Origin of the sequence: Nonomuraea sp. NPDC048882 (genome assembly GCF_040649755.1) — a bacterium.
Taxonomy (GTDB): Bacteria; Actinomycetota; Actinomycetes; order Streptosporangiales; family Streptosporangiaceae; genus Nonomuraea; species Nonomuraea maheshkhaliensis.
On record NZ_JBEZGB010000016.1, the window covers coordinates 1 to 115,343 of the forward strand.

Here is a 115,343-nt window from a genome sequence, read left to right on the forward strand (position 1 = left end):
CCGAACTGCCCCTGGCCAACAACCCCTTCATGGACGACCACATCATCTACGCGATCGTCCTCATCGGCCTCGCCCTCACCGGCGCCGGCACCACCTTCGGCCTCGGCAACCTCCCCATCGTCCAGCGCACCCCCTGGCTCAAGTAGTACGAACGCCCCCACGCCCACCCCCGGCAGAAGACCGGAGGTGGGCGCTCGGTCATGCGCCGGGGCTTCACGCGATCTGCTTGAGGTCAAGGATGGGAGCGAACGGGTCGTCGTGGCCAGGGCTTTCGCCGTCGGCCAGCAGGCAGGAGTCGAGCAGGTCGTGCAGACGCTCGACGTCGAGGTCGGGGCCGGTGAAGACCAGGTGCTGGACCCGGTCACCGTGCTCGGGATCCCAGTCGAGGGCGGCCGCCGCGCGGCGGGCGGGGGAGACGAGGTCCCAGGCGGCCTTGGGCAGGGCGGCCAGCCAGGGGCCGGCGTCCTCGACCGAGACGATGCCGGCGACGGCGTCCCACGCGAGGAGCTGCCCGGGGCGGGTGGCCAGCCAGAACCGGCCACGGGAGCGTACGGACGCGGTGACCAGCTCGTCCACGGCCTCGAAGAGGCGGCCGGGATGCAGCGGGCGGCGGCTGCGCCAGACCGTCGTGACGATCTCCTCGGTCGTGGCGTCGGCGGGCAGGCGGGCCGTGGCGGGGTCCACGCGTTCGGCCAGCTCGGCAGGGCGCAGGGCCGGGCCGGTGACCGTCGGCAGGCCGGCCACGCCGTGCACCGGGGTGAGCGGGGCGAGGTGGGTGAGCACCCGCAGCGACAGCTCGTGGTCGTCCTCGTCCCCGCCGTGCAGGACCAGGCCGGTGGCGTACTCGACTTGCCTGGAAAGCACCTCGGCCAGGTAGCGCCGGTCACTAGCGGCCGCGGGCCGGCCGAGCTCGCGCAGGCGTTCACCGCGGGTGAGGTCGCCGGGCAGGTCGCCTGCGTCCAGCGCGGTGAGCACGGCGGTGAGCCGCAGGACCTCCCGCACTTCGGCGCCGCCGATCGCCTCGGCGACCGAGCGCGGCTCGACCGCGTCCCACAGGTCCACGATCAGCAGGGACGCGCCGGGCGCCAGCAGAACGAGCCGGGGGAGCAGGTCCTCGCGGACGGTGCAGCTCACGCAGCCGTGGGCGAGACGTACGTCGGCCGTCTCCAGCACGCGCCCGCCGTCGCGGACGATGCGCCGTACGCGGCCACGGGTGACCTCGGCGAGATCGTGGTGGACGGCGACGGAGCCGGGACGGCGGGCGAGCAATGCGTCGACGGCGGCGGTGCGGGCCGCGCGATGCAGACCGGCGACGAGGACGACAGGGGTGGACATCTAGCCTCCCAGTGGTGGAATGAAAATCATTGTCGTTATGCTGGCACAGTATCGCACGCCGAAAGGAACCGCTTTGGCAAGGAATGAGGTGCGACCCGTGATCAAACTCAAGTCCACGGCCGGCACCGGCTACACGTACGTGACGACCAAGAACCGGCGCAACGACCCCGACCGGCTCACCCTCCGCAAGTACGACCCGACCCTCCGCCGGCACGTCCTGTTCAGGGAGGAGCGATGAAGGTCTGTCAGCTCACCGGCGTCAAGCCGGTGTTCGGCAACAACGTCTCCCACTCTCACCGCCGCACCCGCCGCCGCTGGAACCCCAACATCCAGCAGCGCCGCTACTGGCTGCCCAGTGAGGATCGCTTCGTCCGGCTCACGCTCAGCGCCCGCGCGATCAGAACGGTCGACAAGATCGGCGTCGAGGCGGCCGTCGCGCGGATCCGCGCCAGGGGAGAGCGGATCTGATGGCGAAGAAGAGCAAGATCGCCGCCAACGAGCGGCGCAAGGCCGTCGTCGCCCGTCACGCCGGACGGCGCGCCGAGCTTAAGGAGATCATCCGCACCGGCGCACCCCAGGAGCATGCGGACGCCGTGCGCGAGCTGGCCCGCCAGCCGCGTGACGCCAGCGCCACCCGCGTGCGCAACCGCGACTCCGTCGACGGCCGTCCCCGCGGGCATCTGACCAAGTTCGGGCTGTCGCGGGTGCGCTTCAGGGAGATGGCGCATCGCGGTGAGCTGCCCGGCATCACGAAGGCGAGCTGGTAGCCGTGGCCGTGCCCAAGCGCAAAACCTCCCGCGGCACCTGATCGCTCAGCCAGGCTCATTCGTACGGTTCGTCCGGTACGTCCGTTCGCTCCACCCGGGAAGCGGTCATCTCGGGTGGGGCGTAGGCGTCGGTGTCCCGGGATCTCCGTGGGATCCAGGTGCCGGTGACCCGTACCCACGTGTCAGTCGCGGGCGCGGGGACGCCTTTCACCAGGATCTGCATCGTGAGGGCGTCGGCGGCGCAGCAACCGATCCGCATGCGCGTCAAATACCACCCGGAGTCCCGCCCGGACGGCACGACGAAACCGGTCAGCCGGACGGTCCTGCCGCGCAGAGATCCGCTGGAGTCCAGGGCCAGGTTGGCGAACTCGATCATGCTCAGCGTGTTCACCCGGCCGTCCTTCAGCACGATGGAGCGGGCCTCGACGAGCGTGGGCGGAGGCGGATGGGGACCCGGCTCGGCCCGCCGGACGGCGTACGAGCCGAGGGCGGGGGGAGCGACCAGGAAGATCACCGCGAGCGGCGCCGCCAGCAGCCACGCCACCCGGTGCCCCGCCACGTGCTCATGCTCATGCTCATGCTCATGCTCGTACACGGGCACGGGCATGGGTACGACCGGGTCGCGGCCGACCAGCGCCGCCAGATGAGCCTCCTCCGCCGCGCGAACGCGATGAGCCTCCCTCTCGCGCGCCGCACTCCTGCTTCGCCGGCGGTCCAGAGCCAGGCCGGCCACGGCCAGGACGACCAGCACCACGCCCGCCGCCACCACGAGCGGCCGGAATCCCGGCTTGACGTAGTTGGCGAAGTCCGCGGAGAAGGCGGAGATCCGCAACAGCGCCCCGCCGAGCAGGAGGAGCAGCAGGTTCTGCGCGACCCGATTCACCGGCACAACCCTATTCGCCTGGCCTCTCCAAGGAAGTCGCGTTTGCATGGCTTATGTGGCAAATGATAACCATTGTCATCACCGATGAAGGAAGTGACATGTCATCCGTTGGTGATCAGAAGGCACGGGTGGTGAGCACGCTGCCGCCGTGCCCCGGCCGCGACCCGGAGCGCCACGTCTCGGAGCGCCGCGACGGCGCGTTCCGGATCAGTGGGCCCGCGTTCAGGGCGGGGACGGCGTGAGGGAGCTCTCCTGGGCCGTGCGGCTGCTGCTGGTCAACCAGTTCGGCGTCAACACCGGCTTCTACCTGCTGGTTCCTTACCTCGCCGGCCACCTCACCCAAGACCTGGGCTTGTCCGTCGCGGCGACGGGTGTCGTCCTGGGGGTGCGCAACCTCAGCCAGCAAGGGCTGTTCCTCGTCGGAGGTTCGGCCGCCGACCGCCTCGGGACCCGCCGGGTGATCATCGCCGGATGCGCGCTGCGCGCCGTCGGATTCGCTCTGTTCGCGTTCGGGGTCACGGTGCCGCTGCTGCTGGCGGCCGCCGTACTCAGCGGGCTGGCCGGCGCCCTGTTCAACCCGGCCGTTCGCGCGTACATCGCGGCCGATGCTCCCGGCGGGGCCAAGACCTTCGCGCTGTTCAACGTGTTCGCCCAGGCGGGCGCGTTGTGCGGGCCGCTGCTGGGCGGCGTGCTGCTGCTGGTGGACTTCCGGGCCGCAGCCCTCACCGCCGCGGCGATATTCGCGGTGCTGACCCTCGCGCAGACACTCGTCCTGCCCGCGCGCGAAGTGCCTCCCAGCGGCGCCTCGGTGCTGGGCGACTGGCGGCGCTGCCTGACCGACCGGCGTTTCCTCGCCTTCACCTTGGCCCTCAGCGGCATGTTCGCGCTGCAGAACCAGCTCTACCTGGTGCTGCCACTGGCCGCCGAGCAGGCGACCGGCATGCCGAGCTCGGTGGCCCTGCTGTTCCTGGTGTCCACCGTGGCGACCCTCCTCTTCCAAGTCCGGATCACCAAGCGCCTTGAGGCGGCGACGAGCCCCGGCCGCGCGATGGCGCTGGGACTGGCCGTGATGGGCGCCGGATTCCTCGCGCCCGCCGCGCTGCCGGGGCTCCTCCCGGTGCTGGTGGCGGTCCTGGCCCTGGCCTTCGGCGTGATGATGGCGCAGCCGTTCGTGTACGAGCGGATCAGCCGGTTCGGCGGCGAGTCGCTGACCGGCACCTACTTCGGCATGTTCTACCTGGTCTCCGGGGTGGTGGCCGCCGCGAGCACCGCGCTGATCGGCTGGGTGGGCACGGCCGGGGCCGCGGTGTGCGCCGTCATCGGGCTGGCCTGCGCGACGCTCGTGCTGGTCCAGGAGCGGCGTACGGCGGCACCGGCGTGAACACCTGCACCCACGACCGGCGTACGGCGGCATCGGCGTGAACACCCGCACCCACGACCCGCCACGACCCCGAACGAAACCGCGCGACGGCTCGCCCTGCCCGCCGGCCGACCCCTGTCACCCGTGCTCGCAAAGGACTCTCACCATGCATGACCACCCCACCCGCCGCGGCTTTCTCGGCCTGACCGCCGGTGCCGCCCTGCTCGCCGGATGCGGCACCGCCACCACCTCCTCCGGCGGCTCCGGGGGGAGGCTGCGCGCCGCGTTCGCCGGCGGTGGCGCCACGGAGGTGCTGGACCCGCACCTGGCCAATCTGTTCATCGAGGCCGCCCGCGCCAAGGCCCTCTACGACAAGCTCGCCGACCTCGGCCCGGACGTCTCGCCGCAGCCCCGCCTGGCCGAGAAGTGGGAGCCGAACGCCGACTTCACCGTCTGGCGCATCACCCTGCGGCAGGCGCTGTTTCACGACGGGCGGCCGGTGCGGGCCCAGGACGTCCTGGCCAGCTACGCCAGGATCGCGGATCCGGGCAGGACGTTCCGCGCCAAGTCCAGTCTCGCGCTCATCGACCTGCCCAACAGCCGGGCCATCGACGACCTCACGGTCGAGTTCCGCCTCAGGCGGCCGTTCGCCGAGCTGCCCAACGTGCTGGCGGCGTTCGGCACCTCCATCGTCCCCGAGGGGGCCACGGACTTCAGCAAGCCGGTCGGCTCGGGCCCGTTCTCCTTCGTGTCCTGGCAACCGGGCCGTTCCGTGCTGCTCAAGCGCAACCCGGACTACTGGGAGGGCGCGCCGTACATCGAGGAACTGGAGTTCCTCATCGCCAACGAGGAGTCCGCCCGGGTCAACGCGCTCCTGGGCGGGCAGGTCGAGTACGCGCACGACCTCACCCCCGCCACCGCCCGGCAGCACGAGGGCCGCGTCACGATCGTCCGCGCCCCCAACAGCGCGATGCAGGCCTTCGCCATGAAGGTGGACCGCGCCCCGTTCGACGACAAGGATCTGCGCGAGGCCCTGTTCCTGCTCACCGACCGGCGGCAACTCGTCGACACCGTCATGCCCGGAGCCGGGCAGATCGGCAACGACCTGTTCGGCAAGGGCTACCTGCATTACGCCTCCGACATCCCGCAGCGCACGCTCGACCTCGACAAGGCCAAGGCGTTGATCAGGAAGGCGGGAGCCGAAGGACTCACCGTCGAGCTGACCACGTCGACAGCCGCGGCCGGCTTCGTCGAGGCCGCCACCGTCTTCGCCGAGCAGTTGCGCGCCGCCGGGCTGAAGGCCGAGATCCGCAACGGCAGCAAGGACACCTACTGGGCGGACATCCTCACCCAGGGATCCATCGCCAGCTTCCGCTCCGGTGCCATGCCGATCGAGACGCACATCGCGCAGAGGCTCCTGTCCACCTCGACGACCAACACCACGAAGTGGGCGCGGCCCGAGTTCGACGAACTCTACGAGACGGCCGTCTCGGCGCGCGACGCCGCGGACCGGGAGAGCGCCTACCTGAAGCTCCAGCAGATGCTGCACGCCGAGGGCGGGCTGCTGGTGTGGGGATTCGCCGACTGGATCGTCGCGACGTCGCCGAAGCTGAGCGGCGTGCGGGCGGCGCCCGCGAACACCCTGGACTGGGCCCGGTTCGACAAGGTGAAGCTGGCTTGAACCTGACCCGCTACGCCGCCCGCCGGCTCGCCGTGGGCGTCCCGCAGATCGCCGGCGTCGCCTGCCTGGTGTTCGTGATGGCAGAGGCACTGCCGGGCGACGCCGCGGTGACGCTGGCCGGTGACCAGCCGGACCCGGCGCGGATCGAGCGGATCCGCGCCGAGCTCGGCCTGAACCGCCCCTTCGCCGAGCGCTTCGCCGCCTGGGCCGCCGGCCTGACGCGCGGCGACTTCGGCGCGTCACTCGTCTCCGGCCGCCCGGTCGCCGAGATCGTGCTGGACGCGCTGGCTCCCACTGCCGTGCTGGCCGGGCTCACCGTGCTCCTGCTGGTGCCGCTGTCGATCCTGCTCGGAGTGGCCGCCGCGCTGCGGGAAGGGAGCCGGCTCGACCGGGCGCTGACCGCGGCGAGCACCGCGCTCTACGCGGTTCCGGAGTTCGCGCTGGCCATCGTCCTGGTGACGATCTTCGGCGTGACGCTGGCGTGGCTGCCGCCGACCGGGCTCGGCGGCCTCACCGCCGCGGCTCTGGTGCTGCCCGTGACGGTGCTGCTGGTCCGTCCCGTCTGCTCCACCGGGCGGTTGGTCCGCTCCACGATGATCGACGTGCTGGCGTCCCCGTACGTGAGACACGCCCGGCGTCTGGACCTCAACTGGTTCGCGCACGCGCTGCCCAACGCGCTCGCGCCGGCCGTGCAGCACCTGACCAGGACCGTCGACTGGCTGCTCGGCGGCGTCATCGTGGTGGAGGCCGTTTTCGTCATCCCCGGCCTGGGCGGCACCCTGGCCGACGCGGTCGGCCATCGGGACCTCCCGGTCCTGCAAGGACTCGCGCTGCTGTTCGCCGCCACGACCGTCCTGGTCAACCTGCTCGCCGACGTCGCCGCCTTCCGATTGGCCCCACGCGCATGAGGTTTCTGCTGCTCGGCGTGCCCCTGTCCATCGCCCTCGTGGGGCCGTGGCTCGTTCCCGGCGACCTCGGCCGCGGTGCGCCGTTCGCCGATTCGGGCCCGCTCGGCACCGACTTCGTCGGCCGCGACGTGTGGCACCAGGTGCTCATGGGCGGACAGGGTCTGGCGCTGACGGCCGTGCTCGCCACTGGCGGCGCCTACCTGCTGGGCACCGCTTGGGGCCTGGCCGCGGCGACGACGCCCCGGATGGTCGACGAGGCCCTGATGCGCCCGCTCGACGTCCTCATGGCGGTGCCGTCGCTGTTGCTGCTCCTGGTGGTGGCGACGCTTGCTCCCGGCGGAGCGCTCGTCTGGATCGTCATGCTGATCCATCTGCCCGACATCGCCCGCCTGGTCCGCTCCTGCGCGCTGGAGATCGGCTCCCGGCCGGCCGTGGAGGCCATGCGGATGCAGGGCGAGAACCGGTGGCGGATCGCCACCGGGTTCGTCGCGCCCGCCATGGCCCGCGTGCTCGCCACCGACGCCGGTACCCGGCTGACCGGATCGTTGTACCTCATCGCCGCCGTGAGCTTCCTCGGTGTCGGGGTGCCGCCGGACGCCGCCGACTGGGCGGTCATGGTCGACCGCAACCGCGGCGGCCTCTTCCTCAACGCGTGGGCGGTCCTCGCCCCCGCACTGCTGATCGTCATGCTGGCGGTCGGGCTGAACCTCACCCTGGACCGCCTGTCGAAGAAGGCAGATCATGATCGAAGTTGACCGGCTGACGGTCTCCGTCCCCAGCCGGATCCTGGTGGACGAAGTCAGCTTCACCCTGCCCGCCGCCCGGACGCTGGCCTTGGTCGGCGCTTCGGGGAGCGGCAAGACGACCACCGCGCTCGCGCTGCTCGGCGAGCACCCGGCCGGTGCCCGGGTCACCGGCCGGATCGCCGTGGCCGGCCATCAGGTCACACCCGGGCGACCCCCGGCGCCCGGGACCGTCGGCTTCATCCCGCAGCACCCTTCCGCCGTGCTCAACCCGGTGCTGCGGATCGGCGCGGTGCTCCGCCAGATCGCGGCGCGGCACGGCACGAGCGTCCCCGACGCCCTGCGCAAGGCCCGCCTCCCCGAGGAGCGAAGCTTTCTGCGCCGCTTTCCGCACCAGCTGTCAGGCGGGCAGCAGCAGCGGCTCGTCCTGGCGCACACGCTGCTGGCCGGCCCGTCCGTCATCGTCGCCGACGAACCCACCACCGGTCAGGACGCCATCACCCGGGCCGAGGTGGCCGCCGAGCTCGTCTCACTCAATGTCGCCGTCGTCCTGCTCAGCCATGACCTCGACCTGGTGCGGGAGCTGGCCGACCAGGTCGTCGTGCTCAAGGACGGGCGGGTCGTGGAGTCCGGGCCCGCGGTGCTGGACACGCCACGCAGTGAGTACGCCAAGGCGCTGGTCAGCGCGCGACCCCACGTGGCCGGGACCCGCATGCAACCGCACCCGATCCTGACCATCGCCGATCTCGGAACGGAGGTCCTGCGTGGGGTGAACCTCGACGTCGCCCGCGGCGAACGGCTGGCCGTCGTCGGCCGCTCCGGCAGCGGGAAGACGACGCTCGCCCGCTGTGTCGCCGGGCTGCGTGCCTGGACCTCCGGGAGCGTACGTCTGGACGGCCGCCCGCTGCCGCCCTCCGGCCGCCGTAGCCGCGCCGACCTGGCGCGGCTGCAGTACGTCCCCCAAGACGCCCGCGCCTCGTTCGACCCTCGGCGGGCCGTGGTGGAACAGGTCGCCAGGACCGCGGTACGGCTGCGCGGATCGACCGCGCCCGCCGCGCGCGAGGACGCCTTCGCGACCATGGCCTCGCTCGGGCTGAGCCACGAGATCGCACGGCGCCTCCCGGAGCGGTTGTCAGGGGGCGAGTCGCAGCGCGCCGCCCTGGCCCGCGCCCTGCTCGCCCATCCGGACGTGCTGATCTGTGACGAGATCACCTCCGGGCTCGATCCCGTCACCGAGGCGGAGGTCCTCGGCCTGCTCACCGATCTCGACGTGACCCTGATCGTCATCAGCCACGACCTGCCCATGGCCGCGCGGCTCGCCGACCGGATCGCGGTCGTTCACGAGGGCCGCCTGATCGAGCACGGCCCAGCGGATCAGGTGCTCCGCACCCCGTCCCATCCCGTCACCCGCGCCCTCATCAACCCGACGGAGGACTTCCTCCACTCCTCGACGTGAACGGACCGGACACGCGCCGTGGCACACCCCTACTCGTACGGCTCCGCCGGCCGCCCGACGGCGGTCACGGCGGTCGCGGCCAGGGCCGGAACCACGTAGTCGTCCGGCACCCCGTCCGGCCACGGAACCCACGTGCCCGTGACCGCCACCCACGCGTCCTCCGGCGGGGCGGCCGCCCTCTGGACGGCGACCTCCAGGGCGAGCGCGTCGGCGGCGCAGCAGCCGATCCGCATCCGGGTCAGATACCAGCCCCCGCCGTCCCCGGCCCGTACGGCGAAACCGACCAACCGGACCTTCCGGCCGGCGAGCGAGGGCCCCGGCCGGGCGTACGCGCGCCCGATGAACTCGCCCAGCGTCAGCTCCGTCACCTCGCCTCCCGCCAGCGCGCGATAGCCCTCCGCCCGGACGGGCGCCGGCGGACCGTCGTCGCGCCGGGCCGCGAAGGCGCCGAGCGCGGGCGGAGCGATCAGCACGATGACGAACGCCGGCACGGCCAGCAGCCACGCCACGCGCGTTCCGTGGGCGCCACCGGGCCGGTCCAGCACGTCGGCGACGACGGACAGCAGGCCGAGCAGCACCAGCACCGTTCCGGCCGCCACGAGCGGCGGCCGGAACCCCGGCCTGACGTAGTTGAGGTACGTCGTGGAGAACGCCGAGACGCTCAGCACCGTCGCGCCCAGGATCAGCAGCACGGCGCCCTGCGCCTGACGGCTCACGGCAGCGCCCAGCCGGCGACGAAGCTGATCCCTATCGCGAGGACCAGCGTGAGCGGCGCGAACCGCGCGGTGAAGGCCCGGCCGAAGGTGCCCGCCTGCAGGGCGATGAGCTTCAGGTCCACCATCGGCCCGACCACCAGGAACGCCAGCTTGGCGGTGGGGGAGAACGCGGTGAACGACGCCGCCACGAACGCGTCGGCCTCGGAACAGATCGACAGCAGCACGGCCAGGAACGCCAGTACCAGCACGGACACGACGGGCACCCCGGCCACCGCGGTCAGCCAGTCACGCGGGATCACCACGTTCAGCGTCGCCGCGGCCAGCGCGCCGACCACCAGGAACCCGCCGGCGTGCAGCAGGTCATGACGCATCGCGTCCACGAAGACGCTCCCCCTGCCCGCGCGGGTTCCCGCGCTGCGGCGGGGCGCCGGCAGCCACGCGGCGCGCCCGAACCGGGCCCAGATCCAGCCGGCCAGCACGGCCACCGCCAGCGAGGCGGCGAACCTGGCCACCACCATCGACGGGTCGCCGGGAAAGGCCACCGCGGTGGACACCAGCACCACCGGGTTGATCGCCGGGGAGGCCAGCAGGAACGCCAGCGCCGCCGGCGGCGCCACGCCGCGCGCCATCAGCCCGGAGGCCACCGGCACCGACGCGCACTCGCAGCCGGGCAGCACCGCCCCCGCCAGACCCGCCACCGGGACCGCCGCGGAGGTCCGCCGGGGCAGCGCCCTCGTCCAGAACGAGGCGGGCACGAACGCGGTGATGGCCGCCGACAGCGCCACGCCCAGCACCAGGAACGGCAGCGCCTGCACGCACACCGCCACGAACACGGTCGCCCAGGTTTGCAGCGCGGGATGCGTCAGGTGCGGCGCGAGCAGGAACCGTCCCGCCACCAGCAGGGCCACGAGGACGATGAACGCCCACGGCAGCCGGAACCCGGGCTCCCGCGGCCGGCCACTCCCCAGGGCCGGCCGATCCGCCGTACTCGGCCGCGGCCTGTCGGGAATGATTCTCATTTCCGGGAGTGTCCTGGGAAGCGTCACCGGAGTCAAGTCCAACGCCTGGCACCCGAGAGAGTCGCGCGGCTACTTGATCGCGATGAAGCCCTCGAAGGCGAGATATTTCAGGATCGTTCCGTAGCTGGTGAAGCCGGCTTCCTCGAAGACGGCGAGGTTGTCGTCGGTGGAGACCGGCTGCAGCACGCCGAGCAGGCTCTCCTTCTTGTCGAGGATCTCCTCCGGGCTCAGGCCGGCGTTGCGCTTGAACCGGTAGTGCAGCGTCGTGATCAGATCCTCGAGCCGGGCGCCGGGCGCCAGGACCTTGTCGAACATGAAGAAGGCCCCGCCGGGACGCAGCGCCTGGCAGATCCGGCGCAGCACCTGCCGCCGCAGCCCCGGCGGCAGGAAGTGCATGGTCAGGTACGCGACCACGAAGTCACACTGCTGGAAGGCGATCTCGGTGAGGTCGCCCGCCACGACCTCGACGTTGCCGAGACCGGCGCAGTGCTCGCGGGCGGCCTCGACCATCGCGGCCTCGCGGTCGACCCCGATCCAGTGGGTGGCGCCGTTGGCCGGCCCGTGGGTGGCCAGCCGGCGCAGGAGCTGGCCGGTGGCCGAGCCGAGCTCGTAGCCGACCCGGGGCTGATCGCCGCCGAGGAAACACGTGGACAGATCGCAGACGAGATCGTGCCCGGCGTCGTAGAGCGGTACGGAGTGACGGGCGTGATCGACGAACACCGCGGGCACGTCGCCCGAGAAGACCCACGATCCTGGCGAGGTGATGGGAAGGGAGGTCACGGCCGGTCACGCTTTCCGGTACGCCGAGATGTTACGGGTCGAGGCGGCCGTGAAGGGCGCCTTGTCCCAGCTCGACCAGCGCTCGTGCCGTCGCAGGCCGGCGATGCGGGCCATCAGGTCGAGCTCGGACGGCCAGACGTAGCGGACCGCGCCGGGGCGCAGCTGGACCCCTTCCGTCTCGCTGAGCCTGATGTGGCAGGTCCGCATCTCCTGCGTCACGTGGTCGGCGGCCGAGACGAACAGCGAGACCGCGTCCGGCTTGACGCCGGAGGTCCAGGCCCTGCCGTTCTCCAGGACGCCGCTCGCCGGCGCCATCAGCTCGACGACGAAGAAGCCGCCGGGCGCCAGGTGCGCCGCCACGTTCTCGAAGCAGCGCACCTGAAGGTCCTGCGTGGTCAGGGCCGACTGCGCGAAACGGGAGATGAAGGCCAGGCCGAACTCGCCCTCGACCTTCACGTCGGCGAAGTCTCCCTCCACGAGATCGATCTCGTCGCCGCGCGGTTTGGCGCGCAGTTGTTCGAGCATCCAGGGGGAGTTGTCCACGCCGGTCACGGCCAGCCCGCGGTCGAGCAGCGGGAGGGCGAGCCGGCCGGTGCCGACGCCGAGCTCCAGCACGGCCCGTCCGCCGGCCAGCCCGGCGAGGTAGTCGGCCGCGTCCTGGGTGTCGGGCTGGTCGCCGAACTCCGCCTCCCAGCGGGCCGACCATTCCGGTCCGTAGGCGACGGCGTTGAGGGCGTCGGCGTCTTTCATCGGCGGTTTCCTTTCACGCGTGGGGGAGGGGGAAGACGTTCAGCTCGGTCCTGGCGGGCCAGCCGAGCTTGGCCGCGGCGTCGCGCAGCCGGTCCGCGCCGAGGTAGGGGAAGGCGGCGGCGAAGTTGCCGGCCAGCCCGGGCACGAGTGTCCTGGTGACGTGCAGCCCGGCGGCGGCGACGTCCGGCGTGGTGAGGTCCACGGCGATCACCTCGTGGCCGGCCCGCTCGACCCGCCGCCGGTACGTGCTCAGGGAGCGGTCGGGCAGCGCGGGCACCGCCGAGGCCGGGATGGTGGTCCCGTCGCCGAGCCGGCCGCGGACCCGTTCGACGGCACGGGGGTCGAGGTTGACCTGCAGCTGGCACTCCAGGTCGCCGACGTCCCTGAAGTCGGGGCGGAAACTGTCGAGGTAGGCGCGGTCGGCCCGCCACTCGTGCATGAAGTGCCGCGTCTTGCGTCCCGCGCGCACGGCCTCCCAGTACAGGCCGCCGGGATCCTGGAGGTCGCGGGCGATCTCCTGGAGGGTCAGCGCCTCGGCCCAGGACTTCTCCGCCGCCGTCTCGACGGTGTCGCGGCAGCCGAAGCCGATCGTCAGGATCCGCTCCTCGACGTGCTCGACGACGCCGGCGACCACCGGGACGCCGAACTCGTTGGGCAGCGGGACGAGCCACGCGCGCTGTCCGGGCGTGCCGTCGAAGAGCGCGGCCAGGCGCGGCGTCGGCTCCAGGGACGGCAGCGCGGGCAGATTGGCCCACCAGACCATGGTGGCGTCCCGCTCGATCACCTCTTCCAGCCCCGACCGTACGGCGTCGTCGAAGGACTCCCCGGCCGCCACACCGGCGTAGTACAGGGGGTTCGTGACGGGCTCGTGGTAGTAGGGGCCGACGTAGTAGTTGCAGTACGCCAGGCTGGCGGGCACCCAGATCGGCCGGTCATGGGTGAGGGAGCGGCCCTGGATCCAGTGCACAGGCAGGCCGGCGTCGAAGCGGACGAAGGGGAACCCGTCCGCCGCGTACTGCTCTTCGGAGAACAGGACGATCGACTCGGGCGCGAGGGCGTTCTCGCCGTCCTGGCACAGCTCGGCGTAGGACGCCTGGCGTAACCGTTCGGGCTGGATCCAGTTGGCGCAGTAGCGTTCCACGCTCTCGCCGATCGCCGCCGCCCGCGCGCCGGCCACGTCGCCGAAGGTGCTTGCCCCGCACAGGACGTTGGTGGCCCAGGGGAAGCGCCGGCTCATGTCGGCGACGTCGGCCTGCACGGTGGTCAGGGCCCGCGGGGTCGACGGGTCGTGCTCGACGACCCTGGTGGCCGCCACGATGCCGAGGCGGTCGCCGAGGAGCAGGTCCGTGCCCGTGACGCGGTGGTTGACCACCTCGGGGAACGGGCTCGACGGCAGGGGCAGGAACGGATGGAGCCGGATCCGCGGGCCCGCCGGGTCCACCTCGATCTCGTTGCCGGCCAGGGCGCAGGGCTCGCCGGCCAGCCAGCGGCGCAGTTCGACCAGGAACATCGACACGAGCCAGGTCAGCACGTCCGGGGGAGGCGGCCGCAGGCCGCCGGTCAGCGACGGCCGCAGGAGCGCCTCGGCGAGGTCCGGCCGCTGCGTCACGCAGGCCCGGCGGGTCAGCAGATCCCGGTACGGCGCGGTGCGGCCGGGCTCGACGGCCGGGCCGAAGTAGCACCTGCCCCGGTCCAGGAAGAAACAGCTCCACGCTCCGGTCCGCCGGTCGTCCGCCCGCGCCAGCAGTTCGGGGTCGAACCGCGTGCTCAGCAGCGCCAGCGGCCGGTCGGGCGGAAGGTCGTCGCCGAGGAGCAGGACCTGCTCATCGGGCGCGGCGAGCCCCGCGACGATCGGACGCAGGATGGCATCGGCGAGCAGCACCGGGGCCTGCGAGGTATCGGCGGGGGATACGGGCGTCTGCGGGTGTTCGTCGGGTGATACCGAGTTCTGCGGGGGTTCGGTGGGAAGTACGGAGCTTCGCTGGGGTTCGGTGGGGAGTACAGAGTTTCGCGGGGGTTCGGCGGGGAGTGCGGGGGTCTGCGGGGTCTCGATGAGCGAGCCGGTCGAGGTGAGCAGGGCGGCCAGTTCCGGCCACGGCGGAGACCCGCCCGGTGGCGTCGCGGCGAAATCCTCCAGGCCGCGGACGACGTCCGCCGCGCTCCGTCCGATCTCGAACATCCGGCCGTCCGGCGTGATGAGCACGGCCGCGTCGGCGCCCAGCGGGCGTACGTCCACGTTGACTCTCGGAAGGTGTGTCAAGATCGCATCCTTGTCGCGTCGCGGGGCCCGTGAGGCCGGATGCGGGCCGGCCCCACGGGTTTCACCTCCGTCAGCTCCAGCGGAAGGCGCGGAAGCCCGTGCTGTGGTTGTGCGGCGCGACGGTGTCGCGACGCCGTTCGGCGCTGATTTCACGGATCATGTGCTGACCTCCTTCCCATGGGTGGTTGTCGCAGCTGGTGGCGGACCAGCCGGGCGTAGGTGCCGCCGGCTGCCACCAGCTCCGCGTGCGTGCCGATCTCGGCGACCTCGCCGCGATCGAGCACGATCAAGCGGTCGGCGGTGCGGATCGTGGAGAGCCGGTGGGCCACCAGCAGGGTGGTCCGGCCGGCGCGGACCCGGGCCATGGCCAGGCCCAGCAGCCGCTCGCTCTCCGCGTCCACGTTGGAGACGGGCTCGTCGAGGATGAGGACGGGCGCGTCGCGCAGCAGCGCGCGGGCGATGGCGATGCGCTGCCGCTGGCCGCCCGAGACCCGTGCGCCCCATTCGCCGACGACGGTGTCGTAGCCGTCGGGGAGCTCCTCGGTGATGAAGTCGTGCGCCAGCGCGGCCCTGGCGGCGGTCTCGATCTCCTCCCGGCTCGCGCCGGGCCGGCCCAGCGCGATGTTCTCGGCGACCGTCCGGTTGAGCAGGTAGATCTCCTGCGGCACCACGCAGATCAGCTCGCGCAGGTCCTGGTCGGCCAGGTCACGCAGGTCGTGCCCGGCGACCCGCACCGAGCCCGCCTCCGGGTCCCAGAAGCGGAGCAGCAGGCTGGTGAGCGTGGACTTGCCCGCGCCGGAGTGTCCCACCAGCGCGACCGTCTCCCCGGCGGCGATGTCGAACGTGACGCCGGACACGGCTGGCGGCAGGCCTGCCCCGTACCGGAAGGAGACGTCGCGGAAGGAGACGCCGAGCGCCGCCGGCAGGGCGGGCAGCGGCGCCGGCGCGGCCGGTTCCGGGGCCATGGCCGGCGTGTCGACGACCGCGAAGACGCGTTCGCCCGCGGCGGCGACCACGCCGAGCTCGCGCGCGGCGTCGCTCAGCTTGGTGACGGGCGCCAGCGCGGCGGCGGCCAGGACCACCGCGGCCGGATAGAGCGCCACCGGCATCGCGCCGATGGCGACCAGGGCGGCCGATGCGCCGAGCACGCCGACGACTCCCAGCCCGATCAGCAGGTCGGTCGCGGCACGTTCGGCGCCGACCCGGCCGGCGTGGGCGAGCTGCGCCTCGTGCAGGTCGCGGCCGTGCGCGCCGAGCCGGGCCAGGAAGCGCTCCTCCTGGCCGAAGGCGGCGATCTCGCGCAGCCCCTGCACGCCGTCCACGGCGATGGCGTTGAGCCGGCCGAGGCGCAGCCGCCACGCGCGGCCCTGGACGGCCGCCCGCCCGCGGAGCCAGGCGGGGACGAAGGCCACCAGGCCGGCGACCGGCAGGACGACGAGGGCGAGCGCCGGGTGGATGAACGACAGGGCCGCCACCGACCCGCCCGGCACCACGACCGCGACGCACAGCGGGCTCAGGGTGTGGGCGAAGAACACCTCCAGCCGCTCGACGTCGTCCATGACCGTCGCGGCCAGGTCACCGGAGCGGTGCCCCTTGGGGTGCGCGGGCGCGATCCGCTCGAAGCCCGCGTACAGCCGCTCCCGGATGTCGACCAGGATCCGGAAGGCCATGTCGTGGGCGAGGTGCGACTCCACGAAGGCCAGCACCGCGCGGGGGAGCACCAGGCAGGCCAGCACGATCAGCCCGGGACGCAGCTCGGCCGCGCCCGCGCCGGTGATCGCGGCGCCGGCCACCCAGGCGCCGGCCGCGGCGATCGCCACGGTGAGGGCCTGGTCGAGAACGCCGCTGCCGATCGCGCCTGCCAGGTGCAGCCGGTAGGGCCGCACCAGGGACAGCAGGGGGCGCAGTCCGGAGATCATCGGCTCACCGCCTGCGCCGCCACCAGCCGCTGGTATCCGGCCGAGCGTTCGAGCAGTTCGGCGTGGGTGCCGGTGGCGGCGACCCTGCCGTGGTCGAGCAGCAGGATGCGGTCGGCGTCCCGTACGGTCGACAGCCGGTGGGCGATGACCAGCGTGGTACGGCCGGCGGCCAGCCGGTCGAGGGCCCGCTGGATCTCCGCCTCGCCGGCCGAGTCGATGCTGGAGGTGGCCTCGTCCAGGACGAGGATCGGCGCGTCCTTGAGCAGCGCGCGGGCGATGGCGACGCGCTGTCGCTCCCCGCCCGACAGGGTGACGCCGCGCTCGCCGACCACGGTGTCGTACCCGTCCGGCAGCCTGGAGATGAAGTCGTGGGCGCCGGCGGCGACGGCGGCCGCCTCCACCTGGCCGGCGTCGCCGCCGGGCCGGCCGAGCAGGAGGTTGTCGCGAACCGTGCCGTGGAAGAGGTAGGTGTCCTGGGCCACCACGGCGATCAGGCCGCGTAACCGGGCCAGGGACAGCTCTCTGATGTCCTGCCCGCCGAGCAGGACGCGTCCCGACCTCGGGTCGAAGAAGCGCAGCAGCAGCGAGACGATCGTGCTCTTGCCCGCGCCCGACCGGCCGACGATCGCGACCGTGCGGCCCTCCTCCACCGTGAACGACAGGTCCGAGACGACGTCCCGCCCGTCGCGGTAGCCGAAGGACACGCGGTCGAACGAGATCGACGCGGACGCCGGCGGCGGCTGCGGCCGCCGCGGCCCGGTGACCGCCGGTGCGGCGTCGAGCAGCTCGAAGATCCCGCCGGCGGCGGAGATCGCCGGGTAGGCGGAGTGGTAGGCCTTCTGCAGCTCTTCCAGCGGACGGAAGGCCTCGCGGGCCAGCAGCAGGACCAGCAGCAGGCCCAGGACGTCGAGCTGCCCGGCGGCCAGCCGCAGGGAGCCGAGCCCGATCGCGAGGCAGACGCCCGCGACCGACAGCAGCCCCATCGCGCCGGTGCGCAGGTTGGCCACCGCCACGAAGCCGATCGAGGCCCGGTAGAAGTCGTGGGACTCGCGCGCCAGCTCCCGGCCGCGCTCGCGGCTGACGCCGAACGCCTTCAACGTCGTCATGCCCTGCAGCACGTCGAGATATTCGGCGCCGAGCCGCCGCCACAGCCCCCAGAACCAGCCCGCCCGCTCGGCCTGCAGCCGCCGGGCCAGCAGCGGGGTCGCGGTGATCGCGAGCGCCCCGGCGAACAGGACGCCGCCGATGAGCGGATCGACGAGGACGAGCCCGGTCAGGATGGCCAGCGCGCCGAGGACGGCGCCCAGCAGCTGGGACAGGAAGCGGCTGACGTACACGTCGATCTTCTCCACGCCGTCGACCACCGTCGCCTGGGTGGCGCCCGTCCGGTTGGCCGCGGTGTAGCCGGGCCCCAGCTCGAAGAGCTTGGCGTACAGGCGCTTGCGCAGGGAGTCCTTCACCGCCCGCCCGGTCGTCACGACGACCAGCTCGCCCGCCCAGAGCAGGGCCGCCCTCGTCACCAGCATGACCGCGACGACGGCCAGCGGGACGAGCACGCCCTGCCACGGCGCGCCGGCGAACACGACGGCCAGGGCCTGCGCGATGGCGACGCCCTGGCCGACGTGGGTCGCGGTGACGGCGAGCGTCACCGCCGTGCCGAGCGCCAGCCGGCCGCGCGCGGCGGCGGCCAGACGTAACAAACGCGGAGTCATCGGGGCAACCCGTTGCCGAGACGACGCGGGTTTGATAACCGTTGTCATATTCAAGGACGCTAACCCGGCATCGACGGGCGCGCAACAGTTGTGGAGGAAAAGGATGAAACGCTTAATGTGTCTGCTTCTGGTCGCCGGGCTCGCCGCCTGCGGCAGCCCCGCGCCCCGGGCGGCTCCGGCACGGCCCGGCTGCGTGACGGAGTTCTCCGCCGAGCAGGACTACTTCCCCCACCAGGTCAAGGCCGAGTACGCCAACGGCTGGCAGGTCCGCTACGAGCGCTCGTACAAGGTGCTGAAGACGACGGTGCAGGCGGCCGGCGGGCACGCCGAGGCCGGCAGCCGCGAGATCGACAGCACCTACGTGCTCCTGCGGTGCGGCGCGCCCCGGCCGGAGCTGACCGGCGAGCTGGCGGGCGCCACCGTCATCGAGGTGCCCGTCAGGACGATGGTCGACGGCGGCAGCGTCCTGTACGCGTCGCTGGAGAAGCTGGGCCTGGCCGACGCGCTGACCGGCTCCGCCGAACCGTTCATCGGCGACGTCGAGGCGCCCTACCTGCCCAGGGTCGCCGAACGGATCAAGGCGGGCGAGGTCGCCGAGATCGGCTACGAGGTCAACTACGAGGCCCTGGCCGACGCCGACCCCGACTTCTACACCAACTACGCCGGAGACGACCAGACCTTCAGCAAGATCGAAGAGCTCGGCATCCCGGTGGTCTACTACTTCCCCTACACCGAGACGCCGCTCGGCGCGGCCGAGCAGATCAAGTTCCTGTCCCTCTTCTTCGACGCCGAGCAGCGGGCCCAGCAGGTGTTCGACCCGATCGAAGAGCGCTACCTGAAGCTGCGCGCTCAGATCGACGTGTACGTCGCCGGCAAGAAGCGACCCAAGGTGCTGATCGGCGCCGTCGGCGAGTCGGGATCGGTCACCACCAGGCAGCGCGAGCGGTTCGAGCCCCAGCTCGTCCGCGCGGCCGGCGCGGAGCCGGTGCCCGACCTGCCCGGCGGCGGCATCGCGGCCCTGTCGCTGGAGAAGTTCCTCGACACGGGAGCGGACGCCGACTACTGGATGGACCTGGTCTTCTTCCCCAAGCACCGGACGGGAGTCGACTACCTCGCCGCCGACGACCGGCTCGCCCGCCTGCCCGCGCTGAAGAACGGCAGAACCTTCCACCGCGTCGGGACCCGCGGCTCCGACTACTTCCTCAACGGCGCGCTGGAGGCCGACCTGATCCTGCGCGACCTGGTGAACCTCCTGCACCCCGAACTCCTGAAGAGCGGCGATGACCTTCAGTTCGTCAAACGTGTCCCGGCCGAGTAGCGCCCGCCGCGCCGTCGTCCTCGCCGTGCTCGCCGCCGCCGTGCCGGCCGCCTTCCTGGCCACGCTGGCCTGGGGGTCGGTCAACGTGCCGCTGGACGAGGTCGTCGCGATCCTGCGCGGGCAGGAGCCGGCTCGCGGCACCTGGCGGGCCATCGTGCTCGACCTGCGCCTGCCCCGCGCGGCCACGGCGGTCCTCGCCGGGACGGCCATGGCGCTGGCCGGGCTCGCCATGCAGACGTTGTTCCGCAACGCCCTCGCCGAGCCGTACGTCCTCGGGGTCACCTCGGGAGCGGGGCTCGGCGTGGGCCTGCTCCTGCTGCCGCAGGGCGCGACCACCGGCGTGGGCGCCTCACTGCTGGCGGGACTCGCCCCGCTGCACGGGCTCGGCGTCGTCGGCGCCGCCGCCCTGGGGGCCTTCGCCGTCCTGCTGGTCATGCTGGCCGTCGCCGGGCGGGTGCGGAACATGGTCATCGTCCTGGTGGCTGGCATCATGGTCGGCTCCTTCCTCGGCGCGATCACCAACGTGCTGGTGTTCTTCGCCCGGCCCGAGGCCGTGGTGGCCTTCACGCAGTGGCAGTTCGGCAGCTTCGAGGGCGTGCGGGCGGCCCAGCTCCCCGTGCTCGCCGCCGTCGTGGCCGCGGGCGCCCTGCTGCTGACCCTCTTCGTCAAACAGCTGAACGTGTCGCTGCTGGGGGAGCGGTACGCCCAGAGCATGGGCGTGTCCCCGCGGCGGGTGCGGATCGTCGCCATCGCCGCCACGGCCCTGCTGTCCGGCGCCGTCACCGCCTACACCGGGCCGATCGCCTTCCTCGGCATCGCCGCACCGCACCTGGCGCGGGGCCTGCTCGGCACGGCCGACCACCGGCTGCTGATCCCCGGCTCGGCGCTGCTCGGCGCGCTGACCGCCCTGGCCGCCGGGATCTTCGCCCAGCTTCCGGGGACAGGGCTCACGCTGCCGCTCAACGCCGCGCTCGCCCTGCTCGGCGCGCCCGTCGTGCTCCACGTACTGCTGCGGATCAACCGCGGAGGAGGAGGCTTCCATGTCTGACGAACGGCTGGCCACCACGGACCTCAGCGTGGGCTACCGGCGCCGCGCCGTGCTCTCCGGCATCGACGTCACCCTGCGCGCAGGGGAGCTGACCTGCCTCGTCGGCGCGAACGGCATCGGCAAGTCCACCCTCATGCGCACCCTCGCCCGCGCCCAGCCGCGGCTCACCGGACGCATCGAGCTGCGCGGGCGGCCCATCGCCGACCTCTCCCCGCGCGAGCTCGCCGCGGAGCTGGCCATCGTCCTCACCGACCGGGTCGCCGCCGGGCAACTGCTCGGCTACGACCTCGTCGCCCTCGGACGCGCCCCGTACACCGGATGGTTCGGCCGGCTCGACGACGCCGACAGGCGCACGATCGAGCGGGCCCTGGACACCACCGGTGCCGGGCACCTGGCCGGCCGTCCGGTGACGGAGCTCAGCGACGGCGAGCGCCAGCGCCTCATGATCGCGCGGGCGCTCGCCCAGCAGCCCTCCGTCCTGCTGCTCGACGAGCCCACCGCGTTCCTCGACCTGGCCGCCCGGCTGGAGCTGGTCGAGCTGCTGCGCTCCCTCACCCACGAGCACGGCCTGGCCGTCCTGATGTCCACCCACGACGTCGAGCACATGCTGCGGCACGCCGACTCGCTCTGGCTGATCACCCCGGAACGCGAGCTGATCAGCGGCGCGCCGGAGGAGATCGGGCTGGCCGGGCACCTGCGGCGCCTGCTCCACGACGCCGCCACGTTCGACCCGCGAACCGGCACGTTCACCTGGGACACCGGCCAGGCGGCCACCGCCCGCGTCACGGCGCCGCCCGGCTGCCCGGCCGACCTGCTCTCCTGGACCGTCCACGCGGTGGAGCGCGCCGGATACCGCGTCAGCGAGCGCGGCGCCGAGGTCGACGCCGAGGTCACGGTCGAGGTGCGGGCGTCCGGCGGCTGGCGGGTCGGCCCGCACCGGCTCGACTCGGTGACGGCGCTGGTCGCCCGCCTGCGCGACGGCGGCTGACGGATCGTGGCGCCGGAGCCTACTTCCGGTAGACGCCGATGGCCCACTTCACCGGCCGGTTGGTGGACTCCCCCCAGAACCCCACCCGTCCCGTGACGGTGACCCGCTTGCCCTTGGGCACCGTGAACTCCTCCATCGCCGTCGGGAACGGGCCCTCCTTCCAGACGCCGCAGCCCGAGCGCGTGGGCGACTCCTTGCCGCCGACCTGATATTTGAACCACATGCGTCCGGCCAGGTCGCCGGAGCAGATCTGGTCGATGCCGATGGGGTCGCCGGTGCCCACCACCTGCATCTCGATCGTCGACTCGCCCGGCCAGGCGCCCCTGAACTGGGCGATCATCCTCTTACCGGCCAGCCGCTCGGGCATCGCCCTGACCGGCTCGGGGGTGACCATCCTGGCGGGCGGGATCCACTGATAGACCGCGAGGTCCCAGTCGGACCGCTGGGGCTTGACCGCCTCGCACGGCCCGTTTCTGGTCCGCATGACGCAGCCTCCGCCGGAGGTGGTCCGGTCGAACGTGACCGTGACCTCCTCGGCGTCCTTCGGCACGATCAGCGGCCGCAGCTCCATGTCCTCGGGGCACGGTGAGAAACCGCGCGGGCCCGTGTTCCTGCCGTTCACCAGGACCCGTGGCGACGCGCCGGACTCGCCGTCGCACCGCGCCGCGACGTCCAGCGGCTCTCCGGAGACCGGGATCGTGACCGAGGTCTTCACGCCCGACGCGACGAGCCTGGTCGTGGCCAGCCGGCGGTAGACGGTGCCGTCGGGGGCGGTGTAGCGCTCGGGCAGGCCGGACGCGGGTTCGGCGGTGACCGTCGTCGCGGGTGGGGGCTCCTCGGCCGTACCGGGAAGCAGGGCGACGATCACCACGACGGCGGCCACCACCGACGCCACCGACACCGCCCCGCCCACCATCGCCCGCCTGCGCATGCGGCGCCGGCGGATGCGGGCGCGGACCTCGTCGTGGCGGTGCGGGTTCGCGGGCGACGGCCCCTCGGCCCGCTCCCGCAGGACGTCACGCAGATCTTGTACGGTCACCGGCGCAGCTCCTTCACCATCGCCTCGTCCTGTCGCAGCTTCGTCAGCGCCTTCGCGGTCTGGCTCTTGACCGTGCCCTCCTGGCAGCCCAGCAGCCCGGCCACCTCGCTCACGGGCAGGTCCTCGTAGAAGCGCAGCACGATCACCGCGCGCTGACGGGCCGGCAGCCGGCCCACCGCCCGCCACAGCTCCTCGCGCCTCCCGCCGGCCAGATCACCGGCCGGGTCGCCGGCCGTGTCGTGCGGTGCCGCCTCGGGGAGGTCGTCGCTCGGCAGCTCTCTGCGCCACCGCCGCCGCCACCATGACGTGTACGTGTGCACCAGCACCTTGCGTACGTACGCCTCGGGCTCGTCGATGCCCGGCCAGGCGAACCACGCCTTGGACAGCGACTCCTGCAGCAGGTCCTCCGCGATGCCCCAATCCCGGGTCAGCAGATACGCGGTCCGTAACAGCCGGTCCGACCGCGACACCACGAAATCCTGAAATATCGCCCTATCCGCCAACTTGACGTGCCTCCTGTGCGAGCCGGTTGACGGTAGTGACGCATCGACCGCCCCGTCAGGTTGCCCGCCCACACGACCACACGGCACCTGGCGGTGTCTCGAACACCGCTCCGCCCGCTGCGCCCACGAGGCGTCCCGTTAACCTTCGGACCATGACATACGATCATGACCCTCTCGACAAGCTCGCCGCCCTTGTCCCCCCGCCATCGTCGCCCCTTTTCGGCTCACGCGCGCCTGGAATGACGTTTTCGCCGATCTCGGATTACGCCTTCTCGACAAACAGGGTTGTGCTCCAGCGGCTCAGGAAATGATGACCGTCGGGAATCATGAGTGGGCGTCCGGCAGCCGATATCGCAGTAGCCTTCTTGTGCAGGGCGCAAATAGTCATCTGCTGGTGTGTGAAAGGTGGTAGTCGCGCCTTCCTCAGTGTGACCCAGAGTCCGGACGTTCGCCGCCGCCCTGACGACTGGGTCGCCATGGCATGACGCAGCCTGCGACAGCGGCCTCTGGCACCAGGACCTGGCGGGCCGAGACCCGAGTTTATCCGCGCATCCGGTGAGGCGTGAATTATTTACAAGTACTTGGAACTGTCCGGATCCGCGTTTACAGTATCGCCGCCTGTCGCTAGCCTGCTGACCGCAGGAGGAAGAGTTGCCAGAGTGTGCAGGGAGCGTGGTGCGATGAGAAATGTCAATGCGCAGGAACGAGAATACGCACCGGACTTATCGATAAGATATCCGGCCGTCGCCGCGGAGGTCGACCAGTTACGAGAATTGCTGGAGCAGCAGTACCCGTCGTACTTCCTCCAGATCATCAAGCCCCATCCGAGCGGCGCTCGCTACCAGCTGCTCCACACGGGAAAGGCCACGCTCTACACCGCGTCCTACGGCGGAGAGATCCGCACCGGGACGTCGGAGTCGATGAACTTCTACGCGATCATGCCGCTGCACGGAGCCGGCGAGGTGGCGATCAACGGGGAGGACGTCTCCGCGCCGATCTCCCTCATCGGCCCCCAGCAGAAGATCGACATGCGCTGGAGCATCGACCACGAAGTCATGGTGATGCAGATCCCGTCGGCACTGCTCCAGGAGGCGCTGGAGCCTTACCTGGGTGATCCGGTCAAGGAGCGGTTGCGGTTCGAGCCGAGGGCCGGCACCGGCAGCGCGCTCGGCCGCACGTTCAGCATGCTGTCGTCGATCGGTGCGGCAGGTTCGCTGCCGTTCTCGGCCTCGAAGCTCGCCGAGCACCACTTCGAGCAGTTCCTGCTGCACACCCTGCTCTCGTCCCAGCCGCACAACTACTCCCACGAACTCGGCCGGCCCCCCGCCTCGTGGACCTCCGCCGCGCTCCGGCGGGCGATCCGCTACTGCGAGGACCACGCCGGCGAGCCGATCACCCTCGCCGACATCGCCGCCGCCGCCAGGGTCAGCGTCCGCACCCTCCAGCTCGGCTTCCGCGAGCATCTGCAGACCACCCCGATGGCCTATCTCCGCTCCGTACGGCTGGCGCACGCCCACGCCGACCTGGTCCACATCGCCGGGACGGACAGCCCGGCGACCGTCACGGACGTGGCACTCCGGTGGGGATTCACCCACCTCGGCCGCTTCGCGGCCCTTTACCGGCAGACCTACGGCCGGCCGCCGTCCAGCACCCGGCAAGGACGCCGGTGAGCCTGGCGGCCGCCTGACCCTGAGCAGGCCCGTTCAAGCGGGTGCCTGGTCCGCTCGTTCGAGGTCGATCGCCACCGCCGCGATGATCTGCCGCGCCCGGATCACGGCCGCGATGTCACCCAGTTGTTCGGCCGCCTTCAGCGCGGCCTCATGGATGCCGGCCTTCGCGCGCCAGTCGCTGCGATGGTCGCACCAGGGCGTCAACGCCGCCGCCAGCTGGATGACATGGGAGGGGAAGTCGTTCCTCAGCGCCTGGCGCAGCACGGTGAACAGGACCGTGTGCTCGGCCCGGAACCACTCCAGCGCCTGCCCGCGGCAGGTGAGGCGCTCCGGCCGCACCCCGGGAGCCGGCGGGCTGGGCACGATCACGAGCGCCTCCGGCGTGAGGAGCCGCGTGGCCCGGTACGCGGTGTGCAGGTAGTGCTCGATCACCCGCCGTGCCGCCTGCCGGTGCAGCCGGACGTCGGCGATGCGGGCGAGATCGTGCGCGTATGTACGGAGCAGGTTGTGCAGCGTGACCCTGCCGGGAACGGCCTCGGCCACCAGATGCGCCTCCAGGAGCACGTCCAGCAGCCGATCGGCCTGCACCCTGTTGACGGCAGCCAGACTGGCCACGGCCGCCCGGGCGATGTCGGGCCCCGGATGGATCGCCAGCAGCGAGAACAGGTGGGCCGCCTTGGCGGGCAGGAGGTCGTAGGAGTGGGAGAACACGGTGCGCATGTCGGTGCGGGCGTCCCGGGTGGCCAGCACGCTGACGTCGGTGCGGGCGCGGCGCAGTTCGGCCGAGAGCGCCGCGAGCGGAGCGGACGGTGCCGCGGTCGCGCGGCCGGCCGCGATGGCCAGGGAAAGGGGCAGCCGCCCGCACAGATCGATGATCTCATCGGTGGCGCGCGCGTCGGCCTCGACGCACTCGCGGCCCAACCGGCCGGCCAGCAGTTGCCGGGACTCGCGATGGGTGAGGACGTCCAGCGTGAGCAACGCGGCCGCGTGCCGGCTGACCAGGCTGTTCAGCCCCTGCCGGCTGGTGATCACCACCATGCACGCGGTGCCTCCCGGCAGCAGCCCCCGTACCTGGTCGGCGTCGCGGGCGTTGTCGAGCAGCACCAGCGCGCGCCGGCCTGCCAGCAGCGTCCGGTACAGCGCGATCCTGGCCTGCGGATCGACCGGGATCCGGGGTTTCGCCACGCCCAAGGTCTGCAGAAAGCTGGACAGAACGTCATGCGGGTCCAGTGCGCTCTCGCCCGGCCCGAAGCCCTGCAGATCGGCGTACAGCTGACCGTCAGGGAAGCGTTCGGCGGCCAGGTGCGCCCAGTGCACGGCCAGGCAGGTCTTGCCGACGCCGGCGGTGCCGGTGATGACGCAGACGCTGCTGTTGCCGCCGAGCAGCCCGTCCAGCCGCTTCAGCTCCTCGTCCCTGCCGGTGAACTCGGCCACGTCCGCCGGGAGCTGGCGGGGCGTGATCGGCGCCGCCCGCACCGCGCGGTCCTCCAGCAGGCCGGCGTGAATGCGCCGCAGCTCGGCGGAAGGGGCGGTGCCCAGCTCCTCGCTCAGCCCGCGCCTGAGCCGCTCGTACGCCGACAGAGCCTCGGCCCGCCTGCCGCAGCCGTCCAGCGCCAGGAGCAGGCGCGCCCACAACGGCTCGTGCCACGGATGACGGGCCACCAGCCTGCGTGCCTCGGGCACCAGCTCACTGTGGCGTCCCGCGGCCAGCCCCAGGTCGAGCCGGCGTTCCGCGGCGGACACGTGCATATCCAGCAGGTGCGCGGCGTCGGCCCCGTGCAGCGCCGGAGAGTCGATCCCCTCGAACGGCTGCCCCCGCCACAGGGCCAGCGCCCGCTCCAGGGCCGCCGGCTCGGCTTCGGTGTCGCGCGCCTGCGCCGCCTCGGCGAGCAGCCGGCGAAACAGCAGCGCGTCGACCCGATCGGGTTCCACCCGCAGGTGGTAGCCCAGTGACGTCGTCTCGATCGCCTCCGCGCCGAGCGTGTTGCGCAGCCGGGCGATGTAGGTGTGGACGCTGCGCCTGACGTTGTCCGGCAGATCACCCGCCCATACCACCGAGGCCAGCCGATCCACCGACACCGTCTCGCCCGCCGACAGCGCGAGGACGGCCAGCAGCGTCCGCAGCCGGTTCGAGCCCAGCTCGACGCGCGCCGTTCCCAGCCGCACGTCGAAGGGGCCCAGGACGGCCACGCGCAGATCCCTCCCCGCATCGGCGGTCACGCGGACCGGCCTTCCGGCGTCCGGCTGCCCTTGATCGTCTGCCACACGCGGACGAGCCTAGCCACCGGCCCATGTCGGAAATATCCACCTCACGTCCTGTCCGCTGCGTGTTCGGGATAGCGGAAGCGCAGGCCCTCAGAAGACCGGCTGGGTGGGGGCCATGCCGAGGCGGACACGTCCGACGGATTCGAAGAAGACGGCGGAGTGGTTGTGGTGCTGAAGCGCGACCATCCCGTCGCGGAAGAGCCGCTCGACGCTGTTGCCCTGGTAGATCGAGGCGGAGCTGCCCAGCTCGTACATGGCCGTCAGCACGTCGCGGCTGGTCTGCGCGGCGTGACTCATGGCGGCGCGCAACGCGGCGCGCAGTTCGAGGGTGACGGGCGTGGCGTTCTCTCCGGCGAGGTCGAGGTCGCGCGCCGCGGCCAGCAGGAGCAGCCGGGCGGCCTGGAGCGCGGCCTCGGACCGGGCGATGACCGTCTGGGTGTGCGCCGACGCGGCGAGCGTGCCGCCGGTCATCGTCCGCTTCGAGACCACGAGCGCGGCCGTCTCCTCGATGGCGCTCTGGGCCACCCCGAGAACGACGGCGGAGCAGCCGGGGACGACGAGCGAAGGAATGTAGCCCTGGTAGCGGGGGCGCTGGACGCGGGCCGGCACGTCCACGCGCGCGACCAGGTCGCCGGGTACGACGGCGTCCTCGACCATGACACTGTGACTTCCCGAGCCGCGCAGGCCACCGGAGTGCCAGGTGTCCTTTACCGACAGTTGCTCCCGGCGCAGCATGAAGAAGCGCACGTCGAGCATGCCGTCGTCGGTCAGGAGCACGTTGTCGCCGTCCTTGATGTAGGCGGCCGCGGCGAACCAGTCGGCGTGGTTGATCCCGCTGACGAGCTTCCAGTGCCCGGACAGCCGGTAACCTCCGTCGCACGGCACGGCGGTCCCCACCATGCTCGACGCCGCGAAGACCGGCTCGGGACCCGATCCCCAGATCCGGGCGTTGCCCGGCTCGTCGAGCAGTGCGCCGATGAATCCCCAGTTGGCGTTCCACACGATCCATCCCGCGGAGGCGTCGAGCCGGCCGAACCCCTCGTACACCTTCAGCACGGTCTCCAGCGGGGCCTCGAAGCCGCCGAGCTCACGTGGCGTGAGCAGGCGGAAGGCGCCGCTGTCGCGCAACTCGCGCACCAGCTTCTCAGGGAGGTCCCGCCCGGCCTCCATGTCGCCGGCGGCCGCGCCGATGGCGGCCTCCAGCTGCGCGGGAAGATCCAGCAGGTGGGCTGTCCGCATGGTCATGTGCTCACTTCGTTCAAGATCGAGATTCATGGTCGAGATTCGTGGCCGGGGTCAGGACGTGGATTCCGCATGGTCCTTCAGGGTGCGCGCCAGGAGGTACGCGAGGTACGCCTCGTCGGCTATCGGCAGGCCGAGCCGGTTGTTCGTCATGTGCAGGTACGACGCGAGCAGATGCGGCAGCAGGATCTCGGGATCGGAGATCACCTTGGGCGCCCTGGAGGTGCCCGCCTTGACGAAGGTGAGCCGGCCGGCGCTCCCGTGCTCCAGCACCTGCTCGCGCAGGCTCTCCCAGTGCCTGGCCCACATCGCCCGGAAGCCGGTCAGCCGGTCCGGCTCGCCGCGCCTGATGCTGTCGTGCGTGTCCATGAACCGGGCCGCGAGCACGTCCTTCATCGAGTCATAACACATGCGGTAACGGGCGCTGTTGTCCTCGACGATGCGGGTCGTCGAGCTCCAGTAGTCGAGCCCGAACGACGAGTTCCAGTAGTCGTGATAACGCTCCAGGAAAGTCGCCATCCGGCCGGTGTCCCGCATGAAAGTGGAGACGCTGATCATCATGAGCTGGGCGGCCAGGCCCAGCAGCACCGGCCTGACGTGCACGTTGGCCGTCCGCAGCAGTCCGATCACCAGATCGCTGGAGAATTCGAAGTGCCGCTCCGCGAGAGGTATCCCGGCCTGCCCGCCGTAGCGATCGTATTCCGGGTGATAGGCGCGGTAATGGAAGGTGTTGTTGTCCTGGACGGGGATCCGCCCCTCCGGGTACATCCGGCGCCGCTCGTTCTCGTCCGGATATTCCATGACGAACAGATCTTCCTGCGCCTTCAGCATGTCCTGGTCGAACGCGTACAGCGCCGGGCGGCTCGCCAGGAACTCCCGCACGGCGGCCTCGGCGGCCGTGCGCACCGCGGAGGTGGCCGCCTCCGTGACCGGCTTCAGCCGCAGCCGGACGTGCGGGCCCTCCATCCAGTAGTTGATGAAGAAGTACCGCTCCAGCAGCCCGCGGTCACGAAGGTCGCGGACCAGCGGTGCGACGCAGTCGGTGAGCATCACCTGGGAATTGGCGCTGTAGAAGATGTGCAGCGCCTGCCACTCGCCCGGCGCCGAGGCAGGTCGCGACCGAGGATCCCCGACGGTGTGCGGCTCTGTTGTCATCCCTGAACTCCCCTGTCTGATCAGTGACCGCGCAGCGGCCGGGTCGTGCCGGTGATCTCGATGGTCTGCTCGGCCACGTACCGTCCCTCAGCCGACCTCAGCCAGATCTGCTCAAGGTCGGGAAGCATCTCTTCGAGCACGATCAGGCGATTGCCCTCACGCGCCATCCGGTCCAGCAACTGGAGCGAGAGAACGCTGCCGAAGTCGATGTACTGGGGCTTGAACGTCGGCATGGAGGTGCCCGCGCCGGGCTTGAGCGGCACCGCGCCGAGCGAGGCGAAAACCCGCTGCGGCAGGCCGTGCTCCCGCTGCCAGCGCCGCCAGGCGAGGAACGACTCCGCGTCGCCGTCCCCGGCGCCGCGCGCGGGGAGGAATTCGGGATGCACGGTCCACCTGCGTCTCGACACGACCACGTCGCCGACGCGGACTCTCGGCCGGCTGCTGATCGTCGTGATCCGCTCGTGGGCGCGCGTGCCGCCCCACAGGTCGATCGTGGCGAAGATGGTCCGGGAGAACAGCAGCATCGCCCGCTGCACCTGCGGCAGCGCCGGCGGAATGATGAAGCCCAGGTAGACCGGGATGACCTCGCGGCCCAGGCGCCACGAGTACAGCCGCAACCTGCTGGTCCGCTCGTCGTGGAGCACGCTGAGCTCGTCCACCGCGATCTGTTCTGACTCGTCCCGGAAGCTCACGTCGCCAGGACAGACCAGTTCGTACGGGGTGATCGCCGGATGCAGGTTCAGGTTCGTGGTGTCGTACCCGCCCGTGACCTCGGCGAACACCGCGTCGGCCGGTTGCAGCTTGGCGAGTTCGTCCCGCAGTTCGGCGGCCAGCCCACCGCGTTCGGCGTCGTCGAAGCAGTGCATGAAGCGGGAGAACAACAGGGTCAGGCCGCTGTAGGTCTGGTTCACCACGGCGAACGGCGTGCCGCCGTCGTCGCCGAGTTGCACGAAGAAACTTCTCGGCTCCAGGTCGAGCAGATGATCGGGCACCAGAGCGGAGACCTCGTCGACGAACTCGTCGTCGAGCAGCACGTCGGTGCCGGACGCCGTGGCCAGTTTCATGCGCCGGATCAGTTCCAGCCGCGCCCGCGTCATCGCCTCCACCTCGGGCAGCCGCAACCAGTTCGGGTCGGGGACGAACACGCCGTCCTCGTCGAAGCTCGGCCGCGAGGTGACCTTCAGGTAGTAGGTGTAGTAGTCCTGGTGGAATTCGTGCACGAACCGCAGCACGTCGTCGCAGCGTCCACCGACTCCGTAGCGGGCGGTGAAGAATCCGTGCAGGCTCAGCCGCTGCGGCACGGTGGAGTCGAACAGCGGCAACAACCGTGCCACCTGGCACAGGGAGGGGGTCAGCGATTGCCGCCATTTGTCCGGGTCGGCCACCGCGCCGGTGCCGGGGACGCTGACGTCCTCGTACACCAGGTTGCTCGGCGTGCTGGGCCGCGCCGCGCCGAGCTCGCGTTGCGTTTCCTCCAGGCCGGCCCTGATCATGCCGAGTAGCCTCCTGCGGGCCTCGTGATCGGCTGACGGGTACAGCTTCACCAGGTCGGAGATGGCGCCGAGCCGGTCGGCGACCGCCTGCGCCCATGGGGCGTCCAGCCGTTCCAGGCCGTGCCGGAACGACTCCACCGGGTCGGCGCTGTGCACGTCCAGGTGCAGGGCCGGCGCCACGAGCAGGCCGAGCTGGAGCAGGCGGCGCAGATACTCGCGCACGTCCTCGGGGGAACGGTTCGGCCGATCGGCCGCGCTGAGCAGCTCGGCCAACTGCCCGAAGGACACCTCCGCCCGCTCGCCCAGGATCCGCATGACCTCCTGCAGCAGGGTGCCCTGACGGAGGAAGAAGAGGTTCTCCCGCATGCTGTCGGCACCCGTCGGGGTGTCGTCGTCACCGACCACCCGGATCCGCCGCACGTAGCGCACCCGTTCCGTGTCGGCGCGCGAGCCCGACGTCAGGCGCATCGTGAGCTCCGGGCGCAGGTCGAGCCGGTCGACGATGACGTCGATCAGGCGGGCGAGCGCCGCGACGTTGAGCCGGGCGTGGCTGCGCCAGACGACGTCGAGGTCGAGGTGCGGGAAGAGGGACCCGCTGCCGGGTACGAACCGCCCGAGCGCGACCGCGGTGAACGTGCTGAACGGGCTCGTCTTGCAGGCGGTGCGGTACACGTACTCCAGCAGCGACCGCTCGATGCGGCGGGCGCGCTTGTTCAGCGGGCCGTCCCCGGCGTCGAGATAGGCCGGCAGGTAGCGGTCCAGCGACGGAGACGCCAGCAACACGCCCTTGCGCAGCCTCGGATCGCGGGCGAGTTCACGCAGGTGGGCGCGGGCCAGGCCGGTCTCATCGGCCACGATGGCGGCGCCGCGCCGGAGTTCCTCGTCATAGGCGGCGCGCTGGTCGAGCCAGCCGAGCAGGGCGGCTCGCCCCTGGTCGTCGAGGTGCGCGGCGAGCGCCCTGGCTGAGGCCAGGTCCTTGGGGAGGCGGCGATTGAAGACATCGCGCCGCAACGTGAGCAGCCGGCGACGCTGCTGCTCGTCGTCATTGTCCGCGACGGACTCCTGCAGCGCGTCGGCGATCACCTGCTTCGCCGCGTCCATGGCGGTCTCGGCCGCCAGCAGGGTGTCCGCCCATCGCGTCCCCTGAGGGTTGGTCAAGGGGGCCACGGCGTCGATGGGCATCCCGGCCACCCGCAGCATGAACTGCGGGGTGACGATCCACTGCCTGCCGTCGTCCCGGCCCGCCGGGGCGTCCGTGCCCAGCGGGAAATCATGGTCTATCACCCGTGTCACCTCTTCGGGTCGGTGAGATCAGCGGAGCCGGAAGCGGAAGTCGGGAGCCTGCTGGCGTTCGTGTCCCAGCATCATGATCAGCAGGGGCCATTCCTGGTCGGTGTCATCGCCGCTCAGGTCGCGCCGCCTGTCCAGGTGCTCGGCGTACGAGACATTGTCGAAGCCGAGCGCGGCCCCGCAGCCGATGTTCGCCGCGGCCGCGGCCAGATACATGGCCTGGGCGGCGGCGCCGACCTCCGCGTTGAGGAACCGGTAACCGCGCTGGCCGGTGGCCGCGATCACCGCGTGCGGCCGTGCCAGCACGGTGACGACGGCGGCGACCTGCTCCATGTTGTAGTTGTTCAGGAAGTAGTTGCGCTGCAGGAACGACGCGCTCACACCGGTGCCGAGGGGCAGCAGCGTGTTGGCGGCGACGTCGTAGTCGTAGGCGTCCGGGGGGACGCCGTCGACGTGGCTCGCGAGCACGGCCAGCCTGGTGAGCTCCGGCGTGCCGTCCGGCTGTTTGACATCCGACACGAGCCGGGCTCCCAGGGTTCCCGCGCGCAGCACCGCGGCCAGTTCGGCCTGTCCGAGACGGTGGTGTGCGCTGAATCTGCCGAAGCTGCTGCGGCGAGCGCGCAGGGCTTCCCGTACGGTGGCGTCGAGCGGGAGCGGATCGGCCAGCTCGATCGCGTCGCCGCTGCCGCCGCTGTGGTTCGGCTTTGCCGCTTTCAGCCGGTCAGCCGGTGCATCGCCGGTCGGCGGAGTGGTGACGGTCGAGGCGTGGACGCGCTCGATCGCGGGATGCCGGACGACCGTACGTGACCGTTCCGTGGGGACGGCGGTGACACGAAGTCCGGGCCGGCCTTCCGGGGACGGGCCCCCGCCGCCGGGCAGCGGCACCACGGCGAACACGCTCTCCTCGTGCGTCCGTACGCCCAGCAGCCGGTTGAGTGCTTCCTCGTCGAAATTGAGCAGCGGGCGCAGCGGGAAGCCGGCCGCTCTCGACCACAACTGCCACGTCCCCAGCGCCGTGCCCACGTCCATGGTGACCACGTGGTAGCCGAAGTTCTGGTACTTGAAGGCGTTCTTCCAGAACTTGACCGTCACGAGCAGGAACTGGTCGCCCGCGGCCTCCGCCGGCGCGATCGCCTGCCGCACCTGGCTCGTCACGTCACCGATCAGCAGTCTCTGCACACCGTGCTGGGCCGGCGAATAGTTGTAGACGCCCGGCAACATCGGCCCGCCGGGCCCGCAGACCCAGTAGATCTCGAGCGGGTACAGGCCGCCCCCGGACGCCGTGCCGCGAGACCACACCGCGCGCGGGTAATGCGGCAGGGCCACCGTGTCGTCGTTGACCGTGACCGCCAGCCTGCGCCCGCCGTAGGCGTAGGAGTCGCGCAGCATCTCGTAGAGCATCGGCAGGGTGAACGCGCCGCCGTCCCCGGGCGGCTGCCCGGTCAGGCTCGCTTCGAGTGAGGCGAGCGCGACCTGCGTGGCCGGCAGCGGGACGGGCGTGATGCCGGGGTAGACGTTGTGCATGCGCGGCTGGTCGGCCCAATCGGGTTTCAGGCTCCAGTTCTCCGCCGGCGATCGGTTGCGGCGCATGATCGCGGTGATGTAGTCGCTCGCCGTTTCGAACGCTTGCTCCGTGTCCATGGACGACTCCTCAGGCGCGCCGGTAGCGGCGAGCCGATTCATTGGAAGGGGTGTGGAGCCCGGTTGAGCTCCGAGGCTTCGAGATCGCGGTCGCGGAGTCCGGCCCGGCGCAGGACGGTGCGGGTCCGCGTCATGTGCAGGGCGCGCTGGCGGCCCCACCCGAAGTCGATCGGTAGCAGGCCGGGGATCACCACGCTCGCCGTGCGCAGGCCGATCTCCGCCTGCTCCGGTGAGGTCTGATCCACCACGATCACGTCGAAACCGGCCTTGACCACGGACTGGACGCAGAACCTGAGGTCGTCCAGCAGATCCAGGGTGCGCGGCCGCTCGTCCGGCCTGCCCGGGAACACCTCCTCCACCGGGGGAAGATCGGCCGGCCGGCCGCCGTCGCCGAGCAGATGGGCGGCGTGCCTGGCCATCTCGGGCAACCCGTAGAGCGGGGCGTGATCGGACAGCGAAAGCACCTTGCCGAAGTCGGCCGCCTTCGCGGTGAGCTCTTCGGCGCGCATCTTCGTGTAGCCGGGGAAATCCGGAATCGCGGACGCGACCTCGTACAAGCCGGAGGCGATCGCCTCCTCGGGATCGAGACTGGCGCCGGCCCCGAAGAGCAGCGTGCCCATGCCGCCGTCTCTGCGCTGGGCGACGGCGATCACGACCGGGATCGGAAATTCGATGCTGGCGTCGAACAGCCGCAGGTCGTAGCCGTACATCGAGAGACGATCCATCATCAGCCGGTTGCGGATCCTCGTGCTGCTGTACGGGTCGATCTCGCGCAGGCGCGGCTTGGCGTACCAGGCGATCAGGAACGCGTCACGCTCGACCAGTTCGAGGAGGGCGTGGAGGATGGCCTCTTCCAGGCAGCCGCCGGACGCGCACCCGTTCGAGCATTCCTGGACGAATCTGCCGGTCTGGTCGATCAGGTGGTAATAGGTGATCGCCGCGGGGACCAGAAGGGGGCGCTCGTCGCGCAGCGAGTAGCCCCATACCCACGGAATCGGCAGATCAGGATGGCAGGGCGTGTAATGCCGGGACCTGGCGTAGAACTCTTCGGTGTAGAGGCCGCATTCGGCGGGATCCAGCGCCGAGCTCCGCAGATTCCGGTAGGTGCCGACCACCGGATCGGAGAAGCGCCGGGGCTGGGTGCCGGCGATCCGCTCGTGGGCCTCCAGTATGCCCAGGAGCGTGCTGCGGGCGTAACTGTCGGAGTGGCCGGCCCAGAACGTCTCATGGACGTATCCGCCACCTGGGATGTCGATCCGGCCTTTCACGTTCGCCGTCGTCGTGCTCGTCATGCTCGGCTCCGCGCCGGTGCCGGCCATCCCGCAGACGGGGTTCGCGTACGCGCCGGGTTCCAGGTCGTGGGCCGAGCTGATCCGGAAGTCATCAACTGACCGTTTCGGGCGGCTGCGCAGGGTCATGCGAGCGGCGTCGGCGCTGTCCTCAGCCGGAACAGCGCATCGCGGGCACTGCGCGTCCGCGACGATCGGATGACGCCGCACCGTCAGGTCTTTCAGCCGGAGCTCGTGCACGAACGGATGGCCGTGCCGGTCGGTGTGTTTCCGCTCCGGCGGCACCCGGACGATCTGCTGAACGGTCCGCCAGATCGCCTCCAGGCCGAACCGGGAGAGGAACGGGGACGTGTGGTGCGCGGCGAGCGATGGCCCGCCTTCCAGGGCCTCACGTTCCACGCCGGTCCGCAGCTGTTGCCACCGTCTGGCCAGGCAGTGGAAACAGGGGCGTGTGCTGTCGAACGGGCCGAGCAGCACGGTGTCGCCGTGCACATGGACAGGCAGCAAGCTCGTCGTGTCGGTGCATGTGCCTGTTTCTGTGTCCGGTGCGTCGAGCCGCCGCATCGCGTCCTGCGCGTCGAGGAGCGCCACGCGAACCGTCACGGGACGGTCGAGTCGCCCGGACGTCCGGGCCAATCGATCGTGCAGGTAGCCGGCGACCAGCAGTCGATCGTTCGCGAGCGCCTGTGGGACCCGCTCCTGCATCACTTGCATCGCGTCAGGAGGACCCGGCAGGTCACCATGGCCGCCTGAGACCTGAGTTCCGGAGTCGTGGTGTCGACGACGAGAACGTCGCGGCCCTCGCCGGCGAGCTCGGCGACCAGGGTCGCGAGATCGCTGGGGTCAGCCGGGTCGGTGGTGTCGCTGGGGTCATGGGGGTCACTGGGGTCGGTGGTGTCGCTGGGGGAGTCGTCCGTTGCGACCGGTACCGGTTCCCCGGACGTGGGCACGGCCCGGGCGTCGAAACCGGGCAGCAGCGGCTCGCCGAGGTCGACGTCCTCGATCTTCGCCAAGTGACGGAGCTGGAGCAGCCCGGCGAGATCTCGCAGAGCTTCGACGAGCGCGTCCTGCCGGGACGACGCGGCCCGCACGGTCCACAGCGGCCGGTCGGCGGAGTCCGGGATCCGAGCGAGCACGATGCCGGCGTTGCGCCAGGGGGAGAGCTCAAGCACCTCCGGCCGGACGCTCAGGTTGCCGCAGGTCCGCAGTAGGAACTCCAGCTCGGAACCCGTTTCAGGGTCCCCGCACAGGACCGGACGCGGTTCACCCCGTCCGGAAACCGTCGCACGCAGCGCCTCGAACGCGATCGCGGACAACAGGCCCGCCCGGACGGCCTCCCCGATGCTCGCCCCGGCTCCGGCACCCGCCCCGCTCCGTTCGAACCACGAGTCGGCGTTGAGCCCCGACCACGGGTGAACCGCTGCGGCGGGCACCAGCCGCTGTTCCCCGCTCACCAAAGACGTCGCGGGAAGCCACGGGATCGTCTCGCGTTCCTCGATCGCGAGCCCCGTGGAGGTGGACAGGTCGGCGGGGGCGAGCGTGTGCGGCAGCTCCGTCGAACCGGTCACCGCGTTCCGGACGCTCGCCACCTGGCCGACGTAGGCGAGCAGCGCGGCGCGCATCGCGCTCCGGCGCGCGACGGGCACGTAGTGCAGGTCGAACGCCGTGATCAGCCGAGTCCGTACGTCGGATCCGGCCTGGGCGCCGAGACGGACCCTGCCGACCTTGAGCGGTGACTGGTCCAATGCCGCGTCGTCGAACGACGACAGCACACCCGTGCGGGAGCCGACCAGTTCGTCGGCCTCCTTCAGCAGCGCCCTGAGCCGCTCCCTGTCATCATGATCGGCGTTGTTCGCGGGGCGGAATGGCCGCGGCGCCGTCTCGTGGACGACGGCCGGCGTGACGGGCCTGGCGCCGAAATCCTGGTGTTCCGCGCAGGAGGGGCAGAGCGGGTGCGGCCACAGCCGCTCGCGCCTGGCCTCCAGCGTGGAGACGTCCTGGATCAGGACGCCATGGTCGGTCTCCGCGTCGAAGCAGCCGGTGACCAGCCGGAACAGGTCGAAGGCGAGCAGGTTGCCGACCATCGCCGCGAGCTGCGGATTGAGCCTCGGCGCGGCCAGGCCCGCGGCTCCGCACGCGATGCCGCGCCACAGGGCGGCCGCCTCGCGTGGCTCGGCGTTGGCTCCGTAGCGGAGCATGGAGCACGTCCAGCAGCCCGCGGTCGCCGGGCGGGTGACCGGACCGATGACGACGCTCGAACCGATCGAGGTGACGGGCAGCACCACGGGGCCGCCGTTCACGCCGATGTCGATCAGCCGCCGCAGCGTACCCATGCCGAGGTCGTCGCCGGACGCGAGCACGAAGTCGTATCCGCTCAGGGCGTGTGGCGTGAGGGCCTCGTCCAGGGTGAGGTCCGGCAGGTGGACCTGCGGAGGGCATCCGGCTTCGGTCAGGTCCGCGACGCATTCCGCCAGTCCCGCCATGGCCGCGGGGGCGCCCTCGGCCGCGCTCTGCGGCGAAGACTCGACCAGGTGCAGTGAGGCGAGCCCGTTGCGCAGCAGACTCTCGGCCGCCGCCCGGTTCACCCGGCCGATGCCCAGCATCAGCACCCTGGCCGTACGGAAGCGCAGAAACCGGGCCTTGGCCTCGTCGACGAAGTGCTCCACATAGTTCAGCTGGGAGGCGAACACCTGCTCGACGGCGGGGTCCAGATCGATGTCGCCCGCCGGAGGCACGTCGCGCGCGAAACCGTTGCCGATCAACGACCGAACCAGGGAGACGACCATCGCCTGCCGTTCGGGCGCGAGGCCCGCGCACAGCTCGGCGAGCGTGTGTTCGCCGGTCAAGTACGGTGCGAGCGAGCACAGGAAACGGTAGGCCCATTGTCCTTTGACGACGTACACCTTTTCGGTGTTGCGCACCACGACTTTGTCGCCGACATCGTAGAACAGCACGTCATGACCCAACCTGGGCCGGACCGCGAGATCATCGGCCGTCGCCGGCTTTTCCCGTCCCGCTTCTGGCTCAAGCTCGGTAGCAGTCATCGTCGAGATCACTTCCTTGGCGTCCGACGCCATGTGCGTTGTGGTGATGAACAGGCAAGAGACCGTGGGTGGCCGTGGGTGGCCGACCTCCACGCGCCCTCTCCGACCGGCGCTGCGCGTTACGTCTCAGGAGTATGGCCGTAGGTTCTTTCGCTTCTCTTTCGGCTGTTGTCGCAGGTGGCAGCGGTGTGAAAGGGGGTCGTTGCGATACTGCGCCTGTTCGGCCCGATCGTGCGAATGAAAGGAAACGCGCTGTGCGGACCATCGTCGAAAAGCCACTGTCGGATCTGTTCCAGGAGCTGGAGCAGCTGGGGTCGGAGACGTTCGAGGTCTCCGACTACACCGAAGTCGACATCCATCTGTCCCCCGTCGCGGCCGCCACGAGCTGCTGCGGTTCCACCAGCACCACGAGTACGAGCTGCAGCAGCGGGACCCAGAGCGGAGAGTGCTAGGGATCCGCGGCAGAGCTGCCTGCGCCGCGGGATCAGCGTGACGTCACCGATCTCGGCTCGGCCGTTGATCTCCCGCTGACGCCGTCGGCTGCTCGCGGGCTCCGCGGGCAGCCGACTCCGCTCGATCGGGGCGCCGGTGGCGGCGTACGCGAAAGTGTTCGTTCATCTCGCGCGAAAGGCTGGAGCAGGTGGCAGCAGCGGCGGAGCAGGACACGGAGACCAGCGCATCGGCGCCGGAGCAGCTCCTGCGCTACCTGGATGCGCGGCTGGAGCAGGAAGACCTGCCCGACGTGGCGGTGCTCGGGCTGCGCGACGCGCTGCACCTGCCCGAAGCGGAGAAGAGCAGTGGGCTCGTGCCGATCTTTTTCGCCGCGGGCTCGGCCGTCCTCGGACCGGTGGTCGCCGGACAGAGCGGCCCGGCCCCGTGCGGGCGATGTCTGGCCCTGCGGTGGCAACGCCTGCGTGCCGCACCGGAACGTGATGCGATCGAACGCGGGCGGCAGGTGCGGTCGCCGGCGTCGTCGCCGTACTTGACGCCCTTCGCCCTTGAAGCGATCTGGCGATTGTGGAACCTGCTGCGGACCAGCGCGACGGACGGCCGACGTCATCGCGCCGGAATCGCCCCGGTCTACGAACTCAATCTGCGGACCCTGCGGGTGTCCCGCTACGACCTGCTGATGGACGCCGCCTGCCCCGTATGCCTGCCGGGTGAACCGGACACCGCGGCCGGCGCCGTCCTCGACCTGCGTCCGATCGTGAAATCGGCGCCTGATCGCTACCGGCAGTTTCACCTGCGTGACCACGACCTGCCGGTCTCGGCACTGACGAATCCGATCTGCGGCGTGGTCGGCCGCTACGCGCACCGCGACGACCTTTCTCCCACCACGTCGCCGAGTTTCGGCATGTTCCACTTTCACGACGGCGTCGCTCCGCAGGAGATCCAATGGAGCGGCCAGACCAATACGTTCGCGACCAGTGAGACCAGCGGGCTGTTCGAAGCGCTCGAACGTTATGCCGGACTCGAACAACGGCGATGGACCGAAGTCACGGTGGGCAGCTTCCACGCATTGTCCGCGCAGGCCCTCGACCCCCGGGAATGCGGCGTCTACGCGGACGAGGTCTACGAATCGGGGGCGTATTCGAGATTCGACCCTGATCGGCCGATTCCCTGGGTGTGGGGTTATTCGCTGCGTGACCGGCGGGCGATTCTGGTGCCGCGGCGCACCGTCTTCTACGGCGGGGCGGATCGCACCGACAACTTCGTGATGGAGTGCTCCAGCGGCTGTGCGAGCGGCGCGAGTGTCGAAGAGGCGATTCTGCACGGAATGCTGGAACTGATCGAGCGTGATTCCTTCCTGCTCGCGTGGTACGGCAAGGCAGCGCTGCCCGAAATCGATCCGGCCACGTGCCGCGACGAATCCCGTTTCCTGATCGACCGGCTACGGCTCTGCGGCTACGACGTGCGCCTCTTCGACATGAGAATCGATCTGCCGGTGCCCGCCGTGCTCGCGGTGGCGGTCCGCCGGGACGGCGGTCCCGGCATACTGACCTTTACGTCCGGCGCGTCCTTGGATCCGGAGCAGGCCGTCGCGTCCGCGCTGTCAGAGGTCGCCTCCTTCGCGCCGACCATGCCCGAGCAGTTCACCAGACGCCCGGACGAGGTCCGGGCGATGACCGAGGACTTCGGCAGGGTCCGCACGCTGATCGACCATCCGGCGCTGTTCGCGGCGCCGGCCATGAGGCATCATGCCGACTTCCTGCTGTCGAACAGCCGGCTGACCCCCATGGGCGAGCTGTACCAGGGGTGGCAGCGGACTCGGCCCAGGAGCGCGGACCTGCTGACGGACCTGTCGTACTGCCGCGATCGGTTGATCGAGGCCGGTCTGGACGTCCTGGTCGTCAATCAGACGGCGCCGGAACAGGAGCTGCTGGGCCTGCGCACGGTCCGCGTGATCGCACCGGGGCTCCTGCCCATCGATTTCGGCTGGTCGCTGCAGCGCGCACTGCGCATGCCCCGGACCCGTAACGCGTTCCGGCGCGCCGGATGGCGGACCACCGACCTGGACGCCTCCGAACTGCATCAGGTGCCGCACCCCTTCGCCTAGTGAGCAGCCGGCCGCGAGGATCCGGGCCGCCGGTGTCGTCTCGGTGCCGGAGCCACCTGCGACGATCCGTGATCGGCGCGGATTTTTCTGGAAGTTTTGCTGCCGCGGGTGTCCGGTCGGGTGGTCGCCGTTCGTCACTAGGGTGAATCGCCACACACCTGAGGAGCGCGACATGCAGTACCTGATGTTCGTCTGCAGCGACCCCGAGCCCGACACCGACCACCGGAACCTGCCCGACATCGAGGCATGGGTGACCGAGAACGACAGCCGCGGCCGGCGGTTGCGCGGGTCGCAGCTCGCGCCGGAGTCCTCCGCGACCACGGTTCGGGTCCGGGAGGGTGAGCTGATCCTCACCGACGGCCCGTTCGCCGAGACCAAGGAGGTGATCGTGGGCTTCGATCTGCTCGAATGCGCCGACCTGGACGAGGCGATCGAGGTCGCCCGTACGCATCCGATGGCCCGGCAGGGGCGGCTGGAGCTGCGCCCGCTCGTCGGCGACGGGCAGTGAGCACGTCCCTGGAGACGCTGGCGGCCGACGCCTACCCGCGGATGGTCGCCACGCTGATCCGCGTCACCGGTGACTGGACGCTGGCCGAGGACTGCGCGCAGGAAGCGCTGGCGGCGGCCGTGCAGCGGTGGCCGCTGGAGGGCGAGCCGGGCAATCCGGGCGGCTGGCTGATGACAGTGGCCCGCAACCGGGCGATCGACGCGCTGCGCCGCGCCTCCGTCGAGCGCCGCAAGCTCGCGGAGGCGGGGGCGCTCGCGCTGACCCAAGTGGACGACACCGTGGGGGAGGGGGAGGTCGTGGACGATCGGCTGCGGCTCGTGTTCACGTGCTGTCATCCGGCGCTGGCGCTGGAGTCGCGCGTGGCGCTGACGTTGCGGACGATCTGCGGGGTGCCCGCCGCGGACATCGCGCGGGCGTTCCTGGTCACCGAGCCGACGATGACCCGCCGCCTGACCAGGGCCAAGCGCAAGATCGCGGACGCGGGGATCCCGTACCGGGTGCCGGCCGGGCCGGCGCTGGCCGAGCGGCTGCCGGGCGTGCTGGCGGTGCTGTATCTGCTGTTCACGCAGGGGTACAACGCCGACGGGCGGCCCGCGTTCGCCGAGGAGGCGATCCGGCTGGCCAGGCTGCTGCGCCGGCTGATGCCTGGGCAGGGCGAGGTGTCGGCGCTGCTGGCGCTGTTCCTGCTGCAACATTCGCGGCGTGCGGCCCGGCAGGACGCCGAGGGCAACCTGCTGCCTCTCGACCGGCAGGACCGGTCCCGCTGGGACACCGTGGCCATCGCCGAGGGGCTGGAGGCGCTGGCCGAGGCGGAGCGGGACAGCCCGTATGCGCTGCAGGCCCGCATCGCCGCCTGCCACGCCGTCGCCCCGTCGGTGCCCGACACGGACTGGGCCGAGATCGCCCGCTGCTACGACGCGCTGGCCGGGATCCGGTCCACGCCCGTGGTCGAACTGAACCGCGCGGTGGCCCACGGTTACGCGTACGGGCCGGGGGCGGGGCTGGCGCTGCTGGGCCGGGCACAGGAGGGCGGCGCGCTGGACGGCCACCCGCTCGCCCTCGCCGCCGAGGCCGACCTGACCGCCCGCCAGGGTGACCGGGACCGTGCCGCCGCCCTGTTCCGCCAGGCGGCGACCGCCGCTCACACCGAATCCGAACGCCGCGCCCTGCTGGACCGCGCGGCCGAGACCGAACGTCCGGCACCGCTGGACTGCGACACCGGCATCGAACGCCAGGCGCCTCTGGACCGCGCCGCCGAGACGGAACGCCAGGCGTCGCCGGACCCTGCCGCTGAGACGGAACGTCAGGCGTCGCTGGACGCCGCCGCCGGGACGGAACGTCAGGCGCGGCTGGGTTGCGACGCCGACAACGAACGGCAGGCGCCGACGGACAGCGCCACTGAGACCACACGACAGGAGCCGGGATCATGATCAGTGCTGAGGCCGAGACGTTGCTCGCCTTCCAGGGCAACCAGCGGCGACACGTCCTGGGCATCCTGGAGGGTCTGAGTGAGGCGGATCTGCGGCGTCCCGTGCTGCCGTCCGGCTGGAGCTGCCTGGGTCTGGTACGGCATCTCGCCCTGGACGTCGAGCGGAACTGGTTCCGCGCCGTGGTCGCCGGTGACCAGGAGGTGATCGACGACCTGGACCGGGCAGGTGACTCCTGGCAGGTCGGCCCGGAGGAGTCCGCCGCGTCGATCCTGGACGACTACCGGCGCCAGATCGAGGCCGCCGACGCCGTCATCGCCGCCACCCCGCTCGACGCGGCGCCCGCCTGGTGGCCCGACCGGTTCGGCGAGTGGCGGCTGCACACGGTGCGGGAGGTCATGCTGCACGTCATCACCGAGACCGCCTGTCATGCCGGTCACCTCGACGCGGCCCGCGAGCTGCTCGACGGCCGGAGGTGGCTGGTCCTGGCGTGAAGCGTCGAGGTCACTGCGGGGCCGGGCCGCCGGTGGCGGGGCACGAGATCGGCCGGCGGTCAGGCCGTCGATTGGCGGCGCATGGAGATCGGTAGGCGGCTGGACCGTCGATCGGCAGGCATGGAGATCGGCAGGTGGCCGGGCCGTCGATAAATATCAGCATTTAGCGGTGGATAGCGGCTACCGTGCCTCCATGTTGGAGACGCATGAGCGATTCGTGGACTCCGGGCCGCTGCGGATCTGGACGGAACGGGTCGGAGATCCCGGACGTCCCGCCGTGTTGATGATCATGGGGTCGGCCGCTCAGGGTGTTAGTTGCCCCGACGCGCTCGTCGGCCGGCTGGTTGAGCGCGGGGTCCAGGTGATCCGGTTCGATCATCGGGACACCGGCCGGTCCAGTGTCGTCGACTTCGACGCTCATCCGTACACGATCGGAGACATGGCCCGCGACTGCCTGGCCGTGCTGGACGGCTATGAGCTGAGCTCCGCTCATGTGGCCGGGGCCTCGTTGGGCGGCATGATCGCGCAGTGGCTGGGGGTGCACGCGCCGGACCGGGTCCGGTCGCTGACGGTGATGTCCAGCTCGCCGATGGGGCACGACCCGAGTGCGGCGTGGGCACGGGCGCAGGCCGGGGAGCCGGCCGACCCGGACGATCTGCCGCCGCCGGCGCCGGAGTTCCTCGCACACCTGGCCGCCGGGCTACCGCCGAGCGTGGAGTCCGACGTGGCGCTGTTCCGGATCTTCAACGGGCCGGTACGGCCGTTCGACGAGCCGGCCGCCCGGACGATGCTGGAGCTCGCGCTGTCGCGAGCTGTCGACCCGGCGGCCGCGGCCAACCACCATCGGGCCGCGTGGATGGACGACCCCGGCCTGCTCGCCCCGCTGCCGGCGATCACCGCGCCGACCTCGATCGTGCACGGCGACCAGGATCCGGTCCACCCGCTCGCCCACGGCGAGGCCCTGGCCGCCGCGATCCCGGGCGCGGTGCTGCACGTCGTGCCCGGAATGGGCCACGTCATGACCTCACCCGGCCTGCCCGAGGAGGTCGCCGACCTGATCAGGATCGACCCCTGATACCGGCAGGCTCCGTCGTTCGGTCACGCTCCGTTCTTCCAGCCCTGGCCGTTCACGACGGCCCGGCTATCCACGAAGGCCCGGCCGACGCGGCCCGCTAGCGAGGGCCCGGCTGACGTGGCCGCTCGTGAGGGGCCGCGCCGGTGCGATGCGTCACGCCCGTGCCCAGAAGGACACGAGCGCGTCGGCCGCCTCCCCGGGAGTCTCGAACATCCACCAATGGGCGGCGCCGGGAAGGGTGACGACGTCGGCGCCGACGCGTTCGGCCATCTCGAACGTGTCCTCGGGGTTCGTGTACGGATCCTCCGGGGTGTGGAACATCAGCGCGGGCCGGCGTGGCGCCCGGGCGAGCTGTTCGCCGAGTTCGCGCAGCGCCGGCTGCACTGCCGAGCGGTAGAGCTTCAACATCGCCTCGCCCATCACCTCGTCGAAGCCCTCGGCGGCACTCGGGCCGAACCGTTCCGGGATCCGGCGGGTGGCGATGAAGTCCGCGCCCGTCCAGGTGAGCATCTTGGCGACCAGCTTCTCGCCCTCCTCCGGGGTCTGCAGGGTCAGGGCTTGCGAATGCCACACATAGTTGGGGTGAAGGAGGCCGCCGCAGTCGGCCGCCCAGGTCCTGAGTAGGTCAGGGCGTTCGGCCGCCACCGCGTACGTGTGACAGGCGCCCCAGTCGTGCCCGACGAGATCGACCGGCGCGCCGATCGCCTCGATCCGGCCGATCAGCCAGTCGCGATATTCGAGCCTGGTGCAGCCGAATCCGTCGGGAATCGGCGCGCCGTAACCAGGGGGCGACAGCAGGACGACGTCGTCGACGCCGCGCTTGTGCAACTCCGGGAGGAACTCGCTCCAGACCGACGTGGTCTCGGGATTTCCGTGCACGAGTATCTTTGGCACCGTTCCTCCTGATCGCAGATGACGGTGTGCGAGCGCCGCCCGCATGGGACCTTTTCGTCCCGGACGCGTACGCCCTCACCGATCAGCTTACGCCGCTCACCTGCGACGACGGCTTCGGCCGTCGGCGCGTCCGCCTGAAAGCCGGCAACGAGGGCCGGCAACGAGGGCCGGTCGGCGAGGGCCGGCCAGCGAGGGCCGGCCGGCGGAGGTGCCCCTTTCGCCGTGCCGAGACCCGCGATGAGGCGGCCCGGGGCTGACCAGGCGCGTATACGGAGCGTGTGCCGAAGATATTCCGGCGCTGGTTACGCTCCCGGCAGTCCAGTCATCCGTGACGACCGGCCCGTTCGCCGGTGGCGGTGGCCGGGGCGAGCCAGGAAGCGGGTGTTGCGGATGGCCGGCGCGCGGTCGTGGGTCAGCGCCCACGTCTTCTACGACGGCGACCTCGACCTCGTCATCACCGACCTGCTGGCCACCGTACAGAGCCGGCTCGACCACGCCGCGGCCGGCCGGGGCCTGTTCTTCCTGCGGTACTGGGAGGGCGGGCCGCACCTGCGGGTCCGGGTCCTGGCCGGGTCGGGACGCGCGGACGACGTACGACGGATCCTGTCGGGCGCCATCGCGGACTCGCTCAACCGCCTGCCCGCACCCGTCCGGGTGACCCAGGAGGACTACGACCGCTACGCGCCCTCGATGGCGGCGCTGGAGCGGCTGCGATCGTACGAGCGTCACCGCCGGGCCCCGAACTCATTCGCCTTCATCCCGTACCGTCCGGAAACCGATAAATACGGCACGGGCGCGGCCCTGCACGCCGTCGAGGACCACTTCGTCCGGTGCAGCGCGGCGGTCCGCCGGCTGCTGGCGACGGGCCCCACCGGTGACCGGCGCACCACGGCCGCGTTCGCCGTGCTCGCCCTGAACCGGTGGATCGCCTCGCGCGGCACCGGCCGGCCGGAGCAGGAAGCGCCCCCGTGGCCGCCCGGCGGGCAGGCCGAGTACGAGCGCCGCCGTCCCGCCCTGCGCGCCATCGCCGAACGGACGCGGGCGCTGGCCGCGAACCCGCCGGGGGAGCCGTCCGGGTTCGCCGGCGCCCTCGCGGCCTCCGCCTCCACGCTGGCCGGCCGGATCGAGGAGGCCGAAGCCGGGCTCGTTCTGGACATGTGCGCCCACCTGACCTGCAACCGGCTCGGCGTGAGCCTGGACGAGGAGCTCCACCTTCGCGACTGGGCCGCCAGGACGTTCGCCGAACTCGCCAGGGAGGAGGCCCTCGCATGACAACCGGCTGGCACAGCGTGCACGTCCACCACTACGGCGACGCCACCGACCGGCTGCTGCTGGACGTCGTACGTCCCGTCATGGCCGATCTGTCGGAGCAGGGTCATCGGTCATGGTTCGCCCGGCACTGGCGCCAGGGCCCGCACATCCGCCTGAACGTCGAGGCCGACGGGGCGGCCTTCCGCGCGGAGGTGCTGCCGATGGTCGCGGCGCGGATCGGCCCGTACCTGGCGCGGCTGCCGGTCACGGCTCACGACGCGGCCGCGATGTTGCCGCTGCACCGCCGGCTGGCGGAGGCCGAGGCCGAGCCCGGCCCGCTGACTCCCTGGTACGACGACAACTCCTGGCACGCCGAACCGTACGACGCCCGTACGGCTGTCCACGGCACGCCCGAGGCAGCGGCGCTGTACGCGGACTTCATGGGCGCCGCCAACGAGCACGCCTTCGCCGTCCTGGACGGGATGGCGCGGGGGCGGGACGCGCTCGCGGCGGCGTTCGACGCGATGGTCGTCGTGGCCGACGAGTTCCACGACGACGGCATCGAAGCCGGCTACCTCAGCTTCCGCTCGCACGCCGACGCCTTCCTCGCCCAGGGGACCGGCGGCGCCGCGCGGCGGACCGAGTGGGAGGCGCGCTTCCAGGACCGGGCCGGCGCGCTCGGCGCCCGCCTGGACGCCCTGCTCGACCCCGGCTCCGGGGCCGTGGACGGCGCCACGCGAAGCCTGGTCGGCGCCTTGCTGGAGAGCCGGGCACGCGGGCTCGACCTGCGCGAACGCGGGCTGCTTCCGCTGGGAGAAGAAGACGCCGACCCGGCCCTGGTGCGGGAGGCCTATCGGGAGCTGAGCCCGTTCCACCGGGCCCTCGCCGAGAACGAGCGGTGGCTCGCCGAGGTGCTCCCGTCCACCTGGTTCGCGCTCTTCCGGCTCGTGTTGAACCTGATGTACCTGCAGTTCACCCGCCTGGGAGTGACCCCGTTGCAACGCTACTTCCTCTGCTACCTGATCGCCGCCACGGTGGAACGGCGCACCGGCAGACAGGCCACCGACGTGCTGCGCGACTTCGCCGCGGCGGCCGGAGACGCGGGGTGAGCGCGCTGAACGGCACGGGGGAGGTGTACGAGACCCTGCGGCTGCGCGCCGGGGTGTCGGCCGGTCGCGGGCAGGACGGCGTGCACCTGGTGGGCTACCCGGACGTACGGCCGATCGGCGGCGAGGACCTGGCCGTGGTCCGGGCGCTCGCCTCGGGGGAGCATCGGGCCGAGGAGTTTCCGCCGCGCGCCCGAATGTTGTTGTCGGGGCTGCGCCGGGACGGCTGGCTCGTCGACACCGTCCACGACGGGGACACACCCGTCTACACCCTGGAGCCGCACTTATGTCCGGACGGCGACGTCTACCCGCACGATGATGCTCGCCTGGACGAGAACCACCCTGCGGACTCCGCGGCCCCAGCGAACGCCGCCGATCCGCCTGCCGGGGTCCGGTTGTCACGCTTCACCACCATTGCGGCGGCCCCGGGTGGCGGCCTGTACGCCACGTCGCCCCGGGCCTGGGCCTCCATCACCGTCCACGCTCCCGGCGCGCTGGCCGTCCTCGCCGATCCCGGCGCCCGCGTCCAACATCCCGGGATCGGCGCGCGGGCGGCGTCCCTGCTCCGGCGTGACCTGCTGTGGTCCGGCCTCGCCGTGACGGGGGAGGAGGACACGGAGTTCCGCGTCCGGCAGTGGTCCGCGATCGACCTGGCGTTCCACCGGAGCAGCCGGGGCATCGACGGTGCGGTGGGGGTGGCCGGTGGGTTCGGTGCCACGTACTGGGGGCTGGAGCACGTCACCGACCCGGCCCACCGGCCGCCTACCACAGCGCCCGCCGCAAGGTCCGCCACAGGACTTGCCGCCGGGCCAGCTGCCGGGTTCGCCCCAGGGCTCGCGGCAGGACTCGCCACCGCGTCCGCTGCCGGGTCCGCCTCAGAGTCCGTCACAGAGCCCGCCGCCGGGCCCGCCGTGGACCTGCCCCGTCCCGACCTCGAACGGGTCCTCGCCACGGACCTGAAGCTGACCGAGGTGCTGCGGGCACGCCGGTCCGTACGCGACCACGACACCGACCGGCCGATCACGGTCGGCCAGCTCGCCGAGTTCCTCCACCGCTGCGCCGCGACCTCCGACCGCCCGACACCGTACGGCGACCGGCCGCGCCGTGCCTATCCCGGCGGTGGCGGCGTCCACGAGCTGGAGCTGTACGTCGTGGCGCACCAGGTGGACGGGCTGGAGCCGGGCACCTATCACTACGACGGCTACGGTCACCGGCTGGAGCCACTGGCCCGGCGGGCCGGCGCGGAGCGGACTCTGCTGGAGGCGGCGCGGTCCATGTCCGGCGCTCGGGCGCGACCACAGGTGCTGCTGCTGGTGACCGCCCGGTTCGAGCGGCTCATGTGGGTGTACGAGGGGCTGGCGTACGCGCTGGTCCTGAAGAACCTCGGCGTCCTGATGCAGACCATGTACCTCGTCGCCACCGCCATGGGGCTCGGCGGGTGCGCCCTGGGGACCAGCGCACCACGCGCCTTCCAGCGCATCTCAGGAGCCGACCCCCTCAGCGAGGACGTGGTCGGCGAGTTCATGCTCGGCACCTTCGCCGCAGAGCACCAAACGGGAAGGGACGTATGAGGCTGCGTCTGGTCGACCACGCGTACATGGCCCCGATCGAGAACGGGCTGCACATCCTCACCCCGGCCGGGCCGATCACCCTCACCGGGACGTCCATCGCCCGCTGGGTCGAGGCTCTCGTGCCGCACCTGGACGGACGGTCCGGCCTGGACGAGATCACGGCAGGACTGCCGGCCGCCCACGCGGAGCTGGCCAGATCGATCCTGACCCGGCTGTGCGAGGCCGGCGTCGTCCGCGAGATCCCCGCAGGGCCCGCACCCGACGACGGCGACGAGGAATCGGCCGAAAGGCCCGCATCCGGCGGTCGCGACGAAGCACCGGTTGCAGGGCCCTGGCTCGATGGCGGCGACGCGGCGCCGGGTGGTGGATTCGCGCCGGAAGTCGCGTTCGTCGCGGCCCACGTCCACGGGGCGCGGGCGGCGTTCGCCCGCTTCCGCGAGCTCAAGGTCGCCGTCGCACACGACGGCCCGGCGGACGACCCGCTGCCGGAGGCGGTCGCCGCCTTCCTGCGCGCGTCCGGGGCGGCGCACGTCCGGGTGTGCGGCGCGGGCGAGCTGGGCGAGGAGGACCTGTGGAGCTTGGACGTGCTCCTGCTGACCTCCGCGCTCGACCCGGCCTCCGCGAAGGGGCGCTCACATTCAGGGGAGCAGCTCGCGGAGGGGATTGAGGAGCAGCCCAGGGAGCAGGTCGGGGAGCAGCCCAGAAAGCAGACAGGGGATCGGGTCGGGGAGCAACCCAGGGACAGAGCCGTGGACCGTGCCGAGCGGGACGGGCTCGCCGTCGGCTACGTCATGCGCGACGGAACGGACATCTGGTACGTCCCCGTCCGGGCGGCCAAGGAGGATCCCCTCGCCACGGCACGGCCGGGATCGCTGCGTGCCCGCCTCCGCCGGGAGCCACGCGCCCCGGAACCGATCACCGGCCTGCACGTAGAGGCCGCCGCCGCGCAGGTGGGACGGGCGGTGCTGCGCTGGGCGACCGGCACGGCGGACCCACGCCACGCCGGCAAGCTGACCCGCATCGGCCCGGATCTGCTCACCTCCAGGCACCACTGCCCGCCGCACCCGTACGAGCTGCCGGCGGCGGCGTCCACCCCCGAGGCGGTGCTGAGCCGGGTGGAGCACCTCCGATCCCGGCCCGCCGAAGACGGGCAGGCGTTCTCGGACGCGGCGGTCAGGGCCGCCGACGAGCTCTTCGGCCCGTTCCACTACCTCCCCGACGACTCCGCCGCGCAAAGCCCGCTGCACGTCTCCGAAGCCGAGGCCGGCGACGCGCTCGCATCCGGGTCCGGGCTCACGTCTGGGTCCGGTGGGTCCGGGCTCACATCCGGGCTCCTGCCAGGACACGCATCCGGCATCGAGACGAATGGCGACACCCAGGCCGCCGTCGTGCGCGCGGTGGGCTTCGACTACGCGGACACCAGGATCGAGGCGGCCCGCGCGGCGCTGGCCCGCTACGCCGCCGCCACGGTGGATCCACGGCGTCTGGTGGACTCCGGCGGCGCCCCGCTGGCCCCCGAGGACGCCGGACCCGCCGCCCTCCACGCCGTCCTGGCCGCCGGTGTCCGCAGCGGGTTCGCGCTCGCGTACGACCTGGCCGCCGCCGCGACCGTACGGCTGCCCGCAGATCAGGCCTTCCCCCGTCTGGCCACCGAAGCGGGCGCCCACGTGCCGGGCCGGGGCGAGGGTTACGGCGCGAGCTGGGACGAGGCCGTGGCGCGCGGACTGTGCACCCACTGGACGTGCGACGCCGAGCTGATCGAGAACCGCGCGGGGCGTCCCGTCACGATCGACCCGGCCGAGCTGGACGCGACGGGACGGCGGTGCTTCGCCCTGCTGGCCGAGCTCGGCGAGCTGCCCGAGGTCCGTGACCACGGCGGCCGCTTCGGCGTCACCGTGCTGTCGTTCCACCACGGCGGGGCGGAGGTGGCCAGGACCGCCGGAACCGCCTCCTCGGCCTGGACCAGAGGGCTCCTCGACACGCTCTTCGACGTCCAGACGCGGATCCACGCGGGACGCCCGCGCCCGCACGCCGCCCCTCGGCCTGCCACGCTCGCGGGGTCGATGATGCGGCTCGATCCCGGGCAGTCCATCGACCCGGACAAGGTGGCGGCGGCCCTGGCCGTCGTCGGCCGCCGCGCCGTCGTCCTCCCTCTCGACCACGACTCCGCCGTGGCGGCGATCGCCCCGCTGAGCCTGCGAGTGGTGATCACCGACCCCCGCTGACCACCCGGCCCGAACGACGGTCACCGCAACGGTCCGAACGACTCAGGAAAGAAGGCACCGAATGGCTGAGCACCCCGTGACCGTGCTGGCGGGCGGGCGGATCGCCGGCGCCGTGGCAGAGCGGCTCGGGGTACGACCCGTTCCCCTCCTGGACGGCCACCTCCCCCCGGCGCCGACCGTTGCCGCCACCGACGGCTGGGCCGAGGCCGTCACGGCGGGCCTGCGCGCCCGGCTCACCGGCCCCGTGCTCCCGGCCCGCACCGAGCTGGACACGATCGTCATCGGCCCCTGGGAGACCCCGGGCGAGCAGGGGTGCGCCTCCTGCGCCGCCTACCGCCAGTCCTGGGCCGGCCCGATGCACGAACGCAACGAGGCCGTCCGCGAACGCCACGCCGCCCGGCTGGCCGGCCCCTCACCCCTGCTGACCGCGGGCGCGGTCCGCCTGGCGGCCGCCCTGATGGCCGACGACCTGCGCTCCCACGCCGCCGGCGAGCGGCCGCGAACCCGCGGCACGGTGCTCACCGTGGACCTGCACGACCTCTCGATCACCCCCCACCGGGTGCTGCCCGACCCGCTCTGCGAGGTCTGCGGCCCGCGCGTCACCGACGAGCCCCCGACAGCGCTGGGGACGCCCAGACCGGTCCCGAGCCACGCCGAGGGCGCCGTACGGGGGCGCGACCTCGTCGCCGAGCTCGACGCGCTGACCGGGACCTACGTCGACGAACGCACCGGCGTGGTGTGGCTGCTGCACGACCGCACCTCCGGCGGGGCGATCCTCAGCTCGGCGGAGGTGTCGCACCGATGGGCCAGGGGATCGGGCGGCTACGGCCGCGCCCCCGAGCGCCGGGTCAGCCGGACGATCGCGCTGCTGGAGGCCCTGGAACGGTTCTCCGCCGCCCCGGGGCGGCTGCACCCGCCGAACGTGGGCACCTACCACGACCTGGCGGAGCGCGCCCTGGACCCGCGCACTCTCGGCCTGCACCCGCCGCACGCCTACGAGGACCCCGGCTTCGGGTACGAGCCGTTCGACCCGGACCGCGACTACCGCTGGGTGCAGGGCTGGTCGTTCCTGCGCGGCGAGCCGATCCTGGTGCCCGAGACGCTCGCCTACTACGGGACACACTCCCACGGACCGGACAACCGCCCCTTCGTCTACGAGATCTCCAACGGGTGCGCGCTCGGCTCCAGCCTGGAGGAGGCGGTCCTGTACGGGATGCTGGAGATCGCCGAACGCGACGGGTTCCTGCTCACCTGGTACGCGCGCATGCCCGTACCGGAGATCGATCCGGCCATCCTCGACGAGAGCGACAAGCTGCACCTCGCCGCCCTGCGCGCCGAGACCGGCTACGACCTGCGCCTGTTCGACATCACCACCGAGCACGGCATCCCCGCCGTGTGGGCCCTGGCCACCGCCCCTCCGGGCACCGGCCTGCCGGCCGCGTTCTGCACCGCGGGCGCCCACCTGTCCGGCCGCCGCGCGGTCATGGGCGCGGTGGCCGAGCTGGGCGACATGCTCACCAGCGGCATCCGGTACGGCGCCACCCCCGAGGCGCGGGCCCGGGCGGCGGCCATGGCCGAGGACTCCTCGGCCGTCGAGGAGATGGAGGACCACCCGCTCCTCTTCCACGATCCGCGCGCCGCGGCCCGGCTGGACTTCCTCACCGCGGGCACGCCCTCCCGCACGGCCGGCCAGGTCGGCGCGGGCACGGAGGAGTTCGCGTCCGGCGACCTGGGGGAGCTGATGCGCGCCGTCGTCCGCCGCTACACCGGGTCCGGGCTGGACGTCGTGGTCGTCGACCAGACGCCGGACGAACTGCGCGCCATGGACCTGCACGCGGTCAAGGTGCTGATCCCCGGCACGCTGCCGATGACGTTCGGGCACCGCCACCGGCGCACCAGCGGGCTGCCCCGGCTGCTGGAGGTGCCCTACCTGCTCGGCCACACCCGGCGCCCCCTGACCGAGGACGAGCTCAACACCGAACCGCACCCGTTCCCATGACGCGCCCGAGACCACCGGAGCGCACCCGTTCCCCTGAGGCCGTCCGAGATCGCGGAGAGAAGGATCGATGACTCAACAGGCGGTGGCCGCCCGGCCGGTGGCCGTGTGGCGGATCTTCCTGGGCTGGACGCGGCCGTACCGCGCCCGGCTGGCCCTGGGCCTCGTGCTGGCGTCGCTGTCGGCGGCGAGCGTCCTCGCGCTGCCCCTCGCCATCCAGCAGCTCGTCGGGCGGATCGCCGCCGGGGACCGGGCGTCCGGGCCCATGCTGCTGATCGGCGGGCTCGTCGTGGCCAACGTCGCGCTCAACGCGGGCAGCTGGTTCCTGCTCGACCGCACGGGCGTCATCCTGACCAGGGACGTCCGGCGGCGGCTCGCGTCGCGCCTGGTGCGGCTGGGCATCCCGGAGTTCGACCGGCTCCGGCCTGGCGACCTGCTCGCCCGCGCCACCGCCGACGCCGCGAGCGCGGACGACCTGGCCACCTACGTGCTCGTCGGCCTGGGCGTCCACATCCCGGTGATCGTCACGGTGATCGTCTTCATGGCCCTGCTGGACCTGGTCCTGCTGGGGCTGACGCTGGCGGTGGTCGTCGTCGCGTTCGTGGCCTTCCGCCTGGTCGCCCCCAGGATCAGAAGCGCGAGCACGGCCACGGCCGAGGCCGTCGGCACGCTCACCGCCGACCTGGAACGGGCTCTGGGCGCCCTGCGCACCATCCGGGCGTTCGGCGCGGAGCGGACGGAGGAGGCACGCCTGCACGCGGCGGCGGAGGCCGTACGCCGGGCCAGGACCAGGGCCTCGCTGTGGGAGGTGGTGTCCGCGAACGTCACCGGCCTGACCTACCAGCTCGCGCTCCTGACGGTGCTGACGGCCGGCGCGGCCCGGGTCGCGACCGGGACCATCGGGGTCGGCGTGCTGGTGGCGTTCCTGCTGTACGTGTTCTACCTGATCGGGCCGATGCAGAACGTGATCCAGGCGCTCGCCGCGTACCAGTCGGCGAGCGCCGGGGCCACCCGGATCGCCGAGGCCCTGGAATACCCCGCCGAGGACGAGTACGAGCCCTCGCCGCCGCAGGCGGACCGCTCACCCCTGAGCGTGCGCTTCGACTTCGTGCACTTCGGCTACGCCGCCCGCCCGGTGCTCAGGGGCCTCACCTTCACCGCCGCGCCGGGAACCGTGACCGCGCTGGCCGGAGCCTCGGGGGCGGGGAAGTCCACGGTGTTCGGCCTGATCGAGCGCTTCTACGAGTACGAGGACGGCCGCATCCTGGTCGGAGACCGCGACATCAGGGACTGGCCGCTCGCGCGGCTGCGCCAGGCGATCGGATACGTCGAGCAGGACGCCCCCGTGCTCGCCGGCACCATCCGCGACAACCTGACCTTCGCCGTCCCCGGCGCCACCGACACGGAGCTGGCCGAGGTGCTGCGGCTGGCCCGGCTCGACCGGTTCGTGGCGGGCCTGCCCGACGGGCTCGACACGCCCGTGGGGCACCGCGGCGGCACCCTGTCGGGAGGGGAACGGCAGCGCCTGGCCATCGCCCGCGCCCTGCTCCGCCGGCCGCGCCTGCTGCTGCTGGACGAGGCCACCTCGCACCTCGACGCCGTCAACGAGGCGGCCCTGCGCGACACCGTACGCACCATCGCGCGCTCGGTCACCGTCATCGTGGTGGCGCACCGCCTCTCGACGGTCATGGACGCCGACCGCATCGTCGTCATCGACCGGGGCGTCGCCCGCGCCGCCGGCACCCACGACGAGCTCAGGAGGAGCGACGACCTGTACGCCGAGCTCCTGTCCAGCCAGCTCGGCGGCGTTCCCGCGCCCGTCGCCCCCGGTGTGCCGGCGAGCTGACGGCGGCCGGGCCCGGGCGGGTTTTCCGAAAGCGTCCGGCTCCCGCTGGGGGAACCGGGTGAGAAGAAAGGAACGCGATGAGCTCCGCGAAATCGAAGTTCTCGGTCGCCGACCTTCCGGTCGACGTCTTCGAACTGGAGACCGGCGACCTCGAGATCGAGTCGCTGACCGGCGGTCACGGGATGCTGGAGCACGGCGCCTCCAGGAACTGCGGCTGCTCCTGCCAGATCATCGGCTGCAGCTGCTGCAGCGGATCGCCCAAGTCACCGAGGTAATCCGGCCGGACGGCTGACGCCGCGGGACCCGATGCGGGCCCGGCCCGGCACGTACGTGCGCCGGGCTGGGCTCAGGGCTGGGCTCACCCGTCCGGACCGCATCCCGGATCGCGGAGGAGATCGATGAGCTCAGCGCAGTCGCCCGCCCGGATCGCGGGCGTGACGGGAGACGCGGTGGTTCGCGTCGCGGGACTGGCCGTGGCGGCACTCGACGGGCTCCGTTCGCCGCGCCTGGCCGCGGCGCTCGACGACGTGCCGGCCCGCCGTGACGCGCACCGCGCGGAGGGACGCGCGCTCGCCGGCGCGCTGCACACCGTGATCGGCGGCCTGCCCCGCGACGGCGTACGCCCGCGCGTCATCGGCCTGCGCCGGGCCCTGCACGCCGGGCGGCGACCGGGCGCGGGGGAATGGACGCCGGAGGTCGCCGGGCTGCTGCCGCCGGAGGTGTCGCGCGGGATCGAGGGCTGGCTCGCCGGGGCCGCCACGCTCGCCGCCGCCGAGGACCGCCTGCCCCAGGTGCTCGCCGCCGAGCGGGAGTCCGGCCTGAACGCGCTGCTGAAGGCCGCCACGGACCCGGGGTTCCGGATCGCGCTCGGCGGCACGAGCCCCGTACTCGCGGCCGAGCTGGAGAAGTGGATCGCCGACCCGGGCCGGACCCCCAGGGCAGGGACCACCACCACGCTCGCGCGCTACCTGGCCCGCGCCGTGACGAAGACCAGCCCGCTCAGCACGTTCACCACCAGCGGCCCCGTACGGTGGCGAGCCGCCGGGCCCGCCGTCGAGACGCGCCCGGTGGATCGGCACGGCGCCTTCGAGCTGTCCTACTACCACATCCGCGAGAACATCGCCGCTTTCGTCCTCGGCCACCCGGCTCTGTCCGGCCGCACACCGATCGCGCTCAACGCCTCCGCCCAGCGCCTGGGGGAGCAGGTCGTCTTCCTGCGCGGGTTCGGGATGCTCGGGCTGCTCGGAGGCGAGAGTTACTGCGCCGTTCCCGCACGGCCCTCCGTTCTCGCGCTGGTCGACCTGCTGGGTACGGAGCCGGAGGGCCTGCTCCGCCACTTGCTCAGGGAACGCCTCACGGCGGGGGACGCGTCCCTGGACGCCGAGGTGGACGCCTTCCTCGACCACCTGCTCGACGCCGGCCTCCTCGTGCCAGGGCTGCCGGTCACGTACCCGCACGAGGTGCTCCCCGGAGCCGCCGCATGGGCACGGGAACGGCCGGCAGAGCAGGCCGTCGGCCGGCTGGACGCCCCGGAACAGGCGGAAAGCGAGACCCGCGCGCTGTCAGCCGCTCTGGAGCGGGCGGCCGGCGCGCTGGCGGCGCGGCCGGCGGCCGGTGACGCCGTCTCCTACCGGGCCCGCCGTGAGACGGTGGTGAGCGGGCTGCGCGAGCTGGCCGGGTTCGCCGCGCCCGGCGGCCCCCACCACGCCATGTTCACCTCGCTGACGACCGTGAACGTCCGCGACACGGCGGTCGCCGCGGAGCCGCCGGCCGCCTGCTCGGTACGCGCCTGGCGGCCGGTGGCCGATGACCTTGACCTGGTCCGCCGGTGGATCGCGCCCTTCGCGCCGCACCTGCCGGCCAGGCTGGCCCTGACGGAGCTCTTCGGCGCGCGGCTGCGCGAACGCGGCCCCCTGCCCGTGATCGCGTTCTTCCGCGAGTACCAGCGGGCCGTGACGGCGGAGGACGAGATCGGCGCCGAGTTGCGCGGCAGCGTCGTCGCCCCGTCGTCGCGGCGTCCCGAGGACAGCGTGCTGGACGGGGTGCGCCGGCTGAGCGCCGTGATGGCGAGCGCACTCGCGGCCCTGTCTCCCTACCCCCTCGACGCCGACGCACCCGGCACGAACGATCCCGTCACCGTGCCCGCCGAGGCCCTGAAAGCGACCATCGCCACATACCCACCCTGGGTACCCGAAGTGCGATCCATCAGCGCCTACGTCCAGCCCGCCAACGGCTTGGGCGTGGTCAACGCGCTGGGCACCGGCTTCGGTTCCGTACGCGCCCGCCTCGACCACCTGACCGGCCGCCGAGCGAGAAGCGCCGCGGACCGGGGCACCGGGCCGATCTACGCGGCCTTCGGCAGCCGGTTCGGCATCTCGCTCAACGACCACCGCCGATGCCTGCCCTTCCAGCTCGGCGGCACCCCCGCCCTGATCGGCCGCGACAGTGGCGCCGCCCGGCTGCGGATCGAGGACCTCGTCGTCCGCCTCGACGAGGGGAGCGGCCTGCTCGGGCTGGCGACGGCCGGCGGGCGCGAGGTGCGCGTCGTGCACACCGGCGCCGCCGCGCGGGAGTTCCTGCCGCCGTTCTCGCTCCTGCTGACCGTGCTGTCAGGCGAGGTGCCGCCCCTCACGATCCTGCCGCCGCCGCACCCCTCCCGCACCGCGCCGCGCGATCGGCGCCGCGACTGGCCCCGCCTGGTCATCGGCTCACTCGTGGCCGCACGAGCGCAGACCAGGTTCCCCGCCGGCGGCGTCCCCCTGCCCAGGGCGGGTGAGGAGGAGAGCCGGTTCCTGCTGCGGCTCGCGGAATGGCGGCGCGCCGAGGGGATCCCGCGCCGGTGCTTCTTCCGTACCCGTCCCGATCAGGAACGCGCGGACGAGCGGGCGGCCACGTCCCCGGCGTCGTGGACTCAGATGCAGGAGAAGTGGCACAAACCCATGTATCTCGACTTCGGCAGCTGGCTGCTGGTGCGCGGGTTCGCCGCGGCCCTGCGGCGGCCCGGCACCGCGCTGGTGACCTTCGAGGAGGCGTTGCCCGACCCGTTCGCCGCGCAGAGCGCCGATCACCACGTCGCCGAGCTGGTCCTGGACGTCACCGCCGGTTCACCGCCCTGAGCCGGTCGTCCAGCGTCCGCACGCCGTCGTCGTGCGCGATCGAGCGGAACAGCTCGCGCGCCTCCTCCCAGACGGCCCCGGCCCTGCGGCAGTCGCCGGCGGCGGCGTGGGCGTCGCCGAGGGAGCGCAGCGTGCGCGCCAGGTACGGGATGGAGCCGCGGGTCCGCCACACCTGGACCGAGCGTTCGAGGGTGGCGATGGCGGAGCGCACGTTCCCCTCGGCCAGGTCGAGCTGCCCGAGCACGCTGAGCGAGTCGGCGAGGTAGTGGCCGAAGTTGCCGGTCTCGCTGTTGGCCAGCGTGAGCTCCGCGGTCGCCCTGGCCTGCGGGTCTCCGACCGCGGCGAGCAGCTTGGCGAGGTAGAGCAGCGAGAACGTCTCCAGATAGCGGTAGTTCAGCCGGCGCGCCATGGCCAGGGAGCGCTCCAGCAGCTCCCTGCCGCCCTCGACGTCGCCGCAGAACGCCTTCGCCGCGCCCAGGAACTGCGTGACCGTCGTGGCGTAGTGCGGGTTGCCCAGCGCCTCGGCGACCTTCGCCGCCTGCTCCATGACCTCGTGCGCGGCCTGCGGGTCGTCCTCGCCGTGGATGATCGCCATCACGTGGTACGCCCGCGCCTGGCCGCCCAGATAGCCGGCGTCGGCGGCCATCCGCAGGGCGCGCCCGGCCAGCGCGAGCGCCTCCGCGCCGCCGTTACCGTCGGCCGTCATGCTCCACGCCAGGGTCGCCAGGGCGTCGGCCATGCCGACCGGGTCGTTCAGCTGGGTGAACAGGTCGAGCAGCAGCGTGGCGCCGGCCCGCATCCGCCGCATCGCCGGACCGGGGCCCGCCGGCGAGCTCCAGGTGGTGACCTCCAGCAGGCCGCGTCTCAGCACGGCCTCGCCGCGCTGGTCGCCGGTGCGTCGGCAGAGGGCGAGCGCCTGCTCGTGCATGCGCTGCCAGCCGTCGTACAGGCCGCGTACGTTGAGGTACGTCTCGGTGGAGCCCGCGAGGTCCCAGGCGAAGTCGGTCAGGCCCGCCTCGCACGCCTGCGCGACCGCCGTCATCAGCGCGGCGTGCTCGGCGCCGAACCAGGCCATCGGATCGGCCAGCAGCGGTCCGGCGATCTCGGCGGGCAGCCGCCAGCGCGGCGCGTGGCCGTGCATGAGCGCGTAACAGGGGCCGGGAACGTGCTCCGCGGCGGCCTCCGCCAGTGCCAGCCACGCGCCCAGGGCCCGCCGGAGCGCGGCCAGGCGCTCGGCTTCGCTGTCCTCGCGCTGTGCCCGCTCGCGCGCGTACAACCGGATCAGGTCGTGGAAGCGGTAGCGGAGCCCGCCGGTCTCGTCCGGGCCGGTGAGAGTGAGCAGGTGGGCGTCGACCAGGGCCTCGATCTCGCGTTCCGCCTGCCGTACCGGCACGTCGAGGAGGGCCGCCACCGTCCAGGAGGCGAAGTCGGGCGCGTCGAGCAGGCCCGCCAGCCGGAAGGCGCGCTGCGCGCCCGGCGGAAGCGTCTGGTAGCTCATCTCGAAACCCGCCCGGATGTCGAGATCGCCCGCGACGAGCTCGTCCAGCCGGTGCCGTTCCTCGCCCAGGACGCCGGCCAGCCGGGCCAGGCTCCACTGCCTCCTGCCGAGCAGCCTGGCCGCCGAGATGCGCACCGCCAGCGGGACCCGGCCGCACAGCCGGGTGATCTCCAGGGCCGCGTCCGGGTCGTCCTGGACGCGTTCGTCGCCGACGATCCGGCCCAGCAGGGCCATGGCCTGCGCCGACGGCAGGACGTCGAGCTCCAGCAGGTTCGCCCCTTCGAGACCGACCAGCCGGACCCGCCCGGTGAGCAGCACGGCCGTGCCGGGGGCTCCGGGCAGGAGCGGCCGCACCTGCTCCTCACCGGCGACGTTGTCGAGCAGGACGAGGATCCTGCGCCCGGCCAGGCTGCTCCGGTAGAGCGCCACGCGCTCGTCCAGGGAGTCGGGGATGGAGGTGGTGCTGACGCCCAGGGCGAACAGGAACCGGCTGAGCACGTCCTCGGGACGGGCGGGATCGGCGGAGGCGCCGCGCAGGTCGGCGTAGAGCTGGCCGTGCGGGAACCGGCCCATGATCCGGTGCGCGACGTGCACGGCCAGCGTGGTCTTGCCCAGACCTCCCAGCCCCGCGATGCTGGCCATCGCGACGGTGCCCGGCCGTGGCCTGGTGAGGGCCGCGGTGAGCTCGGCCACCTCGCGGTCCCTGCCTGTGAAGTCCGCGATGTCCGGGGGTAGCTCGGCGGGGACCGGCACCGCAGGCAGGTCGTCCGCCGGGCTCGCGGCGAGGTAGCGGTGATCCGGCTTCGCCGTCCGGCGCCCGGCGGGGGAGCCCGTGACCGTCACGGCGGCGCGGGGGACGAGGTCGAGCGAGGGGTCCTGGGTGAGGATCCGCTGGTGCAGGTCGTGCAGCTCCTCGACGGGGTCCAGCCCGGTCTCCGCGATCAGCGTCCTGCGGGCGCGCGCGTACTCGGCGAGCGCGTCCGCCCGCCGGCCGCACCGGTACAGCGCCAGCATCAGCTGCGCGCGCAGCCGCTCCCGCAGCGGGTACGCGTCGATGAGCGCGGTCAGCTCGCCCAGCAGCTCGGCGTGGCGTCCCAGCCGCAGGTCCACGGCGATCCGCGACTGCAGCGCCGACAGGCGGACCTCGTCCAGCCGTGCCGCCTCCGCGGCCAGCATCGGGACGTCGGTCAGACCGGCGAACGCGGGCCCGCGCCACAGATCCAGCGCCTCGCGCAGGCGGTGGGTCGCCTGCTCCGGCTCACCGGCGTCCTCCGCCGCCCGCCCGGAACCGGCCAGCGCCTCGAACCGCGCCGCGTCCAGCTCGTCCCGGACCGGCGGCACCAGATAGCCGGAGCCCTGCCGCACGATGCGCGCCGGATCACCCAGCCGCCGCCGCAGCCGATGCACGTACGTCTGCACGTTCTTGGTGGCGCTGCGCGGCGGGTCGTCCCCCCACAGCGCCCCGGCGAGCTGATCCTCGGACACGATCGTGCCGGCCCGGCACAGCAGCACCGCCAGCAGCACCCGCGCCTTGGGCGTGCCGAGATCGAGCTGCTTGTTCTCGCGCCACACGGTCAGGGGACCCAGTATTCCGAATTCCATCGCGCTCCCTCGGCTGGAGGCACTGTAAGACGCGGGCGGTCTGTTTGGGCGATCTTCACGGTGAAGAAACGATTGCAAACTTCTTTCACTCCGGGTCTACCCAGCCAGTCAGCTCACACCGCGTCCGTCGCTGGACGACGATCATCATCATGAAAATCACGAAATACACCCATGCCTGCGTACGGCTGGAGCACGAGGGCCGGGTCCTGGTCATCGACCTCGGGACCTGGAGTGAGCCGAGCGCGCTGACCGGTGCGGACGCCGTGCGGGTCGGTGAAACGTTCACGGCTGCCGGTTTCCGGGTGCGGGCGGCCGGCGGCCGGCATGCGCCGATCTACGGCGGCCGGCCGGACTGCGCGAACCTCGGCTATCTCGTGGACGGCACCCTCTACCACCCCGGGGACTCCCTGCACGTCCCCGCCGAGCCCGTGGAGACGCTGCTGGTCCCCTTGCAGGCCCCATGGCTGAAGACCGCCGAGGTGATCGACTTCGTTCGCGCGGTCGCCCCCGAGCGAGCCTTCGGCATCCACGACGGGCAGATCAACGAACGCGGCCTGGCCAGTGTGAACGGCTGGCTGGGCCAGGAGACCCGGCACCGCTATCGGTGGCTGGCCCCGCTGGAGAACGGCTGACGCCGCAGGCGGGAGAGCATGGTCTCGGCGGGCCGGCCGAGCACCTGTTCCAGGTAACGACCATGGAACTCCTCTGAAGACAGCACACAGTGAAGCGCCGACAGGCGGCCGGGGGCCGCTCGTTTTCCGCCCGGTCCCGGTGGCGAGCCTTCCGGCCGATGAGGTGGCTCGCCGGGTTCTTGGCAAAGCATGGTGGCGGCCTCACTATCGATGGCGGGTGTCGAGGCGAGGGAGGTCTCGATGGGGTACTCGGCATCGCCGGCGGGGGAAATCCGGCACTTCGGTGGCTATTGGCTGGGCCGGCGGCTCGGTGCGGGTGGGCAGGGTGTCGTCTACGAGGCGTACGACGCCGCGGGGAAACGAGTGGCGGTCAAACTGCTCCGGCTGGATCGCGCGCACAGCGCCGGCGCGCGGGCCCGGTTCGCCAAGGAGGTCGCCGCTGCCGAGCGGGTGGCGGGTTTCTGCACCGCCCGGGTGATCGCGGCCGACGTCGCCGCCGCCGAGCCGTACATCGTCAGCGAGTACGTCGACGGCCCCAGCCTGCGCCGGGCGATCGCCGAGCGCGGTCCCTACGACCAGGCGCAACTGCATCGGCTCGCCACCGGGATCGCGACCGCGCTCACCGCCATCCACATGGCCGAGGTCGTGCACCGCGATCTGAAGCCGGAGAACGTCGTCCTGGGCTCCGACGGCCCTCGAGTGATCGACTTCGGCATAGCCCGGTTCGACGGGGCCACGCTCACCGACGAGGGGCTGGGGCCGGCGGGCACCCCGGCCTACATGTCCCCCGAGCGGCTGCGCGGCGAACCGGCCGGGTACGCGGCCGACATCTGGGCCTGGGGCGCGGTGCTGCTGTTCGCGGCGACCGGCCGGCCGCCGTTCGTGGCGGAGACGGCGCAGGCGGTGTATCACCTCGTGCTGACCCGCCCGCCGGACTTCTCCGCACTGGACGGGACGATCCGGCACCTGGCCGAGGCGGCGATGCGGCCCGACCCGGCCGAGCGGCCGACGGCCAGGTCGCTGCTGCTGAGCCTGGTCGGCGGCAAGGGTGAGACCCGTCTGCTGCTCAGTCAGGGCAGCCGCGCGGCCGGGCGGCTGCCTCGGCCGCAGGTGACCGGAACCCCGGCCGACCGGCCGCTGGGGGAGGTCGCCGAGGACGTCTACACCCGGCTGGACCCCGCCGACAGGGAGGTCGTTCCCGCCGTCGTGCTGCGCATGGTGCTGCCCGGCGACGGCGCCGACGGCACGCTGCGCCGGGCGTACACCGTCGAACTGCTGGACGGCACCCTGGACTCCGCGCGGGTGCGGCGGGTGATCGACGGTTTCGCCGGCGAGGACCTGCTGTCCGGCGACGGGGAGATGGTGACGCTGGCCAGCGCGGCGTTGCTCCGTGCCTGGCCGCGGCTGCGGGAGTGGATCGACGCCGACCGGCCGGGCCTGCGCCTGCACAGCATGCTGAGCGAGGCGGCCCGGAGGTGGGAGGCGTCAGGACGCGATCCGGCAGACCTGTACCGGGGCACCGCGCTGCGCGCCGCGCAGGACTGGGTCGAGAGCGGGCCCCGGGTGCGGGTGAACCAGCTCGAACGGCGTTTTCTGACCGAGTCGGCCGTCCATGAGCGCCGCGCGGAGCGGCGTCGCCGGCGGGTCAAGGTGGTGCTGGCCGCCCTGGCGGCGCTGAGCGTCGCCACGACATTGATCCTGATCCAGCAGGGCGTGGGCGAGAGAGGGCAGCGTGAACTGGCCGCCGCCAGGAAGGCGGCCGAGACGGCCGATCTGCTGCGCGCGCGGGATCCGGTCAAGGCGCTGCTGCTGAGCGTGGCCGCCTGGCGGCTGGCCCCCGCGGAGCCCGCCGCGGCCGGCGCGCTCTACAGTTCGCTGGCGCAGCGGGAGTCGCGCGTGCTGGTCCCGCCCGCCGGCCCCGGCGAGGCGCGCTTCGACCTCAGCGCGGACGGAACGACCCTGGCGCTGGTACGCGGTGGGGCGGTGTCACGCTGGGACGTGCAGGGCGGGCACCGGCTGCCCGGCCCGGCGGCCGAAGTGGGCGAGGGGATCACGGCGATCGCGCTCAGCCCGGACACGACGACGCTGGCCGTCGCGGGAAGGCGGTCGGTCCGGCTGTGGGACCTGCGGACCGGCCGGGCGATCGGCGCGGGGTTCGGCTCCGGCGGCGCCGGGCACCTGTCCTTCAACACCGGCGGCAACGTGCTGGTCGTCATGAACGCCCCGGACGGCGGCCAGGCTTGGGACCTGGCCGGCCTGCCCGGCGCGGCGCCTCGGCCGGTGTGGACGAGCACGGACCCCGGCCTGCGGTCCATCGCCGTCTCGCCCGACGGCTCCGCGGCGACCATGGTGTACGACGACCGGCCGTACGAGATGGTGGATCGCGGCGGCGCGCCGCTCCCGCCGCCCGGAGGAGCGCGCCCGGTCGCGGGCGACGTCGCCGCCTACTCACCCGACGGCAGGACACTCGCCGTGGGCACGCGCGACACCATCCGGCTGTGGGACCTCACCACCACCACCTGGGCAGGACCGGCCTTCGAGGGCGCCACGGCGCACGCCGTCACGCTCAGCCCGAGCGGCGACCACGTGGCCACGCTCGACGACGCGGGCGTCACGTTGTGGCGGCGCGACGGCACCCGGCTGCTGACCCGCGCCGCCCGCGGAGCCGTCGGCGAACCCCGCATCGACGCGTCCGCGCGTACCCTGAGCTACCGCCACAGTGACGGAACGGTGACCAGGCTCGACGTCGCCGCGCTCACCTCCGCCCGGCCGGTCGTGCGGCGCGCCGAGGGCGGCGCGATCGACGTGCGGGCGCGCGTCGCCTTCTTGGGGGATCGCACCGTCACGCTCGCCGGGCCGCGCGCGCCGCCGCGTCGGCTGGACGTCCGGGGCGGCGGGCGGGTGGCGGCCTTCAGCCCGGACGGCACCCTGCTGGCGACGACCAGAGCGGACCCGGCCCGGGTGACCGTCTGGGACGTGGCCACCGGCACCCAGAAGCGGACGTTCACCCTGCGCCGGCCCCTGGAGGCCATCGGCCTGGCCTTCAGCCCGGACGGCGGGACGCTGGCCGTCTCCCCGCACAGCGGCGGCCAGGCCGAGCGGGTGCGGCTGTGGGACCTGCGCCGCGGCGGGGCCCCGGTGGAGACGCTCGGTCTGCGGGGCGGTCCGCGCATGGAGTTCAGCCGGGACGGCCGTTTCCTGGCGGTCAACGGCACCGGACACAACGGCGTCGCGGAGCTGACCAGCCCGCGCCGATACCGGCATCAGCTGTTCGGCACCGGAGGCGACGGCGGCCGGCCCCTGGCCATCGACCCCACCGGCCGGATCATCGCCGCCGGCGGTCCCGGCGCGGGCGTCGACCTGTGGGACACCGCCGGGTTCACCCGCCTGCGCACCCTGCGGGCGGACGACGAGCAGGAGCAGCTCTCCCTGGCCGCCTTCACCCTCGACGGCGGGATCCTGGCCGCTGCCGGGACCAGTGGCCGGGTCTGGCTGTGGCGCCCGGCCGCGGAGCGCCCGCTGGGAGTGCCCGTTCCGCTGCACGCCGGCCCGGTGCTGGCCCTCGCCTTCACCGCCGACGGCCGTACGCTGCACAGCCTGGGCGCCGACGGCGTGCTGAACAGCCTGCCCGTGCATCCGGCGCTGGCCGCGGCCGACATCTGCCGCCGTATCGGCGCGGCGAAACTCAGCCGGGAGGAATGGACGCGAATCCTCCCTGAAGTGGACCACCGAGAGATCTGCTGAACACCGAAGGGCGAATCACCATGTCCCAGACGCCGAATGACCCGTTACCCCCGGCATCCCCGCCGACCGACGAGACCGACGAGACCAACGAGACCGAACCGACCGACGAGATTGAGCCGACCGACGAGACCGAGCCGACCGAACCGATTGGTCAGATCGTCCAGGAGATCGAGGTCGTGCCTCCGGTCGTCGTACTCGGCGGCCAGAACGTCAAGGTCGAGTTCCAGGTGTACTTGACCGAGCCCGCCGTCCTCCAGGGCAGACTGCTGAGCCCCGACGGCCAGGCGACGGACCTGGAGCTGAAGCCGAGCGACGACTCCGACGGCGCCGCGGCCGACTCGGCGTGGTCCGCGGTCCGGATGTTCCGGCCCGACGCCCTCACCGGGCGGTGGCGGCTGGTGATCGAGCTGGGCGGCAACCAGGTCGAGCAGGAGTTCCAGGTCCGCTGGGACTGGCTGCGGATGCCGGTCCGGATCACCACGAACCTGTCCAGCGGCGGCATCGACCTGGGCGAAGCGATCGAGGTGACCGGGACGGTCGAGCGCGAGGTGAAGCACGTCTGGGAGCCGTTCGGCCATCAGATCGTCTCTCTGCCCTACCTGACGGACGCACGGGGCGAGTCCTACACGCTCGCCCAGGTCGACGCCGGCGCGGACGGGAGTTTCTCGGCACTGGCCGAGCCGATCGCCGGCGGCCTGCTCTGGGCCGAACTGGAACTGACCGCCCAGCCCGGCCCCGGCACCCGGAGCGTCGCCGCGCACATCACCGTCAACGACCCGGGCGCCGGCGGTGACAGGGCCTACTACAAGAAACGCACGTTCCGGTGGCCGGGGGACGGCTGGCTGCGGCACACCGTGGAGATCGAACTCGGCGCGGACGGCAGCCCGGCCCGGCGCAAGGCCACCGGGCGGATCGCCATATTCCACTCGCAAGGCAAGACCAGGCCGAGGTCGGGCGATCCTGGCGTGTACGTGCCGATCCGCAACAGCTCGGACGGGAGGGGCGGAGACATCGGCGGAGGCCGCTACAGCGTGCAGACCCGCCGTCCGGGACGCGGCTATTATTGGCGGATCGTCTACTACGACCCGGGCAACCGCCGGCGCAACGCGAGCGGCTGGATGAAGGACCCCACCTGACGCCCGGGTCACGGGCCGTGCAGTGCCGGATCGATCGTGAAGCTCATCCCGCCGACCACCACCCCGTCGATCAGGGTCCGCAGGCGGATGACCACGTCCGGTCCGGCAGCTGTCACCTCGCCGGCCGTGAAGTCCCCTCCAGAATGCACGACGAGGGTGACCTCCCGGCCGGCACGGGGCTCCAGGCGGCCGGTCGCGCCGCCTGCCAGGGTGACGTTCCAGCCGCGCCGGCGCAGGAAAGCGGGTAAGTCCGCCTGGACGGTGATGTCCGCACCGCGCGGCCAGGGGTTGTGCACCCGCAGGCGGCGGCCCTGCAGGCTCCGCGTGAGCCCGCCCGCTCCGCCTCCGCCGGCGACGGGCGACATGCCCCGCTGGGCGATGTTGTTGTCGAACGGCACGAGCCGGTGGAGCGGGATCGGCCCCTTCGCCGACGTGAGCGAGGTGCTCGGGTCGTTGTTGGCGCGGTCCCCCTTGGCGCTCACACACATCAGCAGGCAGTCGTGCCCGGCTGACGGGGTCCAGGCGAACGGGCCGACGATCACGCTGCCACCCGGGACTATCGGGCCCGGCACGGTGATCGACGGCGTGTCCATCGGCTTCCAGTCGCCGGGCCAGACGAGCCCGGCCGAGGGCCCGCAGCAGAACCCGCGGACCGTGACGTTCCGCGCGTCGCCGGTGCCGCGGTTCCCGACCCGTACGTAGGCGTGGTTCACGGTGCCGGCGCCGGGTGTCTGATGGGCGCCGCCTCCGTCCGCGGCCAGCCGGTTCCAGACGTCGGTGCTCTCCCAGAAGTCTCCCTGGTACGCGTACCCGCCCTTCCTGCCGTCGTCGATGTAGACATCGACCTCGCGGGGGACGCCGGGACCGTTGTCCGGCAGGATCGTGCCGGGCGCCTTATAGAGCCCCCGCTGCTCGAAGCTCCAGCGGATGACCTTGCGGAGCGCGCCGGGCAGGCCCTCGTAAGCGGCCGGAGCGGCGTCGGCCACCATCATGGCCTTGGCGTAGGCGTCGGCCCGGGAAACGGTCGTGTACTGCGCGGTCGGCAGCGAGGCGATGCCGCCGATGATCAGATAGGCGGCGTACCGGGACGCCCACGTCTGGACGCTCACATCAGGGGACGCGCCGCCGATCGAGCAGTAGAGGGAGAAGAGGGTCGCCGAGAGGATCTGCTCGCTGCTGTAGTCGGAGACGACGTCACGGTCGCCGTCCCAGGCCCAGCCGTCCTCCATCTTTCTGAGGGGCCCGCCGTGGTGGCGCGCCGTCTTCGTCCACGGGAACGTCTGGTGACGGATCGGCGCCCTCGATCCCGGGTCGTACAGCACCGCCGCGAGCGCGTCGCCAGGACTGTGCGCGAAAGTCAGGTTCGCCGCATGCACGGCGTCCCACAGCAGCGCGTGGCAGAACTCGTGCGCGACGATGCGGGGGTCGTTGGCCAGACTGACCCCCGTCGTGGCCGACCGGCCGAAGACGAACCTCTCCAGCCCGACGTCGCCCAGCTTGCCCAGCGCGTACGCGTTGTCCTCGTCGTGGAGGGCGAGATGGTCGACCGGGATCGGCTCTTTCCCGATCGTCTCGTCGAACAGCCTGCCGAGGACGAAACCCAGCTCCTGGACCAGGCGGAACAGCCGGTCGGCATGGTAATAGGCGTTGACGGCGGCGAATTCCTGGCTGTCGACGGGATACCGGAAAGTGCCGCCGGACGTGGAAGGCGGCGGGCCGTGCGGTGGCTCGCTGTCGACGATCTGCACGAAGTCGCCGCGGAGTGGCTGCGGATCGGCGGGCACGAGACCTTGGAGCTCCTCGAACGCGCAGCGGGCGTCGAGCTCGCCGGCCACCCCCTTCAGCTCTCCGCCGGTGGTCACGGGGTCCCGAGGGTAGACATACCCCTCCACCGCGGCGATCGCGGCCCGCAGGTACAGCACCCCTCCGGTCTCCACCTCGACGAACGCCCGCCAGTGCACGGGCCCGACACCCGGTACGGGCCAGGTGAACAGCACCTCGCGGACGACGTAGTGCCGGCCCGCCACGACGTCGCCGGAAACCTCGGGCAACGGGAGAACCGGCGGCCCGCCCCCTTCTCCGGCGCCGTCTTGGGCCGGTCCGGCTTCGGGATCGAAGCGGGCGGCCGGGTCGTACCGGTATACGAGCAGCCGGCTTCCGCCGATCTCCGGCAGGCGGTCCGACGACTTCGGGTCCGCCGGCAGGCCGAGCAGCCGGGCGAGCTCCTTGGCCCCGAAGGGCGGCAGATAGGGCGCGTGGTCGTCCGGGATCCTGGCGTCCGCATCCAGGTGGACGCTGCTCTGCGAGGCGACCACCCGTAACGGATCAGGAAGGAGCGACACGCTCAGGCCGGCCTCCCAGATCGGCAGCGACAGGACCGTCTGCACGAACGAGACGATCGTCACCTGGGTGATCGATTTCTCTTCGGCGAAGCGGAGCAGGGCCGGTTCCGGGACGGGCCTGTCTCCTACGCGCGTCCAGAGGTCGGTGAGCATCGAGCCGGGAATGCCGTAGACGGGCGCCACGTCATCCGCGTACCTGGCCGCGACCCGAACCGGGTCCGGCCCGTCGGAGTCCAGGTAGGGCCGCTCCAGGTGCTCCAGCCCGCGCACGATCCCGAGCTCGTCGAGTTCCACCTCTACGTCGCGTTCCAGCTCGAAAGCCATCTTGCCCACCAACCTCCGCGAGAGCGCGGGTGATGGCCACCGGCCGCACCCGCTGACCTGTCGATGAACCGGACCGCCACCGCCGCCCGTGCCCGCCGCCGGTCGGTGATCGAGGGGGAGCGGCGCCATCTCATCGGCCGGCGCACGGCTGGGCCCCCGCACCCGTTGTACATCGGCCTCGCCTCGGCGTCATGTGGCGCCGAAGGGGGGTAGCCCGTCATGAGCGGCCATCTGACGGAGGCCCTCCGATCGGCCTGCCTATGATCGTCTTCCAGGGCAGGCTCGTGCGAAGGGGTGATCATGACGGCGGAGCATCACAGCGGAGCCAGGCGCGTGCTCGCCCGGCTGCTCGAAGCCGGGAACGGCGTGCTGAGGTGTGAGCCCGCCTGGGTCGCCCGTGACTTCCTGCCGCCGGGCCGGCGGCTCGGCCTGCCCGAGCACGCCTACGACGTGGGGGAGCGCGGCGGGATCTGCGAGCGGTGGCTCGCCTCGACGACGAAGGCCGACAACCGCGTCGGCCCCCCGGACGAGGGGCTCAGCCACGTCGTGGGGGAGCACGGCGAACGGCTCCTGCTGCGCGACGCCGTGGCCGCCGATCCCGCCGCGATCCTCGGCGCGGCGTACGCCGCCACGCACCCCGCCGGGCTTGGCCGGCTGGCGAAGATCTTCGACTACGCCTACCGGCTGCCGTACCACATCCATCCGCCCCAGGAGTTCGCGTCCCTGGTAGGCCGGAACGCCAAGGACGAGTCGTACCACTTCCTGCCGGGCGCCGACCTGGGCGCGCATCCGGAGACGTTCTTCGGCGTGCACCCGTGGATCACGGAGCGGGCCGCGTACGACGTGCTGCTGCCCTACCTCGTCGACTGGGACAGCGACCTGATCCTCCGGCACGCCCGCGCGGAGCTCCAGGTCCCCGAGGAGGGCTTCCACGTGCCGTCCGGCGTGCTGCACGCCCCCGGCACGGCCCTCACTCTCGAACTGCAGGAGGACTCCGACGTCTCGGCGATGTTCCAGGCGCTGAACGCCGGCCGGATCATCTCCAAGGACCTGCTGTTCAAGGACGTCCGCCCGCGCGACCGCGCCGAGCACGGCGAGCGGTTCCCGCTCGGCTTCGTGGACTGGGAGGTCAACGGTGACCCCTGGTTCTACGAGAACCGCCACCTGCGCCCGCTGCCGGTGGCGGGCGCGGACGGCGACGGCGAGGAGACCTGGGTCTTCTACAACACCGGCAAGTACGCGGGCAAACGCCTCGTCGTCCCGCCCGGCGGGGTCCACCGGCTGCGCGAACCCGGCGTCTACAGCGTGTTCGCCTGGGCGGGGACGGGTACGTACGCGGGGCACGAGGTGCGCGGCGGCGAGCCGGGGCTGGACGAGCTGGTGGTGACCTTCGACGCGGCGACCCGGGAGCACGAGGTCGTCAACACCGGCGGCGCGGACCTCATGGTGTTCCTGTTCTTCGGGCCCGGCCTGCACACGGAGACGCCCTCCATCGCGGGCCGCGGCGTGACGGGGCCGGATCAGGCGACGGCGCCGATCCGGTACAACCCGGGCCCGCCGGCGAAGAAGTAGTCCTTGGTCCTGTCGCCGTCGATGGCGACGGCGCCCAGGTAGTCGTCCACGTCGAGGGTGTCCTCCTCCCAGAGGTAGAGGACGGCGTTCGGGGCGACGCACTTGTCGACCTCGGCCCGCTCGTTCACGGCGATCGACACGTAGTCCGCGGTCACCGGCCAGACCCGCACGCCGGTGCTGGTGTTGATGTACACCTCGTCGTGCCCGTTCTCGGTGATCTCCAGGGCCCGCAGCCCGTCGAGGAACACGTTCCCGCCACAGGTCATCGCGGAGGCGGTCCTGGCGGCGAGGGCCGCCGAGGTCCCGGTGGCGGTCAGGCACGCGGCCGCCGTGCCCACGGCCGCGAGTCGCGAGAGTTTCCGCCAGGTGCGCATGCCGGTTTCCCTTCTGCCGTTCGCTGAAGTCTCCGATCGAACACGACGACGTCTTCATTCGGGCTTCTGTGCGATTTCACCGCAGGTCAGAAGGGTGGGCTGCCGGGTGGTCCCGCTGGAAGGACGGGGCCCGCTTCTGTCGGTGGCGGGTGACATGATCCGGCCATGACATCCTTCGCCCCACCGCCGGGCATCGCCGCCTGGCGGCACCTCGGCGTACGCACCGGCTTCGAGGTCGTCCGCTTCCGCGCCACGCCCGGCGGACATCGCGTCGAGGGCTGTACGACCGCGGTTGAGGAGGGCGAGGCCTGGATCGTCGACTACGTGATCGACCTCGACCCGGGCTGGGCCACGCGCTCGGCCCGGCTGACGAGCCGTTCCGCCCGGGGCGAGCGCCACATCGTCCTGGAGGGCGACGGCGCAGGCCACTGGCGGCTGGACGGGGCGCCGGCGCCCTGGCTGGACGGGTGCCTCGACGTCGACCTGGAGTCCTCGGCCCTCACCAACGCGTTCCCCGTGCACCGGCTGCACCTCGGCGTGGGCGCCGCCGCGCCGGCTCCCGCGGCCTTCGTCCGGGCCGCCGACCTGGCCGTCGAACGGCTGGAGCAGCACTATGCCCGCCTGCCCGACGACGGCGGGCGGCAGCGGTACGACTACGCCGCGCCGGTCTTCGACGTCGCCTGCCGCCTGACGTACGACGAGTCCGGCCTCGTCCTCGACTATCCCGGCCTGGCAGTCAGAGCCGCCTGAGACGCCACGCGCCTTTCGGCGAGTCGTGTCAGCCCGGAAGCCGCAGCTTGCAGCTGCCTTCGACACACAGCTCGATGGTCGTCGTACGAGGGTCCGGCGCCTTGATCGTCACCTTGCCGCCCCACCGGCTGTAGCGGGTGTCGACGTGAACGGTCCTGCCCGCCAGCTCGTCCATGCCGCCGGCGAACGTGAACGTGCTCCGCACCCTGCTGACCAGGCCCGCCCGGGTCAGCGTGAGGGTGTAGGAGAGCTCGGTGCCCGGGTCCCAGCCGGCGTGGGTCGAGTGCTCCGCCCAGCGGGAGACCTGCTCAAGCTTCTTGAACGTGATCGCGCCGGTGACGGTGTCACCGCTCCGCCGCCCGTTCTTCAGCAGGACGGCCAGGGTGGCGGGCTCGGCGGGATTGATCAGCTGCTCGTCGTAGCCGAGCAACTCGGTGTGCCAGAGGTACAACTGGTGTGCATCCTTCCACCAGGTCTTGCCCTTCTTCAGCTGCTTCCCGATGAGACCGCCGGACCGATACCCGGTGCCGCCGATGTCGTGATTGAAGCCGATCACCCGTTCGCGCCCGTGCTCACCCCCTGCGGTGGTGACGTCCAGGGCCAGGACGCCACCCTTGGCGTCGAGCTCGAACACCCCTTCACGCCGGCGCTCACCCCGTTCCGTGGAGCCCTCCAGCAGGGTGGCCGTCTCGGCGAAGTGCACGCCGCGCCCGGCCGCCGGCACGGCCTTCAGCGCCTGGACGGAATCCTTGGCCGCGGCCTGCGCGAGAGCGGTGCACGCCAGCAGAGCGCCGCAGACCACCAGGGCCGTGATCGTCCTCCTCATGATGGTGATCCTGCCGCGAGGTGATCACGCCAGGAACACGGTCCGGAGGCGACCCTCAGAAGATGACTAACCAGGAGGGCGTCCCCTGGCGCGACTGCGCGAGTGGGACACCGGCACACCTCGGTTATGCGGGTGGTGGGGAATCGGGCTGTTCGGTCGCGTGGGCAAGACGGAGACGCTGGTGGAGGTCGTGAGCGTGGCGAAGGTGGACTCGTGCCGTCGTGTGGTCGCCGGCGATCCGGGCTAGGCGGGCGAGTTCGCTGTGGGCGTCGGCTTGTCCTTGCACATGACTGATCTGGCCGGCGAGGGAGAGCGCGGTGGTGGCGTGATGAAGGGCGGCGGCCATGTTTCCGAGTCCGCGATGGGTGACGGCCAGGTTGTAGTGGCTGTCGGCCTGGTTCATGAGATCTCCCAGGTCCTCGAACAGAGCAAGGGCTTGGTCTAAATGGGTTTGCGCGTCGTGGTGATGGCCCAGGTGCTCGTCCAGCATCCCGAGTTGCCGGTGGCAGATGCCGATGCCGCGACGTTGGCCGACCTGCTCGAACAGGCTCTTTGACCGGGACAGGTGTTCGCGGGCCGTGGTGAAGGTGCCTTCCAGCCGGTCGAGAATGCCGAGATTGGAAAAGGCGAATGCCTGCTCCACGAGGTTGTCGCCCGAGAGGGCGAGAGTAAGGCAGAAAGTGGCGTGCGCCCGGGCTTCGGCCAGGTTGCCCAGCCACTTGTGGACGTTGCAGAGCTCGTGGCGGATGGTCGCTTGGCCGACTCGGTTGCCCAGCTGGGTGTACAGCTTCAGAGAGGTCTGAAAGTGCACGAGCGCGGTGAGGTAGCGGCCGGTGCGCATGTCGACCAGACCAAGGCCTTGGTGCATGGCAGCCTGACCAAGCGCGTCATCGGTCTGTTCGGCCAGCTTCAGCGCCTGACTGTTCAGTTCGACGATCTCAGAGTAGAAGCCGCGCATCCGCTGATAGGACTCCAGGTTGTAAGCCAGCCGCCACGCATAGGGCGAGCGTTCGGACAGGCTGTGGCGAGCGACGGCGAGGAGGTCCGCGTGCTGTTGGTCGAGCCATCGCAGCACGGCCACATCTGATTCGTGCTGGGGAGGAGGCAGGTGGGGATCCTCTTTGTCCGAATCCAGATAGGTGACGCTCTCGCTCGAGTCGAGCAAGAGAACCGAGCCGTCGACGATGCCGTTCACGTATCGGAAAAGCCGTTGAAAGGCGCCGGCCAGTTGTCGGGTGCTGTCGTGCTTGCCGGATTCGATCAGAGCAGCGGCACGTACGGCGTCGTGCATGCGATAGCCGACGCCGCTGCGGTTGTCCGCGATGAGCAGACCGCGCTGGTAGAGGGTAGCGAGCTGTTCGGTGGCCTGGTCGAGTGGCTGATCGGCGAGGACGGCGGCGATGGGGGAGCTGATCAGCGAGCCGGGGTAGCGGGCGACGCGACGAAGCACCAGTCGCGCGGGTTTGGTCAGGGCGGCAAGGGAACGGGCGAATGCGGCGGCGGTCTCGTCACTGATCGTCTCGCCCGGGGCAGCGGGGATGCTGAGAGCCGGGTTGGCCGCCTTCAAGTCGCTCATCTGACGGATGGCGAGCGGAAGCCGGAACGTCGCGGCGATCGCGGCGACGGCTTCGGGGTCGTGCAGACCGGCCCGTCGCAAGACGGCACCGGCCAGTTGGGCGGCCTGGCTTCGAGTGAAAGGTGGCAAGGTGACGCCGCGATCGGGGTCGAGACCGATCAACACATGGCGGGTGGTGATCAATATCGCCGATTCCTCAGCTGCGGGTAAGAGCGGACGGATCTGTTCGGCGGTGTCGGCGTCGTCCAGGACGATCAGCATCTTCCTGCCTGTGGTGGCGGCCCGCCAGGTGCGGCTGAGCGCGGTCACGGTGGTGGTGTGCGGATCGGGCGGTACATTGAGGGCGTTGAGCAGGGTGCGTAGCGCCGAGGCGGTGGTCACCCGGGATTCGGTCGCGGCGTAGGTGCGCAACCCCAGCCAGAACACTCCGTCGGGGTAGCGTGCGGCCAGTGCGCGAGCGGCACGGATGGCCAGTTCGGTTTTTCCGGTCCCGGGCATACCGGTGATGATCATCACAAGAGGTCCAGGCGCGGGGGACGTCAAACGGCGCAACTCCTTGCTGCGGCCGACGAAGACCCGGGTGCCGGACGGGACCTGCAGTGCCGAACCGGCCTGCGGCTCTTCCGTCCCGAGCGCCGCCGGGTACCCTGGATCACCGTTCGGCAGGGCGATCAGCGTGCTGGCGCTCACCATGCTGGTCATCAGGACCAGCCCCCCGAACAACCACCAGTTCCATGTCATGGTGAGCAGATTGGTGAGCCCTCCCGCCACTACGCCGGCCATCGGGCCCAAAGCCACGATGATGAGGCGCCCTCGCCGCTGATCCCGTAATCCACCTGCCATCGGATCACCTCATGTCGCTGTCGACCGGGTCGACGGTCTCGGCAGTCGCACGCAGTTCCCGTAGGTCGGAGATGTGTTAGAGCGTTCCCGGGTTGACGCTGAGTAGTCTCGCGGATCGGAGTGATGAAGTTTTCCGCGAGAGGGCACCACCGCATCGACGAGGCCGACATGGCGGGACCTCAGCCCGAGCTGCTGCGGGCGCTCTCGATGGGCATTCAGCGCTTGCCCGCCGGCAGGAGGTCCGTGGGTTTCCGCGCGTAGCCCTGGCTGCCGACGCAGATGGACCGTTCAGCGATCTTCACGCCGCGACGGGGCACCAGTTGGCGCTGGATGGCGCTCGCCGCGTCGATCGTCTCCGCTGGGTCGGCGCCGGCGCACGTGGCCGGGAAGCGGCGGGGGAGCCCCGGCGGGCGGTCATGGGGTGGGGTGCGTCACTATGTTTACGTAAACATCGTTAAACTTGCCCCTGGAGATCGACACTCATGGCAGATCGCCCGTTCCGCTGGCTCCGCCGGCCCGCCGCCTCCCCCCACGGACTGAGCTACGGCGCGGACTACAACCCCGAGCAATGGCCACCGCACATCTGGCGCCAGGACGTCGAGGCGATGCGCAGGGCGGGGGTGACCATCGTGTCGCTGGCGATCTTCTCCTGGGCGCGGCTGCAGCCGGCCGCAGACCGGTGGACGTTCGAGTGGCTGGACGAGGTCATGGACCTGCTGCACGAGGGCGGTATCGCGGTCGATCTGGCCACCGCCACCGCGTCGCCGCCCCCATGGCTGACGGCCGCGTACCCGGAGATCCTGCCCGTCGACCACGAGGGCCGCACCCTGTGGCCGGGCGGGCGCCAGCACTGGCGCCCCACCTCGCCGATCTTCCGCGAGCACGCGCTACGCCTGGTCCGGGCCATGGCGGAACGGTACGGCGACCACCCGGCCCTGGCCGCCTGGCACATCTCCAACGAGCTGGGCTGCCACAACGCCCACGACTACTCCGACGACGCCGCCGCGGCCTTCCGCACCTGGCTGCGCGCCCGTTACGGCACCGTCGACGAGCTGAACCGGGCCTGGGCGACCTCGTTCTGGTCGCAGCAGTACGGCGACTGGAATGAGATCCTGCCACCCCGCCTGGCCGCCTCCTTCCCCAACCCTGCCCAGCAGCTCGACTTCCGGCGCTTCTCCTCCGACGCGCTCAAGGACCACCTGCGCGCCGAACGCGACCTGCTGGCCGAGCTGACCCCCGGCATCCCGGTGACCTCCAACTTCATGGTCATGGGCGAGACCAGGAACATGAACTACGCCGACTGGGCCGGCGAGATCGACTTCGTCTCCAACGACCACTACCTGCTGACCGGCGCGCAGGCCCGCGACGAACTGTCGTTCTCGGCGAACCTCACCGGCAACCTGGCGGGCGGCCGGCCCTGGTTCCTCATGGAGCACTCCACCAGCGCCGTCAACTGGCAGCCGGTCAACCTGGCCAAACCGCCCGGCGGACTGGCCCGCGACTCGCTCACGCACGTCGCCCACGGCGCCGACGCCGTCTGCTTCTTCCAGTGGCGGCAGTCGGCCGGCGGCGCCGAGAAGTACCACTCGGCGATGCTCCCGCACGCCGGCACCGACAGCGAGGTCTTCAGGGACGTCACCGACCTCGGGACGACCCTCCGCGCGCTCGCCCCCGTCGCCGGCACCCGCCGCCGCACCGCCCAGGCGGCCATCGTCTTCGACTGGGACTCCTGGTGGGCCGCCGAGCTCGACTCCCACCCCACCTCGCTGCTGCGCTACCGCCAGGAGGCGCTCGACTGGTACTCGGCGCTCACCGCGGCCGGCATCCGGGTGGACGTCATCCCGGCCGGCGCCTCGTTCGAGCCGTACGCGCTGCTCGTGGCCCCGATCCTGCACGTGGTGCCGCAGGATCTCGCCGACCGCCTGACCCGATACGCCACCGCCGGCGGTCACCTGGTCACCACGTACTTCTCCGGCATAGTGAACGAGCACGACCAGGTCTGGCTCGGCGGCTACCCCGGCGCCCTGCGCGACCTGCTCGGCATCCGCATCGAGGAGTTCGCGCCCCTCCTGGACGGCGAGCGGGTGGAGCTGGACCTCGGGGTGACCGGCACGCTGTGGACCGACCGCGTCGACGTCACCGACGAGGACGTGGAGATCGTCGCCCGGTACACGACCGGCCTCCAGACGGGCCGCGTCGCCGTCACCAGACGCCGCACCGGCGCCGGCTCGGCCGCCTACGTCTCCACCCGCCTCGGCCCCGACGGCCTCGCCCCCGTGCTCGGCCGCCTCCTGGAGTCCGCCGGCGTGACCAGCGAACTCCCGGCCGACCTGGCGGGCTCGGTGGAACTGGCCGTCCGCACCGGCCCCGACGCCGACTACTGGTTCCTGATCAACCGGACGGACGACGACGTCACCGTGGACGGGGTGGCGGGGGAGCCGATCCAGGCGCCCTCGCTGGCCAAGGACCTCACCCTGGGACCACGCCAGGTCTGCGTCCTGCGCCGTTTGGCACCTCAGAACGGCTGACCGCCGACGCCGGCGATGGTCAGGCACTTGCCGGTCTGACGGTTCACCAGCTGGACGTTCGACGCGGCCCAGACGGCGGCGGTCCCGTACGACCGATCGGACGATGCGGTGGCCGATAGGGGGGCCGACGCCGAGGCGACGGTGGCGGTGCCGGCGACAGCGCCGGAGACTGTGCCCGCTGCGAGCAGGGGTGCGATGACGGCTGCCGCCCTGCGGGCGGTCGCGTGCAGAGTAGGTGACTTCATGGACACAGCGTGTTGTCGCGCGGGCCCTGCCCGCCCGAGTAGCCGGTACTCAACCGCAGGTGTGGGCGACGCGCCGCGTCGTGGGTGATCGAGCCGAACGAGCGCCCGCGCGGGTACGTTCGTGCTGTCCGAGATCTCCAGCACCGGCGAGGACCTGTCATGCGAGCCGTCACCATCCGAGACCGCGCCGCGGGCGCGGCCGGGCTCTCTCTGACGGAGGAGCCCTACCCGCACGCCGCCGAGAACGACGTGATCGTACGGGTGCACGCCGCCTCGTTCACCCCCGGGGAGCTCGACTGGCCGGGGACGTGGATCGACCGCGCCGGCCGGGACCGCACGCCCAGCGTGATCGGGCACGAGGTGTCGGGCGTGGTCGCCGAGGTCGGCTACGGGACCACGCTGCTGACCGTCGGCCAGCGGGTGTTCGGCTACACCGACCCGGCCCGCAACGGCACCCTGGCCGAGTACGTGGCCGCGGAGGCGCGCGACCTCGCGCCGCTGCCGTCCGGGGTCGACCACACGGTGGCCGCCGCGCTGCCGATCTCAGGACTGACCGCGTGGGAGGGGCTGTTCGACCACGGGCGCCTGGTGAGCGGCCAGACCGTGCTCATCCACGGCGCGGCCGGCGCCGTCGGCTCGGTCGCCGTGCAGCTCGCCCGGGAGGCGGGAGCGCGGGTCATCGGCACCGGGCGGGCCACCGTCAAGGACACGGTGCTGGGGCTCGGCGCGGACGCCTTCCTGGATCTGCAGGCCGACTCCCTGGAGGACGTCGGCCAGGTCGACCTGGTGTTCGACGTGATCGGCGGCGACATCATGGACCGCTCGGCCGCGCTGGTGCGCCCCGGTGGCACGCTGGTCACCATCGCCGCGCCGCCCACGGTCAGGCCCGGCGACGGGCGGGCGATCTTCTTCGTCGTCGAGCACGACCGCGTCCGGCTCGCCGACCTGGCCACGCGGGTCCGCGACGGACGGCTGCGCCTGCTCGTCGGCGACGTGGTGCCGCTGGCCGAGGCGCCCGCCGCGTTCACCCGATCGGGCCGAGGCAAGACGATCATCCAGGTCAGGGAAGAGGCATAGCGAGACTACGGCGGCTCATCGCCAAAAGTTGAACCGGCTCCTGGTTAACCTCCTGACCGCCCGGACAGCTGAACCAGGCGCCTCGCCTCCGCCCGCGTCCTCGCGGACGGCGGACAGGCGCCCGTGGCCGCGGCCCTGCCCGCCGGTCACGAGGGTGAAGCAGAACGGGAGGAGCCGTGATGATTCGAGTACGGCCAGTTTGTGCCTTGCTGGCCGCCGGCGTGGTGGCTGCCACGGCCGCCTGCGGCCCCGCGGGGGAACGCGCGACCGCCGAACGGGCGGCCGGGGAGCATGCCGTCGCCCTCCGCGCGCCGGTGACGGAGACGCCCGAAGCCACGGAGACGCCCGTCACCACGGGGACGCCTACGGGCACGCGGCCGCCTGAGGAAACGGTCAAAACGCTGCTGGAACAGCCGCTTCCGGGCGTCAAGGGCAAGACGTTCACGTCGAAGACCGTGGCCTTCCCGCCCGGCGGGCGCTCGGTCCCGCACCGCCACGGCAACGCCTTCGTCTACGCCTACGTCCTCGAAGGCACGATGCGCAGCCAGCTCGGCGGCGAGCCCGTGCGCACGTACCGCCAAGGGGAGTTCTGGGTCGAGGCGCCGGGCGCGCACCACGTGCTCACGGAGAACACCAGCCAGTCGGAGCCGGCGAAACTGCTGGTCGTCTACATCTCCAACACCGGAGAAAACCTCAAGGTCGACGACTGAACCGGCCACCTGGTACGGGGTCGGGAACCGATCGCCGAGCCGGCGTCATGTTCCGCGCGGCGCACGAGATGGATCCCGGGCCGGACCTCGGCACGTCCCATTGGAGAGAGCAGCTGCCCCGGTTCCGTCCACCGCATCCGTCAGTGCCACCACGATCCTCTACTGACAGGAGGAAGAACCCCTGATGGACCCTGACGCCATCGCCCGCCGCGCGCGCCGGTACGGCTGGACCGTACAGTGCAGCGCCGACCCCGGAGTCGTCCTGCTCCGCCGTACCTGGCGGCTGGAGATCACCTTCGTCGGCCACGCCCCGTCGGTCGCACGCATCATGGGCTCGGAGAGCGACGCCGGCCGGCCCATCAACCTCCGCTCCATCAACGCCCTGATCCGCGCCAGACCTGACGAGATCGCCCAGCGCGCCGCGGAGGCGACCCTGGGCGAGCCCGCCGCCCGTGCGGAGGACGCGGGCCCGTAGCGGGGCGATCACCTCGCCGGCATCCCGGCGCGGGAGTCGCGGCCGGTGACGACGGCGTCACGGCCGCGGCGCCGCGAACAGACGGCGTCATGGCCGCGGCGCCGCGAACAGACGGCGTCATGGCCGCGGCGCCGCGAACAGGGAGCCGGGCCCGCCCCCGGCTCGGCGTCTCGCAAGCTCAGGGTGAGGCATTGAGCTCGGAGCCGGCCGACCGCCAGTTGTGCGGGGCCTGTTTGAGCGTGTACGCCGCCTCCGGCAGATCGTCTCGGACGCGGATCATCCACAGGGCCAGCTCGGTGGTGAGGGTGGCACGCGTGTCCGCGAGCGCGGGATCGTCGTACCGGTCGTCCAGCTCGGCGGGGTCGGCGTCCAGGTCGTAGAGCTCGCCGCCGCCGCGTTCGTTCAGCAGCAGCTTCCACCGCCCCCGCCGGAGCATCACCGTCGTCCCCGACTGGGTGACGGTGTTGAGCTCGTCGAAGGTGCGGCCCTCGTACGGGAAGTGCAGCGGCGGTCGCTCGCCGGGGTGGTAGGACAGCCCGCCGAAGCCGAGCTCGGCGTACGCACTGGCGAACTCGCCGGCCGGATACGGCTTTCCGGTGAGCAACGGCCACAGGCTGCGCCCCTGGACGCCGGCCGGGATGCCGGCGCCGAGGGCATCGCAGATCGTCGGAAGCAGGTCGGCGAGCGAGACGAAGGCCTCCGCGTCGACCGCCGCCCGCACGCCCGGCCCGGTGGCCGCGAACGGGATGCGCGTCAGGCACTCGGCCATGCCCGCGCCCTTGCGCTGGAGCCCGTAGTCGCCGGTGTAGTCGCCGTGGTCGGCGACGAAGAACACCAGCGTGTCCGCGTCCCGCCCGGTGGCACGCAGGTGCGCGAAGAACCGGCGGAGCTGGTCGTCGATGAGTTTGAGCATGCCGCAGTAGTTGGCGCGGTAGCGCCGCCACTCGGCGTCGTAACCGGGCCGCTTCTCCTCCGTCAGCTCGCGCAGCCAGGTGTACATGCCGCCTTTGCGTGCGGCGCCTTCGGGTCCTGCCAGCCGCTCGGGCATCTCCTCCGGGTCGAACATGCTGAAGTACGGCTCCGGCACCTGGTACGGATTGTGCGGCTCAGGAAAGGACAGCCAGGTGAAGAACGGCCGGTCGGCGGGCGTGCGGTCGATGGCGCCGATCGCTCCGTCGACGATCCGGTACGGAAACTGGCACTCCACCGGGAACGGCGTCGGCTCGTGCGCGACCGAGTGGTCGAGCTTCGTGAGCCACCGCTCGAAGCGTTCCTGATCGCGTGTGGCCGCGCCGTCCGGGCCGCGGTCGTGCCAGTACGGGGCGGCGAACGTGTCGAAGTCGGCGGCCTCGCGGTGGAAGTGCGTCTTGCCCGCCAGATGCAGCGCGTACCCGGCGTCGCGAAGCACGTCCACCAGGTCGGGCCCGCGCAGCACGTGCCGGGCGGCGCTGTTCTGCCGGACCCGGTGCGCGGACGGGTAACGTCCGGTGAGCAGGCTGATCCGGGCGGGCACGCACAGCGGAGACGTGGTGTAGGCCCGCCGGAATCGCACGCCGGTCTCCATCAGCCCGTCGAGGAAGGGCATGGTGTCCAGCGGGAAGCCGCTCGCGGCCGTCCAGTCGGCACGCTGCTGGTCGGTCATGATGAGCACGATGTTCGGTCGGTTCACGGGTCGGGGCCTCCGCTAGCGTTCCGCGTACATCGGTTCGGTGTAGTCCGAGCGCGGCTTCCAGTTGGGGAAGGCGAAGTCGTCCAGGCTGACCTGCGCGCCCTTAGCCTTGGCCGCGGCGATCGCCGTGTCCCGCTGCGCCGCGCTGTCGCTGGACAGCTTGGTCAGCGCCGCGCGGACGTCCGTGACGTCGCCGGTGAGCGCGCCCTGGACGATGTCTCCGAGGCTGGGGGTGACCGGCTTCGAAGCGATCTGCACCTGCTGGATGTCCGGGTTGCCGGCGATCGGCTCAGGGGCGAGGAAGACGCTCTCCTTGAACCAGGCGATCAGCTTCTTGTACGCGGGGTGCGCCTCTGACCGGTCGACGACGGAGATGTCTCGCGGCGGTTGTGACATGGTCCCGGCGACCCGGAGGGAGTATTCCTCGGTGGTGAAGTGGTCGCTCAGCAGCTTGCTCGCCACAGCGGCGTTCTTGCTGGTCGCCGACAACCAGTAGTCTCCCGCCTGCGGTGCGTGGTAGGTGGCCACGCCGCCGCCCGGCTCGGGGGTCAGGATGGGCCCCACGCCGAGCTTCTCGGCGAAGTCGGGCGCCGCCTTCAGCGCCACGCCGGGGCACCACGGGCCGTCGAAGTAGTAGGCGGCGATCCCGGCGGTCCACCGGGCCCGCGCCACGTCGTCCAGCCAGGAGTTCGCGCCCGGCACGAGCACCTTTTCCTGGCGCAGCGAGACCAGGAACTCGATCACGTCGACGTACTCGTCGGCATGGAAGGCGTACTCGCCGTCGCCGTACCTGACCCCGCCGGCGCCGGCGAATCCGGCCGCCTGCGCCAGGTCGTTGACCTGCTCGCCCAGCCGGTTCGGCATGCCGATGTTCCACACCCAGCCGTACGATCGGCCGCCGCCCGCGCTCTGCGCCTTTCTGGCCGCGGCTCGGAAGGCGTCGTACGTCCGCGGCGGCGCCTCCGGGTCCAGCCCGGCCCGTGTGACCAGCTCCTTGTTGAACCACGTCACCGCGGAGTAGGTCTGGTGGCTGAAGATGGGGAAGGCGTAGATCTTGCCGTCGAACGTGTGCAGGCCTTCGATGAGCGAGTCTTTGACCCTGGCCTCGGCTTCCGCGGTGAGCTCCAGCGGCCGCGACCACCCGGCGGCGACGAGCGCCGCGGCGGGCAGGGTGAGGCCGGCGTTGGTGCGCAGGTCCGGAAGCTGACCGCTCTGCTTGGCCAGTTGCAGCGCCTGGCCCATCTTCGCGGGGTTGTAGTACGTGTACTGCACGGGAACGCCGCCGGAGCCCTTGGCGAACTCGGCGAAGATCTCCTTCTTCGCCGTCTGGAGCTGGTTCTGGTGATCCCACCAGGTCAGCCCCTTGCCGGCGGCGCCACTGCCGCCGCCACCGCCGCATGCGCTGGTCGCGGCCGCGGCCGTCAAAGCACCCGCCGCGGCGAGGAACCCTCGCCGAGTCATCGCGGTCATCGGTCCTGCCTTCCACCACACGGCCCGCAGAAGGGTGTTGTGAAGAATGTTGCCGCGTGGCAAATTCATTCTTGCCACGCGGCATGCCACGCGGCAAGACTGTTCTTCAACAGAAATGTGTGCCGGGAGGGCGAGCGAGTGTGGTGACCCAACGAGACGTGGCACGGCTGGCGGGAGTGTCCGTACGCACCGTGTCCAACGTCGTCAACAATTTCGCGTACGTGTCCGAGGAGACCCGCGCCCAGGTGCAGCGGGCCCTGGACGAGCTGGACTACCGGCCCAACGTCGCGGCGCGCAGCCTCAACCGCGGGCGGTCCAGCCTGCTGGCCCTCGTGCTGCCGCTGGACGTGCCGTACTTCACCGAACTGGCCGCCCACGTGGTGGACCGGGCGGAGGAGCGCGGATACACGGTGCTGATCGACCGCACGGAGGGGGTGGCGGAACGCGAGCGGCAGATCGTCATGCGACGCGACCGCTCGGCCCTCTTCGACGGGTTCATCTTCAGCCCGCTCGGCCTGAGCGCGGACGAGCTGCGCGACTGGGCGGGCGAGTGCCCCGCGGTGACGCTGGGCGAGGTTCGGGTGGACGGCGTGGACCACGTCGCGATCGACGACACCGACGCCGCCAGGAGCGCGACCGCGCACCTGGCCGCGCTGGGCCGGACCAGGATCGCCGCCATCGGGCTGGTGGACCGGCCGACGGGCAACACCGCGGCGCACCGGTCGGCCGGCTACCGCCAGGCGCTGGAGGAGGCGGGGCTGCCGGTGCTGCCCGAGCTCACCGTGCCGGTGCTGCGCTACCAGCGCCAGGACGGCCGGCAGGCCATGGAGCGGCTGCTCGACCTGGCGCAACCGCCGGACGCGGTGTTCTGCTACAACGACCTGCTCGCGCTCGGCGCGATGCGGGCGGTGCTGGCCAGGGGGCTGCGCGTCCCGGAGGACGTGGCCGTCGTCGGGTTCGACGGCATCGAGGAGGGCCGGTTCGCCACCCCGCCGCTGACCACCATCGTGCCCGACAAGGAGAAGATCGCCGAGCTGGCCGTGAGCCGTCTGCTGGAGCGCGTCGAAGGCGACCAGAGCCCGCCCGTCCAGCTGGAGGCGCCCTGGCGGCTGATGGTGGACGAGAGCACTGCAGGCATGAACGGATGACGGCCGCGATCCCCGCCGCGGCCCGTCCCCGCCGCGACCGCACCACCCTGTACATCTGGGTCTTCCTGACCCCGACCGTGCTGCTGTACGGCGCGTTCACGATCTACCCGATCGTGGGCAGCTACGTCTACTCGCTCACCGACTGGAACGGGTTCGACGCCAGCGCGTCGTTCATCGGCCTGGCCAACTACCGCGAAGTCCTGGCCGACCCGATGTTCTGGAGCTCGTTCCGGCTGACGCTGGCGTTCATGCTGTTCGCGGTGCCGGTCCAGGTGCTGGCCACCCTGCTGATCGCGATCGTGCTCAACTCACCGCACATGCCGCTGCGCAAGCTGTTCAGGACCGCCCTGTTCCTGCCGGTGGTCACCACGACGGCGATCGTCGGCGTGGTCATGCAGTTCGTGTTCGATCCGGCCAGCGGCCCGGTGAACCTCGCGCTGCGCGGGGCCGGCCTGGCGCCGGACGGGATCGACTTCCTCGGGCAGTCCACGACGGCCCTGGGCACGACGATCGGCGTGTACGTCTGGAAGTGGTTCGGCATCACGCTGGTCTACTGGCTGGCCGCGCTGCAGACCGTTCCCGGCGAGGTGTACGAGGCGGCCCGCCTCGACGGCGCCGGCCCGCTGGGCACGCTCAGGTACATCACGATGCCCCTGCTCAAGCCCTTCCTGGTCATCATCACCCTGCTCTCGATCGAGGCGTCGCTGCAGGTCTTCGACCTCGTCCTGACCATGACCAACGGCGGCCCGTTCTACTCGACCGAGGTGATCGAGGTGTACATCTACCGGTGGGCCTTCGCCGCGACGGTCCCCCGGCTCGGCTACGCGTCCGCGGCGGCCGTGCTGTTCGGCCTGTTCGTCTGCCTCGTCGGGATGCTGCAGCTGCTCGCGATGCGCGCCACCCGCCGGACCAGGGGGATGGCGTGAGCCGCCGGCGCCGGGCGCTGCGCCGGCTGCCCTGGTGGATCGCCGCCGCCGTGCTCGCCATCGGCTGCCTGATCTGGATCTACCCCTTCCTGTGGATGGTCTCCGCGTCGCTGAAGACGTCGGCCGAGGTGTTCACGAAGGGGCTCGATCTGCTGCCCGGTGACCCCGCGTGGAGCAACTACGAGCGCGCCTGGGTCGAGGCGGAGTTCGGGAAGTACCTGCTCAACACCGTGATCGTCACGGTGTGCACGGTCGTCGTCGTGGTGGTGCGGTGTGCCATGACCGGCTATGTCCTGGCCCGCCACGACTTCCGCGGGCGCCGGATCATCATGGGCGTCCTGGTGGCCACGCTGTTCGTCCCCGCCGGTTACACCATCATCCCGCTGGTCGACCTGTCCCAGAAGCTCGGCCTGCTCAACTCGCTGACCGGCATGATCGTGGCGATGTCGGGCGCGGCGAACGTGGCGGCGATCCTGCTCTACTTCGGCTACTTCCGCGGCATCCCCAAGGAGCTGACCGAGGCGGCGCTCATCGACGGCGCCGGGTTCGCCACCGTCTTCTTCCGCGTCATGCTGCCCCTGGCCAAGCCGGTGACGGCGACGGTCACCGTGCTGACCTTCCTGTCCACCTGGAACGCGTTCTTCCTGCCGCTGGTCTTCACGTTCTCGCGGCCCGACCTGCGCACCGTCAGCGTCGGCATGCTCGCGTTCATCGGCGAGAACGCCACTGACTGGTCGGGCATGGCCGCGGCGGCGACGATCTCGCTGCTGCCCGTCGTCGCCTTGTTCATCGTGCTGCAGCGGTACTTCATCGAAGGCATCGCCGGCGCCGTCAAGTCCTGATCCGCCCCGTCTCCATCCCCGTCTCCATCCAGAAAGTGAGCACCATGTCCGCACGCCCCGCCGTCCCCCGCCCCGAGTACCCGCGCCCCCAGTTCGTCCGCGCCGAATGGCAGTGCCTCAACGGGACCTGGCAGTTCGAGCGGGACCCCGGTGACTCAGGGCTCGAACGCGGGCTGATCGACCGGGACCTGACCGGCGAGATCGTCGTGCCGTTCTGCCCCGAGTCCGAGCTGTCCGGTGTCGGCGACCCGGACTTCCACGCCGCCGTGTGGTACCGCCGCACCGTCCGGGTGCCTGAGGGCTGGGCGGGGCAGCGGGTGCTGCTGCACTTCCAGGCGGTGGACCACGACGCCACCGTGTGGGTGGACGGCGTCGAGGCCGGCCGGCACCGGGGCGGGTTCACCCCGTTCTCGTGCGATCTGGCCGCGGCGGCCGACCCGGCGCACACGTACACCGTGGTCGTACGCGCCCGCGACCCCCGCGGCGGCCCCCAGGCGCGAGGCAAGCAGGCCACCAGCTACGAGGGCCGCGGCGCCCTCTACGGCCGCACCACCGGCATCTGGCAGACCGTGTGGTGCGAGCCGGTGCCCGCCGTGCGCCTCGGCCGGCCGCGGATCACGCCCAGCGTCGCGGCGTCCGCGTTCCGGATCACCGTGCCGGTGACGGCCGGCGCCGCTGCCGGCCGGGCCGGCTACCAGGTGCGGGTGACGGTGTCGGACGAGAACGGCGAGGTCGCTCAGGCGCGGGCGCGCGCCGACGTCGACCTCGCCCCCGAGCTGTGGCTGCCGCTGCCGGCCGGCCGGGTCCGCCTGTGGTCCCCCGAGGACCCGCACCTGTACGACCTGCGCGTCGACCTGCTCGACGGCGACGGCGCCGTGGCCGACATCGCAGAAAGCTACGCGGGCCTCCGCTCGGTCAGCATCGACGGGCAGGCGGTCCTGCTCAACGGCGAGGCCCGCTTCCAGCGGCTCGTGCTCGACCAGGGCTTCTACCCCGACGGCCTGATGACCGCGCCCACGGACGAGGCCCTGCGCCACGACATCGACCTCGCCGTGGCCGCCGGGTTCAACGGCGCCAGGCTGCACCAGAAGGTGTTCGAGGAGCGGTACCTGTACCACGCCGACCGGGCGGGCTTCCTGGTCTGGGGCGAGTTCGGGGACTGGGGCGCCAACATGGAGGGGCCCGCCGGCGACAACCAGCAGCCGACCGCGTCGTTCGTCACCCAGTGGGTGGAGGCGGTCGAGCGCGACTACTCCCACCCGTCCATCGTCGGCTGGTGCCCGCTCAACGAGACCTGGCAGCGGCTGCACGACCGGATCACCGTGCTCGACGACGTCACCTGGGGCATGTACCTGGCCACGAAGGCGGCCGACCAGACCCGGCCCGTGGTCGACGCCTCCGGCTACGCGCACCGGGTGCCCGGCGCCGACGTCTACGACTCCCACTGCTACGAGCAGGATCCCGAGCTGTTCGGCAAGCTGATGAACGGCCTGGCGGACGGGACCCCGTACGTCAACGCCGACCCCGACGGGACCGCCTGGTCGGTGCCGTACGCGGGGCAGCCGTACTTCTGCAGCGAGTTCGGCGGCATCTGGTGGAACCCGGACGTGCGCTCCGACGAGAGCTCCTGGGGGTACGGCGAACGCCCCACGAGCGAGGAGGAGCTCCAGGAGCGCTTCGCCGGGCTGGTCGCCGTCTTGCTCGACGATCCGAGGATGTTCGGCTACTGCTACACGCAGCTGACCGACGTCTTCCAGGAGCAGAACGGCATCTACCGCTTCGACCGCACGAGCAAGCTGGACGTCTCCCGCATCCGCGCGGCCCAGCTGCGCCCGGCCGCGATCGAGCAGGACGAGCGGTGATCGGTGCGCCCTTACGGCGGCGCCTGGCGCTCGCCGTCGCGTTGATCGGTGCCGGGGCGCTGCTGGCGGCGACCGCGCCCGCCGTCGCCGCCGCTCCGCGATCGGCGAGTGCCGTCTCAGCACCGGCGAACGCCGCTCCGCGATGGGCGACCGCCGTCTCAGAACCGGCGAACGCCGCTCCCCAGGCGGCGACCGCCGTCCAGGAGGCGACGACCGAGATCAGCGGCCGGGTGGTGGACGCCCGCAGTGGCGCGCCGGTCGAAGGGGCGAGCGTGCACGCCTCGCGGACCACCGTCTTCGCCACGACCGGCCGGGACGGTGCCTTCGTCCTGACCGGTGTGCCCGAGAGCGCCGCCCTGGTGATCGCCGCCAAGGAGGGATACGCTTTCGCGTCCGCTCCCGTCGGCCGTACGGTCACACTCGAGCTGGCCCGTGACACCGATCCGGCTCGCTCGGAGTACCCGCGCCCCGACGCCGACCGGCGGCCGTTCACCGGCGGCGACTGGCTGTCGCTGAACGGCACCTGGTCGTTCGACTTCGATCCCGGCGACGTGGGGGAGCGGGAGCGGTGGTTCGACCCCCGCCACGCGTTCGGGAAGGCCGTCCGGGTGCCGTTCGGCTACCAGTCGCTCGCCGCGTGGGGCGAGGAGGAGCTGGCGACCAAGGAGATTTTCCGCAGCGCCTTCTCCCGCTATCGCGGCACGGTCTGGTACCGGCGCTCCTTCACCGTCCCGAAGAATTTCTCCGGCTCGGAGGTGCGGCTGCGCATCGGTGCGGCGGACTGGGGTGCGGCGGTCTGGCTGGACGGCGAGCCCGTGCTGCCGTACTCCGGCGACGGCTACACCGAGATCAGCGCCGGGCTAAGCTCTCTCGCGCCGGGCTCGCCGCATACGGTGACGATCCGGGTGGTGGCGCCGCCGACGACGGCGGACTCCCCGTACCCGATGGGCAAGCAGACGGGTGAGCCCAACGGGGCGGACACCGGCTGGTTCAGCGACGTCGGCGGCATCTGGCAGTCGGTGTGGATCGAGCCCTACGCCGGCGCGCGGCTCACGCGGACACGGGTGACACCCGAGCTGACGTTCGAAGGGGACGCGCGCACCCCGTCCACGGCGAGCGCGAGGATCGACGTCGCCGGCGTCGGGGCGGGCACCGCCGGCGTCACGGTGAAGGACCCGCGAGGCAAGGTCGTCGGCACCGCCGAGGTGTCGCTCAGCGACGGCGAGGGCAGCGACGGCCAGGGCACGGCCACGATCCCGATCGAGCGCCCGCGACTGTGGGAGCCGGACGATCCGGCCCTCTACACCGCCGACATCCGGCTGGGCGACGGCGACGGTGTCCGCACCACGTTCGGGCTGCGCGAGATCGAACGCGCGTGGGCGCCCGGACACACCGGCGAATATCAGTACGTCCACCTCAACAACCGGCCGATCTACCTGCGAGGCGTCCTCGACCAGGGCTACAACCCCTGGGGCCTCTACACCTACACCGGAGTCACCGCCGGCCCCGACCTGCGTACCGGGACCGAGGCCGACCCGGGCCGCGGCTCCATCCTGCTCGACCTGAAGAACGCCAAGAGGCTCGGCTTCAACGTGATCAGGAACCACCTCAAGGTCAACGAGCCCGCCTACTACCACTGGGCGGACACTCTCGGGCTGATGATCTGGTACGACCTGCCCAACGCGGGCTGGCACTCCCTGGGCCCGGAGGCGGAGCGGCTGTTCGAGGGGCTGCTGCGCAACACGTTCGCGCGTGACCACAACCACCCGTCGATCGTGATCTGGACGATGTTCAACGAGTCGTGGGGCATCAACGAGGAGCCGTGGCAGCAGCCGATCCCGCCGCGGGCGTTCCCGTACGTGCGCAGGATGGTCCAGCTCGCGCGCGACCTCGACCCGTCGCGGCTGATCGTCGACAACTCCGCCTGCTGCCAGAACGGCCACCTCGACACCGACCTGAACGACTTCCACTACTACCTGTCCACCTACGACGAGTGGAAGAAGCTGCTCGACGGGTTCGACGCCCAGGTCCGGCCCGGCTCCACCTGGAACTTCGACGACGGCGCTCAGAGCGGGCAGCCGTGGCTCAACTCCGAGTTCGCCGTCAAGTCCGGTCAGTTCCCGCACACGGCGAGCCTCTTCCGCGCCTATCCGAAGCTCAACGGCTACGTCGGCGTCCAACTGGCCGAGACCGAGCAGGAAGTGCAGAGCCCGGTCACCTTCGACCGGCAACCGAACGAGCCGGAGTTCATGGACCATCGCGGCCGGCGCCGGGGCATCGAGATGTTCCAGGGCGACGACGCGATCTCCCTGATGGGCAGGTCGGCACGGACCGTCGACCGCGGCGGTGTGATCGAGGTCCCGGTCAAGATGAGCCACTTCAGCGACACCGACCTGTCCCGGGCCACGCTCCGGTGGAAGATCGGCGGATACGACGCTCAGGGCCGCTGGATCGCCGCCGCCGGCGGCGGTTCCCGGCCGGTCGCCCCCGCCCGCTACACCGTCACCGACGCCGGTACCGTGGCGGTCACCGTGCCCGGCGAACTGCTGACGGGGTACGTGTGGATCTGGCTCGACGCCGGTGGGCGAACGGTCGCCGAGAACACCCTCACCTTCGACACCCCGGCCCCCGGCGGCGGCTTCTCTCCCGGCGCCGTGAGTGCCCAGGAGTGGACCGGCGGGGCAGAGGCCCAGACCACCGGCGGCGCGGACCAGGTCACCGGCCACGGCCGCGGTTACTTCGAGTACGAGGTCGAGGTGCCCCAGGCCGCCGCCCGATCGGGGGCGACCCTGATCGCGGAGGTCGCCTCCGCCCAGTCCCGCGGCTGGTACGACCCCAACAACGTGACCACCGCCCGCCGCAACCCCACCCGCCTCACCGTGTCCGTCGACGGCAGCCCGCTGCCGGCGATCGAGCTGCCCGACGACCCCCACGGCCCGACGGCGCTGGCCGGTCGATCACGCGGCTCGCTCACGGGCGACTTCGGCAACCGCTACGGGTACCGCGTGGCCATCCCGATCCCGGCGCGGCGGCTCGGCGACGCCGGTACCGTCACCTTGCGTTTCACCTCCGACGGGGGCGGGCTGTCGATTTTCGGCGTCCGCTCGGGCCGGCACGGCACACCGCCCACGCTGGCCGGCGGGCGGATCACCGTGCCCGACGAGCGGCCACGGTTCCGCGCCGTCGACTCCCGGCTGTCGGTGTACCAGGCGCCGGCCGCGATCTCTCCTGATACCGGCACCGGCACGGTGATCGTCTCGGTCGTCAACGACACCGCCGGAACGGCGGGAAAGGTCAAGGTGGGACTGGCGGCGCCCGCGGGCTGGACCGCGACCGCTGCCGAGCCGGACGTGATCGGGTCGCTGAAGCCCGGACAGGCCCGGCACGTCGCGTTCGCCGTACGGGCCGGGTCGGGCGTGCGCACCGGCCAGAGCGCGGACTTCACCGCCACCGCGAGCTGGAGTGGCCACGCCATCCAGGCGATCAGCACGTCCACGGTGACCTTCGCCCCCGACGCCTACGCCGAGGCCGGTGTGGACGACACCTTCGACACCGACTCCAGCGCCGCTTACCAGGTGTTCCAGCCGTCGGCGGCCGAGGCACTGCCTCGTCTCACCTTCGGCGGCGGGCGCCTGCGGGCGGAGGGGGCGGGCGCCTACTACGGCATCGTCGCCCATGAGTCCGGGCCGTCGAGCCCCCGCGCGGCGGTGATCGTCGATCACGGCCAGTGGGCCGGCACGGGGAAGGGGCAGGACGCCCTGTTCAACGGGCTGATCAAGGATGAGCGCAACTACGTCCTGGCCTGGACCGGGATCAAGGGCCAGCACGGCATCGACATCAGGATCGACGGCAGGCTCACCAACGCCTGCTGCTCCTCCGCGCCACTCGAACCCGGTGATCGGTGGGCTTTCGTCCTGGACGGCAACGCGATCGGCATCTGGGTCGATCGCGGACTGGGCTGGGCCCGGATCATGTCGAGCACGACCCAGAGCCGGATCGACTTCACCGAGCCGGGCGCGCTGGACGGCTGGCACTACGCCGCCGGTCTGCGCGGCAACGCCGGAACCCAGGCGATCACCCGATTGGAGGGCCGCCACGACCCCGGCTGATAATGGCGGGTGCCCTTCACCTTGAGCCATGTCGTCGCGATCCTGCCGGTACGGCGCTGGTTACCGCCGTCGGCGCTGGCCGTCGGGGCCATGGTGCCCGACGCGCCGTACTACCTGCCGCTGCCGTTCTCCTCGGCGAGCACGCACGCCTGGTGGGGAGCGCTGCTGCTGGGCCTGCCCGCGGGCGTGCTGCTGCTGGTGCTGTTCCACCAGGTGCTGCGGGCCCCGCTGGCCGAGCTGGCTCCGGCCGGGCTGCGGGCCCGCCTGCCGGGCGTCGCCCGCCCGGCGCCCGTGGCGGTGGTGGCCGGACTGGTCGCGGGGATGGCCACGCACCTGCTCTGGGACGCCTTCACCCAGGTCGGCGGCCCGGCGGTGATGCACTGGGAGCTGCTGCGGCAGCCGGTGGTCGGCGCGCACCGGGTGTTCAACGTGCTGATGTACGTCAGCTCCGCGGGCGGCCTGCTGATCCTGGCCGGCTGGCTCGCGCACTGGTACCGGCAGACGCCGGTCCGCCCAGCAGCGCCGCCGCGCGTGGCGACGCGGGTGCGTGGTGTGGTGCTGGCGGCGGCAGGCCTGGCCACGGCCGCCGGTGCCGTCATGGGGCTGACCTCCGACCGGGCAGCGGTGAGCGACTACGATCTCGTCCGCAGCACGATCCTGGGCGGCGCCGACGGCGCTGCGGTGGCCCTGGGCGTCTACGTGCTCGCCTGGCACGCCTGGACGGTGTTCAACCACCGGCGCTCGCCGCGGTGGCGCGGCGAGCCGGCAGGACGTCGGCGAACGGGCTGAGCCGCCCCCATCCGGCCAGCTCCCTGACCAGCCACGGCGGCGCGACCACCGTCATGCCCCCGGCCCGCTGCGCCGCCGCCAGGCTGACGGTCCCCGAGTACCAGCGCACCAGCCAGCCGGTGTCCACGGTGACGATGCCGTCGTCGTCGAACCCGGGAGGCTGGGCGCACACCTCGTTCCCGCTCCTGGCCAGCAGCAGCCAGTAACGATCGGGCCGGGACCCGTCGGTGAGGTCGAACCTGACCACGATCCGCCGCCGCGGCAGCGTCGCCGGATCGATCAGCCGCGACAACATCCACAAGGCGAGGTACGGGTCGAGATACTCCGGCGGAACCTCCCGCCACCGGGCGCCCCACACCCCGAGCGCCATGCAGACCTCGATCAGCTCCATCCCGCAGTCGGTCAGGTGATACTCCACCGCCCGGCCCCGCCGCTCGCGCTCGACCACGCCGTCGCGCTCCAGCCGCCGCAGCCGCTGCACCAGCACGCTGCGCGACAGCCCCGGCGCCCCTTCCAGGATCTCGCCGAACCGGTGACATCCGACGAACACGTTCCGCAAGATGATCGGCGTCCACCGCTCGGCGAACACCTCGGCGCCCAGCGCGATGGGGCAGTACTGGCCGTATCCCCGCATGCGGCCACCATGGCCGCGCCGGGCCGCGAGGGGAAGTGCGAATTCCGTACCTGCCAGAGGTTCGGATTCCGGTCGTCGCGGGTCCTGACCTCGGCCTGTCCGCCCACCCGGCCCCGTACCAGGCTGAACGGCGACCACGGAAGAAGGGGATAAATCATGAAATCCGTTCTCGCGCCGGCCCGGTCCGCCTGGCTGGTCGTGCTGCTCACGCTGGCTGCGGCGATGCTCCTGCCCGCGTCCCCGGCCTCAGCCGCGATCCCGGGACTGCAGCGCCTCGTTACCACCAGTCCGTCCAACTCCACCGGCAATCCGAAGGCCGCGTCCGCCACCTGCCCGGCCGGCAAGAACGTGATCGGCCTGGGCGGGTACGTCACCGGCGGCAACGGCCAGGTCGTGCTCACCGAACTCCTCCCCGACGCGATGTCGGCCAAGGTCAGGGCCGTCGCCTACGAGGACGCCTCGGGCTACGACGGCGACTGGTCCGTCACGGCCGTCGCGGTGTGCGCGGACCCACCGCCCGGCCTGCAGCGGGTCTCGACACAGAGCCCCGGGGACTCGGACGCCAAGGAATGGACCGTGACCTGCCCGAATGGTAAGAAGATCCTCGGCCTCGGCGGCCGGCTCAACGGCTTCGAAGGCCGGATCCTCCTGGACGCGCTGCAGCCGTTCGGCGGCGTCAGCGGCCAGCTGCACGCGTCCGAGGACGCGGCCGGCCTGAGCGGGAACTGGTCCGTCACGGCCGTCGCGATGTGCGCCGACCCCCTTCCCGGCCTCGTCACGCCCGCGAACTGGAGTGCCGGCGATTCGTCCGCGCCCAAGTCCGTGGACGCCGTCTGCCCCACCGGCGCGGTGGCGATCAGCGCGGGCGGGCTGATCGCCTCCGGCGTCGGCGAGTACGGCCGGAACAAGGTCATGATCGACCGCCTCGACGTGCCCGCCGCCCTCGACCGCGGCACGGCCGGCGCGACGGAGGCCGAGGCCGGCGCGCCGTTCTCCTGGCACGTGGTCGCGGTCCCGCAATGCGCGAAAGCCTGAGCCGGGTACTGGAGATAGCTCCATCAAGAGCTCCATACGCTGGATGAACATCCATAGTCAGGCGAGGACGGGGGATGGTTCTCTGGGGTCATGAGATCCATGACCACCGAAGGACGCACGGTCGTACCCGCCCGTGAAGGCCGCGCCGTGCGGGTCGCGGCCGGGCAGCGCGTCAGCGTCGTCGATCTGGAGGGCGGCCAGGTCGGCGACGTCTTCGCCTTCGTCCCCGCACCAGAGGGGGCCGGAGCAGCGCCCGAGCACCTGAGCGCCGCGCACACCCGCGGCGCCACGAACCGGCTCTTTCCCGAGGTGGGGCAGCAGTTCGTCACCGACCGCCGCCGCCCCGTCCTCACCCTGGTCGCCGACACGTCTCCCGGCTGGCACGACATGCTGATCCCGGCCTGCGACCCGGCCCGCTACGCCGCTCTGGGAGCGGGCGCGCACGCCTCGTGCGCGGACAACCTGAAGCGGGCCCTGGCCGAAACGGGGCTGTCCGTTCCGTTCACGCCGCAGCCCGTGAACGTGTTCATGCGCATCCCCGTGCAGGACGACGGGCGGTTGCGCTGGCTGCCGTCGGCCAGCCGCCCGGGAGACGCGATCACCTTCCAGGCGGTCACGGACTGCGTGGTCGTGGTGTCCGCCTGCCCGCAGGACCTCGTGGAGATCAACGGCGGCGCGCCGACGTCGCTGGCCATCGACCTGCGGTCCTGACGCCCAGCATCTCTGAGAGGAAGCGAACTTTCATGAACGACATCGTCACCGGCCATCCGGCCCTGCGCCCCGAGCGGATCGGCGGGCTCACGCTGGCCAACCGCCTCGCCGTCTCGCCCATGACCAGGGTCTCGGCGGCGCCCGACGGCACGCCGACGCCCGAGATGGCCGACTACTACGCCGCGTACGCCGAGGGCGGTTTCGGCCTGCTGATCAGCGAGGGCACCTACACCGACACCGTCCACAGCCAGGGCTACCTCAACCAGCCCGGCATCGTCTCCGGCGAGCACGCCGAAGCCTGGCGCGAGATCACCGAACGGGTGCACGCCGCCGGGTCGCGGTTCGTCATGCAGCTCATGCACGCCGGCGCCCTGTCCCAGGGCAACCGCTACCGCGACGACACGGCGGGCCCGTCGGCCGTGCTCCCGCGCGGCGAGAAGATGCCCGAGTACGGTGGCAGCGGAAAGTGGCCGGCGCCCAAGGCGATGACCCCGGCCGACATCGAGACGGCGGTGGACGGCTTCGTGCGGTCGGCGGTGCGCGCCCGGCAGGCGGGGTTCGACGGTGTCGAGGTGCACGGCGCCAACGGCTACCTGGTGGACCAGTTCCTCACCGACTACACCAACCTGCGCGACGACTCCTACGGCGGCCCGGTGTCCGGCCGGGTCCGTCTCGCCGCCGAAGTGGTGGCCGCGATCCGGGCCGAGGTGGGTGCGGATTTCTGCGTCGGCATCCGGCTCTCGCAGACCAAGGTGAACGACTTCACGTACCGCTGGCCGGGCGGCAGCCACGACGCGAAGGTCATCTTCGCGGCACTGGCCGAGGCGGGCGCGAGTTACCTGCACATCGCCAGCGAGGGACGCGACTGGATCGAGACCGCCCGCCTGGACGGCGGCGCCACCATCACCGGCCTGGCCCGCCAGGTGACCGGCCTGCCCGTCATCGCGAACGGCGGCATGCACGACCTCGCCAGGGCGGCCCAGGTGCTCTCCGACGGCCACGCCGACCTGCTGTCCGTGGGACGGGGCGCGCTGGCCAACCCCGACCTGCCGCGCCGCCTGCACCAGGGACGGCCACTGGCGGAGTTCGACCATATGATGCTGCAGCCCATGGCCACCCTGGGCAACGCCGCCCTGTGGCGGCAGGCGGCCAGGATCTGAGCGGCCAGGATCTGAGTGGAAAGGCAGGCGGTCGGTGTGACCACCAACTGGCATCGGGACGCCGCGGCGGTCGCGACGCTCACGTTCGACGTGGACGCCGAGACGCCGGTCCTGGCCCAGGGGCGCCACTACGCCGGGCACGCGAGCACGATGTCGCACCAGGCGTACGGACCCGACGTGGGCCTGCCCCGCATCCTGGGCATCCTGGATGATCTAGGCGTCCCCGCCACGTTCTTCGTGCCCGGCTGGGTGGCAGAGCACCGGCCGGGACTGGCCGCGTCCATCGCCGAACGCGGGCACGAGGTGGCGCACCACTCCTACAGCCACCGGCCGGCCACCTCGATGACCCCGGCCGAGGAACGCGCCGACTTCGAGCGCGGGCTGGCGGTCTTCGTCGCCCAGGGCATCGAGATCGCCGGGCACCGGGCGGCCGGGTGGGAGGCGTCGTGGCAGACCGCGGACCTCGTCGCCGAGCACGGCCTGCGCTACGACTCCTCGCTGATGGGCGACGACCGTCCCTACCGGATCGCGGCGGGTCCCGGTGACATCGTCGAGTTGCCCGTGCACTGGTCGCTCGACGACTGGGAGCAGTACGCCTTCCTGCCGGCGCCGCACGTCGGCTCGGTCATCGAGTCGCCGGCGAAGGTGCTGGAGCTGTGGCGGGCCGAGCTGGACGGGATGCGGCGCTACCGGTGCCTGTTCAACCTGTGCGTGCACCCCTTCCTGTCGGGGCGGCCCGGCCGGGCCGAGGCGCTGCGCCGGTTCATCGAGTACGCGCTCGAATGCGGGGACGTGCGCTTCGCCCGCTGCCGGGAGGTGGCCGAGGCGGCGGCGGTGGACCCGGAGCTGCCCACCCGCCGGCCCCGCCCGCCGCAGGCCGACCCGGACGTCTACCCCGCCTGACCGCCGCCTGAGCGGTTCCCGGCCGGCGGCCGGATGGCCCGGCGGCCGCCGCTTGTGAGGTCTCGTGGCCGGCCGCCGCTCACGCCATGGCGTCGATGGCGAGCGCCAGGAACAGGTCCACCCGATCCTCGGTGCGGTTGACATCCCTGCCGGTCAGCTCGGCCGCCTTGGCCAGCCGGTTGCGCAGTGTGTTGACGTGGATGTGCAGGGCGGCCGCGGTCGTCGCCCACTGCCCGTCGTGGTCGAGGAAGGCGCGTACCGTCCGTTCGAGCTCGCTGCCGCGCCGCGCGTCGTGCCTGCGCAGGGACGCCAGCAGGTCGTGGGAGAACGCCCGTAGCGTGTCCTGGTCGACCAGCCCGAGCAGCAGCCGGTGCGTGCCGAGCTCGGCGAACCCGCGCACGGCCGGCCCGCCGGGGCTGCGCCGCAGCACCCGGCACGCCTCCCTCGACCGCATCAGAGGCCGGCGCAGCTCGGCCGAGTGCGGCGCCAGGCCGCCCAGCCCGGCGACCGCCCGCCGTCCGGGAAACCGCTTGTCCACGGCCTTGACCAGCCGCCCGGCCAGCAGCGACAGCTCGGGCTCCGGCCGGTTCCAGGCCAGCACCGTGACGACGTCCTGAGTGCCGCCCGCCACGACCGCCGGCACCCCCTCGGAGGCGAGGAAGTCGCCGATGACCTGCGCGAGCCCGTGCGGCGTGCTCGTCTCGTCCCCGGCGAGTGCGACGGCGCAGACCGTCAGCGGCCCCGCCGGGTTCACCCCGAACGCCCGCAGCCGCTCGGCCACCTCCGTCGCGCGCCCGCCGGACAGCACCATCTCCAGCAGCTCGCCGGCGAAGCGCATCTCGATGGCCTGGACCGCCTGCTGCTTGGCCACCTCCAGGCTGAGGAACCTGGCGGCCTGCTCCAGCGCCTCGTGCTCGGCGGGGGCCAGGCCGAACAGCGGGCGCAGGCAGACGAGCGCCGCGTCGATGTCGCCCACCGCGCCCACGGGATACAGGGCCGCCAGGCCCGTGCCCAGATCGAGCTCCAGCGCCGGGGGGCGCCGCGACAGCCCCGCGGCCACGGTGCGCAACTGCTCCTCGTCGAGCTGCGCGCCGGTCGTCGCGAGCAGCCGGCCCATCCGGTCGACCACCGCCAAGGGCAGGTCGTGGTCCTTCGTCAGCACGCGCAGCACGCCGGACGCGCCCGCTCCGCGCGAGATCGCCGTGGCCAGCGCGTCGCCGCGGCGCACCATGCCGATGAGGCCGCGCTGGCGCTGGTCGGTGTAGATCGCGGAGGCCGCGTGCGAGATCGCGGTGAACGGCACTGCCGGGGAGATCTCCAGCAGCGGCAGCCCCGCCTCCGCGCACGCAGCGACGAGCTCCTGCGGGGTGCGCGGCATCTCGGCCCGCAGGCCGAACACGATCCCGGCCGCCCTGGCGCGCCGCACGTTCGCCACGAACTCGGCCGCCGTCACCTGACCGAGCCACAGCCCGTTGGTCAGCACGAGCTCCTTCTCCTGGACGTACGCCGAGGGGTCGGGCAGCTCGGTGTTGTGCACCCAGGCCACCGGCGCCTCCAGCGCGCCCGCCGGTCCCGGAACGAGCACGGTGAGTTCGAGCGCCGCGTCGCTCACCAGTGCGTTGAGCGTGAACATGGTGTGAATCTAGACACCTTCTGGCCCGATCGCTAGAGGTTTCTCCACTCTCTACCCCGGCCAGGCGAATGTTTACGTGGTGCCTATCACACGACGAGGAGGCACCCATGTCATCCAGCCCCATCCCTGTCACCGCGGGCCCAGCCGGCATAGAGCCGGAGCCGGAGGCCGTGCCGTTCGACGACCACGGCATCGAGCCGATCCCGGCGGCGGCCCGCGACTCCACCCCCTGGCAGCAGTTCTGGATCTGGACGGGCGCCAACATCGCGCCGATCAACTGGGTGCTCGGCGCACTCGGCATCACCCCGGGCCTCAGCCTGGTGGAGACCATCGTCGTGGTGGCCGCCGGCAACCTCGTCGGGTGCGCGGTGTTCGGCCTGTTCAACCTGATGGGGCACCGTACCGGCGTCAATCAGATGGTGCTCGGGCGCGGCGCCTTCGGCCGCAGGGGCGCGATCGTCCCGGGCGTCGTGCAGGGGCTGCTGACGATGGGCTGGGTCGGGGTCAACACCTGGGTCGTGCTGGACCTGGTGCTCGCGATCCTCGCGCAGCTGGGCGTGCACGGCGGCCTCGGGCTGAAGTATCTGGTGGCCGGGGTCATCATGGCCGTGCAGCTGTTCCTGGCGCTCTACGGCTTCTACGCCATCCGTACGTTCGAAAAGTACACCGTGCCGGCGACCGTGGTACTCATGGCGGTCATGACCGTGCTCGCGGTGGCGCAGACCGACCCCGACTGGACGGCCGCCACCGCGGTGACCTCCGCCGACAAGGTCACCGCCGTCACCCAGCTGCTCACCGCGATCGGCATCGGCTGGGGGATCAGCTGGCTGCCGTACTCCGCCGACTACAGCCGCTTCGTCCGCCCCGGCACGCCCGGCAGGCGGGTGTTCTGGGCCACCGCACTCGGCATGTACGTGCCCACCGTGTGGCTGGCCGCGCTCGGCGCCTACCTCGCCGGCGGAGGCGGCACCGCCGACCCGTCGAGCCTGGTGACCGGCCTGTTCGGCGTCATGGCGGTGCCCGTCCTGCTGCTGATCATGCACGGGCCGGTCGCCACGAACATCCTCAACCTCTACTCCTGCTCGCTGGCCGCCCTGTCCGTCGGCATCAAGGTCGCCCGGTGGAAGCTCACCCTGGGCGCCGGGCTGGTGGCCTCGGGGGTGCTGGCGGTGTTCCTGCGGGCCGACGACTTCGCCCAGGCGTTCGACCACTGGATGGTGTCCATCCTCGTGTGGATCGCCCCGTGGGCGAGCATCGTCCTGGTCGACTTCTTCGTGCTCCGCAAGGGCCGGATCGACCTGCCGTCCCTGTACCGTGACGACGCCTCGCCGTACGGGCCGGTGAACCGCAGCGCGATGATCAGCCTCGGCGTCGGTCTGGTGGCGGCGTGGAGCTGGCAGTTCGGCATGGTGCCCGCGACGCGCGGGCCCATCGCGCGGCTGCTGAACGACACCGACTTCTCCTGGCTCTCGGGCGGCCTGGTGGCCGGCGGGCTCTACTACCTGCTCGTCCGGCGCGCGGCCCGCCGCCTCGCGGCCCGCGCTCCCGAGGATGCGCCGGCCATATGAGCACGTCACGACCCCGCACCAAGGCGGGCGGCCCGCGCGTGCGCGTCATCACCACCGGCGGCACCATCGCCTCCCGGCCCGGCCCGCACGGAACGGTCAGCGTCGCCGTCCCCGGCAGCACTCTCGTTGACCCGACAAATCCGGATATGACGGTCGAGGTGGAGGAGGCGATGCTGGTCCACAGCTTCAACCTCACCCTCGGCCAGATGGTACGCATCGCCGCCCGCGTCCGCGCCGCGGCCCGCGACCCCGAGGTGGACGGGATCGTCGTCACCCACGGCACCGACACCATGGAGGAGACCGCGTACCTGACGGACCTGGTGCTGGGGGCCGGCCCGACGGTGGTGTTCACCGGAGCGCAGCGGCACGCCGGCGAACCCGACGGCGACGGCCCCAGGAACCTCGCCGACGCCCTGGGCGTGGCCGCCTGCGCCGGTCCGGGTCTCGGAGCCGTCGTCGTCATGGCCGGGCAGGTGCACGCGGCCCGGCACGCCACCAAGGTCCACACCCGGTCGCCGGAGGCGTTCGGCAGCCCAGGTCACGGCCCGATCGGCCACGTGCACGGCTCGCACGTGCACGTGGCCGCCCGGCCCGTCCGCCCCGCCGGGTTCGACCTGGACGAACTCGGCACCCTCGACGCCCGGGTGGACATCGTGCCCGCGTACGCCGGAGCGGACGGCGTGCACGTCGCCGCGTCGCGCGCGGCCGGCGCCCGCGGCCTGGTGCTGGAGGCCCTGGGCGCGGGCAACCCGACGCCCGGGCTGCTGCGCGAGCTGCGCGTCTGTCTCGCGGCGGGCGTTCCCGTCCTCGTCACCTCGCGCTGCCGCCAGGGACCGGCCGTGCCCGTCTACGGCTCCGGCGGGGGAGCGACCCTCGCCGAGGCGGGCGCCGTGTTCGCCGGCTCGCTCACCGCACCCAAGGCCCGCCTCCTGCTCGCCGCCGCCTTCACCGCCTGCCCCGATCCGGCCGAGGCCCTGAACCGCATCCGCCCGCACCTCACTTGGTGAACCCGTTTCAACCGGCCTCGACCTCGATGTGATAGCGGCCCTCGCCGTCGCGGTGCGCGCCGTGAATGTCGGTGGCGAGGTCGGGGAAGCAGCGGTCGAACTCCTCCAACGCCCGCAGGTACGTGATCAGCGGCCCGTCGGCGGGCCCGGCCGCCTCGCCGGGCATCAGCATGGGGATGCCCGGCGGTGTGACGACGACGATGGCGGCGCACACGCTGCCGGCCAGGCGGTCGAGCGGCACGCGCTCCGTACGCGAGCGGATCAGCGCCTGATAGCTCTCGGCCGGGGTGCGCACCGGCTCCGGCAGGTCGGTGAAGATCGCGTTGACCAGCTCGCCGAGCCCGAGCGCGCGCAGCCGCTCGTGCACGTCGGTGCAGAAGCGGCGCAGCGTGGTCGCCGGCGGGCCGAAGCCCGGCAGCACCTCGGCCAGCGGCAGGTCGTCGTCGTAGGCGCGCTTGAAGTCGGTGAGCGCATCGATCAGCGTGCCCCACTTGCCCTTCGTGATGCCCATGGAGAAGAGCACCAGCAGCGTGTGGTCGCCGGTCTTCTCCACCACGATGCCGCGCCGCCGCAAGTAGGCGGCGACGATCCGGGCGGGGATGCCCCAGCCGAGTGTGCCCGCCACCGCGTCGGCCCCCGGGCAGACGATGGTCACCTTCACGGGGTCGAGCAGGCAGTAGCCGTCGCTCAGCCCTTCGAAGCCGTGCCAGGCGGCGCCGGGCTCCAGCACCCAGCAGGCCGGATCCGTGGCCAGCCGGACCGGGTCGGCCTCGGCGAACGGCACCGCCCGGCCGGTGACGGGGTCGGTGACGTGCGAGGGCTGCCAGACGCCGAAGTACCAGTCGGGCCGCCGCCCGTCCTCCCTGATGCGCCCGGCCAGCCGCACCATGGCCTGGCGGAAGCGCACCGCCTCCGTGACGGCCTCGCCCACCAGGTACGGCCCCGACGGCCCGTCCATCATGCCCGCCGCCACGTCCAGGGAGGCGATCATCGGGTAGAGCGGCGAGGTGGAGCAGTGCATTAGGTACGTAGCGTTGAGCCGCTCGTAGTCCACCGGCGCCCGCTCGGCCGGCCTGACGTGCAGCATCGCCGACTGCGACAGCGCCGCCAGCAGCTTGTGCGTGGACTGGGTGGCGAACACCGTGGGACGGCCCGGCCCCGGCAGCGTCTCCTCGTCCACGGCCATGCCGTAGCGGCGGGCGTACAGCGGGTGGAACCGGGCGTAGGCGAACCACGCCTCGTCGAAGTGCACCCGGGGAACGCTCTCGCCGAGCAGCTCCGCGACCCGTACGGCGTCGTAGCAGAGCCCGTCGTAGGTGGAGTTGGTGATCACGGCGTAGACCGGGTCGGTCCCGGAGAGGGGATGGCGGGCCAGCCGGGCACGCAGCCTGGCCGGATCGAGCGCCGCAGGTTGGATGGGACCGGCCAGGCCCAGGCCGTTGCGCTCGGGCACCAGGTAGAGCGGGCGGGCGCCGCTGATCGTCATCGCGTGCTGGAGCGACTTGTGGCAGTTGCGGTCGACCAGGGCGGTCTCGTCGCGGGCGACCGCGTGATGGCCGACGACGCGGTTGGCGGTGGCGTTGCCGTTCATCACGAAGAAGGTGCGGTCGGCGCCGAACACGCGGGCGGCGTTGCGTTCGGCCTCCCCGACCGGGCCGGTGTGCTCCAGCGGCGAGCCGAGCTCGGGGACGGAGATGGACAGATCGGTACGTAGCAGGCGCTCGCCGTAGAAGTCGAAGAACGCCCGCCCGACGGGGGACTTCAGGAACGCGACCCCGCCCGCGTGCGCAGGGGTGTGCCAGGAGTACTGGTGGTGGTCCTGGAGGTCGCGCAGCGCGCGGAAGAACGGCGGCAGGATGCGGTCGGCGTACTCCTCGGTGGCGTGCACGATGCGCCCGGCGATGAAGTCGGGCGTGTCCTCCAGCGGGAAGACGAAGCCCTGGATGACCTCGTACACCCACAGGGGGAGCTCCTGCTCGGCGGTCATGAGGAAGACCGGCAGGCCGCGGAAGCGCCGCAGGACCGCCTCCAGGCTCCGCTCGGCGCCCGGCGCGTCCCAGTCGGCCAGCATCCCGGCGAGCGAGGCGTCCGAGCCGATCACCGCCAGCGCGTCCTGGACCCGGTAGGTCCAGCGCAGCTGCACGCCGAGCCGGCCCATCGCCGCGCCGACGCGGCGGACCTGCTCGGCGAGCGCCGTGTCGGCGTCGGGACGCTCCGCGATCGCGGCGAGAACCGTTCGTTCCATGCGAGCTCCATGGCCGGGGGGACGATGAGATTTGAGGCGGGGGACCGCGACGGTTTCAGGACGGAGGGCCCGCGCCTCGGTCGGCGACCCGGCCTTGCGCAGGATCAGTGGTCCGGGCGGCCAGGCGGCCGGTCAGGCGGTCGGCGCGGGGCCAGCGCACGTCGTGGGCCCAGCCCGCCCGCTCGAACCAGCGGATCAGCCGCGCGCTCGGGTCGAGCTGGCCCTTGAGCACGCCGTGGCGGGCGCACGCGGGCTCCACGTGGTGCCAGTTGTGCCAGCCCTCGCCGAGCGTCAGCATCGCCACCCACCGCACGTTGGACGAGCGGTCCCTGGTACGGAACGGGCGCTCGCCGAAGGTGTGGGCGATCGAGTTCACCGACCAGGTGACGTGGTGCACCACGGCGTACCGCACCAGACCGCCCCACACGAACGCGCTCCACGCGCCCGCCCACGACATCGACCACAGCCCGCCCGCGGCGGCGGGCAGCGCGAACGACAGCAGCACGACCAGCGGATAGGCGGCGTCGAAGCGCCGCACGTCGGGGTCGGCCAGCAGGTCGGGCACCCAGTGCGCGCGGCTGGAGCGGCGGCGGGCCGTGTAGAACCAGCCGATGTGCGCGTGCAGCATGCCGCGCAGCAGCGCCAGGCCGCTGTCGCCGTAACGCCACGGCGAGTGCGGGTCGCCCTCGCGGTCGGCGTACTTGTGGTGGCGGCGGTGCTCGGCGGCCCACAGCGTCACCGAGCCCTCCACGGCCATCCCGCCGGCCAGCATGAGCGCCAGCCGCAGCGGCCGGTTCGCCTTGAACGCGCGGTGGGTGAACAGCCGGTGGTAGCCGATGGCGATCCCGAAGATGCTCACCAGGTACATCACGACCGCGATGACCAGGTCACGCGGGCCCACGCCCCAGCCCCAGGCGGCCGGGATCGCGAGCACCGGCAGCAGCACGGGCAGCACGATCAGGACGACCAGGTAGGCCGCGCGGCGGCCGGTGGTGACCGGCACCGTCTCCGCCCCGCCCGCCTCCGCCCGGCCCGGCATGGGTGACGTCACGTTCCCCCCACGGGTGCGACAAGAGATGAGGCCCCTATTGAAGGGGCAGCCCCCCGGAGCACGGCAATGTCCCGGCAGTGACGGATCAGTTACTCTCGGGAGGCAAAACAATGCGCGCCGTAGCCATGAAGGAAAGCCGGGCGCCCTCCTTAGATTGTGAATGCACAGTGTGATCATGTCTGTTCGTTCCGGTATCGGTGGAGGTCTGCGCAATGGGTGCTGTCGAACAGACGACCACGGGCGGCTACCTGGAGGCGTACGAGCAGGCTCTGGCCCATGACCCGATGGCGGCGTTCGGGCTGGTCAGGGAGTGGATGCGGACCGACTGGCGCAACCTGTTCGCCGAGCTGCGCGAGCGGCGGCCCGTCTTCGTCACCCCCGCCTTCACGGTCGTGACCCGCTTCGCCGACGTCACCGAGGTGCTCGGCCACGAGGAGGTCTTCTCGGTGCGCGCGTTCGGCCCACGCCTCGACGCCGCCCTCGGCGCGCCGTTCATGCTGGGCCGGGACGCCACGCCGATGAACTGGCGGGAGAAGGGCCTGATGCAGGCCATCCTCGACCCGGGCGACGCGGCCCGCGTGCGCGAGCTGACCGGCCACCTCGCCGACGACCTCCTCGACGCGGCCCTCCCAGGCAGGGATCCGGACGGGGGCGTGGAGGCGGTCGGCGCGTTGTTCCGTCCCGTCGCCCTCGGCGTGTGCGCACGCTACTTCGGCGTCCCCGGCCCGGACCCGGCCACCCTGTCACGATGGACGCGCGCCATCGTCGCCGACGGCTTCGCCAACTTCCTCGGCGACCCGGCGATGCGGGCCGCGTCCGAGCAGGCGGGCGCCGAACTGATCGCCTACCTGCGCGACCGCCTCGCCCGGCACCGGGCCGACCTGGAGGCCGGACGCGACCTGGCCGACGACGTCTTCACCCGCCTGGTCCGCTCGTCCCTGCCCGCCGGCCTGACCGACGAACGCGTCGTGACCAACATGGCGGGCATGCCGCTGGGCTTCGTGGAGAGCGCGCCGGGGGCCATGGTGGAAGCGGTCGAACAGCTCCTGCTGCGCCCCGACGTGCTCGCGCGGGCCGTGGCCGCCGCCCCCGACCCCGAACGGTTCGACCCGTACGTGTGGGAGGCGCTGCGGTTCAGCCCGTTCTTCAAGCTGATTCCCCGGATCTGCGAGCGCGATCACGTCCTGGCCGCCGGCACCCCGCGCAGCACGATGATCCCTGCGGGCACGTTCGTGCTCGCGGCGCCGGCCTCGGCGATGTTCGACGCGGACGTGGTGCCGCGGCCCGAGGAGTTCCGCCTCGGCCGTCCCCGCCACCACCGGCTGTTCTTCGGCTCGGGCCACCACGCGTGCCTCGGCGTGCACGTGGCCGGCCCCGTGATCGCCGAGACCGTACGCCGCCTGCTGCTGCGCCCCGGCGTACGCCTGCTGCCGCCACCGCGAGGCCGGGTCGAGCGTTCCCTGGGCATCTTCCCCGACTCGTTCGTCCTCGGAACCGGCGTCGAAACGGGGGAGGACCGATGACGCTGGAAGATCCGGCAAGCGCGCGCGGCATCTCCACGGACGGCCTGGCGAACCGGCTCAGATTCCTCGCCCTGACCAACGGCCGGCCGTTCTGGGACCTGGTGCAGAAGTGCCCGCCGGTACGCCGCCGGCTCAACGCCACGCTGATCGACCACGCGGTCCGCGAGATGCCGCCGCGACCGGAGCCGCTGAGCACGATGGCCGACTACACCTCATGGGCCTCGCTCACCGACCGCACCTACAGCGGCAGACACCTGCCGCCGGTAAACGCCGACGAGGATCGCCTGCCCGCCCCCGAGGTCGCGGCCGGCCTGTTCGCCCGCGGCGAGTCCATGATCCCGTGCCGGCGCTCCACGGTGCTGTTCGCGTACTTCGCCCAATGGTTCACCGACGGGTTCCTGCGCAGCGACGCCAACGTGCCGCGCGACCCGCGCAAGAACAGCTCCAACCACCACATCGACCTGAACCAGGTGTACGGACTCAACGCGGCGGCCACCACCGCGCTGCGCACGCTGGAAGGCGGGCTGCTCAAGAGCCAGCTCATCGACGGCGGCGAGTTCCCGCCCTACCTGTGCGAACACGGCAAGATCAAACCGGAGTTCGCCCCGCTGAGCGTCATCCAGTTCGACGAACTCACCGACGCCCAACGCGACACCCTGTTCGCCACCGGCAGCGACCGGGGCAACATCCAGATCGGCTTCACCATGCTCACGGTGCTGTTCCTGCGCGAGCACAACCGGGTCGCCCGGCTGCTGGCCCGGCGCCATCCGCGCTGGGACGACGAACGGCTTTTCCAGACGGCCCGCAACGTCCTCATCGTGCTGCTGATCAAACTGGTCGTCGAGGAGTACATCAACCACATCACCCCCTACCACTTCCGCTTCACCCTGGACCCCCGGCTGTCGGCGGCGCTGGCCCGCGCGCCGTGGCACCGCGAGAACTGGGCGTCGGTGGAGTTCAACCTCGTCTACCGCTGGCACAGCCTGATCCCGTCGCGGCTGTCGGTGGGCGGGCGCGAGCTGCCGATGGCCGAGACCCTGCTGGCCGGGCCGCTGATCCCGCCGGCCGGCCTGGCCCGCCTCTTCGAGGACGCCTCCGCCCAGCGGGCCGGGCGCATCGGCCTGTTCAACACCGACCCCGTCCTGCACCCGATCGAGACGGCCAGCATCGCCGAGTCCAGGGCGCTCGGGCTGGCCCCGTACAACAGCTACCGCCGGCACTGCCGCTTCCCGGCGGTGCGCCGCTTCGAGCACATCACCGGTGATCGGCGGGTCAGTGGTGCGTTGCGGGAGCTTTATCGCGACGTGGACGACATCGACCTGTACGTCGGCCTCTTCGCCGAGGAACCCGGGTCACCCGACGCCATCCTGCCCCCGCTCCTCACCAAGATCATTGCCATCGACGCCTTCTCCCAGGCCCTCACCAACCCGCTCCTGGCCCCGCGCGTCTTCAACGCCGCCACCTTCTCCCCGTACGGCATCCGCGTCATCGCCGCCACCCGCAGCCTCGCCGACGTGGTCCGCCGCAACACCCCGGAGGACCCGGCCCCACGCTTCGTCAGCATGTCCCAGCAGCCACGCCCATGAACAGCGGCGACGAAGCACCGTGTTCCGCCACGAATGACGGCGGTGACCCGGCGGGGTCGTTGCGCGCCGCCTCGCGCGAGCTCGTGGACATCGCGATCGACATCCAGGACGCGGCGGCGCACACCACCGCCGCCCTCACCGACGTCGCGCTGCTCCGCGCCCTGCCGCACGTCCCCACTGCGGGCCGCTCCGCCTACCGGGCGCTGCTGCGGGCTGCCACGCACAGGCAGGGCCTCGGATACGCCCTCACCAGCACCCGCACCACCACGCCGCCTACCGGAGCCGCGCCGGTCACCGCCCCGACCGGCGGCACCATGCTCATCACTTTGGTCGCCAAGGTCGGGGGGATGTTAGGGGCCGAGAGCCTGGCCGTTCGAGTGCTGGCCACCTCGTTGCGGCTGCGGGTGGCCGCCGTGGCCATCGATCACCCAGAACTGGCCGAGGACCCCTTGGCGGCCCGGCTCATCGAGGCCGCCGCATCGGATCGGGACCTGGAGGCCGTACGTGCGCTGCGTGCCCTGCTCAAAGACCGCGGTGCGGTGCGGGCGCTCAGTCTCCTGGCCCCCGTCTTCGGCGAGGTGCTCGCGCTGCGGGCGTTGCTGGACGAGAACCCGCTCAACGACGCCACCGCCTGGCTGATCGCCACCGGGAGAGGCTTCGCCACCGCCGACCCCGTCATGGGCCTGAGCAACAGGGCCGTCGCCCTCCTCGACCTCGGCGAAGGAGCCGCCCGCCGGACCGAGCTGACCCCGGACGAGTCGGCCCGGCTGAGCACGCGGGGGTCGCTGCTGGGCGTTCTGGGCAACATCGCCACGATCGGCACCACCGGGCGGGCCCTCATCCAGAGCGTCGAAGGCCCTGACGGAGTGATCCGCCACCTCCTCCAGGCGCCCGGCATGCGGGTGGGACGCCCCGACGGGCGTTCGCCCCAGGACCTGCTCGGCGCGTTCAGCAGCGCCGTCCTGGATAGCAGCCCCTACAGCCGCGCCCTGGCCGAAGCGGTCGCCGACTACGGGCTGCCCCCGGACGCCGAGCTCGCGCTCGTCGGGCACAGCGCGGGCGGGGCGGCGATCATGAACCTTGCACAGGACCCCGGCTTCTGCGCCCGCCACCGCGTCACCCACGCCATCGCCGTCGGCTCGCCGGTCGACTTCAAACGGCCCGCAGACCCGGGGACCTGGGTGGCCAGCGTCACCAACCAGCACGACCTCATCCCCACCCTCGACGGCCAGGGCGCCGGCACCTGCTTCGACCTGCACCCCGGCTGGTACGTCGTCGACTACACCGATTCCACCCACCTGTTCCCGCTCTGCCACGGCATCGAGCACTACCTGGCCAACCTCGCCGACGACCTGCCCGAGGAACGCGAGCACATCGACGAACGGCTGAAGCCCTTCCACGGGCCGGTCGTGCGCTCCCAGGCGTACCTGCTGTTCGACCGGCCACCGGACCCAGGGGAGTTCCCCTTCCTGACCGTGCCCACGCACCCGGTCGAGATCTCGGGCACCCCCGCTGACCTGCCGATCCGGTGCCGGGACGGCTCCGCCCTCACCGCGTACTTCGCCGCCCGCCCGGCGGTGGCGGTGCGGCTGCTGGAGGGCACCGGTCTCGTTCCCGTGCTGGTGGCGGGACGGGCTCTGGCCGGCGTGCACGCCGCCTGGAACCGGCACAGCAGCGTGGGCGGCCACCGCGAGGTGCAGATCGGCATCGCGGTCCACGGCCCAGGCCACCGCCACCCCCTGCGCCGGCCCGTCTGGCCGGGCTGGGGAGGCTTGCTCCGTAGGGCGGAGCTGCGCCGGTCCGGCGATTTCCTGCTCGGCTCGGCGGTCGACACTCCGATGGTGCGTGAGCTCGGTCCCCGGCTGTGGGGCGGTGAGACGTACCTGACGACCCTGGACGTGCGGCGCGGTGGCGGGCCAAGTGTTCGGTCGGTGCTGGTCGTCGCCGACGGGATCCTCACGCTGGAGGGGAGGCTGGGTGCCGGACTGCCCTTGTCCGATCCCGGCCTGGTGGGTTACGCGGGAGAAGCCGGTGCTCTGCTGCGTTCGTCCGTACGGGCGTGGGGGATCGCCCGGCTGCACCCCGCGCCATCGTTGCGGCTGACCGTCGAACCCTGCTCTGCCCATCCGCTGGCCCGGCGGCTGCGCGAGCTGGGGGTCGACGGCGCCCGCCCGCTGCTGTGCCTGTCGGCCGCCACTCGCCAGACGATCCGGGATGCCGCTGTTCCCGTGCCGACCGCCTGAGAGGACGCCATGACCGCCGGACAGAGTGCGATCGCCGCCCACGCCGAGGTTCTGCGCGCGGACGCGCAGATCCTCACCGCCTGCGCCGAGCGTCTGCGCGCGATCGAGGCGGCCTTGGAGGCGGCCGGCGCGGCGCCGCCTTGGCTGCGCGCGGCGGTGCGCACTCACCACGCCGCTTGCGTGACCGCCGCCGCCGACCTGCGTACGGCCGTCCGCCACCTGAGCGCCTACGCCGAGCGAACGAACCTCTGAGCCGAGCAGGCGAGCCACCATAGACGCGCCGTGGGGCCACCGGAGAACCGTTGAAGACCAGGGCGGCGATATCCGATTGCTTGGCCGGTGCCCGATGTGTCAGCGTCGCTGGACATGATGTCAGGGCAGGTGATGGGGGTGCGGTACGCCGGGCTGGCGCTCGCGCTCGGGTCCTCATGGTGCTTCGCTTTCTCCGGGCCGATGGCCAAATACCTCGACGCCGCCGGACTGGCGCCGATGGAGGCGGTGTGGGCGCGGATGGCGGGCGCGGGGCTGCTGCTCGTGGCGGTGCTGGCCGTGGTCAGGCCGCGGGCGCTGCGGATCCCGCGCTCCAGGGTGGCGTTCGTCGGTCTGTACGCGGTCATGGCGGTGGCCGGCGTGCAGTCCCTGTACTTCGCCGCGATCACGCGCCTGCCGGTGGGGATCGCGCTGCTCCTGGTCTACCTGGCGCCGGTGATGGTGGTGGCCTGGGTGCGGCTGGTACGCAGGGCCCGGCCGGCGCCCGCCGCGTACGCCGGGGCGGTCGTCGCGATCGTGGGCCTCGGGATCGTCGCCGAGGTGTGGCAGGAGGTGCGGCTCGACGCGCTCGGTCTGGTGCTGGGGCTGCTGGCGGCGGCGTGCTCCGCCGGATATTTCCTGATGAACGATGGCTTCGGGGCGGAGATGGATCCGCTCGGCCTCGTCGCCTGGGGGATGACGGGGGCGGCCGTGGTGCTGATCCCGTTCGCGCGGCCCTGGGCGATGCCGTGGGAGGCGTTCACGGTGTCCGTCACGCCCGCCGCCGGGGGCCAGCGGCTGCCCGTGCTGCTGGCGTACCTGTGGATGGTGCTGGTCGCGACCGTGATCGCGTACATCATGGGCGTCAACGCCGTGCGGCGGCTGTCGGCCGCCGTGGCCGTCACCGTGGCATCGCTGGAGGTCGTCGGCGGGGCGGTGGTGGCCTGGGCGCTGGTGGGGGAGAGGCTGGGCGGGTTCCAGATCGTGGGCGGGCTGATCCTGCTGTCGGGCGCGTTGCTGGCCCAGACCGCCACCGGCCTGGGAGCCCCCCGGCGGCCGGCCGCGGCTCGCCGCTAGCCCCGGCCCTCTTCAAGAACGGAGCCCGCCCCCAGCCCTTCTCCAGCCCTTCTCCAGCCCTTCTCCAGCCCTTCTCCAGGTCGAAGGTCAGTCCTTGTCCTCCGGGACGGGCGCCTGTCCCGAGCTCTCCTTCTCCATGACGGTCAGGTCGCGTTCGGCGTAGAGCCGGTGCTCCCACTCCTCGTTGAGGATGATGCGCAGGCAGTTCTTGAACGGGAAGCTCTCGGCCTGCGGCCAGCCCGGCTCGGTGCGCGAGACCTCGGAGGCGAGCTGCTCGTCGGTGAGTGACTCCATGACGCCCCGGACCATGGCCTGGCGTTCGCCGCGGATCGCGAGCACCTCGTCGAGCGAGGGCCGGGCCGCGCGGTCCCACGGAAAGCCGCCCCACTGCGGCGCCTCGTCCCACGGCAGGTCCAGTGGGTGCCACGGCGAGAGGTCGCCGAGGATCATCCGTCCCGCCCAGGCGCCGGTGGCGAAGTTGAGGTGGCGCAGGGTCTGGATGAAGGACCACTCGTCGTCGACCTCGCGGTGCAGCGAATCCTCCGGGAACGTCCTGGCCCGGGCCACGGTCTCCGACCACAGCCGTTCCAGGATCGCCCAGGCCTCGCGGAAGCCGTCGGCGTCGGCGGGCCGCATCTTCGCCCGGTCCGGCATGCGGCGGTTCAGCTCGGCGTCGACCAGCGGCGCGATGTCCACGCCGTTCACGACGACGCGGCCCAGCTCGCCGCTGATCTCGACGTCGACCAACTCGACGCCGCGCAGCCGGGTGTCCTTGAACAGGGCGCCGCGGATCCGCGCGCCGGAGAAGTCGACCGACCGCATGCTCGCGCCGTCCAGCGACACCTTGCGGAAGGTGGCGCCTGACAGGGTCACGCCCTCGAAGCATGCCCCTGCCAGGTCCTGCTCGTGGAAATCGGAGGTCATGGCCGTCACGTTAGGACAGGTTCAGGACGATCCGCTTCCGGATCCGCCAGCGTTCAGGTAGGGCGCGTTGAGGTAGGGCGCGTTCAGGCCAGGCGGGCCACCCCTTCCAGGAGCCGGTCGACGTCGGAGCGGGCGTTGTAGTGGGCCAGGCCCGCGCGCACCGCCCCGCCCGTGTCGCGGATGCCCAGCACGCCGGTCAGCTCCCAGGCGTAGTTGTGCCCGTTCCACACGTTGACGCCCCGCTTGGCCAGGTGCTCGGCCACCTGGCGCGGGGTGTGCCCGGCCACGTTGAAGTACACGGTGGCGGTGCGCCTGGCCGGTTTGCCGTACAAGGTGACGTGCGACATCGTCTCCAGCTCCCCGAGGAGCACGGAGAACAGCGCCGTCTCGTACTCCTCGGCGGCGCTCATCGAGGCCAGCAGGCGTTCGCGGCGGCTGCCCGTGCCCGGCACCATCGCGGCCAGGTGGTCCACGGCGGCGGTCACCCCGTCGAGGTCGGCGAAGGCCGCAGTCCCCGTCTCGAACCGCTCCGGCACCGTGTCGGGCGAGGAGGCCAGCTTGTCCGGCCTGATCGTCTCCAGCAGCGCCGGGTCGGCGATCACCGCGCCGATGTGCGGTCCCGACCACTTGTACGCGCTCGTGGCGTAGAAGTCCGCGCCCAGCGCCCGCATGTCCACCGGGCCGTGCGGAGTGGCGTGCACGCCGTCCACGTACATCAGCGCGCCGGCCCGGTGCGCCAGCTCGGCGATGGCGGGCACGTCGGGGCGGGTGCCGAGGATGTTGCTGGCCGCGGTGACCGCGACCACCCGGGTGCGCTCGTTGATCAGATCGGCGTACTGCTCGACCGGCAGCTCGCCGGTGACCGGGTCCACCTCGGCCCAGCGTACGGTGGCGCCGATCTGCGTCCATGGCCGCACGTTGGCGTCGTGGTCGAGCCGGGAGAGCACCACCTCGTCCCCGGGACCGGCGATGGCCCCGGCCAGGCGGTAGGTGAGCGTGGTCATGTTGGGGCCGAGGATGACGCCGCCGGGATCGCCGCCGACCAGGTCGGCCACGGCGGCGCGGCAGGCGGCCACGATGGCGTCGGAGCGGTGGCTGGCCGGGAAGGCGCCGCCCACGTTGCCGATCCCCGTCCGGTAGGCGGTGGCGATGGCGTCGATCACGGGCCGGGGGGTCTGCGTGCCGGCCGCGCCGTCGAGATAGGCGTAACCGTCGGACAGCGCGGGGTACGTGGCGCGTACCTCTTTAATGGGGAAGGGCATGATATGTAGATGCTCAGCCTCCGCGACCTCAACCGTGCCACGCTGGCCCGTCAGCATCTTCTCTCCCGTCACCAGGGGGACGCGACCGACGTCGTGCACCGGCTGGCCGGGCTGCAGGCCCAGGAGCCGCGCCCGCCCTACCTGGGGGTGTGGACCCGGCTGGAGGGGTTCGAGCGCGACCACCTCCACGCGGCGCTGCACGCGCGCACGCTGGTCCGGGCCACCCTGTGGCGGGCCACGCTGCACCTGGTGACGGCGGCGGACTTCGCCGCCTTCCGGCCGGAGGTGGCGCCCGTGCTGGCCGCCGCGGCCCGGCGCTTCGACGGGATCGACTTCGCGGCGGTGGTGGCCGCCGCGGACCGGCTGCTGGCGGCGGGGCCCATGACGTTCAACGATCTGCGGCCCCGGCTGCTGGAGGAGTTCCCCGGCACGTACGACCGCGCGCTCGGGTACGCCGTCCGCATGCTCACCCCGCTGATCATGGAGCCGACCGCGGACCGGTGGAGTTTCCCGCGCGAGGCGGCGTTCGGGCTGCCCGGCATCGAACCGGCGCCCGCGGGCAGGCCGGCCCTGATCGAGCGCTACCTGGCCGCCTTCGGCCCGGCCACCCCCGCCGACGTGCAGACCTGGTCGGGGCTGAGCGGACTGCGCCAGGTCATGGAGGGTATGGAGCTGGACAGGGTGACCGACTTCGCCGGAAGGGAGCTGTTCGACCTGCCGGGGGCGCCGCGGCCGGGCGGTGACGTGCCCGCGCCCGTACGCTTCCTGCCCGACTTCGACACGCTGATCCTCGGCCACGAGGACCGGACCCGGGTGCTGGCCGACGAGCACAAGAGCCTCGTCGTCACCAAGAACCTGCGGGTGCGGGCCGTCTACCTGGTCGACGGGTTCGCGGCCGGGACCTGGCAGATCAGACGGTCGGGCAAGAAGGCCAGGCTGCTCGTCAGCCCGTTCGGACCGGCCGGGCTGGAGCCGCTGGAGGAGGAGGGGCTGCGGCTGCTGGCCTTCGCCGAGCCCGACGCGGCGACGCGCTCGCTTGAACTGGCGGATCCGGTCTGATTGGTTCGGGGACGGAGGTGTGACGATGCCGCAGCTGACCGCCCTCGACGCGCAGTTCCTGCAC

89 protein-coding genes (1 of these 89 running past the window's edge) are annotated in these 115,343 nt (G+C 72.0%); 56 read left to right on the plus strand and 33 right to left on the minus strand.

Translation table 11 applies throughout. The features are described from left to right. Window positions 1–213 precede the first annotated feature (213 nt). Window positions 214–1,335, minus strand: coding sequence for a GTP-binding protein (locus tag AB0C27_RS42550; RefSeq protein WP_357857157.1), 1,122 nt, complete (start codon window positions 1,333–1,335; stop codon window positions 214–216). A gap of 73 nt (window positions 1,336–1,408) precedes the next feature. Between AB0C27_RS42550 and rpmG the strand changes: the two genes are divergently transcribed. From rpmG to rpsN, 3 genes are read left to right on the plus strand one after another with little or no spacing between them, the layout of a single operon-like run. Then, entirely contained in the window at window positions 1,409–1,573 is a 165-nt protein-coding gene (gene rpmG, locus AB0C27_RS42555; protein ID WP_357857160.1) for a 50S ribosomal protein L33, read from the plus strand. Continuing rightward, window positions 1,570–1,803, plus strand: a complete 234-nt coding sequence (gene rpmB / locus AB0C27_RS42560; RefSeq protein ID WP_357857163.1) for a 50S ribosomal protein L28 — start codon at window positions 1,570–1,572, stop codon at window positions 1,801–1,803. The genes rpmG and rpmB overlap by 4 nt, the downstream gene beginning before the upstream one ends. Further along, window positions 1,803–2,102 carry a 30S ribosomal protein S14 gene (gene rpsN, locus AB0C27_RS42565; RefSeq protein WP_357857166.1) on the plus strand — a complete coding sequence of 100 codons (300 nt, stop codon included), beginning with the start codon at window positions 1,803–1,805 and terminating at the stop codon, window positions 2,100–2,102. Before rpmB ends, rpsN begins: the two co-directional genes overlap by 1 nt. A gap of 55 nt (window positions 2,103–2,157) precedes the next feature. On the opposite strand, the gene AB0C27_RS42570 is transcribed toward rpsN, so the two are convergent. Next, complete coding sequence (locus tag AB0C27_RS42570; RefSeq protein ID WP_357857168.1) at window positions 2,158–2,985, minus strand: TIGR03943 family protein; 828 nt, start codon at window positions 2,983–2,985, stop codon at window positions 2,158–2,160. A 98-nt stretch (window positions 2,986–3,083) separates the two neighbouring features. On the opposite strand from AB0C27_RS42570, the gene AB0C27_RS42575 reads away from it, so the two are divergent. The 6 genes from AB0C27_RS42575 to AB0C27_RS42600 all read left to right on the plus strand — a co-directional run bounded on the left by AB0C27_RS42575 (window position 3,084) and on the right by AB0C27_RS42600 (window position 9,133). Further along, complete coding sequence (locus AB0C27_RS42575) at window positions 3,084–3,227, plus strand: hypothetical protein (RefSeq protein WP_357857171.1); 144 nt, start codon at window positions 3,084–3,086, stop codon at window positions 3,225–3,227. Beyond that, window positions 3,224–4,366, plus strand: coding sequence for an MFS transporter (locus AB0C27_RS42580; protein ID WP_357857174.1), 1,143 nt, complete (start codon window positions 3,224–3,226; stop codon window positions 4,364–4,366). The genes AB0C27_RS42575 and AB0C27_RS42580 overlap by 4 nt, the downstream gene beginning before the upstream one ends. A gap of 145 nt (window positions 4,367–4,511) precedes the next feature. Further along, the gene (locus AB0C27_RS42585) at window positions 4,512–6,026 is read left to right on the plus strand and encodes an ABC transporter substrate-binding protein (RefSeq protein WP_357857177.1); all 1,515 of its coding nucleotides are present in this window, start codon (window positions 4,512–4,514) and stop codon (window positions 6,024–6,026) included. After that, window positions 6,023–6,934, plus strand: a complete 912-nt coding sequence (locus tag AB0C27_RS42590) for an ABC transporter permease (protein ID WP_357857180.1) — start codon at window positions 6,023–6,025, stop codon at window positions 6,932–6,934. Before AB0C27_RS42585 ends, AB0C27_RS42590 begins: the two co-directional genes overlap by 4 nt. Next, on the plus strand, window positions 6,931–7,689 hold the full coding sequence (locus AB0C27_RS42595; protein ID WP_357857183.1) for an ABC transporter permease subunit: 759 nt from the start codon (window positions 6,931–6,933) through the stop codon (window positions 7,687–7,689). The genes AB0C27_RS42590 and AB0C27_RS42595 overlap by 4 nt, the downstream gene beginning before the upstream one ends. Continuing rightward, the gene (locus AB0C27_RS42600; RefSeq protein WP_357857186.1) at window positions 7,676–9,133 is read left to right on the plus strand and encodes an ATP-binding cassette domain-containing protein; all 1,458 of its coding nucleotides are present in this window, start codon (window positions 7,676–7,678) and stop codon (window positions 9,131–9,133) included. The genes AB0C27_RS42595 and AB0C27_RS42600 overlap by 14 nt, the downstream gene beginning before the upstream one ends. A 29-nt stretch (window positions 9,134–9,162) precedes the next feature. Here the strand turns inward: AB0C27_RS42600 and AB0C27_RS42605 are convergent, their stop codons facing one another. The 7 genes from AB0C27_RS42605 to AB0C27_RS42635 all read right to left on the minus strand — a co-directional run bounded on the left by AB0C27_RS42605 (window position 9,163) and on the right by AB0C27_RS42635 (window position 18,289). After that, window positions 9,163–9,849 (minus strand): TIGR03943 family protein, encoded by a 687-nt coding sequence (locus AB0C27_RS42605; protein WP_357857189.1) that lies wholly within the window; start codon window positions 9,847–9,849, stop codon window positions 9,163–9,165. Then, the gene (locus AB0C27_RS42610) at window positions 9,846–10,868 is read right to left on the minus strand and encodes a permease (RefSeq protein ID WP_357857195.1); all 1,023 of its coding nucleotides are present in this window, start codon (window positions 10,866–10,868) and stop codon (window positions 9,846–9,848) included. The genes AB0C27_RS42605 and AB0C27_RS42610 overlap by 4 nt, the downstream gene beginning before the upstream one ends. Before the next feature lie 69 nt (window positions 10,869–10,937). After that, entirely contained in the window at window positions 10,938–11,648 is a 711-nt protein-coding gene (locus AB0C27_RS42615) for a methyltransferase domain-containing protein (protein WP_357857198.1), read from the minus strand. Window positions 11,649–11,654: 6 nt separating this feature from the next. After that, window positions 11,655–12,398: a class I SAM-dependent methyltransferase gene (locus tag AB0C27_RS42620; RefSeq protein ID WP_357857201.1), complete on the minus strand. Its 744-nt coding sequence runs from the start codon at window positions 12,396–12,398 to the stop codon at window positions 11,655–11,657. Window positions 12,399–12,411: 13 nt separating this feature from the next. After that, complete coding sequence (locus AB0C27_RS42625; protein ID WP_357857204.1) at window positions 12,412–14,658, minus strand: YcaO-like family protein; 2,247 nt, start codon at window positions 14,656–14,658, stop codon at window positions 12,412–12,414. Window positions 14,659–14,807: 149 nt separating this feature from the next. Continuing rightward, the gene (gene cydC / locus AB0C27_RS42630; protein WP_357857207.1) at window positions 14,808–16,577 is read right to left on the minus strand and encodes a thiol reductant ABC exporter subunit CydC; all 1,770 of its coding nucleotides are present in this window, start codon (window positions 16,575–16,577) and stop codon (window positions 14,808–14,810) included. After that, window positions 16,574–18,289, minus strand: a complete 1,716-nt coding sequence (locus tag AB0C27_RS42635) for an ABC transporter ATP-binding protein (protein WP_357857210.1) — start codon at window positions 18,287–18,289, stop codon at window positions 16,574–16,576. Before AB0C27_RS42635 ends, cydC begins: the two co-directional genes overlap by 4 nt. 115 nt (window positions 18,290–18,404) lie before the next feature. Here AB0C27_RS42635 and AB0C27_RS42640 point away from each other — a divergent pair, with 115 nt between their 5' ends. The 3 genes from AB0C27_RS42640 to AB0C27_RS42650 are packed head-to-tail and all read left to right on the plus strand — an operon-like array spanning window position 18,405 to window position 21,643. Continuing rightward, window positions 18,405–19,607, plus strand: a complete 1,203-nt coding sequence (locus AB0C27_RS42640; RefSeq protein ID WP_357857213.1) for an ABC transporter substrate-binding protein — start codon at window positions 18,405–18,407, stop codon at window positions 19,605–19,607. Further along, complete coding sequence (locus tag AB0C27_RS42645; RefSeq protein ID WP_357857216.1) at window positions 19,591–20,655, plus strand: iron ABC transporter permease; 1,065 nt, start codon at window positions 19,591–19,593, stop codon at window positions 20,653–20,655. Before AB0C27_RS42640 ends, AB0C27_RS42645 begins: the two co-directional genes overlap by 17 nt. After that, window positions 20,648–21,643, plus strand: coding sequence for an ABC transporter ATP-binding protein (locus tag AB0C27_RS42650; RefSeq protein ID WP_357857219.1), 996 nt, complete (start codon window positions 20,648–20,650; stop codon window positions 21,641–21,643). The genes AB0C27_RS42645 and AB0C27_RS42650 overlap by 8 nt, the downstream gene beginning before the upstream one ends. A 19-nt stretch (window positions 21,644–21,662) precedes the next feature. Here AB0C27_RS42650 and AB0C27_RS42655 read toward each other — a convergent pair whose 3' ends face one another. Together AB0C27_RS42655 and AB0C27_RS42660 are read right to left on the minus strand one after the other, a co-directional pair. Then, window positions 21,663–22,682 carry a hypothetical protein gene (locus AB0C27_RS42655; protein WP_357857222.1) on the minus strand — a complete coding sequence of 340 codons (1,020 nt, stop codon included), beginning with the start codon at window positions 22,680–22,682 and terminating at the stop codon, window positions 21,663–21,665. Then, complete coding sequence (locus AB0C27_RS42660) at window positions 22,679–23,185, minus strand: SigE family RNA polymerase sigma factor (protein WP_357857224.1); 507 nt, start codon at window positions 23,183–23,185, stop codon at window positions 22,679–22,681. Before AB0C27_RS42660 ends, AB0C27_RS42655 begins: the two co-directional genes overlap by 4 nt. 680 nt (window positions 23,186–23,865) lie before the next feature. On the opposite strand from AB0C27_RS42660, the gene AB0C27_RS42665 reads away from it, so the two are divergent. After that, the gene (locus AB0C27_RS42665; RefSeq protein ID WP_357857227.1) at window positions 23,866–24,855 is read left to right on the plus strand and encodes an AraC family transcriptional regulator; all 990 of its coding nucleotides are present in this window, start codon (window positions 23,866–23,868) and stop codon (window positions 24,853–24,855) included. A 33-nt stretch (window positions 24,856–24,888) separates the two neighbouring features. Here the strand turns inward: AB0C27_RS42665 and AB0C27_RS42670 are convergent, their stop codons facing one another. The 7 genes from AB0C27_RS42670 to AB0C27_RS42700 all read right to left on the minus strand — a co-directional run bounded on the left by AB0C27_RS42670 (window position 24,889) and on the right by AB0C27_RS42700 (window position 38,184). Then, window positions 24,889–27,045 carry an AfsR/SARP family transcriptional regulator gene (locus AB0C27_RS42670; protein ID WP_357857230.1) on the minus strand — a complete coding sequence of 719 codons (2,157 nt, stop codon included), beginning with the start codon at window positions 27,043–27,045 and terminating at the stop codon, window positions 24,889–24,891. A 165-nt stretch (window positions 27,046–27,210) separates the two neighbouring features. Next, window positions 27,211–28,365: an acyl-CoA dehydrogenase family protein gene (locus AB0C27_RS42675; RefSeq protein ID WP_357857233.1), complete on the minus strand. Its 1,155-nt coding sequence runs from the start codon at window positions 28,363–28,365 to the stop codon at window positions 27,211–27,213. Between the two features lie 51 nt (window positions 28,366–28,416). Further along, window positions 28,417–29,517, minus strand: a complete 1,101-nt coding sequence (locus AB0C27_RS42680) for a lantibiotic dehydratase C-terminal domain-containing protein (protein WP_357857235.1) — start codon at window positions 29,515–29,517, stop codon at window positions 28,417–28,419. A 20-nt stretch (window positions 29,518–29,537) separates the two neighbouring features. Then, complete coding sequence (locus AB0C27_RS42685) at window positions 29,538–32,294, minus strand: lantibiotic dehydratase (RefSeq protein ID WP_357857238.1); 2,757 nt, start codon at window positions 32,292–32,294, stop codon at window positions 29,538–29,540. A 27-nt stretch (window positions 32,295–32,321) separates the two neighbouring features. Then, on the minus strand, window positions 32,322–33,941 hold the full coding sequence (locus tag AB0C27_RS42690) for a SagB family peptide dehydrogenase (protein ID WP_357857241.1): 1,620 nt from the start codon (window positions 33,939–33,941) through the stop codon (window positions 32,322–32,324). 38 nt (window positions 33,942–33,979) lie between these two features. Then, window positions 33,980–35,944: a TOMM precursor leader peptide-binding protein gene (locus AB0C27_RS42695; RefSeq protein WP_357857244.1), complete on the minus strand. Its 1,965-nt coding sequence runs from the start codon at window positions 35,942–35,944 to the stop codon at window positions 33,980–33,982. Then, window positions 35,935–38,184 (minus strand): TOMM precursor leader peptide-binding protein, encoded by a 2,250-nt coding sequence (locus AB0C27_RS42700; RefSeq protein WP_357857247.1) that lies wholly within the window; start codon window positions 38,182–38,184, stop codon window positions 35,935–35,937. Before AB0C27_RS42700 ends, AB0C27_RS42695 begins: the two co-directional genes overlap by 10 nt. A 344-nt stretch (window positions 38,185–38,528) precedes the next feature. Here AB0C27_RS42700 and AB0C27_RS42705 point away from each other — a divergent pair, with 344 nt between their 5' ends. The 6 genes from AB0C27_RS42705 to AB0C27_RS42730 all read left to right on the plus strand — a co-directional run bounded on the left by AB0C27_RS42705 (window position 38,529) and on the right by AB0C27_RS42730 (window position 44,335). After that, complete coding sequence (locus AB0C27_RS42705) at window positions 38,529–38,726, plus strand: thiazolylpeptide-type bacteriocin (RefSeq protein WP_245956185.1); 198 nt, start codon at window positions 38,529–38,531, stop codon at window positions 38,724–38,726. A gap of 188 nt (window positions 38,727–38,914) precedes the next feature. Next, a complete protein-coding gene (locus AB0C27_RS42710) occupies window positions 38,915–40,831 on the plus strand; it encodes a TOMM precursor leader peptide-binding protein (RefSeq protein ID WP_357857250.1) in 1,917 nt (638 codons plus the stop codon). A 172-nt stretch (window positions 40,832–41,003) separates the two neighbouring features. Further along, window positions 41,004–41,339, plus strand: a complete 336-nt coding sequence (locus AB0C27_RS42715; protein WP_357857253.1) for a YciI family protein — start codon at window positions 41,004–41,006, stop codon at window positions 41,337–41,339. After that, on the plus strand, window positions 41,336–42,769 hold the full coding sequence (locus AB0C27_RS42720) for a sigma-70 family RNA polymerase sigma factor (RefSeq protein ID WP_357857256.1): 1,434 nt from the start codon (window positions 41,336–41,338) through the stop codon (window positions 42,767–42,769). The genes AB0C27_RS42715 and AB0C27_RS42720 overlap by 4 nt, the downstream gene beginning before the upstream one ends. Next, window positions 42,766–43,260, plus strand: coding sequence for a DinB family protein (locus AB0C27_RS42725; RefSeq protein ID WP_357857259.1), 495 nt, complete (start codon window positions 42,766–42,768; stop codon window positions 43,258–43,260). Before AB0C27_RS42720 ends, AB0C27_RS42725 begins: the two co-directional genes overlap by 4 nt. Before the next feature lie 193 nt (window positions 43,261–43,453). Then, a complete protein-coding gene (locus tag AB0C27_RS42730) occupies window positions 43,454–44,335 on the plus strand; it encodes an alpha/beta fold hydrolase (RefSeq protein ID WP_357857262.1) in 882 nt (293 codons plus the stop codon). Window positions 44,336–44,488: 153 nt separating this feature from the next. Here AB0C27_RS42730 and AB0C27_RS42735 read toward each other — a convergent pair whose 3' ends face one another. Beyond that, window positions 44,489–45,229, minus strand: a complete 741-nt coding sequence (locus AB0C27_RS42735; protein WP_357857265.1) for an alpha/beta hydrolase — start codon at window positions 45,227–45,229, stop codon at window positions 44,489–44,491. A 390-nt stretch (window positions 45,230–45,619) separates the two neighbouring features. Between AB0C27_RS42735 and AB0C27_RS42740 the strand changes: the two genes are divergently transcribed. The 8 genes from AB0C27_RS42740 (at window position 45,620) to AB0C27_RS42775 (ending at window position 58,340) form a co-directional block, all read left to right on the plus strand. After that, window positions 45,620–46,501 (plus strand): lantibiotic dehydratase C-terminal domain-containing protein, encoded by an 882-nt coding sequence (locus tag AB0C27_RS42740; protein ID WP_357857268.1) that lies wholly within the window; start codon window positions 45,620–45,622, stop codon window positions 46,499–46,501. Then, on the plus strand, window positions 46,498–47,589 hold the full coding sequence (locus tag AB0C27_RS42745) for a thiopeptide maturation pyridine synthase (protein WP_357857271.1): 1,092 nt from the start codon (window positions 46,498–46,500) through the stop codon (window positions 47,587–47,589). Before AB0C27_RS42740 ends, AB0C27_RS42745 begins: the two co-directional genes overlap by 4 nt. Continuing rightward, on the plus strand, window positions 47,586–49,157 hold the full coding sequence (locus tag AB0C27_RS42750) for a SagB family peptide dehydrogenase (protein ID WP_357857274.1): 1,572 nt from the start codon (window positions 47,586–47,588) through the stop codon (window positions 49,155–49,157). Before AB0C27_RS42745 ends, AB0C27_RS42750 begins: the two co-directional genes overlap by 4 nt. Next, complete coding sequence (locus AB0C27_RS42755) at window positions 49,154–51,382, plus strand: hypothetical protein (RefSeq protein WP_357857277.1); 2,229 nt, start codon at window positions 49,154–49,156, stop codon at window positions 51,380–51,382. The genes AB0C27_RS42750 and AB0C27_RS42755 overlap by 4 nt, the downstream gene beginning before the upstream one ends. Window positions 51,383–51,443: 61 nt before the next feature. Next, window positions 51,444–53,381, plus strand: coding sequence for a TOMM precursor leader peptide-binding protein (locus AB0C27_RS42760; RefSeq protein WP_357857280.1), 1,938 nt, complete (start codon window positions 51,444–51,446; stop codon window positions 53,379–53,381). A gap of 67 nt (window positions 53,382–53,448) precedes the next feature. Further along, the gene (locus AB0C27_RS42765) at window positions 53,449–55,224 is read left to right on the plus strand and encodes an ABC transporter ATP-binding protein (protein WP_357857283.1); all 1,776 of its coding nucleotides are present in this window, start codon (window positions 53,449–53,451) and stop codon (window positions 55,222–55,224) included. 77 nt (window positions 55,225–55,301) lie between these two features. Next, window positions 55,302–55,499: a thiomuracin/GE37468 family thiazolyl RiPP peptide gene (locus tag AB0C27_RS42770; protein ID WP_326641297.1), complete on the plus strand. Its 198-nt coding sequence runs from the start codon at window positions 55,302–55,304 to the stop codon at window positions 55,497–55,499. 123 nt (window positions 55,500–55,622) lie between these two features. Continuing rightward, complete coding sequence (locus AB0C27_RS42775; protein ID WP_357857286.1) at window positions 55,623–58,340, plus strand: lantibiotic dehydratase; 2,718 nt, start codon at window positions 55,623–55,625, stop codon at window positions 58,338–58,340. On the opposite strand, the gene AB0C27_RS42780 is transcribed toward AB0C27_RS42775, so the two are convergent. Next, complete coding sequence (locus AB0C27_RS42780) at window positions 58,318–61,440, minus strand: BTAD domain-containing putative transcriptional regulator (protein WP_357857289.1); 3,123 nt, start codon at window positions 61,438–61,440, stop codon at window positions 58,318–58,320. The genes AB0C27_RS42775 and AB0C27_RS42780 overlap by 23 nt on opposite strands. Before the next feature lie 149 nt (window positions 61,441–61,589). Here AB0C27_RS42780 and AB0C27_RS42785 point away from each other — a divergent pair, with 149 nt between their 5' ends. The 3 genes from AB0C27_RS42785 (at window position 61,590) to AB0C27_RS42795 (ending at window position 66,952) form a co-directional block, all read left to right on the plus strand. Next, complete coding sequence (locus tag AB0C27_RS42785) at window positions 61,590–62,072, plus strand: MBL fold metallo-hydrolase (protein WP_357857292.1); 483 nt, start codon at window positions 61,590–61,592, stop codon at window positions 62,070–62,072. Window positions 62,073–62,312: 240 nt separating this feature from the next. Then, window positions 62,313–65,816: a serine/threonine-protein kinase gene (locus AB0C27_RS42790; protein WP_357857295.1), complete on the plus strand. Its 3,504-nt coding sequence runs from the start codon at window positions 62,313–62,315 to the stop codon at window positions 65,814–65,816. A 20-nt stretch (window positions 65,817–65,836) separates the two neighbouring features. Beyond that, window positions 65,837–66,952: a hypothetical protein gene (locus AB0C27_RS42795; protein WP_357857298.1), complete on the plus strand. Its 1,116-nt coding sequence runs from the start codon at window positions 65,837–65,839 to the stop codon at window positions 66,950–66,952. 8 nt (window positions 66,953–66,960) lie between these two features. On the opposite strand, the gene AB0C27_RS42800 is transcribed toward AB0C27_RS42795, so the two are convergent. After that, window positions 66,961–69,618, minus strand: a complete 2,658-nt coding sequence (locus AB0C27_RS42800) for a hypothetical protein (RefSeq protein WP_357857301.1) — start codon at window positions 69,616–69,618, stop codon at window positions 66,961–66,963. 300 nt (window positions 69,619–69,918) lie between these two features. On the opposite strand from AB0C27_RS42800, the gene AB0C27_RS42805 reads away from it, so the two are divergent. Next, window positions 69,919–71,190, plus strand: coding sequence for a hypothetical protein (locus AB0C27_RS42805; RefSeq protein WP_357857304.1), 1,272 nt, complete (start codon window positions 69,919–69,921; stop codon window positions 71,188–71,190). Here AB0C27_RS42805 and AB0C27_RS42810 read toward each other — a convergent pair. Further along, window positions 71,139–71,564 (minus strand): hypothetical protein, encoded by a 426-nt coding sequence (locus AB0C27_RS42810; protein WP_357857307.1) that lies wholly within the window; start codon window positions 71,562–71,564, stop codon window positions 71,139–71,141. The two genes, AB0C27_RS42805 and AB0C27_RS42810, sit on opposite strands and share 52 nt — an antisense overlap. Window positions 71,565–71,729: 165 nt before the next feature. On the opposite strand from AB0C27_RS42810, the gene AB0C27_RS42815 reads away from it, so the two are divergent. Beyond that, the gene (locus AB0C27_RS42815; protein WP_357857310.1) at window positions 71,730–72,314 is read left to right on the plus strand and encodes a putative glycolipid-binding domain-containing protein; all 585 of its coding nucleotides are present in this window, start codon (window positions 71,730–71,732) and stop codon (window positions 72,312–72,314) included. 28 nt (window positions 72,315–72,342) lie between these two features. Here the strand turns inward: AB0C27_RS42815 and AB0C27_RS42820 are convergent, their stop codons facing one another. Both AB0C27_RS42820 and AB0C27_RS42825 read right to left on the minus strand, forming a co-directional pair. Then, window positions 72,343–73,140 carry a hypothetical protein gene (locus AB0C27_RS42820; protein ID WP_357857313.1) on the minus strand — a complete coding sequence of 266 codons (798 nt, stop codon included), beginning with the start codon at window positions 73,138–73,140 and terminating at the stop codon, window positions 72,343–72,345. A gap of 124 nt (window positions 73,141–73,264) precedes the next feature. Next, window positions 73,265–75,559: a tetratricopeptide repeat protein gene (locus AB0C27_RS42825; RefSeq protein ID WP_357857316.1), complete on the minus strand. Its 2,295-nt coding sequence runs from the start codon at window positions 75,557–75,559 to the stop codon at window positions 73,265–73,267. Window positions 75,560–75,682: 123 nt separating this feature from the next. Between AB0C27_RS42825 and AB0C27_RS42830 the strand changes: the two genes are divergently transcribed. Together AB0C27_RS42830 and AB0C27_RS42835 are read left to right on the plus strand one after the other, a co-directional pair. Continuing rightward, window positions 75,683–75,820: a hypothetical protein gene (locus tag AB0C27_RS42830; RefSeq protein WP_357857319.1), complete on the plus strand. Its 138-nt coding sequence runs from the start codon at window positions 75,683–75,685 to the stop codon at window positions 75,818–75,820. A 221-nt stretch (window positions 75,821–76,041) separates the two neighbouring features. Continuing rightward, window positions 76,042–78,087 (plus strand): beta-galactosidase, encoded by a 2,046-nt coding sequence (locus AB0C27_RS42835; RefSeq protein ID WP_357857322.1) that lies wholly within the window; start codon window positions 76,042–76,044, stop codon window positions 78,085–78,087. On the opposite strand, the gene AB0C27_RS42840 is transcribed toward AB0C27_RS42835, so the two are convergent. Beyond that, window positions 78,075–78,332 carry a hypothetical protein gene (locus AB0C27_RS42840; protein WP_357857325.1) on the minus strand — a complete coding sequence of 86 codons (258 nt, stop codon included), beginning with the start codon at window positions 78,330–78,332 and terminating at the stop codon, window positions 78,075–78,077. The genes AB0C27_RS42835 and AB0C27_RS42840 overlap by 13 nt on opposite strands. 159 nt (window positions 78,333–78,491) lie before the next feature. On the opposite strand from AB0C27_RS42840, the gene AB0C27_RS42845 reads away from it, so the two are divergent. The 3 genes from AB0C27_RS42845 (at window position 78,492) to AB0C27_RS42855 (ending at window position 80,594) form a co-directional block, all read left to right on the plus strand. Continuing rightward, window positions 78,492–79,409 (plus strand): NADP-dependent oxidoreductase, encoded by a 918-nt coding sequence (locus AB0C27_RS42845; protein ID WP_357857328.1) that lies wholly within the window; start codon window positions 78,492–78,494, stop codon window positions 79,407–79,409. A 206-nt stretch (window positions 79,410–79,615) separates the two neighbouring features. Next, complete coding sequence (locus AB0C27_RS42850) at window positions 79,616–80,119, plus strand: cupin domain-containing protein (protein WP_357857331.1); 504 nt, start codon at window positions 79,616–79,618, stop codon at window positions 80,117–80,119. A gap of 184 nt (window positions 80,120–80,303) precedes the next feature. Next, window positions 80,304–80,594, plus strand: coding sequence for a hypothetical protein (locus AB0C27_RS42855; protein ID WP_357857334.1), 291 nt, complete (start codon window positions 80,304–80,306; stop codon window positions 80,592–80,594). A gap of 178 nt (window positions 80,595–80,772) precedes the next feature. On the opposite strand, the gene AB0C27_RS42860 is transcribed toward AB0C27_RS42855, so the two are convergent. Next, window positions 80,773–82,263 carry a sulfatase-like hydrolase/transferase gene (locus AB0C27_RS42860; protein ID WP_357857336.1) on the minus strand — a complete coding sequence of 497 codons (1,491 nt, stop codon included), beginning with the start codon at window positions 82,261–82,263 and terminating at the stop codon, window positions 80,773–80,775. Between the two features lie 15 nt (window positions 82,264–82,278). Then, the gene (locus AB0C27_RS42865) at window positions 82,279–83,733 is read right to left on the minus strand and encodes an extracellular solute-binding protein (RefSeq protein WP_357857338.1); all 1,455 of its coding nucleotides are present in this window, start codon (window positions 83,731–83,733) and stop codon (window positions 82,279–82,281) included. Between the two features lie 143 nt (window positions 83,734–83,876). Here AB0C27_RS42865 and AB0C27_RS42870 point away from each other — a divergent pair, with 143 nt between their 5' ends. Genes AB0C27_RS42870 through AB0C27_RS42895 form a run of 6 tightly spaced genes read left to right on the plus strand, consistent with a single transcriptional unit; the run spans window position 83,877 to window position 93,409 of the window. Continuing rightward, window positions 83,877–84,881 carry a LacI family DNA-binding transcriptional regulator gene (locus AB0C27_RS42870; RefSeq protein ID WP_357857341.1) on the plus strand — a complete coding sequence of 335 codons (1,005 nt, stop codon included), beginning with the start codon at window positions 83,877–83,879 and terminating at the stop codon, window positions 84,879–84,881. After that, a complete protein-coding gene (locus AB0C27_RS42875; RefSeq protein WP_357857344.1) occupies window positions 84,878–85,807 on the plus strand; it encodes a sugar ABC transporter permease in 930 nt (309 codons plus the stop codon). Before AB0C27_RS42870 ends, AB0C27_RS42875 begins: the two co-directional genes overlap by 4 nt. After that, a complete protein-coding gene (locus AB0C27_RS42880; RefSeq protein WP_219912129.1) occupies window positions 85,804–86,649 on the plus strand; it encodes a carbohydrate ABC transporter permease in 846 nt (281 codons plus the stop codon). Before AB0C27_RS42875 ends, AB0C27_RS42880 begins: the two co-directional genes overlap by 4 nt. Before the next feature lie 44 nt (window positions 86,650–86,693). Further along, complete coding sequence (locus tag AB0C27_RS42885) at window positions 86,694–88,511, plus strand: sugar-binding domain-containing protein (protein ID WP_357857347.1); 1,818 nt, start codon at window positions 86,694–86,696, stop codon at window positions 88,509–88,511. Continuing rightward, complete coding sequence (locus tag AB0C27_RS42890) at window positions 88,508–92,620, plus strand: carboxypeptidase regulatory-like domain-containing protein (RefSeq protein ID WP_357857350.1); 4,113 nt, start codon at window positions 88,508–88,510, stop codon at window positions 92,618–92,620. Before AB0C27_RS42885 ends, AB0C27_RS42890 begins: the two co-directional genes overlap by 4 nt. A gap of 21 nt (window positions 92,621–92,641) precedes the next feature. Then, window positions 92,642–93,409, plus strand: coding sequence for a DUF4184 family protein (locus tag AB0C27_RS42895; RefSeq protein ID WP_357857353.1), 768 nt, complete (start codon window positions 92,642–92,644; stop codon window positions 93,407–93,409). On the opposite strand, the gene AB0C27_RS42900 is transcribed toward AB0C27_RS42895, so the two are convergent. Then, window positions 93,348–94,043 carry a helix-turn-helix domain-containing protein gene (locus AB0C27_RS42900; protein WP_357857356.1) on the minus strand — a complete coding sequence of 232 codons (696 nt, stop codon included), beginning with the start codon at window positions 94,041–94,043 and terminating at the stop codon, window positions 93,348–93,350. The genes AB0C27_RS42895 and AB0C27_RS42900 overlap by 62 nt on opposite strands. A gap of 156 nt (window positions 94,044–94,199) precedes the next feature. Here AB0C27_RS42900 and AB0C27_RS42905 point away from each other — a divergent pair, with 156 nt between their 5' ends. The 4 genes from AB0C27_RS42905 (at window position 94,200) to AB0C27_RS42920 (ending at window position 97,852) form a co-directional block, all read left to right on the plus strand. Continuing rightward, window positions 94,200–95,078 carry a hypothetical protein gene (locus AB0C27_RS42905; protein ID WP_357857359.1) on the plus strand — a complete coding sequence of 293 codons (879 nt, stop codon included), beginning with the start codon at window positions 94,200–94,202 and terminating at the stop codon, window positions 95,076–95,078. A gap of 99 nt (window positions 95,079–95,177) precedes the next feature. Next, window positions 95,178–95,789, plus strand: a complete 612-nt coding sequence (locus tag AB0C27_RS42910) for an urea carboxylase-associated family protein (RefSeq protein WP_357857362.1) — start codon at window positions 95,178–95,180, stop codon at window positions 95,787–95,789. A 32-nt stretch (window positions 95,790–95,821) separates the two neighbouring features. Further along, window positions 95,822–96,949, plus strand: a complete 1,128-nt coding sequence (locus tag AB0C27_RS42915; protein WP_357857365.1) for an NADH:flavin oxidoreductase — start codon at window positions 95,822–95,824, stop codon at window positions 96,947–96,949. A gap of 36 nt (window positions 96,950–96,985) precedes the next feature. After that, on the plus strand, window positions 96,986–97,852 hold the full coding sequence (locus AB0C27_RS42920) for a polysaccharide deacetylase (RefSeq protein WP_357857368.1): 867 nt from the start codon (window positions 96,986–96,988) through the stop codon (window positions 97,850–97,852). Between the two features lie 79 nt (window positions 97,853–97,931). Here AB0C27_RS42920 and AB0C27_RS42925 read toward each other — a convergent pair whose 3' ends face one another. Next, a complete protein-coding gene (locus AB0C27_RS42925; RefSeq protein WP_357857371.1) occupies window positions 97,932–99,485 on the minus strand; it encodes a PucR family transcriptional regulator ligand-binding domain-containing protein in 1,554 nt (517 codons plus the stop codon). Window positions 99,486–99,592: 107 nt separating this feature from the next. On the opposite strand from AB0C27_RS42925, the gene AB0C27_RS42930 reads away from it, so the two are divergent. Further along, window positions 99,593–101,053: a cytosine permease gene (locus AB0C27_RS42930; protein WP_357857374.1), complete on the plus strand. Its 1,461-nt coding sequence runs from the start codon at window positions 99,593–99,595 to the stop codon at window positions 101,051–101,053. Then, window positions 101,050–102,060 (plus strand): asparaginase, encoded by a 1,011-nt coding sequence (locus tag AB0C27_RS42935; RefSeq protein WP_357857376.1) that lies wholly within the window; start codon window positions 101,050–101,052, stop codon window positions 102,058–102,060. The genes AB0C27_RS42930 and AB0C27_RS42935 overlap by 4 nt, the downstream gene beginning before the upstream one ends. A gap of 7 nt (window positions 102,061–102,067) precedes the next feature. On the opposite strand, the gene AB0C27_RS42940 is transcribed toward AB0C27_RS42935, so the two are convergent. Then, a complete protein-coding gene (locus AB0C27_RS42940) occupies window positions 102,068–104,305 on the minus strand; it encodes an Orn/Lys/Arg decarboxylase N-terminal domain-containing protein (protein ID WP_357857379.1) in 2,238 nt (745 codons plus the stop codon). A 55-nt stretch (window positions 104,306–104,360) separates the two neighbouring features. Continuing rightward, window positions 104,361–105,356, minus strand: a complete 996-nt coding sequence (locus tag AB0C27_RS42945; protein WP_357857382.1) for an acyl-CoA desaturase — start codon at window positions 105,354–105,356, stop codon at window positions 104,361–104,363. Between the two features lie 212 nt (window positions 105,357–105,568). Between AB0C27_RS42945 and AB0C27_RS42950 the strand changes: the two genes are divergently transcribed. The 5 genes from AB0C27_RS42950 (at window position 105,569) to AB0C27_RS42970 (ending at window position 112,034) form a co-directional block, all read left to right on the plus strand. Continuing rightward, on the plus strand, window positions 105,569–106,879 hold the full coding sequence (locus tag AB0C27_RS42950) for a cytochrome P450 (RefSeq protein ID WP_357857385.1): 1,311 nt from the start codon (window positions 105,569–105,571) through the stop codon (window positions 106,877–106,879). Next, window positions 106,876–108,465 carry a peroxidase family protein gene (locus AB0C27_RS42955; RefSeq protein ID WP_357857388.1) on the plus strand — a complete coding sequence of 530 codons (1,590 nt, stop codon included), beginning with the start codon at window positions 106,876–106,878 and terminating at the stop codon, window positions 108,463–108,465. The genes AB0C27_RS42950 and AB0C27_RS42955 overlap by 4 nt, the downstream gene beginning before the upstream one ends. Continuing rightward, the gene (locus tag AB0C27_RS42960; protein ID WP_357857391.1) at window positions 108,462–110,708 is read left to right on the plus strand and encodes a hypothetical protein; all 2,247 of its coding nucleotides are present in this window, start codon (window positions 108,462–108,464) and stop codon (window positions 110,706–110,708) included. The genes AB0C27_RS42955 and AB0C27_RS42960 overlap by 4 nt, the downstream gene beginning before the upstream one ends. 9 nt (window positions 110,709–110,717) lie before the next feature. Beyond that, the gene (locus AB0C27_RS42965; RefSeq protein WP_357857394.1) at window positions 110,718–110,960 is read left to right on the plus strand and encodes a hypothetical protein; all 243 of its coding nucleotides are present in this window, start codon (window positions 110,718–110,720) and stop codon (window positions 110,958–110,960) included. A gap of 114 nt (window positions 110,961–111,074) precedes the next feature. Continuing rightward, the gene (locus AB0C27_RS42970) at window positions 111,075–112,034 is read left to right on the plus strand and encodes an EamA family transporter (RefSeq protein ID WP_357857397.1); all 960 of its coding nucleotides are present in this window, start codon (window positions 111,075–111,077) and stop codon (window positions 112,032–112,034) included. A gap of 87 nt (window positions 112,035–112,121) precedes the next feature. Here the strand turns inward: AB0C27_RS42970 and AB0C27_RS42975 are convergent, their stop codons facing one another. Both AB0C27_RS42975 and AB0C27_RS42980 read right to left on the minus strand, forming a co-directional pair. Continuing rightward, a complete protein-coding gene (locus AB0C27_RS42975; RefSeq protein WP_357857400.1) occupies window positions 112,122–112,958 on the minus strand; it encodes a DinB family protein in 837 nt (278 codons plus the stop codon). A gap of 83 nt (window positions 112,959–113,041) precedes the next feature. Further along, window positions 113,042–114,220, minus strand: a complete 1,179-nt coding sequence (locus AB0C27_RS42980) for a cysteine desulfurase-like protein (protein WP_357857402.1) — start codon at window positions 114,218–114,220, stop codon at window positions 113,042–113,044. Window positions 114,221–114,229: 9 nt separating this feature from the next. On the opposite strand from AB0C27_RS42980, the gene AB0C27_RS42985 reads away from it, so the two are divergent. Further along, window positions 114,230–115,279: a winged helix DNA-binding domain-containing protein gene (locus AB0C27_RS42985; RefSeq protein WP_357857405.1), complete on the plus strand. Its 1,050-nt coding sequence runs from the start codon at window positions 114,230–114,232 to the stop codon at window positions 115,277–115,279. A gap of 25 nt (window positions 115,280–115,304) precedes the next feature. After that, window positions 115,305–115,343, plus strand: the 5' end (the start) of a protein-coding gene (locus AB0C27_RS42990; protein ID WP_357857408.1) for a wax ester/triacylglycerol synthase family O-acyltransferase. Its footprint extends 1,392 nt past the window's final position; 39 of the gene's 1,431 nt are visible here — the first part of the coding sequence; its start codon is at window positions 115,305–115,307; its stop codon lies beyond the right edge, outside the window.

What these genes read in the sequence shown, in the direction of transcription:
- AB0C27_RS42550 (WP_357857157.1), bottom strand. Translation starts at nt 1,335, where the DNA reads ATGTCCACCCCTGTCGTCCTCGTCGCCGGTCTGCATCGCGCGGCCCGC.
- rpmB (WP_357857163.1), top strand. Translation starts at nt 1,570, where the DNA reads ATGAAGGTCTGTCAGCTCACCGGCGTCAAGCCGGTGTTCGGCAACAAC.
- rpsN (WP_357857166.1), top strand. Translation starts at nt 1,803, where the DNA reads ATGGCGAAGAAGAGCAAGATCGCCGCCAACGAGCGGCGCAAGGCCGTC.
- AB0C27_RS42575 (WP_357857171.1), top strand. Translation starts at nt 3,084, where the DNA reads ATGTCATCCGTTGGTGATCAGAAGGCACGGGTGGTGAGCACGCTGCCG.
- AB0C27_RS42585 (WP_357857177.1), top strand. Translation starts at nt 4,512, where the DNA reads ATGCATGACCACCCCACCCGCCGCGGCTTTCTCGGCCTGACCGCCGGT.
- AB0C27_RS42595 (WP_357857183.1), top strand. Translation starts at nt 6,931, where the DNA reads ATGAGGTTTCTGCTGCTCGGCGTGCCCCTGTCCATCGCCCTCGTGGGG.
- AB0C27_RS42600 (WP_357857186.1), top strand. Translation starts at nt 7,676, where the DNA reads ATGATCGAAGTTGACCGGCTGACGGTCTCCGTCCCCAGCCGGATCCTG.
- AB0C27_RS42610 (WP_357857195.1), bottom strand. Translation starts at nt 10,868, where the DNA reads ATGAGAATCATTCCCGACAGGCCGCGGCCGAGTACGGCGGATCGGCCG.
- AB0C27_RS42620 (WP_357857201.1), bottom strand. Translation starts at nt 12,398, where the DNA reads ATGAAAGACGCCGACGCCCTCAACGCCGTCGCCTACGGACCGGAATGG.
- cydC (WP_357857207.1), bottom strand. Translation starts at nt 16,577, where the DNA reads ATGATCTCCGGACTGCGCCCCCTGCTGTCCCTGGTGCGGCCCTACCGG.
- AB0C27_RS42635 (WP_357857210.1), bottom strand. Translation starts at nt 18,289, where the DNA reads ATGACTCCGCGTTTGTTACGTCTGGCCGCCGCCGCGCGCGGCCGGCTG.
- AB0C27_RS42640 (WP_357857213.1), top strand. Translation starts at nt 18,405, where the DNA reads ATGTGTCTGCTTCTGGTCGCCGGGCTCGCCGCCTGCGGCAGCCCCGCG.
- AB0C27_RS42650 (WP_357857219.1), top strand. Translation starts at nt 20,648, where the DNA reads ATGTCTGACGAACGGCTGGCCACCACGGACCTCAGCGTGGGCTACCGG.
- AB0C27_RS42665 (WP_357857227.1), top strand. Translation starts at nt 23,866, where the DNA reads ATGAGAAATGTCAATGCGCAGGAACGAGAATACGCACCGGACTTATCG.
- AB0C27_RS42675 (WP_357857233.1), bottom strand. Translation starts at nt 28,365, where the DNA reads ATGACCATGCGGACAGCCCACCTGCTGGATCTTCCCGCGCAGCTGGAG.
- AB0C27_RS42680 (WP_357857235.1), bottom strand. Translation starts at nt 29,517, where the DNA reads ATGACAACAGAGCCGCACACCGTCGGGGATCCTCGGTCGCGACCTGCC.
- AB0C27_RS42690 (WP_357857241.1), bottom strand. Translation starts at nt 33,941, where the DNA reads ATGGACACGGAGCAAGCGTTCGAAACGGCGAGCGACTACATCACCGCG.
- AB0C27_RS42695 (WP_357857244.1), bottom strand. Translation starts at nt 35,944, where the DNA reads ATGCAAGTGATGCAGGAGCGGGTCCCACAGGCGCTCGCGAACGATCGA.
- AB0C27_RS42715 (WP_357857253.1), top strand. Translation starts at nt 41,004, where the DNA reads ATGCAGTACCTGATGTTCGTCTGCAGCGACCCCGAGCCCGACACCGAC.
- AB0C27_RS42725 (WP_357857259.1), top strand. Translation starts at nt 42,766, where the DNA reads ATGATCAGTGCTGAGGCCGAGACGTTGCTCGCCTTCCAGGGCAACCAG.
- AB0C27_RS42730 (WP_357857262.1), top strand. Translation starts at nt 43,454, where the DNA reads ATGTTGGAGACGCATGAGCGATTCGTGGACTCCGGGCCGCTGCGGATC.
- AB0C27_RS42740 (WP_357857268.1), top strand. Translation starts at nt 45,620, where the DNA reads ATGGCCGGCGCGCGGTCGTGGGTCAGCGCCCACGTCTTCTACGACGGC.
- AB0C27_RS42745 (WP_357857271.1), top strand. Translation starts at nt 46,498, where the DNA reads ATGACAACCGGCTGGCACAGCGTGCACGTCCACCACTACGGCGACGCC.
- AB0C27_RS42755 (WP_357857277.1), top strand. Translation starts at nt 49,154, where the DNA reads ATGAGGCTGCGTCTGGTCGACCACGCGTACATGGCCCCGATCGAGAAC.
- AB0C27_RS42760 (WP_357857280.1), top strand. Translation starts at nt 51,444, where the DNA reads ATGGCTGAGCACCCCGTGACCGTGCTGGCGGGCGGGCGGATCGCCGGC.
- AB0C27_RS42765 (WP_357857283.1), top strand. Translation starts at nt 53,449, where the DNA reads ATGACTCAACAGGCGGTGGCCGCCCGGCCGGTGGCCGTGTGGCGGATC.
- AB0C27_RS42770 (WP_326641297.1), top strand. Translation starts at nt 55,302, where the DNA reads ATGAGCTCCGCGAAATCGAAGTTCTCGGTCGCCGACCTTCCGGTCGAC.
- AB0C27_RS42775 (WP_357857286.1), top strand. Translation starts at nt 55,623, where the DNA reads ATGAGCTCAGCGCAGTCGCCCGCCCGGATCGCGGGCGTGACGGGAGAC.
- AB0C27_RS42780 (WP_357857289.1), bottom strand. Translation starts at nt 61,440, where the DNA reads ATGGAATTCGGAATACTGGGTCCCCTGACCGTGTGGCGCGAGAACAAG.
- AB0C27_RS42785 (WP_357857292.1), top strand. Translation starts at nt 61,590, where the DNA reads ATGAAAATCACGAAATACACCCATGCCTGCGTACGGCTGGAGCACGAG.
- AB0C27_RS42790 (WP_357857295.1), top strand. Translation starts at nt 62,313, where the DNA reads ATGGGGTACTCGGCATCGCCGGCGGGGGAAATCCGGCACTTCGGTGGC.
- AB0C27_RS42795 (WP_357857298.1), top strand. Translation starts at nt 65,837, where the DNA reads ATGTCCCAGACGCCGAATGACCCGTTACCCCCGGCATCCCCGCCGACC.
- AB0C27_RS42800 (WP_357857301.1), bottom strand. Translation starts at nt 69,618, where the DNA reads ATGGCTTTCGAGCTGGAACGCGACGTAGAGGTGGAACTCGACGAGCTC.
- AB0C27_RS42805 (WP_357857304.1), top strand. Translation starts at nt 69,919, where the DNA reads ATGACGGCGGAGCATCACAGCGGAGCCAGGCGCGTGCTCGCCCGGCTG.
- AB0C27_RS42810 (WP_357857307.1), bottom strand. Translation starts at nt 71,564, where the DNA reads ATGCGCACCTGGCGGAAACTCTCGCGACTCGCGGCCGTGGGCACGGCG.
- AB0C27_RS42815 (WP_357857310.1), top strand. Translation starts at nt 71,730, where the DNA reads ATGACATCCTTCGCCCCACCGCCGGGCATCGCCGCCTGGCGGCACCTC.
- AB0C27_RS42820 (WP_357857313.1), bottom strand. Translation starts at nt 73,140, where the DNA reads ATGAGGAGGACGATCACGGCCCTGGTGGTCTGCGGCGCTCTGCTGGCG.
- AB0C27_RS42825 (WP_357857316.1), bottom strand. Translation starts at nt 75,559, where the DNA reads ATGGCAGGTGGATTACGGGATCAGCGGCGAGGGCGCCTCATCATCGTG.
- AB0C27_RS42830 (WP_357857319.1), top strand. Translation starts at nt 75,683, where the DNA reads ATGAAGTTTTCCGCGAGAGGGCACCACCGCATCGACGAGGCCGACATG.
- AB0C27_RS42835 (WP_357857322.1), top strand. Translation starts at nt 76,042, where the DNA reads ATGGCAGATCGCCCGTTCCGCTGGCTCCGCCGGCCCGCCGCCTCCCCC.
- AB0C27_RS42840 (WP_357857325.1), bottom strand. Translation starts at nt 78,332, where the DNA reads ATGAAGTCACCTACTCTGCACGCGACCGCCCGCAGGGCGGCAGCCGTC.
- AB0C27_RS42845 (WP_357857328.1), top strand. Translation starts at nt 78,492, where the DNA reads ATGCGAGCCGTCACCATCCGAGACCGCGCCGCGGGCGCGGCCGGGCTC.
- AB0C27_RS42855 (WP_357857334.1), top strand. Translation starts at nt 80,304, where the DNA reads ATGGACCCTGACGCCATCGCCCGCCGCGCGCGCCGGTACGGCTGGACC.
- AB0C27_RS42865 (WP_357857338.1), bottom strand. Translation starts at nt 83,733, where the DNA reads ATGACCGCGATGACTCGGCGAGGGTTCCTCGCCGCGGCGGGTGCTTTG.
- AB0C27_RS42875 (WP_357857344.1), top strand. Translation starts at nt 84,878, where the DNA reads ATGACGGCCGCGATCCCCGCCGCGGCCCGTCCCCGCCGCGACCGCACC.
- AB0C27_RS42885 (WP_357857347.1), top strand. Translation starts at nt 86,694, where the DNA reads ATGTCCGCACGCCCCGCCGTCCCCCGCCCCGAGTACCCGCGCCCCCAG.
- AB0C27_RS42900 (WP_357857356.1), bottom strand. Translation starts at nt 94,043, where the DNA reads ATGCGGGGATACGGCCAGTACTGCCCCATCGCGCTGGGCGCCGAGGTG.
- AB0C27_RS42905 (WP_357857359.1), top strand. Translation starts at nt 94,200, where the DNA reads ATGAAATCCGTTCTCGCGCCGGCCCGGTCCGCCTGGCTGGTCGTGCTG.
- AB0C27_RS42910 (WP_357857362.1), top strand. Translation starts at nt 95,178, where the DNA reads ATGACCACCGAAGGACGCACGGTCGTACCCGCCCGTGAAGGCCGCGCC.
- AB0C27_RS42915 (WP_357857365.1), top strand. Translation starts at nt 95,822, where the DNA reads ATGAACGACATCGTCACCGGCCATCCGGCCCTGCGCCCCGAGCGGATC.
- AB0C27_RS42925 (WP_357857371.1), bottom strand. Translation starts at nt 99,485, where the DNA reads ATGTTCACGCTCAACGCACTGGTGAGCGACGCGGCGCTCGAACTCACC.
- AB0C27_RS42930 (WP_357857374.1), top strand. Translation starts at nt 99,593, where the DNA reads ATGTCATCCAGCCCCATCCCTGTCACCGCGGGCCCAGCCGGCATAGAG.
- AB0C27_RS42935 (WP_357857376.1), top strand. Translation starts at nt 101,050, where the DNA reads ATGAGCACGTCACGACCCCGCACCAAGGCGGGCGGCCCGCGCGTGCGC.
- AB0C27_RS42940 (WP_357857379.1), bottom strand. Translation starts at nt 104,305, where the DNA reads ATGGAACGAACGGTTCTCGCCGCGATCGCGGAGCGTCCCGACGCCGAC.
- AB0C27_RS42950 (WP_357857385.1), top strand. Translation starts at nt 105,569, where the DNA reads ATGGGTGCTGTCGAACAGACGACCACGGGCGGCTACCTGGAGGCGTAC.
- AB0C27_RS42955 (WP_357857388.1), top strand. Translation starts at nt 106,876, where the DNA reads ATGACGCTGGAAGATCCGGCAAGCGCGCGCGGCATCTCCACGGACGGC.
- AB0C27_RS42960 (WP_357857391.1), top strand. Translation starts at nt 108,462, where the DNA reads ATGAACAGCGGCGACGAAGCACCGTGTTCCGCCACGAATGACGGCGGT.
- AB0C27_RS42965 (WP_357857394.1), top strand. Translation starts at nt 110,718, where the DNA reads ATGACCGCCGGACAGAGTGCGATCGCCGCCCACGCCGAGGTTCTGCGC.
- AB0C27_RS42970 (WP_357857397.1), top strand. Translation starts at nt 111,075, where the DNA reads ATGATGTCAGGGCAGGTGATGGGGGTGCGGTACGCCGGGCTGGCGCTC.
- AB0C27_RS42975 (WP_357857400.1), bottom strand. Translation starts at nt 112,958, where the DNA reads ATGACCTCCGATTTCCACGAGCAGGACCTGGCAGGGGCATGCTTCGAG.
- AB0C27_RS42980 (WP_357857402.1), bottom strand. Translation starts at nt 114,220, where the DNA reads ATGCCCTTCCCCATTAAAGAGGTACGCGCCACGTACCCCGCGCTGTCC.
- AB0C27_RS42985 (WP_357857405.1), top strand. Translation starts at nt 114,230, where the DNA reads ATGCTCAGCCTCCGCGACCTCAACCGTGCCACGCTGGCCCGTCAGCAT.